We start from the raw sequence: 115343 nt of genomic DNA on the forward strand, positions 1-115343 counted from the left end.
CTGATACCAGCGCCAACAGTGCGCCACAACCAGACTTATCCCGCCCGATCCCGACCAAGAAGGAGCATTAATATGAATTTTGTCCGTCAATCCGTGACCTCTTGTGCCATCGCCATCCTGCTGGGTTCCTCCTCGGTCATGGCCGCGGATGATGCCCTCGCGCCCATCCAGCAGCAGTGGGCCGTCTGCCAGTATCAACAGACCGGCAAGGCGAAAGAGAGCTGCCTCGAGACCCTGAGCACCCAGGCCGAAGCGGCCAGCGCCAAGGAGCCTTTTCGCGCCGATCTGCTGATCTGGTCTGCCATCGTCAAGAGCACCTGGGCGGGGGCCAAAGGGGGGCTGGGGGCACTGGGTCTGGTGAAAGAGGCCAAGGCCAAGCTGGAGCTGGCGCTCAAGCAGGATCCCAAGGCGCTGGACGGCTCTGCCTACACCAGTCTGGGCTCGCTCTACTATCAGGTGCCCGGCTGGCCGGTCGGCTTTGGCGATGACGAGAAGGCGGAGCAACTGCTCAAGCAGGCGCTGGCCATCAATCCGGATGGCATCGACCCCAACTTCTTCTATGGCGATTTCCTGCTGGATCAGGGTCGCAAGGCAGAGGCCAAAACCTACCTCGACAAGGCGCTGACCGCCCCGGCCCGCCCGGGCCGCGAAGTGGCCGATGAAGGGCGCAGGATGGAGATCCGCGAAAAACTGGCCAAGCTATAAATCCCTGATGGATCAAAGATCTATTTAAACTCTGCCCACCAGCTTGCATACTGGTGGGCAGCGTTGTTTATGCCACGGCAAGCCCTGGCGCTGAGCCACATCGCGACACCCAACAAACAGGGAGAAAAGAATGCGGATCCTGCTGGTAGAAGATGATGTGATGCTGGGGGATGGTATGCAGGATGCACTGCGCCATAGCGGCTACACGGTGGACTGGCTGCAACAGGGATTGCCCGCCCTGACGGCCCTCAAGAGCGACGAGTTCGCCGCCCTGATCCTCGATCTCAACCTGCCCGACATCGATGGCCTCAGCCTGCTGCGCAAGCTGCGCCGGGAGGGCCACCAGCTGCCGGTGCTGATCCTCACCGCCCGCGATGCGCTGGACGATCGGGTGATCGGCCTCGATGCCGGTTCTGACGACTACATGGTCAAGCCCTTCGCCCTGCAGGAACTCAACGCCCGCCTGCGCGCCCTGGTTCGCCGCAGCAAGGGGCAGGCCCAAGCGGTGCTGGAGTATGGCGATATCCTCATCTATCCCGAATCCCAGCAGGTCACCTATCAGGGGGAGGCGGTCAAACTCACCCCCCATGAATACAAGCTGCTGCAGGAGCTGATCAGCCAGAGCGGCCGGGTGCTGAGCAAGGATCAGCTGCAACAGAGCCTCTACGGCTGGGACGAAGGAGCCGAGAGCAACGCGGTAGAGGTGCATATCCACCATCTGCGCAAGAAGTTCTACAGCGACCTCATCCGCAATATTCGCGGGGTCGGCTACATCATTCCCCAGCTCGAACAGCCAAGCCGGACACCCGCACGATGAAACGTCCCCGCTCCATTCGCCGCTTTCTGCTCACCGGTATCCTGACGCTGGTGAGCCTGAGTCTCACCATCAGCGCCTTTATTGGCTACATGGAGGCGAGTCACGAGATGGAGGAGCTGTTTGATGCCCGCCTCGCCCAGTCGGCCCGCATCACCAACCAGCTGCTGGCCCGCTACATGGCCCAGCAGGGGAAACTGCCCGCCAACGGCACCGTCTATCAGGAGTGGGAGGCGCAAAATCCCGATGAGTGGCAAAAAGATCCCGGCCTCAACCTGACCGGCGAGGATCGGGAGATCACCCCTTACGGCCACGAGTTCGAACGCAATCTCTACTTCCAGCTGCTCGATGAAAAGGGCGGCCTGCTGCTGCGCGCCCCCAGCGCCCCGGAGCAGCCACTGGTCACCCTGGCCATCGGCTTCGACACGGTCGAAAAAGATCGTCACCAGTGGCGCACCTTCACCCTCTACAACCAGCAGGAGCAGACCTGGCTGGTGGTGGCGGAGCGGGATGACGAGCGCAGCGAACTGGCCAGCAAGATGGCCACCCTCACCATGCTGCCGCTGCTGATCACCCTGCCCTTCCTGCTGGCCCTGCTCTGGTGGCTCATCACCCGCGGGCTGGCCCCCCTGCGTCAGCTGGCCCAGGCCATCAGCGAACGTCACCCCGCCAACCTGAGCCCACTCAGCCTCAAGGTAAGCGCGCAGGAGCTGACCCCACTCACCAACGAGATCAACCGGTTGATGCTGGCGCTGGCGGAGACCATAGAGCGGGAGAAACAGTTCACCAACGAGGCGGCCCACGAGCTGCGCACCCCGCTGGCGGTGCTGCGCATACACAGTGAAAATGCCCTGGCAGCCGATGATGACGCCAGCCGCCAACAGTCCCTGCACAAGATGCTGCAGGCCCTCGACCGCAGCGATCGGCTGATCCGCCAGCTGCTGACCCAGGCCCGCATCGACAACCAGCAGGGGCTGGTATTAACCGAACTGGAGGTGGGTCACCTGCTGCAAGGCACCCTCGCGACCCTGGCTCCCATTGCCCTCAAGAAGGATCAGCAGCTGTCGCTGGAGTGTGACTTGCCGCTGCTGGTGATGGGTCAGGCCACCCTGCTCGACCTGCTGTTCAGCAACCTGATCGACAATGCACTGCGCTACACCCAGCCGGAGGGCGAGATCAAGGTACGGGTTCAGCGGGAGGGCAACCGGGTGAGAGTGGATGTGAGCGACAATGGCCCCGGCATTCCCGTCAGCGCCTTGCCCCGGCTGTGTGAACGCTTCTTTCGGGTCAATCCCCAGCAGGGAGATGGCGTCGGCCTTGGCATGGCCATCGTCTCGCGCATCTCCCAGCTGCACGGCGCCGATCTCGATGTCCACAACCGTCCACAAGGGGGGCTGGAGGTCAGCGTCTGGCTACCGCTGCCACCAGAAAAATAGATGCCAAGGCGAGTTCGCCCACCACGGGGGCGGCTCACTCTTGGCGGCAGGCGGGCTGCACGGTAAAGGTTCGACTGGAATCCACCGGGCCCAGCTCGGCCAGCAGGCGGCGGCCCAGCAGCACCGGATAGATCATCTTGCTACGATCCCGCAGGGTGAACCACTCCTCATACACCTTGTCTCCCAGACAGATGGACATGGTCACCGTGGGCCGCTGCTCCATGCCGCCTGCCCCGCGCACCGTCACGCTGCGCTCGACCCGCCGCTCGAACTGCTGTTTGACCAGCTTGCCGCTGTCGGCATCGGTCACCACCAGCATGAAGCGCACCCAGGGCTTGCCATCCCGTTTGAATCTGGTGATGGCGCGTGCATCGAGGGAAGAGGTGAGTGCGCCGGTGTCGAGTTTCATCTTCACCGCCACGCCGGTGGGCAAAATAAGTCCCTTCTCGATCCAGCCATAGCTGGTCGGGGTCTCTGCCAGCGCACTGCCACACAGTGCCAGCATCAGGGTCATTCCCACCATCATCTTGCCCATTTTACGGTCCTGCCTTGTCAATCCTGCGCCCAGATCTACCACAGTCGCCTCGGGGGTCAATCCGATTTATTTCAGTGAGTTGGATAATGCCGGGCGGATCAGGAGAGAGGCGACAAAGAGTGGCAAGACGGCGGCCCAAGCGGGCGGGAATATCGACGGGGAGCAAGGCACCGGGCGGTGCTGGATGAAACTGGTGGTTAACCTCAGGTTGTGACGCCAAAGGCTACCACAACAGTGAGTGAATTATCAGTCTTGTTCTGGAGGGATTTTTGCCTACACTGTTGTAAACCGGAGGGCCTGAAAACCACCGGTTTTTTTGCGCCTGCCGAAAATTTGCCACTGCAAAAGTGACTTTCAACAAGGCTCAATAAGGAATTTGTAATGCGTATCGAAGAAGACTTGAAGCTCGGTTTCAAGGATGTCCTGTTCCGCCCCAAGCGCTCTACTCTCAAGAGCCGTTCCCAAGTCAGCCTGACCCGTCAGTTCACCTTCAAGCACACCCAGACTCAATGGCAAGGCGTTCCCGTTATCGCCGCCAACATGGATACCGTCGGCAGCTTCGCCATGGCCAGAACCCTGGCCGGCTTCGAGATGATGACTGCAGTCCACAAGCACTACAGCCTTGAGCAGTGGCAAACCTTCGTCAACGAAACCGATCCGACCCTGCTGGGCCATGTGATGGTATCGACCGGCACCTCGCCCGATGACTTCACCAAGACCCGCCAGATCCTCGCCATGTCCGAAGCGCTGCGCTTTATCTGTGTCGACGTGGCCAATGGCTACTCCGAGCACTTCGTCGAGTTCGTGCGCAAAATCCGTGACGCCTGCCCCAACCACGTCATTCTGGCGGGCAACGTGGTGACCGGCGAGATGGTCGAAGAGCTGATCCTCTCCGGCGCCGACATCGTCAAGGTCGGCATCGGCCCGGGCTCTGTCTGCACCACTCGCGTCAAAACCGGCGTCGGCTATCCGCAGCTCTCTGCCATCATCGAGTGTGCCGATGCGGCCCACGGCCTCGGCGGCCAGATCGTCGGTGACGGCGGCTGCACCTGCCCGGGCGACGTCGCCAAAGCGTTCGGCGGCGGCGCCGACTTCGTGATGCTGGGCGGCATGCTGGCAGCCCACGAGGAGTGCGGTGGCGAGATCGTCGATGTGAACGGCGAGCCCTTCATGAAGTTCTACGGCATGAGCTCCTCCAGCGCCATGGACAAGCACGCAGGTGGCGTTGCCGAGTATCGTGCCTCAGAAGGCAAGATGGTGCTGCTGCCCTATCGCGGCCCGGTCGAAAATGCGGTGCGCGACATTCTGGGCGGCGTGCGCTCCACCTGCACCTACGTCGGCGCCAGCCAACTCAAGGAACTCACCAAGCGCACCACCTTTATCCGGGTGCGTGAGCAGGAGAACAACGTCTACGGCAAGGAGTAAACCAGGTTGATCTGCTTTACCGCCAGCTTAGAGAGCTCAACAAAGCACACACCACCTTTATCCGGGTGCGTGAGCAGGAGAACAACGTCTACGGCAAGGAGTAACCTGCCACAGACCGCCGTCACACGCTGACGGTTAGAAGCCAGCCAACCGGTGTGCTACCCTGCGCACCGGTTTTTTTGCATCTGGAACCCCGCGCCATGACCAGCCCCCTGCCCCCGTTTGACTGGGATATTTTCTGTTGCGTCGTCGATAACTTCGGTGACATCGGCGTCACCTGGCGACTCGCTCGCCAGCTGAAGCGGGAGGGGAAGATCCCCGCCCACGGCAATGAGGTTCAGGTGCGGCTCTGGGTGGACGATCTGGCCAGCTTTGCCCGCATCTGTCCGGGACTGGATCCGGCGCAAGATGGCCAGTGGGTCGATGGCATCTATATCCAGCACTGGCACGAGACCCTGCCTGTCGATACCACACCGGCCACCGTGGTGATCGAGGCCTTTGCCTGCGAACTGCCCGCCCCCTTCATTGCACGAATGGCCGAGCGGATGGCGAGCCAACCCAAGCCCCCCTGCTGGATCAATCTGGAGTACCTCTCGGCGGAGAGCTGGGTCGAGGATTGCCACGCCCTCGCCTCGCCGCAGCGAGTAGGCAACCAGAGCCTCAATAAATACTTCTTCTTCCCGGGTTTTACCGCCAAAACTGGCGGCCTCTTGTGCGAGCACGACCTCATCGCCGAACGGGAACAGTGGCAGCAGGATAAAGCAGGACTGGCTGCCTACTGGGCCAGCCTCGGTTTGTCGCCAAAACAAGAGCACGAGCTGCGGGTCAGCCTCTTTACCTATGAGAGCGATGCGCTGAACAGTCTGGTCGAGAGCTGGTGCCAGAGCGCCACGCCCGTCACCCTGCTGCTGCCGCTGGGGCGCTCGCTGCAGGATGTGCTGCGCGGCGCAGGCCTTGAAGGCGCCATCACCACCGCCAAGGCGGGGGATCTGCTCCACTCGGGCAACCTCACCATCAAGCTGCTGCCGATGACCGATCAGGCCGGTTACGATCGGCTGCTGTGGAGCTGCGATCTCAATCTGGTGCGCGGGGAGGACTCCTTCGTGCGGGCCCAGTGGGCAGCCCGTCCTTTCCTCTGGCACATCTACCAGCAGGAAGAGGAAGCCCATCTGGTCAAGCTGGAGCAGTTCCTCGACCACTATCTTGCCGATCTACCTGTCGATTGCGCCCAATGGCTGCGCCACTTCAATCTGGCCCTCAATCGTGGTGACGATTGCGGCAAAGAGTGCCGCGAACTTTGGGCCCAATGGCCCCGATATAGCGCCATTTGGCAGCAACATGGGCGAAGCTGGTCACAGAAGTTGCTCCGGGACGGGGATCTCGTCACGCGGTTGGTGAAATTTTTAGAAAGCCGTATATAATCTGGCAGTTTTTATCCGTCCGTTTCACGAACAGGAATTTTTTACATGAAAACCGCACAGGAAATCCGCGCTGGTAACGTAGTCATGATCGGCACCGAGCCGATGGTGGTTCAGAAGGCTGAATTCAACAAATCCGGCCGTAACTCCGCCGTGGTCAAAATGAAGCTGAAGGGCCTGCTGAACGGCAGCGCGACCGAGACCGTCTTCAAGGCCGACGACAAGCTGGACGTAGTTCAGCTGGAACGTAAAGAGTGCACCTACTCCTACTTCTCCGATCCCCTGTATGTCTTTATGGACACCGAGTACAACCAGTACGACGTAGAGAAAGACAACCTGGGTGACGTGCTGAACTACCTGGTAGACGGCATGGAAGACATCTGCGAAGTGACTTTCTACAACGAGAAAGCCATCTCCGTAGAACTGCCGACCACCATCGTGCGTGAAGTTGAGTACACCGAGCCGGCTGCCCGTGGCGACACCTCCGGTAAAGTGACCAAGCCTGCCCGTCTGAAAGGCACTACCTACGAGCTGGCTGTTGCCGCCTTCGTAGAGATCGGTGACAAGATCGAAATCGACAGCCGCACCGGCGAATTCAAGCGTCGCGTCAACTAATTGACCGCTATGCATTGAATGAAGAAAGCGAGCCACCGGCTCGCTTTTTTTATTGTGGGCTCTCCCGGCGGCTGTATTCTGTACACCAACATGGCTAAATGGTGCCATGCATGCCAACTCTTGCCCGAGTGATACCCCATATGACATTGACCACCAAAATCCTCTTGCTGCTGGCCACCTTGCTCCTGCTGGCGCTCTCGGGCTGGCAGCCTTATGACAGGGCGACCTGGCTGATGGAGGTCGCGCCGGTGATCATCACCATCCCATTGCTGCTGCTGACCCATCGCACGTTTCCCCTCACCAGCCTGCTCTATCTCTGCATCTTCCTCCATGCCATGGTCTTGATGCTGGGAGGCGCCTATACCTACGCCCGCGTGCCACTCGGTTTCGAGTTGCAACAGTGGTTGGAACTTGGCCGCAACCCTTATGACAAGATTGGTCACTTCTTTCAGGGGTTTGTGCCCGCTCTGGCCTGTCGGGAGATCCTGCTGCGCGGCGGATATGTACAAGGAGGCCGCATGCTGGCGTTTTTGGTGGTCTGCGTGGTGCTCGCCATCAGCGCCACCTATGAATTTATCGAGTGGGGAGCGGCACTGGCGCTGGGTCAGGGAGCCGACGAGTTTCTCGGCACCCAGGGGGACCCATGGGATACCCAATCCGATATGTTCTTCGCTTTGATCGGCGCCGTGGCCGCCCAGTTGTTGCTCTCGCGCCTGCACGACAGGCAGCTGACCGCTCTCTCTTCACACCACCACCGATAGGGGAGCACGCAACCTCTCCCGAACGGCACGAGACTCCCCCTGCCGGGGGAGCCTCCTCTCAAGAAAATCCCGCTGCCGCCGCTAACCCAGATAACCGGGGGAGCACACTATGGCCAGATTATCCTTATCACTGCTGTTATTGACCTTGCTGGCTGGCCATGGGGCAGAGTCGAGCGAGGTCGCGCCTCCCATTGCCGAGCCACTGCCACTCGACTACTGGCAAGCCAGCGACTGGAAAGAGCTGCCCGATGCCACCCGGATCGACAAGCAGACGGTGCTGTTCGCCAAACACGACAGTGAAAACTATCTGGGACTGGCCATTTTACTGCCGGACTGGCAGCGCAGCGGCCAGCTGTGGCAACTGACCCGCGCCCTCGGCCAGCTGGGCTTTGATACCCTGCTGCTGCTCCCCTCCCCCCAACAGACCGAACTCGATCCCGCCGCCGAGAAAAAAGCGAAAAACAGCGATGAATTTCGCAAGCAGTTTGCCGAGCGGATCCGCAAGCTGGCCGATGCCAAGCTGCAGGAGGGGGGCTTCAAGCTGATCCTGGCGCAAGGTACCGGCGCCGCCTGGACTGCCAACCTCATCGCCAGAGAACAGTTGCCCGCCCCCGATGCGCTGGTGCTGCTCGACGGCTTCTTCCCCAACCAGCAGAGCAACCAGACCCTGGCCAAACAGGTGGCTCAGGCGGCCATCCCCACCCTCGATCTCTATCAGGAGGATGGCGGTCGCTGGCCACTGCTGGCTGCCGAGGCCCGCAAAAGCGAGAGCCGCCGCAGCCACAAGCTCAACTATCGCCCCTACGCCCTGATGGAACTGGAGGAGACCCCCACCCGCATTCAGGGCTGGCTCAACCATCTGGGCTGGCTCTAAACCGGCCGCCACCGTGGCGCAACAAAGCGCGCGCCAGCTCACATCTGCCGGATAAAGCGCCGCCCTGGCACAGCGGCGAGCTGGCCCTGACAGCATCCTGTTTGGCATCATGGCTCCTCGAACCTGAACAATGGCAGGAAGGTCCATGCAGCAAATCGTATTTCTCGACAGCGATACCCTGGATGCGGGCATCACCCTGCATCACCCCGACTTCCCCCATCACTGGCAGAGCTATCCGCGTACTGCCCCGGAACAGGTGGTGGAGCGGCTCAAAGATGCCCGTATCGCCATCATCAACAAGGTGCGGATCGGCGCCGCCGAGCTGGCCCAGCTGCCGGAGCTCAAACTCATCGCCCTGGCCGCCACCGGCAGCGACAACGTGGATCTGGAAGCGTGTCGCGCCGCCAACGTCGGGGTGTGCAACATCCGCAACTACTCGGGCCCCTCGGTGCCGGAGCACGCCATGGCGCTGATGCTGGCCCTGTCGCGCAACCTCTTCTGCTGGCGCCAGTCGCTGCTGGAGGGGCGCTGGCAACAGAGCGGCCAGTTCTGCTTCTTCGACCACAACATCATGGATCTGCACGGCAAGCAGCTCGGCATCATCGGCAAGGGGACGCTCGGTCAGGCGCTCGGCGAGCGGGCCAAAGGGATAGGGATGACGGTGCGCTACGCCCAGAGCCAGATCGGTGCCAGCCACGATGCGGATCGGTTGCCGCTCGATGAACTGCTGCAAAGCTCGGACGTGATCAGTCTGCACTGCCCGCTCACCCCCTACACCCGCCACCTGATTGGCGAGCGTGAGCTGGGGTTGATGAAACCGGGCGCCCTGCTGATCAACGTCGGCCGTGGCGGGCTGGTAGATGAAGAGGCGCTGCTGCAAGCCTTGGCCAACGGTCGGCTCGGCGGCGCCGGTTTCGATGTGGCGAGCGTCGAGCCGCCGCCCCCCGACCATCCCTTGATGAAGGCGCTGCAATACCCCCACTTCATTCTGACCCCTCATGTGGCGTGGGCCAGTGAGGAGTCGATGCAGCGACTCGCCGATCAGCTGATCGACAACATCAACGCCTTTGCCGCCGGTCGCCGCCAGCACCGGCTGGTGTGACCGCGCGCGCTGGTAACCGCAAAATCAGGTGACCAGACCATGCAAAACGGGGCCAACAGACCCCGTTTTGCATCTTCCGCATTCACTGCGCACGCATCAATCGTCGTCGTGCCATCTGTGCTTCTTATGCTTTTTGTGCTTCTTGTGGTGTTTGTGATGGTGATGATCATCGTCGTAATCGTAATAGCGATCCTGACTCTTGTGACCATCGCCGGTTTTTGCGCCGATGGCCGAACCACCCGCCCCGCCGACCCCGGCGCCGATCAGTTGACCGGTATCGCCGCTGACACTCTTGCCGATGGCGGCACCGCCCAGCGCCCCCACCGCGCCGCCAAGGGCCGCTTCATTCTTGTTACCCTTATTGGCCGTCGCCGCGCCACCAGCAGCGCCACCCAATGCAGCCCCCACCAGCGCGCCAGTATCACCCCCCAGCTCCTTGCCGATCATGGTGCCCGCCACCCCGCCCGCCCCGCCACCGAGAATGGTGTTGAGGGTTTCCGAACCGTGGGCCGCCGTGCTGCCCAGCAATAACGCCCCCAGCAGAGCCAGAGCGCCGATGCCACGCGTATTCATCTCCATGGGTACTCCTGTCAAACCTGATTAATTTCCTCTGCACTATACAAACCGGCAGGCAGCAAGCCAGTGGAGGGCTGGCGGCAAGTAGACACTCACTTGAAGCCCTTCAGTGGGCGTGACTGGCAAGCTCGAATTCAATCGATTGAATAACCACAAGAAAATTTCCATTTCACAGGAATGGTGTGTCCCTCGGCAGGGCCGGGAGGCTGTCGCAGCCCCACCCCGACTGCTGGCGATCGGACAGCTCCTGTCACCTGCGCGGGGCTTGCGAGCGCAATCTCAGCTGGGCTGGCTGTTCAGCTGCTCGATGATGGTGCTGCGCAGCAGGGCGCGCCCCTCGTCGATGCGGGTCGACCGGGAGAGTCCCTTAGCCCACATCAGAGCCAGGGTGCGGCTCAGCACCGGTTCATGCAGCGCCACGACCTTGAGCTGGGGATCACAGAGATGGGCAGTATAGAGTCTGGGCAGGATGGCGATGGCTAACCCCGAACGCACCAAACCGTGCAGGGTTTCGACATAGTCGGTGGTGTATCTGGGCTTGAGTCCCGGCAACTGGCTCTGGGCCAGCCCGTTGACCTGTCGGCTGACGTTACCTCTGGCAAACAGGGCGATATCGCGGTGAGCCAGCTGTTGCCAGCAGAGCACCGCCTCCGTTGCCAGCTGATCTTGCCGGTTAACCACCGCCACCAGCGCATCGTCCAGCAGCGGGGTCACCTCGAGCGCATCCTGCAGCGTGCCCTCCGGCACCCCGATCCCCGCATCCAGCGACCCCTCGGCCAGCGCCTGCAACAGACCATCGTTGGTGTGATCCTGAAACTCAACCCGCAATCCCGGGAACTGCTGCTGCAGACGGGCGGCCGCCAGCGGAAACATCAGGGCACAAGCCGACGGTATCAGACCAATGCGCAGGGAGCCATCGCCCCCTTCGGCCATCACCTGCCGCATGTCAGCAAAAGCGGCGTGAGCCACATTGAGCAGCCCCTTGGCGTGAGGCAGGATCGCCTCCCCCTGTTCGGTCAGGGTGACCGCCTGCGCGGTGCGGTGAAACAGTTTGCCGCCAAGCACAGATTCAATCTGGCGCAGGGCACTGCTCAGGGCGGGCTGGCTGATGGCCATCTGATTGGCCGTTTCGGTAAAGTGGCGCAGCTGGGCCAGAGTGACAAAATACTGGATCTGCTTGAGAGAGAGCGCAGGCAGACGGCGCCAGGGTTCAGACATGGAGGAGACAACCGGAGAAAAACGTTTGCAGCAGCATAACCCTTTCTTATCCAGTTATAAATTCTTTGCGCTATGCACGAGCCAATCCCCTCCCTAAAGTGGGCCCATTATTCCCCTTGTCAGGCCATCTCCTTCATGTGTGAACAAGATGCATCCCTCAACTTGCGCCGCCGCGCCGTGCAGGCGGCCCTCGGCAAAGCCCCCTTCGATCTGCTGCTGACCAACGCCAACCTGATCGACATGGTGACCGGCGAGATCCGCCCCGTCGACGTGGGGCTGGTCGGCCCGCTGATCGCCAGCGTCCATCCGATCGATACCTTCCAGCAGGCAAGCGAGACCCACGATCTGGCTGGCGCCTATCTCTCGCCCGGTCTTATCGACAGCCATGTCCATGTGGAGAGCTCCCACCTGACGCCGGAGCGCTACGCCGATGTGGTGGTCGCGCAGGGCACCACCACCATCTTCTGGGATCCCCACGAGCTGGCCAATGTGCTCGGGCTGGCGGGGGTGCGCTACGCCATCGACGCCAGCCGCAATCTGCCGCTGCGGGTCATCTGCGCCGCCCCCTCCAGCGTCCCCTCGACGCCGGGTCTCGAGATGTCTGGCGCCGACTTCCACGGCCCCGAGATGGCCACCATGCTGGAGTGGCCGGAGGTGGCGGGCATCGCCGAAGTGATGGACATGCAGGGGGTGCTGGGCGGCAGCGAGCGGATGACCGGCATCCTGCACGCCGGTTTGCAGCGCAATGCCCTGATTGAGGGGCACGCCCGGGGCCTCAGTGGTCACCGGCTGCAAGCCTATCTGGCGGCCGGGGTCAGCTCAGATCACGAACTCACCTCGGCGGCCGATGCGCTGGAGAAGTTGCGGGCCGGGCTCACCCTGCAGCTGCGCGGCTCCCACCCCTACCTGCTGCCGGAGATCGTCACGGCGCTGAAACAGCTGCCCCACCTCTCCTCCCAAATCACCCTCTGTACCGACGATGTGCCGCCCGACATGCTGCTGGAGAAAGGGGGCATGATTGCGCTGGTCAAGCTGCTGGCAGAGCTGGGGCTGGCTGTGCCCGACGTGCTGCGAATGGCCACCTTCAATGCCGCCATCCGTCTGCAACGCAACGATCTGGGGCTGGTGGCTGCGGGCCGCAGTGCCGATCTGGTGGTGTTCGACAACCTCACCGATCTTAACCCGCTCTGCGTCTACAGCGGCGGCCAACTGGTCGCCCGTCATGGCGTCATTCTCACGCCCTCCGAACCTGTCGCAGATTGTCAGGCACCGCGCGATACCATGCAGATCCCCCTGCGCACGCTGGAGGACTTCGTTATCCGGGTGCCCAGGCTGGCTGCGGGGCGTGCCCGCTTCAAGACCATCAAGGGGGCCCGCTTCACCCAGTGGAGTGAAACCGAGGTTGAGGTTCGGGATGGTCAGGTCATCGTACCGGCGGGATTTAGCCTCATCTCAGTGCAACACCGCCATGGCCGCCATCAGGCAGGTACCCGGCTGGCGCTGCTGGAGGGATGGGGCGAGCTGCAAGGGGCCATCGCCACCAGCTACTCCCACGACTCCCACAATCTGGTGGTACTGGGGCGCGACGCGCAAGAGATGATGCTGGCCGCCAACACCCTGATCGCCAGCGGAGGCGGCATGGCGGTCGTCCAGCAGGGTAAGGTACTGGCCCACGTTGCCATGCCCATCGCCGGCATGCTCTCCGATCTGCCAGCCAGCGAGCTGGCCGCCAGCTTCCACGCCCTGCGAGAAGTGAGCGGCAAGGTAGTGGAGTGGGAACCACCGTACCGGGTCTTCAAGGCCATCGAGGGGACCTGTCTTGCCTGCAATGCGGGGCCCCATCTGACCGATCTCGGCCTCACCGATGGCCTGACCCGCGAGATTGTCGACCCCTTCATCTGCTGCTGGCCCCACGCCGATGCCCGCCAAGCCGATTAACACCGAGGAGAACAGCGTGAACCCTGTCGCCATTATTCTGGATACCGATCCCGGCATCGATGATGCCGTTGCCATTGCCGCCGCCCTGTTTCATCCCGGGATCGAGCTGGCGCTCATCACCACGGTCGCCGGCAACGTCGATGTCAGCAAGACCACCCGCAACGCCCTGCGCCTGCTGCACTTTTTCGGCAAAGAGGTGCCGGTGGCACAGGGGGCCAGCCAGCCCCTGGTGCGCCCCCTCGACAATGCCAGCCACATCCACGGCCACTCCGGCCTCGATGGTTACGAGTTCGCCGAGCCCGGGCAACAGCCGCTGCCGGAACATGCCGTCGAAGCCATGAAGGCTACCCTGTTCGCCAGCGAACAGCCCATGACGCTGGTGCCCATCGGGCCGCTGACCAATATCGCCCTGCTGCTCACCCTGCACCCCGAGTGTCGGGAGAAGATCGCGCGGATCGTGCTGATGGGCGGCTCGGCCGGTCGGGGCAACCACACCCCCAATGCCGAGTTCAATATCTACGTGGATCCGGAGGCGGCCCACATCGTCTTCAGCAGCGGCCTGCCCATCGTGATGTGCGGGCTGGATGTCACCAGCCAGGCCACCCTGACCGGCGAGATGATTGCGGCGCTACCCGCCCTCAACCGCACCGGCGCCATGCTCCACGCCCTGTTCGGCCATTATCGCGGTGGCAGCATGCAGACTGGGCTCAAGATGCACGATCTCTGCGCCATTGCTTATCTGGTACGCCCCGACCTCTTTACGACCCAGGCCTGCCATGTGGCCATCGAAACCCGGGGTGAACACACCCTGGGCACCACCTCGGTGGATATCAACAACCGGCTCAAGCGCCCGCCCAACGCCGAGGTATGCCTCGATATCGACGTGCCCGGATTCAGGGCCTGGTGCATAGAGACCCTTGCCCGCGCCATCTGATCCCGAACCGCCAGCTCGCTGGCCCATTCACATCAAGAAGAGAGTGTTGGAACATGCTGGAAATAATTGTCAGCACCCTGATCCTGGTCATCTGCGGCTATCTCATCGCCAAAAACTACGATGCCAAGATAGTGCTGTTCGCTGCAGGCCTGCTGTTGATGTTCGCCGCCGTCGGACTGGGCCACCCGCTATTGCCTGCAGCCGAGAGCAGTGGCCTCAGCTGGCTTGACCCCTTCGTCCAGATCAAGAAGATCTTCATCAGCCAGATGGGCAATGTCGGACTCACCATCATGGTGCTGTTCGGCTTCTCCAGCTACATGAGCCACATCGGTGCCAACGACGTCACCGTCATGCTGCTCACCCGCCCCTTGAGCCGCATCCGCTCCCCCTATCTGCTGGTACCGGTGATTTTCCTCTTGGGCAACCTGCTCTCCTTGGTAGTGCCGAGCGCAGCCAGTCTGGCTGTGCTGCTGATGGCGACCCTCTATCCGGTGCTCAAGGCATCGAACATGTCCTCCCTCACCGCCGGGGCCGTCATTGCCACCACCGCCACCATCATGCCAAGCCCGCTGGGCGCCGATAACGTGCTGGCCGCCCAGAAGCTGGGGATCCCGCTGGTGGAGTACATCGTCTCCTACCACGCCCCCATCTCGCTGCCGACGCTGGCGTTGATGGCGGTGGTGCATTACTTCTGGCAGAAGGCAATGGACAAGCGGCAGCAGGCGCGCGGCGGATTGGAGGAAAAAGAGGAGTCGCTCGCCGTCCCGACCGGGCTGCCGCCCGCCTACTACGGCCTCTTCCCGGTGCTGCCACTGGTGCTGGTACTGCTGTTCGGCATCTGCTTTACCCATATCTCGCTCGGGCTGGTGGAGATCACCTTCATCTGCCTGCTGCTCACCATAGGGGTGGAGCTGCTGCGCAAGGGCAATCTCAAGGAGACCAGCAAGGAGTTCGCCATCTTCTTTACCGGCATGGGCACAGGTCTGGCGCAGGTGGTGTCGCTCATCGTGGCGGCCAGCATGCTGGTGGAGGGGCTCAAAGCCATCGGCATCATAGATACCCTGGTCGATAGCGTGAAACATATCGACGGCGTCGGCTCCATCCTGATGTTCTTCTTCTCCGGCACGGCGGCGCTGATCGGCTTTATCAGCGGTAGCGGTCTGGCGGTCTTCTACTCCTTTATCAACATCATTCCCGAGATCACCGAGAAGGTCGGGGTCAACAGCGTGGCGGTGGCCCTGCCGATGCAGCTCACCGCCAACCTGATCCGCTCCATGTCGCCGGTCGCCGCGGTGATCATCGTCATCGCCTCGATCACCGGCAGCAACCCCATCGAGATCATCAAGCGCACCTCGGTGCCCATCATCTCGGGCATCATCTGCTGCATGACCCTCTCCTACCTGCTGTTCAGCTAAACCTACTCCGTCTGCAGGCGATCAATCCGGTCGCCTGCAGACGGTTTTTTACCCTCGGTTGAAAGTGAACCCACTGCATGTAAACGACCGGAAGATAATTGGGTGGTATAGTCTATAACTTGAGCGATTGGAGCCGGATGGCCTTGCTGCCAGCGCCGAAGATGACTATCAGGCAAACAAAGGAGATGTTATGAGCAGTCCGTTTATCGAACAGATCAAAGCACGTCGTACCATCTATGCCCTGGGCGACCAGGTGTCCCATACGCCGGAGCAGCTGACGGCCCTGATCCAGGATGCCATCAAGCACAGCCCCTCCTCCTTCAACTCCCAGAGCTCCCGCGCCGTCATTCTGTTTGGCGCCCAACACCACAAGCTGTGGGATATCGTCAAAGCCGAGCTGAAAAAGATCGTGCCGCCGGAAGCCTATGCCCAGAGTGAGGCCAAGGTGGATGGCAGCTTCCGCGCAGGCTTTGGCACTGTGCTCTTCTTCGAGGACTCCGACGTCATCAAAGATCTGCAGCAAAAGTTCGCCCTCTATGCCGACAACTTCCCCGTCTGGTCAGAACATGCCACCGGCATCGCCCAGTTTGCGGTCTGGACGACGCTGGCTCAGGAGAAGATCGGCGCATCCCTGCAGCACTACAACCCGCTTATCGACGAGGCGGTACGCAAGGAGTGGAACCTGCCCGCCAGCTGGCTGCTGCGCGCCCAGATGCCCTTTGGCAGCATCAAGCAAGCGGCTGGCGACAAGACCTTTATCGACGACGCCACCCGTTTCCGCGTCTTCAAGTAATCGCCAGATAGCAAAACGCCCCCGCAGTTCGGGGGCGTTTTTATTGCGACAGGCGGTGCTGATTGCGCTGGCTCATGCCGCAATATGTGGCCGCTGCACATTCTCTTAGGCGCTCAAGCGGGTAACGTCACCAGCAGGGATTCGCCTTCCCCCAACATCATCTTCACCTCGCGCCAGTCACGGATCACCGCCACCACCGCCGGATTGAGTGGCGCATCGCCCCCTACCTGCACCACGGTGCAGCCTGCGCGCAGGGCGCTCTCGATACCGGCCGGTGCATCCTCGAACACCAGACAGCGAGCGGGCGACACGCCCAGCCGTTCGGCGCCCAGCAGATAGGGTTCGGGATCGGGTTTGCCATTGATCACGGCTTCGGCCCCCACCAGCACGGCGGGCAGCGGCAAACCGGCACAATTCAGGCGATGGCGAGCAACCCGCTCACTGGCGGAGGTCACGATGGCCCAGCTCTGGGGCGACAAGCGGCTCAGCAACTCACCAGCCCCAGCGATGGCATCGCTGCCGGTATGTTCCATCTCCAGCTCGTCAAGGCGCACCGCCTCCTGCTCCACATTCAGTTGCGGAGCCAGCGCCCGGATCACCTCCCGCGAGCGCATGCCGTGGCACATCGCCAGCACCGGCTCGGGGGCCAGCTGATGATGCTGGCACCAGAGCCGCCACACCTTCTCCACATCACCGGTCGAGCAGACCAGAGTGCCGTCCATATCGAGCAGCAGGGCGGCGACCACCACGGTTTTTGTACCCGCACTGACGTCCATACAGGCGCTCAGTTCGCTACTCATGCAGATACTCCCGTCAGCTCGGGCGCAGAACCAGAGAGCGCATCGGCAAAGGCTTGCTGCTGGGCGGCACGCTCATAACAGGCCAGCGCCTGCTCGGCACTGCCAGCCCACACTTGCAAGGGGCCGACCACAAACCCCTGTTGCAGCAGGCTGGCAAGCAGCTCCCCCGTCTCCGGGGCAGCCAATGGCTGGGCCAGCACCAGCGTGCCCTTGATCAAAAAGAGATAGCGTTGGGTAGACATGATATGGCTCCTTGTTCCGGTTCTGAGGAGGGAGGTTCCCCCCTTGCCAAGCCATTAGAACAAGGCGATTAGATAATTTATAATCAATAAATCGCCACTTTGGATAACCAATTGGAATGAAATTCGACTTGAGGCAACTGCAGGCGTTTGTGACGCTGGCCGACACCGCCAACTACCGGGAAGCGGCCAGCCGCCTCTTTATCACCCAACCGGCCCTCACCAAGCAGATCCAGGGACTGGAGCAGACGCTGGGCTGCACCCTGTTCAAGCGGGGCCGCCACGGTGCCGAGCTGACAGCGCTCGGCGCCCAGCTGCTCACTCAGGCAAGCGCACTGGTCAAACACGGCAGGGAATTTGAACGTCACGCACTGGCGGTGGCGAGCGGCGTGGCCGGGCGGCTCAAGATTGGGTTTGGCCTGTCGAGTTTTGCGCTGGCCCCTGCGCTGGTGGCCCGCTTCAAACAGCAGGTCACGGATGTGATGGTCCATCTGCAAGATATGCCCTCCGCCATCCAGCAAGAGCAGCTGATCTCCGGCCAGTTGCAGCTTGGCTTTATGCGCAGACCCCAGATGCCGCAGTTGCAGGAGCACCGGCTGCTGATCGACCGGCTGGTGCTGGCGGTGCCGACAAGAATGACCGAGCCAGACCCGGCCGCATTCGACGTCCAGCAGGCACTGACCAGTCAACCCCTGTTGCAGATGGTGGGCCACCGCTGCCCCGGTCTCAGCCAGCAGATCGCCGGTTTTCTCGGCGCCAACCGACTGACTGGCATGGTTCAGGAGGCCGAAGATATCCAGACACTGGTGGCGCTGGTTGCGGCAGGCATCGGCAACGCCATCCTACCGCGCAGCGTCAGCTTTATCGCAGGGCCCGATGTCACCCTCTACCCCCTCTCTGGTCCCAGCTCCGAGTGGGAAGTCAGCATGGTATGGAATCCGGACTTTGCCGATCCCATCCGGGATCACTTCGTCAGGCAGGTGATCGCCAGCCATCCCCTGCCGGTGTCAGCCACGCCCGAGCGCTGATTGCAACGGCTATGGGTTGTTAACACTGTGCCCAGCCAAAACAGTGCGCCCCCAGCAAGGGGGCGCATGCAAAACCAGAGCGGCAATTCGGATCAACAGTTGGCACAGTGGCTGCGGTTTTTGCCCGCCCCCTTGGCGCTATAGAGCGCCGCATCGGCGGCTGCCAGCAACGCCACTTCTCCCTCCAGCGGCTGATCTGCCGTATAGGTGGCAATGCCAATACTGGCGCTGAGTTGAATATTATCCGCCACTACGATGTCGAGATCGTTGATGGCCTGGCGGATCTCCTCGCCAATCCGCTGGGCCGCATCCCGGTCGGTATTGCCAAGGATCAGGGCAAACTCGTCACCGCCAAAACGGCAGGGAAGATCGGCCGGACGCTGGCAGAAAGATTGCAGCAAATGGCCCACCAGCTGGAGGGAACCATCCCCCATCTGATGGCCAAGATGGTCATTGCACGCCTTGAAGTTATCGAGATCCAGCATGATGAGGGAGAGTGGGGTCTGCTCGCGCATGCTGCGCCGCCACTCGTTATGCAGAAAGCTGTTGAACAGCCGTCGATTGGCCAGCCCGGTCAGGGGATCGTGCAAAGAGAGGTTGGCCACCTCCAGCTCCAGCAACTTGCGCTCGGTGATATTGATATGGGCGACGGAAAAAAACTCGGCATCAAGACCAAGTACAGGCGCGACCCGCATCATAAACCAGCGCTGGGTATCCGGACTGTGACAGGGGTACTCCAGATAGAACTTATCCTGCTGGTGACGGATAACCCGCAGGATCCCCTCCACGGCCGCCACCGCCGAGGGCTCTGCTTCGCCGTTGCAAGCCCCCATGTAATTGACCCCGAGCCAGTTATATCCCTTGGGCATGCCATTTTGTTCGGCAAACAGATCCCAGGCGAGATTGGTGTAATGGATCACCCCATTCCGGTCTATCACCGAGATCTGATCTTCCAGCGAGTTCAACAAGGCTGCCAGAGATTGCGCATGCTCGCCGAAGCGGTAGTTTGCGCCTTTCGGATCACCAGTCATGGGGAATATCCTGTAAAAAAGTGGCTCGGAGCCACCTATTAACAATCAAGTCAGTTAATAGAGTAAAGCACCTAAACGCCACTTATCCAAGTGAACCCAAAATACTTAAACAGGCTCGTCCGGCAAGGCTGAAAACCATTTCAACATGCCGAATAAAAATGAAATTTTTCACTATAAATCAAGTATATAAAGTCAGATTAATGACCACACCACTGATTTTCACAGGGGATGCCATCCCCCTCTCCATCCATTTTGGTATTCGGGCAGTTTTGCAAGAACCAGGTTGCCTCCTCGCAGGAGGTCATCTGGGAGCAATACTCCCGACCATCACACTGGCGAATAAATGTCGTTGCCTGTGGCGTGCTAACCGTGGCGCTGGCCTCTTCCTGATTGAAAGAGGAGATCGGCAAGGGCGCCATCGACTCGGCCGAAAAGCGGGAGTAGATGGAAAAGAGACCGGCGAGCACCAGCAGGGGGATCAGTTTGCCGCGCCAGCTACTCTTGCGGCGCCGATAGGGGTTACTTCGCTCTCTGGTCGCGGTGGGTCGTGGCGGCTGGCTTGCCGCCCGCCATGATGGAGTTGCCGATGGTGTTGCTGACCTTGCTGCTGATGATGATGCAGAAAATGACGCGGCCGACGGCCCTGCATCAGCCAACGTGAGCGGCCGATCGGGGAAAAAAACCTGCAGCGCCCGCGGCTTGCCATCCTGACCACTGCCGATCAGATAAGTGACCCGCTCTCCCGGCTCGGGCAAGCGGCCATCAGATTGCAGCGCAGTGATATGCACAAACAGCCCACCACGCACGCCATGAGATGCCTGCTCATCGCCATGTTGCTCCGGCGTAATAAACCCGAAGCCGCGCGCCTCGTTCCAGCTCGCGATCCGTCCTTGATAACGCATCTGTCCATCCCTGTTGTTATCCATGTGAGCACTCTCTTGCCCAACCATCATGTTGCCCAAAAGCACTGCGGCCCGACAGGGGGCCGCAGACTAAATCTCAAAACGGTGATCGGGTACAGCCTGCGATGGGGCTCAAGCCAGCTGGGCAACCTTGATGATCTCGGCGATGCGACCCAGCATCCGCAGCGAGGTGTGGTGCTCGGTGGCATCGGCGGCGGCGCAGGCATCCTCCAGAATGGTGATGGCGTAGTCCCGGTCATGACCGTCCCGCGCCGCCGCCTGAATGGCCCAGCTGGTGCTCACTCCGCACAGATAGAGGTGGTCGATGTGGTTGGCCCGCAGTGCAGGCTCCAGCGCAGTGCCATAGAAGGGGCTGACTCTGGGCTTGGCCAGCACCAGATCACCGGGCTGTACATCGAGGTCTGCATGAAAATCGGTGCCGCTGTCGCAAAGTGAGAGGGCGCCAAGCTGATGGGCCCGGCCAAACATGGGGGAGCCCTTGGGTTGCAGCTGATAGCCGCCGTCGAAGCCCACCTTGATCAGCACCACCAGCCAGTCGTGGGCACGGGCATAAGCCATCGCCTCATTGGCATGCGCGATGGCGTTCTGCTCCAGCACATGGGCCGCCGAGGCGGCGATGCGCCCGTCGGGATGGGCAATATCGTTGATAAAATCGATCACCAGCAGTGCCTTGTTCATCACCTTTGCTCCTTCGCAAATTCAGCCCTATCTATCTGGCCATCGCCTGTCAAACCAGTCCCAAAGCATAACGCAGGGCCATCTCCTTCAGGGGGCCCGCCTTGTCAGCCAGATTGAGGGCCAGATTGCGGGCCAGCTTGAGGGGGCCAATCTCGTTGCTGAACACCCCGTAGAAGAGATCCATCCCCGACTGCATCAGCAGGTTGTCGGGGCGGCGACGACGCTCGTAGCGCTCGGCCAACGCCAGCTGATGCCAGTCAGCGCCAGCCCCTTGCAGCAGATCGACCCAGCAGGCCACATCCTTGAAGCCGAGGTTGACCCCCTGCCCCGCCAGCGGGTTGATGGTGTGGGCGGCATCACCGAGCAACACCACCCGACCGGCGTGGTAATCGTTGGCGTGGCGGCGCACCAGCGGGAAGCTCCCCTTGCCGGTGACGGTAAAACCGCCGAGGCGGCGCGGGAAGTGACGGCGCACTTCGGCGGCGAGCGCCTCATTGCTCATGGCTGCCAGCGCCCGGATACGGGCCGGACTGTCATACCACACCAGGGATCCGTGCTGGCCGGGCAGCGGCAGGAAGGCGCGCGGGCCGCTCGGAGTGAACTGCTGCCAGGTGATATCTTCCTGCGCAAAGTCGGTGTCGATATTGATCAACATGCAGTGTTGGCGGTACTCGAAGCGCGATACGCCGATACCCGCCAGCTTGCGGGTGTGGGATTCGGCACCGTCGCAGGCCAGCACCCAGCGGGCGGCCAGCTCGCTGCCATCATCCAGAGTCAGCACCGCTTCATCCGCGCTCTGGCGCAGGCTGGTTACTGCCGCGGGGGTGTGGGTCTGGATGGTGGGGAAATCCTCCATCCGTTTGAGCAGAGCGAGCTGCACCAGCCGGTTCTCGATGATGTAGCCAAGCTGGGGCAGGCCGAGATCGGCAGCGTTGAAGCGGGTGGCAAAGCCATCCAACTCCCAGGTCTCCAGTCGGCGGTAGGGGCAGAGCCGCATCTGTTGCAGATGGTGCCAGGCACCGGCCTGCTCCAGCAGCGCCACCGAGGCCTGACTGATGGCGGAGACCCGCAGATCCAGCGGCTGCTCCGGCGCGTATTGCTCCGGCAGTTGCGTCTCGATGACCCGCACCGAGAGGCCCTGGGCCGCCAGCAGGCAGGCGGTGGCGGCGCCCACCATGCCAGCGCCGACGATGGCGATATCACACTGTTCCATACATTTATTCCTGAAAGGGTGCGTCCGGCGACAGCGCCCGGACGTGAACCGGATGGCTGCATGATAGCGCAAGGGCGGCTGATAAACAGTGAGGCAAATGGGGAATTGCTGCGTCAAATCAAGGAGAAAGCTTATTGATCTTGCTGGCAACAGGTATCGGGTGAGCACCATTGCCAGCTGGATATTAGCTAGGCAGTATCCAGATTGCGGAGTAAAATGCGCGGTCCTTTGACCATGCCGATTTCAAAACAAGTCAAGAGAAGCAATGAGCAAGAAACTTCACATTAAAACCTGGGGTTGCCAGATGAACGAGTATGACTCGTCCAAAATGGCCGACCTGTTGGATGCCAGCAATGGCTACACGCTTACCGAAGAGCCCGAAGAGGCAGATGTCTTGCTGCTCAATACCTGCTCCATCCGCGAAAAAGCGCAGGAGAAGGTGTTCCACCAGCTGGGACGCTGGAAAAAGCTCAAGGCCAAAAAGCCCGGTCTGGTGATCGGCGTGGGTGGCTGCGTTGCCTCTCAGGAGGGCGATGCGATTCGCCAGCGCGCTCCCTATGTGGATATCGTATTCGGCCCGCAGACCCTGCATCGCCTGCCCGCCATGATCAAGGAAGTGCAAGAGGGCCGTGGTGCCCAGGTTGATATCGCCTTCCCCGAGATCGAAAAATTCGACAGCCTGCCCGAACCGCGCGCCGAAGGGGCCACTGCGTTCGTCTCCATCATGGAAGGCTGCTCCAAATACTGTACTTACTGCGTGGTGCCCTACACCCGCGGTGAAGAGGTGAGCCGACCGCTGGACGACGTGCTCTACGAAATCGCCCAGCTCGCCCAGCAGGGCGTGCGCGAAGTGAACCTGCTCGGCCAGAACGTCAACGCCTGGCGCGGCCCGACCTTTGATGGCGGCATCTGCACCTTCGCCGAGCTGCTGCGTCTGGTGGCCGCCATCGACGGTATCGATCGCATTCGCTACACCACCAGCCACCCGATCGAGTTCACCGACGACATCATCGAAGTCTACAAAGACACCCCGGAAGTGGTCAGCTTCCTGCACCTGCCGGTGCAGAGCGGCTCGGACCGAATCCTGACCATGATGAAGCGCCCGCACACCATCCTGGAGTACAAATCCAAGATCCGTCGCCTGCGTGCCGCCCGTCCCGACATCACCATCAGCTCCGACTTCATCGTGGGTTTCCCGAACGAGACGGACGAAGACTTTGAAGCGACCATGAAGCTGATCGAAGAGATCAACTTTGACATGAGCTACAGCTTCGTCTTCAGTCCGCGCCCGGGCACCCCGGCCGCCGACATGCCCGACGATGTCGACATGGAAGTGAAGAAAGCCCGTCTGGCCCGCCTGCAGCACGTTATTAACAACCAGGCGATGCAGATTGGCCGCGCCATGCTGGGCACCACCCAGCGCATCCTGGTGGAAGGGCCCTCCAAGCTCGACCCGATGCAGCTGTGTGGCCGCACCGAGAACAACCGGGTGGTCAACTTCGAAGGCCAGCACACCCTGATCGGCGGCTTTGCCGACGTGGAGATCACCGAGGTGCGTCCCAACTCCCTGCGCGGCACCTTCATCCGCGGCGAGAGCGAGATGAACCTGCGGATTGCTACCGCACCGAGCGAAATCCTGGCCCGTCGTCCCGACAATGTGCCGGACGAGCTGGGCGTGGCCGCCTTCACACCCCATTAATCCCCTCCTCCCCATTCGCTTGGCGGATGGGGAGCGCCTTGAGACGAGGATATTTTGAGCCGACACATCTCGACCCTGAATCTGCATCTGGAGCCCGCCGACAACCAGCGCCTTGCCAGCCTGTGCGGCCCCTTCGATGACAACATCAAGCAGCTGGAGCGCCGCCTCGGCGTCGAGATCAGCTACCGTGACAGCCACTTCCAGCTGGTGGGCAAATCGGCCCAGCTGGATGCCGCCGCCGTCATCCTCAAGCACCTCTATGTGGAAACCCAGCCCCTCAAGGGTGGCAAGGTGACCGACATCACTCCCGATATGGTCCATCTGGCCATTTCGGAGTCACGGGTGCTGGAGCAGGATGACGAACCGGCACCGAGCATCCCCTATGGCAAGGAGGTGACGGTCAAGACCAAGCGCGGTCTCATCAAGCCACGCAGTCCCAATCAGGCCCAGTACATCGCCAATATCGTGCGCCACGATATCTGCTTCGGCATAGGCCCCGCAGGAACAGGCAAGACCTATCTGGCGGTCGCAGCGGCGGTGGATGCGCTGGAACGTCAGGAAATTCGCCGCATTCTGCTGACCCGTCCGGCTGTGGAAGCGGGCGAGAAGCTGGGCTTCCTGCCCGGCGATCTCTCCCAAAAGGTCGACCCTTACCTGCGCCCCCTCTACGACGCCCTGTTCGAAATGCTGGGCTTTGAGCGGGTGGAGAAGCTGATGGAGCGCAACATCATCGAAGTGGCGCCGCTCGCCTATATGCGCGGCCGCACCTTGAACGATGCCTTTATCATTCTCGATGAGGCCCAGAACACCACCACCGAGCAGATGAAGATGTTCCTGACCCGCATCGGCTTCAACTCCAAGGCGGTGGTGACCGGTGACATCACCCAGGTAGACCTGCCGCGCAACGCCAAATCCGGCCTGCGCCACGCGCTGGAAGTGCTGCAGGGGGTCGATGGTCTGTCGTTCAACTTCTTCGAGTCCAAAGACGTGGTGCGCCATCCGGTGGTGGCCCGCATCGTGCAGGCTTACGAGGCATTCGATGCCAAACAGGCGGCTGAAAAAGCAGCCCCTTATACCGGTAAGGAAAGTACCGGCAAAGAGAGCACCAGCAAAGAGAGCGAGCAATGAGCGTAACCCTGGATCTGCAGCTGGCCAGCGCCAGCACTGACGGCCTGCCCACCGAAGCCCAGCTGCAAGGCTGGCTCGACGGCACCATTCTCGGCTTCCAGCAGGAGGCTGAAGTGACGGTGCGTATCGTCGACGAGGCGGAGAGCAACGAGCTCAACCTCACCTATCGCGGCAAGGACAAGCCCACCAACGTGCTCTCCTTCCCGTTCGAGGCGCCGCCCGGTCTGGAGCTGCCGCTGCTCGGCGATCTGGTGATCTGCCGTCAGGTGGTGGAGCGCGAAGCACAAGAGCAGGGCAAGCCCCTCATGGCCCACTGGGCCCACATGGTTGTGCACGGCAGTCTGCATCTGCTAGGTTATGACCATATCGAGGATGAGGAAGCCGAAGAGATGGAGCAGCTGGAACGCGACATCATGCAGGAAATGGGCTTTGCTGATCCCTATATTGACGATGAAGTAGCAGAGTAGATCAGGGGACAAAGCCGAAGAGATGGTGCCACGCCTTGAGCGCGACATCATGCAGGAGCTCGGTTTTGCCGATCCTTATCTGAACGACGAAGTGTAAAACGCCGGACGGTCATCCACTTGAAACAGCAGATGGCCATCCTTATATAACCCGAACAATTTCAAGTGTGTTGAAGCGAGTAACCAAGAGAAAAAATGACCGACGATCACCCTAGTACCGGCTCGCCGAAGAAAACCTGGCTCGACAAACTCAGCCAACTCTTCCAGGGCGAGCCAAAAGACCGCAATGATTTGGTAGACGTGATAGCCGATGCCGAAGAGCGCGACCTCATCGATCAGGACACCAAGGACATGATCGAGGGGGTGCTGGAGATCGCAGATCTTCGCGTGCGCGATATCATGATCCCCCGCTCCCAGATGGTGACCATCGAGAAGTCCCAACCGGTGGACGAGATCCTGCCGGTGATCATCGAGTCCGGTCACTCCCGCTTCCCGGTGATCAACGAGGACAAGGACCATGTGGAGGGCATTCTGCTCGCCAAGGATCTGCTCCCCTTCGGGTTTGGCGGCCATCACGCCAGCGAGCCGCTTCAGCTCGAGAAAATCTTGCGCCCCACGGTGATCGTGCCCGAAAGCAAACGGGTTGACCGTCTGCTCAAGGAGTTCCGTGAAGAGCGCTACCACATGGCCATCGTGGTCGACGAATTTGGTGGCGTCTCCGGTCTGGTGACCATCGAAGACATACTGGAACTGATCGTCGGCGAGATTGACGACGAGTTTGACGACATCGAGGATGAGCCGGACGAAATCCGCCGCCTCAGCAAGCGGGTCTTCTCCATCAGCGCCCTGACCGAGATCGAGGATTTCAACGACTTCTTCGGCACCAAGTTCAGCGATGAAGAGGTGGATACGGTGGGCGGTCTGGTGATGCACGCCTTCAGCCACCTGCCCAAGAAGGGCGAGGAGATCGAGCTGGACGGCTACCTGTTCAAGGTGATGCATGCCGACCGACGCCGTCTGCAGCAGTTGCAGGTGAAGATCCCCGAGCACCACGCGGCGGCGCAATCCGAACCGCAGTAAGCAGATCCGCTCGATGTGTGAAACAACGCCCCGACCTCGGGGCGTTGTGCTCTCTGCAACCGGCATCGAGGCTCGCCGTTGCCCCGCTTACAGGTTAAGATACCGGCCATTCGACCCCAGTTGCACACCAAGACGAGCACAATCGCCCGTGAAATCATCTCCCGTTACATCAAGAATCCTGTTGAGCCTCAGCGCGCTGGCCTGTGGTGCCATCGCCGTGCTGGCCTTCTCCCCCTTCGGCTACTGGCCGCTGGTGATCCCCTCCCTGCTTGGCCTCTACGCCATGCTGGACAAAGCCACGCCGAAACAGGCCGCCTGGCGCGGTTTTGGCTACGCCATGGGGCTCTTTTTGCCGGGGCTGTGGTGGATACATGTCAGCATGACCGAATTTGGCGGTATTCCGCTGCCGGTCGCCTTCGTGCTGCTGGCCGGGCTCTCCGCCTATCTGGCGCTCTACCCGACGCTCGCCTGCTGGGCCTTCGCCCGCTTCTTTGGCGGCCGTCACTGGAGCCGCTGGCTGCTCGCCTTCCCGGCCCTGTGGTTGATGGCTGACTGGCTGCGCGGCTGGGTGATGACCGGCTTCCCCTGGCTCTGGTTTGGCTACAGCCAGATCGACGGCCCGCTCAAGGGCTTTGCCCCCATTCTCGGGGTGCAGGGCATCACCCTCGCCCTGTTGCTGTCTGCCTCCGCCATCTGGCTGGTGTGGAAATCCCGCTCCCCGCTCTGGCTGGCGGTGCCAGCCCTGCTGGTCGCCGGCGCTCACGGCCTGATGCAGCTCAACTGGGTCACCCGTGGTGAGCCGGTCAAGGTGGCGCTGGTGCAGGGCAATATCGCCCAGTCCCTCAAGTGGGATCCGGAGGCGCTGGCCCCCACGGTGCGCACCTATCAGGACTTGAGCCGCGAAAATCAGGATGCCGACATCATCGTCTGGCCTGAGTCGGCAATCCCCGCAATCGAGAAGGCGATGGGCCCCTATCTGGAGAATCTGGACAAGGCGATGAAGGTGAACGATACCGGCCTGCTGGCGGGGATCATTCACTACGACGAGCAGCAACAGCGCTTCTACAATACCGTGCTCGGCATGGGGGTGCAGGATGCGGATGGCAAGGAGTCCTACTTCTACAACCACCCCAACCGCTACAACAAGTACCACCTGCTGCCCATCGGCGAGTTCGTGCCGTTTGAAGATCTGCTGCGCCCCATCGCCCCCTTCTTCAACCTGCCGATGTCCTCCTTCAGCCGGGGCGATGACATTCAGCCCAACCTGATCGCCAAAGGGCTCAAATTCGCCGCCGCCATCTGCTACGAGATCATCTTCCCGGAGGAGGTGCGCCGCAACGTCAATGACGATACCGACTTCCTGCTGACCGTCTCCAACGACGCCTGGTTCGGCACCAGCATCGGCCCCTGGCAGCATATGGAGATCGCCCGGATGCGCGCGCTGGAGCTGGCTCGTCCGCTGCTGCGGGACACCAACACCGGTATCACTATCGTTACCGACATCGACGGCAGCATCATCGGCCAGATCCCGCAGTTTGAAGCGGGTGTGCTACGCAGCGAGGTGCGTCCCGCCCACGGCGAGACCCCCTACATGCGCTTTGGCAGCTGGCCCCTCTACGGCCTGACCGTGCTGCTGCTGGGTCTGGCGCTGGCGCTGCGCCCCAAGGCCCACCCCTGGGCCCGCGAGCTGTAACGCCAATCCGCAATCCCCGATAAACAACGAGGCGCCCACAGGCGCCTCGTTTTTTATCATGAACAGGGACGTGGCTTAACCACCAGCGGCTTCCAGATGCTCTACCAGCAGTTGCACGCTGCGGTTGCCGCGCCACTCGTTGACATCGAGCCGATAGACCAGCCGCACCCGCTTGACCGAGGCATCGGGCCAACGCTTGAGATCGACGCCGAAGGCGATGGCATCCACCGCATGGCCGGAATCGGTGGTCAGCATCATCTTGAGGTGCTTCTCCCCCACCAGCCGCTGCTGTACCAGCACGAATTCGCCGTCAAACAGCGGCTCGGGGAAGGCCTGACCCCAAGGGCCGGAGGCGCGAATAAGCTCCGCCAGCTCGAGGTTTAGCTCGTCCGGCAGCAGCTCGCCGTCGGTGAGCAGCACCCCGGTCAACAGCTCGGGGGTCACCAGCTCGCTGATGACCGCCTCAAACGCCCGACCGAAGGCCTCGATATTGGCCTTGGGCAGGGTCAGCCCCGCTGCCATGGCGTGGCCACCAAACTTGCCCATCAGGCCGGGGTGGCGGGTGTCGAGCAGTTCCAGCGCATCGCGCAGATGTACGCCAGGGATGGAGCGGCCGGAGCCCTTGAGCTCGGTCTCGCTGCTCTCGGCAAAGGCGATAACCGGGCGGTAATACTTCTCCTTCACCTTGGAGGCCACCAGCCCCACCACCCCCTGATGCCATTCGTTGCGGTGCAGCACTATACCCGACGGCACCTCGCCATCGCGAAAGCGGATCTGCTCCAGGGTGGCAAGCGCCTCCTGCTGCATCCCCTGCTCGATCTCCTTGCGCTCCTGATTGAGGCTATCCATCTCGGCAGCAAGCTGGCGCGCCAGATTGAGATCATCGCTCAGCAGGCAGGCGACCCCGAGCGACATGTCATCGAGGCGGCCCACCGCGTTGAGGCGCGGCCCCAGCGCAAAACCGAGGTCAGCGGCGGTGAGACGGCGACCATCGCGGCCCGACACATCCACCAGCGCCTGAATGCCGGGGCGACAGCGCCCGGCCCGGATCCGCTGCAACCCCTGATGGACCAGAATGCGGTTGTTGCCATCGAGCGCCACCACGTCGGCCACCGTGCCGAGGGCCACCAGATCGAGATAGTCCGCCACATTGGGGGCGCGCAGCCCCTGCCGTTCGTACCAGCCGAGTTGGCGCAGATGGGTATTGAGCGCCGCCATCAGATAGAAGGCGACCCCGACCCCGGCCAGCGACTTGGAGGGAAAATCGCAGCCATGCTGGTTCGGGTTGACGATGGCATCGGCGTCAGGCAGCTCCTGACCCGGCAAATGGTGATCGGTAACCAGTACCTGCATGCCAGCCGCCTTGGCCGCCGCCACCCCGGCGATGCTGGAGATACCGTTATCCACCGTGATGAGGAACTCGGCGCCACGGGCTACCGCCAGCTCGACGATCTCGGGGGTGAGGCCGTAGCCGAACTCGAAGCGGTTGGGCACCAGAAAATCGATGTGGCGACCGCCCATGGCGCGCAACGCCAGCACGCACAGCGCCGAGCTGGTGGCGCCGTCGCAGTCGAAGTCACCGACGATCAGGATCCGTTTCTGGGCAGTCAGGGCCTCTGCCAGCAGCGGTACCGCCTGCTCCATACCATAGAGGCGCTGGGGCGGCAACAGCTGGCTGGCGCTGCGCTCCAGCAGGGCCGGATCGTCTACGCCACGACTGGCGAAGATTTGGCGAAGCAGGGGATGCAGGGTGGCAGGCAGATGGGAGTCATCAACTCGCGGACGACGACGGATTTGCAGGGACATCAATATGATCCAGTATCTTGAGCAGCTGTTCGGGGCTCTGATACCCGCGCACCAGATCCCCGTCAGAGGAGACCCAGGCCGGCAGTACCTTGACCCCCAACCATTGGCTCAGGCCAATATTTTGGATAAGGGTCTCACTACATGCCGTTTGAGGCAAATAGGCTTTTAACGGATCATTTTGCAGCAGGGGGTCGCTGCACCAGTCTGCCGCCCGTTCGGCATGATCAATGACGGGATAGATCTCGACGCTAACTCCTAAGGCCTGCAACTGTTGCAGTGTGGCGGCGAGCTGACGGCGTGCCGCATCCTGTTCGCCGAGAAACAGCGCGACCCGGTGACGCTCATCCCGGGCCTTGAGCACAATGGGAGTATGGGCCACCTGAGCCAGGCCCAGCCGGCGCTGCTCACGCATGCCAGAGATGGTCAGGTTCTTCATGTCACGGGTCATATCCAGCATGATCCCCTGCACCACATAGTCCCCTTTGGCATCGCTGTAGAGCACCCCCTGGGAGGTGCCCAGCATATACAACCCCGCAATCGGGGTCGGTTCAACCAGATAGACGGGCACCCCCAGTCGGGCCGTGATGGTCTGTTTCAAGGCTTGGGTATCCATCCCCGCTCTGGCAGCAAATGTGCACAAAAGCATCATTCCCAGTAGTAAATACTTCACTTGTTTACTCACGTGGTATGAATGAATCGACCAAGCAAACTACAGCAGCACAGCTCATTATTCAATCTGCTACTTACCAAAAAATTAATATCACTTTGTACCAAAAAAATGATTCCCTCCGATTGCCAAGGACTCATAACGCCCGCAAGCTAGTCAGGACGACAGGAATAACGCGGCTTCGCCTCTGTTTTCCTGACAAGAGTTCGCCCTTTGGCAAGGGGCATCAACGCGCTATCTTGTTTAATTTCGGAGGAAATAATGAGTCTGATTCAAGAGTTCAAAGCCTTTGCCGCCCGCGGCAACGTCATCGACATGGCGGTCGGTATCATCATCGGTGCCGCCTTCGGCAAGATTGTCTCCTCCTTTGTCGGTGACGTGATCATGCCGCCCATCGGCCTGATCCTCGGCGGCGTGGACTTCAGCGACCTGGCGGTCACCCTGAAGGCTGCAGAGGGCAGCACCCCGGCCGTAGTCATCGCCTATGGCAAATTCATCCAGACCATCATCGACTTTCTAATCATCTCCTTCGCCATCTTCATGGGGCTGAAGGCCATCAACACCCTCAAGAAAAAGCAGGAAGAGGAAGCCGCAGCACCGGCAGGCCCAACCAAGGATCAGGAGCTGCTGACCGAGATCCGCGATCTGCTCAAATCTCAGCAGGGGAAATAAACGCCACCTCCTGTCGTGTAATGCCAAAAAAACCGCCTGCTGGCGGTTTTTTGTTTTTGGGAGGCCAAGCACTCAGGCTCTGGGGTGGTGCTCACCGTGCAGCGCCTTGAGTCGCTCGTTGGCCACATGGGTGTAGATCTGGGTAGTGGAGAGATCCGCATGGCCCAGCAGCATCTGCACCACTCGCAAGTCGGCGCCGTGGTTGAGCAGATGGGTGGCAAAGGCGTGGCGCAAGGTATGGGGGGATAGCTCGCCGTTGATCCCGGCCCGCTGCGCGTAGAGCTTGATGCGGTGCCAGAAGGTCTGGCGGGTCATCATACGGGCCTGCTTGGAGGGAAACACCACATCCGAACTGGTGCCCCCCAGCAGCAGGGTGCGGGCCTCCCGGTAGTAACGCTCCAGCCAGTGCATCGCCTCCTCGCCCATCGGCACCAGCCGTTCCTTGTTGCCCTTGCCCACTACCCGAACCAAGCCCTGACGCAAACTGACATGCTCGGCGGTGAGCCCCACCAGCTCGGAGACCCGCAGCCCGGTAGCGTAGAGCAGTTCAAGCATCGCCTTGTCCCGCAGCTCCAGCGGGTCATCCACCAGCGGCGCACTCAGCAGGGCATCCACTTCCGCTTCGCTTAAATCGGAGGGGAGTTTTTTCGGCAGCTTGGGCCCCTCCAGCAGCACGGTCGGATCATCGCTGCGCAGCTTCTCGCGGTTGAGATACTGGTAAAAACGGCGCAGCGCCGACAGAAAGCGGGCCGTGCTGCTAGCCGCAAACTGGTGATCGACCCGCCAGGCGAGGTAGTGCTGGATCTCGTCCATCCCCGCCAGCAGCAGCGAGCTCCCCTGCTCGTCGAGCCAGAGGGAGAATTTCTCCAGATCGCTGCGATAGGAGCTGACCGTGTTGTCAGACAATCCCCGCTCCAGCCAGAGGGCGTCGAGGAAGGGTTCAATCAGGGGATGGGGGTCGGGCTTGCTCATGGTGCGCTGCAATCAGGGGATCGATGGCCCATTGTAACGCGCCAACTCCTTGGAAAGACAAGGCACTTTCATTGGAAAGATAAGCCACGTTTGCCAGGCCCCTTGCCGGGCGGTGAAGGTCGAATGGCAATCTGCTAGACTGGCCCCCTCCCCTTACGTTACCCATCGTGTTGCCCACATGGCGTCGTCCACACGAGCAAGCGAGAAAGCGCCAACAGAGAGAAGAGCGATGAAGATTGGTCTGTTTTACGGTTCCACCACCTGTTACACCGAGATGGCTGCCGAGAAGATCCGCGCCCTCATCGGCCCCGAGCTGGTGGATATTCACAATATCAAGGATGTCTCCCTGCGCCGGATGGAGGATTACGAGATCCTGATCCTCGGCATCTCTACCTGGGATTTCGGCGAGCTACAGGAGGACTGGGAGTCCCGCTGGGAAGATATCAGCGATCTCCATCTGGAGGGACGTATCGTGGCCCTGTTTGGCCTCGGCGATCAGCTCGGTTATGGCGAATGGTTTCAGGATGCCCTCGGCATGCTGCACGATCAGCTGGTGCCAAAAGGGGTCAAGCTGGTGGGCTACTGGCCCAACGAAGGGTACGAATTCGATGCCTCCAAGGCATTGATCGACGATGGCCGTCACTTCGTCGGACTAGCGCTGGACGATGCCAATCAATATGACCAGACCGATCCGCGCATCGAGCAGTGGGTCGAGCAGATCCTGAGCGAAATCCACGCCCTGCTCTGATCCTTACCCCTTCTCCCAAGGTGGCCACTCACCCGCTGATGTGGCCGCCCGGGCGCAGTTATCGCACCGATTTTCTCAATCGGTATCATCGCGTGACGCTATAGCGACTTTTTTGTGCTGGTCTGCAACAATGGACTCGACATCCCATAACAATCAGAGCCGGATGTCGGAAGCAAACGGACAGACCAGAAAAGGATATTCTATGACTCCATTCTCCCTGTTGGCCCCCGCCATTGCCCGTGACGTGCTCGATCACGCGCTGGCGCTGGGTGCCGATTTCGCCGAGCTGTTTGTCGAGCGCAAGCGCCGCAGCCAGCTCAACCTGCTCTCCAGCCAGATAGAGAACATCAGCGGCGGCCTCGATTTCGGCATCGGCGTGCGCCTCTGTTACGGCCACAAGGTACTCTACGGCTACACCAATCTGGCCAGCCGCGACGAGCTGTTGCGCATCGTCACCCTGCTGGCGGCCAAAGACCGGCGTGACCCCGTGGTCACCGCTACCGCCTTCGATTTCACCCGCCTGAGCGATCGCAACCCGGTGGCGCTGCCGCTGTCGGCAGACAAGCTGCTGGAGCAGAAGATCGCCTATCTGCACGCCATGGATGCGGTGGCCCGTGCCGAAAGCGGCAAGGTGAGCCAGTTCTCCGGCAACGTGCTGGGCTGGGAGCAGGAGGTGGAGATCTTCAACAGCGAAGGAGTGCAAGTGGCCGATCGCCGCCACTACAACCGCATCATGGCCCAGACCATCGCCATGGAAGGGAGCGAGCAGAGCATCGGTTACGAGGCCCCCGGCGCCCTGATGGGCTGGGAACATGCCGAGCGCATCGATCCGCGCGAACTGGCGCTCACCGCCACCCGTCAGGCACTGGTGAAGCTGGGCGCGGCTCCCTGCCCGAGCGGTTCCATGCCGGTCATCATGGAGAACGGCTTTGGCGGCGTCATCTTCCACGAGGCGTGCGGCCACCTGCTGGAGACCACCTCGGTCGCCAAGAAGGCGTCGGTATTCCACGACAAGATGGGCCAGCTCATCGCCAATCCGGTGGTCAGCGCTGTGGATGAAGGCTTGCAAGGCAACGTCTGGGGCTCCATCAACGTCGATGACGAGGGGATGGCGACCCAACATACCCAACTCATCAAGGACGGCGTGCTGACCGGCTTTCTGGTGGACAGAATGGGCGCCCTCAAAACGGGCTACGCCCGCACCGGCTCCGGTCGGCGCGAATCCTACAAGTACGCCCCCACCTCGCGCATGCGCAACACCTATATCGAACCGGGCAACCATAGCCTCGACGATATGCTGGCCACGGTAGAGCACGGCATCTACGCCAAGAAGATGGGGGGCGGCTCGGTGCAGCCCGGCACCGGCGAGTTCAACTTCAACGTGCAGGAGGCTTACCTCATCGAGCACGGTAAGATCACTCGCCCGCTCAAGTCGGCCACCCTGATCGGCACCGGCCCGCAGGTGCTGAAAGAGATCTCCATGGTGGGCAGTAATCTGGCGCTGGCCGCCGGTATGTGCGGATCGGTCTCGGGCTCGGTGCCAACCTCGGTGGGCCAGCCGGCGCTGAAAGTGGACAACATTCTGGTGGGAGGGAACGCCTGATGAGCCAACTCGACATGAACCAACTGCTCACCCGCCTGCTGAATAAAGTGGCCGACCTCGGCGCCGAGGCAGACATTATCGCCAATCAGGAGAAGGCCTTCTCCCTCAAGGCAGACAAGGGCGAGCTGGGTGAATACAAGGTCACCAGCAGCCAGCAGCTCGGCATTCGCCTGATCAAAGAGGGTCGGGTCGGCATCGCCTACTCGGAATCCCTCGATGAGCTGGCGCTGGATGCCATGCTGCAAGATACCCTCGATGCCAGCCGCTTTGCCAAGGTGGATGCGGATCAGCGCATCTCGGTGGCCAATAGCCGGATCACCACAGATTGCGCCGAGATCAACCAGCCCGATACCACGCCGGTTGAGGAGAAGATCGCTCTGGCCCTGCGCCTCGAATCTGACATGCTGGCCATGCCCGATGTGAGCGGCGCCCCCTACAACAGCTTCTTCGAAGGAGAGAGCCAGCTCTGGCTCGCCAACAGTCAGGGCACCCTCTGCCAGCACGACGAGTTCAGCGTCGGCTGCTACACCTCTGCGCTGGTCGAACGGGATGGCCGCCAGTCGATGCACTCGCAGGGGCAGTATGGCCGTCGTTTCGACGAGCTGGATAGTCAGGCCCTGACCGAGCAGATCTACGCCATCGCCGATGGCCTACTGCCCGGGGAAGCTGTGCCGAGCGGTCGCTACAGCGTTATCTTCAGCACCAACTGCTTCGCCAGCCTGTTTGGCTGCTTCCAGGGGGTGCTGTCAGGCAAGTGGGCCCAGCAGGGGATCAACCCCTGGCGCAGCAAGGTCGGCCAGAGCGTGGCGTCACGCTGGCTCACTCTGGAGAGCCGGGTCTACATGCCGGGCGGCATGAACATCAAGGCATTTGATGGCGAGGGGGCGGCCAGCTCGGATCTGCTGCTGATTGGCGAAGGGGAGCTGAAAACTCTGCTCCACAACAGCGCAACCGCCCGCCACTTTGGCGTCGCCAGCAACGGCTCGGCCGCCCGCGGTGCCCGCAGCGCCCTCGATGTGACCGCTCGCCATCTGGTGTTTGGCGCGGGCCCCCACCGCGAAGCGGAGGTGCAGAGCGGCGACTATCTGGAACTGGTCAAGCTGGACGGTTTGCATTCGGGTGCCGATGCGGTGAGCGGCGACTTCTCCTTTGGCGCGTCAGGCTTCCTCTGCCGCAATGGCGTACGACTGCAGCCGGTGCGCGGCATCACGGTGGCGGGCAACTTCTACCGCCTGCTCGGCGAGCTGGAAGCGGTCGGTGACACCCTGCACCACAACGACGGCAAGGGTTTCTACGCCCCGCTGATCCGTTTTGGCGGCCTCTCTGTCGCGGGCAAATAAACCCGCCCATCAACAGAGAGAGGCGCCTGATGGCGCCTCTCTCTTATTGGCAAGCAAATTCGCAAGCAGGGTGTCGAGACCTCTGACTAAATGGACGATTACGCTTCGCTAATCGTCCCTACAGGTCTCGTTATCTCGTCCGCATTGATGGCATGGATCAGGGCGCGAGCGGCTCGCGGTGATACTCGGCGCAGCCGCATTCTGGGCAAGTATCGAGCTGCTGGGGATGCAGCACGGTATGACGCCAGCCGCACTGGTCGCACACCATGACCCCGAGCCCCACCCAGTCACCAGCCTCATAGACGCCCTTGTGTTCCAGCTCGTCGGCCAGCTCCCGCCACTCCACCTGGGCACGGTCGGTCACATCCGCCAACCAGGACCAGGCGGTGTCTTTCAGGGCCAACATAAAGGCCGACTCTTCCACCTGCGCACTATCGTCATGGCGCCCCTCGTCATAGTTGCCCAGATCCCGCTTCACGTACTCGGCGATGAGCGCCAGCTCGTCCTGGGTCAGGTCGCTGGCGGCCTCCAGATAGGCCTGCACCTTGGCGATCATCCGGTTGAGGCGCTCCCCCTGGAACTCTTCAGTCTCTTGCCACTGTTTTTGCAGCTCGGCAATGAAGGCTTCGTACCCTTTTTGACGTTTGTCCATGGCTCTAACTCCTCTACTAAACCCTGATCTGGCCCGGCTTAAGGCCCAAGGGACGCTGGCGGTTGTTGCCGCCGCAGGATATGGGTATTCTATTGCGATTTCCCAGCTGATTTATCTATTCATTTCACAGATCCGGATGTCACCAATGCAAGAGCAATACGTTCCCCAATCAATCGAACCAGCAGTGCAAAAGCACTGGGATGCCAAGAAAACCTTCAAGGCCGTGGAGAAAGTAGACAAGGAGAAGTTCTACTGCCTGTCCATGTTCCCCTATCCGTCTGGTCGACTACACATGGGGCACGTTCGTAACTACACCATAGGTGATGTGATCTCCCGTTATCAACGGCTCAATGGCAAGAACGTGCTGCAACCCATAGGTTGGGATGCATTCGGTCTGCCAGCGGAGAACGCCGCAGTCAAAAACAACACTGCCCCGGCGCCCTGGACCTACGAAAACATCGAATACATGAAGAATCAGCTGAAGATGCTGGGTCTGGGTTATGACTGGGATCGTGAAGTCGCCACCTGCAAGCCGGATTACTACCGCTGGGAGCAGTGGTTCTTCACCAAGCTCTACGAGAAGGGTCTGGTCTACAAGAAGACCTCCTCCGTCAACTGGTGCCCGAACGACATGACAGTGCTGGCCAACGAGCAGGTGGTCGACAACTGCTGCTGGCGCTGTGACACCCCGGTGGAACAGAAAGAGATCCCCCAGTGGTTCATCAAGATCACCGACTACGCCGAAGAGCTGCTGAACGACATCGACAATCTGGAAGGCTGGCCGGAGATGGTCAAGACCATGCAGCGCAACTGGATTGGCCGCTCCGAAGGGGTCAACATCAGCTTCGCCATTGAGGGTCAGGCTGAGCAGCTGGAGGTCTACACCACCCGTCCGGACACCTTCATGGGCGTCACCTATGTCGGTATCGCCGCCGGTCACCCGCTGGCGCTGCAGGCTGCTGCCAGCAACCCGGAACTGGCCGCCTTTATCGAAGAGTGCAAGAACACCAAGGTAGCCGAAGCGGAACTGGCCACCATGGAGAAGAAAGGCATGGCCACCGGCCTCTATGCCATTCACCCGCTGGATGGCCGCAAGGTACCGGTCTGGGTCGCCAACTTCGTACTGATGAACTACGGCACCGGCGCCGTGATGGCAGTTCCGGCTCACGACCAGCGTGACTTCGAGTTCGCCACCAAATATGGCCTCGACATCAAGGCGGTGATCAAGCCGGTTGATGGCGACGTCGATGTGAGCGAAGCGGCTTATACCGAGAAGGGCGTACTGTTCAACTCCGGCGAGTTTGACGGTCTCGACTTCCAGGGCGCTTTTGACGCCATCGCCAACAAGCTGGAAGCGCTCGGCCACGGCAAGCGCACCGTCAACTTCCGTCTGCGCGACTGGGGTGTCTCCCGTCAGCGTTACTGGGGTGCCCCTATCCCGATGCTGACCCTGGCTGACGGTACAGTCGTACCGACGCCGGAAGATCAACTGCCGGTTCTGCTGCCGGAAGATGTGGTGATGGATGGTATCCAGAGCCCGATCAAAGCCGACGCCGAGTGGGCCAAAACCACCTATAACGGTCAGGAAGCGTTCCGCGAGACCGATACCTTCGACACCTTTATGGAGTCCTCCTGGTACTACGCCCGTTACTGCTCCCCGGACTACGACAAGGGCATGCTGGATCCGGCTGCTGCCAACCACTGGCTGCCGGTGGATCAGTACATCGGCGGTATCGAGCACGCCTGTATGCACCTGCTCTACGCCCGCTTCTTCCACAAGCTGCTGCGTGACGCAGGTCTGGTCAACAGCGACGAGCCGTTCAAGCGTCTGCTCTGCCAGGGCATGGTGCTGGCCGACGCCTTCTACTACAAAGACGAGAAGGGCGGCAACGTCTGGGTCAGCCCGACCGACGTCAAGGTGGAGCGTGACGAGAAGGGTCGCATCACCAAGGCCATCGACAACGAAGGCCGTGAGGTAATGCACTCCGGCATGACCAAGATGTCCAAGTCCAAGAACAACGGCATCGACCCGCAGCTGATGGTCGAGCGTTACGGCGCCGATACCGTCCGTCTGTTCATGATGTTCGCCTCTCCGGCCGAGATGACTCTGGAGTGGTCCGACTCCGGCGTAGAGGGTGCCCAGCGCTTCCTGCGTCGCCTGTGGCGCACCACCTTCGAGCACGTCTCCGGTGGCGCCGTTGCCGCGCTGGATGTGGCTGCGCTCACCAACGAGCAGAAAGCGGTACGCCGTGAACTGCACAAAACCATCGCCAAGGTGAGCGATGACGTGGGTCGCCGTCAGACCTTCAACACCGCCATCGCCGCCATCATGGAGCTGATGAACAATCTGGCCAAGCTGGGCAGCGACGAGCAGGACCGCGCCCTGATGCAGGAAGCGCTGGAAGCTGTCGTGGTCATGCTCTACCCCATCACCCCGCACATCGGCTTCGAGCTGTGGAAGATGCTGGGCAAGGGCGATGACGTGGATCACGCCGCATGGCCGGTGGCCGATGAAGCGGCCATGGTCGAGACCGAGAAGCTGGTCGTGGTGCAGATCAACGGCAAGATGCGCGGCAAGCTGACCGTACCGGCCGAGATCAGCCAGGCTGATGTCGAGAAGCTGGCGATGGCCGATGCCTCCGTGCAGAAGTTCACCGACGGTCTGACCGTGCGCAAGGTGATCTATGTACCGGGCAAGCTGCTCAACATTGTCGCTAACTGATTGGCTGCCAACTGATTGGTTACCAACTGATCATTGCCAATCCGTGACAGCAAACGGATGATAACGGCGGGCCCTGCGCCCGCCGCTTTCCCTTAATGCAAAGAGGATTTTCTATGGGCACCATCTTCACCCGCTGGATGGCCATCGTGCTGGCAGGTCTGCTGCTGCAAGGCTGCGGCTTTCACATGCGCGGCAACGGCATTCCGAGCGAGCTGATGACCATGAAGGTCGTGGGCGACAACAAGAGCGACTTCTACCGGATGGTGACCACCCGCCTGAAGGCCTCTGGCGTGACCCTGGCCGACAAGGAGGGCATTCCGGTGCTCACTCTGGGCGGCGTAGGCAGCACCAGTCAGGTCGCCTCGGTCAACGCGCTGGGGACGGACACCGAATATGTGCTGGGCTTTGGTACCCAGTTCACCATCTCGGTGCCGGGCAAGCCGACTCAGGTCTTCCCCATCAACTTCAACCGCAGCTTCCTCAACAAGCCGGATGCAGCGCTCGCCTCCTCCCGTGAGCAGGAGCAGCTCAACCGCGAAATGCAGGAGCAGGCGGCCAATCAGGTGATCCGGCAGTTGAGTCAGGTCAGCTTCTGATGCGGATTTATCCTGAACAATTTGGTGACGAGTCGCGGTTCAAGCAGCCAAAGCAGGCCGCGAATCTTGTGCGCCTTCATTTCAGTCAGGCAAGCTTCTGATGCGAATTTATCCGGAACAATTTGGTGAACACCTCAAAGCAGGGCTTCGGCCCTGCTATCTCGTTTTTGGCGACGAGCCCCTGTTGCGACTGGAGGCCATCGATGCCATCCGTCAGGTCGCCCGCAAGCAGGGTTTCGATGAGCGCCACACCTTCGTGGTGGAGCAGGGGCTGGACTGGAATCAGGTCTACGATGCCTGTCAGGCCATGAGTCTCTTTTCCGCCCGCCAGATCATTGAACTGGAGCTGCCCGCCAAGGTGGACAAGGATCTGGCGGCCCGCATCAGTGAAATCGGCAAGCAACTCCATCCCGACCTGCTGCTGGTGCTGAGCGGCGGTCGCCTCAACCAGACCCAGATGAAAGCAGCCTGGTTCGACAAGCTCTACCAGATTGGCACCTATGTGCCGGTCAACCATCCGGAGCCCAAGTTCTTCCCGCGCTGGATGAGTGCCCGCTTTGCGCGTTTCGGCCTCAAGGCGTTGCCGGATGCCATCAACTTCATGTGCCACTCCTACGAGGGCAACCTGCTGGCCGCCAGTCAGGAGATCGAGAAGCTGACCCTGCTCTCGCCGCCCCAACCCATCAGCGTCACCTATCTGCAAGAGACCATCATCCGCCACGCCCACTTCACCCCGTTCCAGCTGGTCGATACCCTGCTGGAGGGCAAGGTGAACCGGGCCCAGCGCATTCTGGCCGCCCTGCGGGCCGAAGGCACCGAGCCGGGGATGCTGGCCTGGACCCTCTGCCGCGAGCTGGAGCAGCTGACCGAGCTGTCGCTGGCCATGCGCAACGGCCAACCGCTGGGGGAGCACTTCAGCCGCCTGCGCATCTGGCAGAGCCGCCAGCAGCTCATTCAGCAAGCGCTGACCCGGCTGCCGTTTGCCAAGTTGCAGCAACTGTGGCAACTGATGGCCCAGCTGGACGATGCCCAGCGCCGCTTCGATACCGAACAGGCCTGGCTGATGTTGCAAACCATTGCCCTCGGCTTTCGTGATGGCACCCCGCTGCCGCTGGTGATGGAGAGCAGCCCGTGCTGAAAGCGCCAGCCAACCAGCTAAAGGCGCCTGTCGGTTTGCTGGGTGGCACCTTCGACCCCATCCATATCGGCCATCTGCGCCCGGCCATCGAGGCGCGCGATGCCCTAGGGCTGGCCGAGATGCGGCTGATCCCGAACCATATCCCGCCCCACCGCGCCAATCCGTTCTGCTCGAGCGAGCAGCGCCTCGCCATGGTCAGACTGGCGGCAGCGGAGAACCGCCACTTTGTGGTGGATGAGCGGGAACTGCGACGGGACAAGCCTTCTTACACCATCGATACCCTGATCGAGCTGCGTCATGAACTGCCCGATACGCCGCTCTGTTTTCTGATGGGGATGGATTCCCTGCTGAGCCTGCCAAGCTGGCACCGCTGGCAGGAGCTGCTCGACTATGCCCATCTGGTGGTGAGCGTGCGGCCGGGCTGGCAACCGGAGTATCCGGCCGAGGTGGCGCAGCTGCTGGCACGCCATCACACCACAGATGCCAACGCGCTGCATCAGCGTCTGGCCGGTCATATCTGGCTGGCGGACAACCAGCCCATCGAACTGTCAGCCACCCGGCTGCGAGCCCTGCTGGATGCGGGGCAAGACACCCGCTACCTCTTGCCCGAGTCGGTTGCACACTATATTGATCAACAGGGGCTCTACCGCGCCAATCGCCGCTAGCCCCTGTCGTAATCCCGCCCCGCCCGATGGGAAACGGGAGTGACCATGATATAATCCGCCGCCCTGACGCAAACGCTGCGCGCCGGAACAGAGGAGAGACTCATTGCAAGGCCAAGAACTGCATGCCTTTATCATCGACAAGATCGATGACATGAAAGGCCGCGACATCATCACCCTCGATGTACGCGGCAAATCCAGCATTACTGACACCATGATCGTCTGTTCCGGCAACTCCAGTCGTCACGTCAGCGCCATTGCCCACCATCTGGCCAGCGAGGCCCGCCACGCGGGTCTGGATCTGCTGAGCGTGGAAGGGCAACTGAGCGGTGAATGGGTACTGGTAGATATGGGCTCGGTGATCGTGCATGTGATGCAGGATGAACATCGTGACTTCTACCAACTGGAAAAGCTGTGGAGCGGTGCCGCTCAAGTGAATACGCAATAAGAGCACAAGTGTAACGACCATGAAGATCCAGTTGATTGCGGTGGGCACCAAGATGCCCGCCTGGGTAGAGCATGGCTTCGAAGAGTATCGTCGCCGCTTCCCGAAAGACATGCCGTTTGAACTCGTCGAGATCGGCGCTGGCAAACGGGGCAAAAATGCCGACATTCCCCGCATCCTGCAGAAGGAAGGTGAAGCCATGCTGGCGGCCGCAGGCCGCTCGCGTATCGTCACCCTCGATATTCCGGGCAAACCCTGGACTACCGAGCAGCTGGCTACCCAGCTGGAAGCGTGGAAACTCGATGGCCGCGATGTCGCCCTGCTGGTCGGCGGGCCGGAAGGCTTGTCCCCCGAGTGCAAGGCTGCCGCCGAACAGAGCTGGTCGCTGTCACCGCTCACCCTGCCCCATCCGCTGGTGCGGGTACTGGTGGCCGAGAGCCTCTATCGGGCCTGGAGCATCACTACAAATCACCCGTATCACAGAGAGTGAACAATGCAGTTCCTGCTGTTATTGCCCCCAAGGGTCTTGAGGTAAAGGCATGCTGAAACAACGCATCGAAATGCGCGATCACAGTGCCGAGGGCAATCTGTTCTTCCGGCGCACCCTGGTAGCCTACATCGGCATCGTCGTGCTGATGCTGGTGCTGCTGGGCAATCTCTATTATCTGCAGGTCGAGTCCTACGACACCTACCAGACTCGATCCAACTCCAACCGTATCCGCGTGGTGCCGGTGGCGCCGCCACGGGGCCTGATCTATGACGCCAACGGCGTACTGCTGGCGGAAAACCGCCCGGTCTACAGTCTGGAAATCGTGCCAGAAGAGACCACGGATCTCGAAAAAACCGCCGACCAGCTGATCACCCTGCTGGGGCTGCCGGAAGGCACCAAGGAGAAGTTCCTCGCCGAAGTGAAGCGCCAGCGCCGCTTCAAGCCGGTCGCCCTCTACGAGAAGCTGACTGAGTATCAGGTGGCCCTCTTCTCGGTCAACCAGCACAACTACCCGGGCGCCAGCATCGAGGCCTACCTCAAGCGCTACTACCCGTTTGGTGACACCCTCACCCATGCGCTGGGCTATGTGGCCAAGATCAACACTCGCGATGTGGAACGCCTCGACAAGGAAGAGAAACTCGCCAACTACGCGGCCACCAAGGATATCGGCAAGCAGGGGGTGGAGAAGTATTACGAGGATCAGCTGCACGGCGTGGCGGGCTATCAGGAGGTCGAGGTGAACAACCGCGGCCGGATTGTCCGCACCCTCAAGTTCCAGCCGCCCATTCCCGGCCAGGATATCTACCTCAATATCGACGTCCGGATGCAGCTCAAGGCCCAGCAACTGCTGGCTGGCCAGCGCGGTGCCATCGTGATGATGGACCCGAGAACCGGCGCCATCCTGGCTCTGGAGTCGAGCCCTAGCTACGACCCCAACCTGTTCGTGACTGGTATCTCCAGCGCCAACTACTCGGCGCTGCTCAACGATCCGGCGCGGCCGCTGGTGAACCGCACCACTCAGGGCATCTATGCCCCCGCCTCCACCGTCAAACCCATGATGTCCATCATGGGCCTCAACGAGGGGGCCATCACCCCGGGCTACCGCTATTTCGGCGGCCCGAGCTTCTCCATTCCCGGTACCACCAAGAAGTTCCGCGACTGGCGCCGCTGGGGCCACGGCTGGCTCGATGTCTATCGCGCCATCGAGGTCTCGGCCGATACCTACTTCTACGATCTCGCCTATCGGGTCGGCATCGACAAAATCCACAGCTACATGACCAAGTTCGGCTTCGGTCAGTACACTGGCGTCGATCTCTATGAAGAGACCAAGGGCGTCATGCCGTCTCGCGACTGGAAGATGGCCCGCTGGCGCCAGCCCTGGTATCAGGGTGACACCATCTCGGTCGGTATCGGTCAGGGCTACTGGAGCGCCACCCCGCTCCAGCTGGCCAAGGCGATCAGCATCCTGACCCAGAACGGTCACGACGTGACCCCGCACCTGCTCAAGAGCACCGCCTCACAGGCGGGGGTGGTCGATGCCCCCATCAACCCCAATATCGCCCTCAAGCTGAAGAACGACAGCTTCTGGAAAGTGGCGCAGGAGGGGATGTGGCGCGTCAACCATGGCAGTGAAGGCAGTGGCCGTCACTCGTTTGCCAAGGCCCCTTACTCCTCGGGTGGCAAATCGGGCACCGCTCAGGTGGTCGGTCTGAAGGAAAATCAGGTGTACAACATCAAGACCGTCAAGGCGGAGCATCGCGACAACGCCCTGTTCGTCGCTTACGCCCCCTTTGAGGCGCCCAAAGCGGTAGTGGCACTGGTGCTGGAAAACTCCATCGGTGGTGGTGGTGGCCGGGCTGCATCGCCCATTGCACGCCAGATGCTGGATGCCTATCTGCTGCCCCCTGATCCGCAACTGCCACCGGCACCGGAAAAGCCGTCCCAACCGAGTGAGGTCGCCCCCCATGAGTAATTCAGCTCGCCAGCAGAGTATCTGGTACAAGCTGCATATCGACTTGCCCCTGCTGCTCGGTCTACTGGCCGTGATGACCCTCTCCATGGTGGTGCTCTACTCCGCCTCCGGTCAGGATATCGACTCCATCGTGCGCCAGCTGGTGCGCGGCGGCCTCGCCTTTGCCCTGATGATCGGCATGGCCCAGCTGCCACCCTCCCTCTACGCCCGCTGGTCGGTGCCGCTGTTCGCCGTGGTGGTGCTGATGCTGATTGCGGTGGACGTATTTGGCCACATCGGCAAGGGGGCCCAGCGCTGGCTCGATCTGGGCTTTATGAAGTTCCAGCCCTCCGAGGTGATGAAGCTCTCCATGCCCATCATGGTGGCCGCCTGGCTCAGTCGCCACTCGCTGCCCCCCAAGTTCAGCCATGTGGTGATCGCCCTCATCATGGTGCTGCTGCCCACCCTGCTGATCGCCGCCCAGCCTGATCTTGGCACCTCCATTCTGGTGGCTGCCTCCGGCTTCTTCGTGATCTTTCTGGCGGGACTCAGCTGGTGGCTGATCGGCTTGGCGGTGATGTTGATGGTCGCCTTTATGCCGGTGCTCTGGTTCTTCCTGATGCACGACTACCAGCGCCAGCGGGTGCTGATGCTGCTCGACCCGGAGAAAGACCCGCTCGGCCGTGGCTATCACATCATCCAGTCCAAGATTGCCATCGGCTCCGGTGGCGTCTTTGGCAAGGGGTGGCTGCAAGGGACCCAGTCACAGCTGGAGTTCCTGCCCGAGCGCCACACCGACTTTATCTTTGCGGTATTCAGCGAGGAGTTCGGCTTGGTGGGGGTTGCCCTGCTGCTGGTGCTCTACCTCTACGTCATCAGCCGCTGCCTGTTTATCTCGATGCAGGCCCAGAATAGCTTCGAGCGACTGCTGGGTGGCGCCATCACCCTCACCTTCTTCGTCTATGTGTTCGTCAACATGGGCATGGTGAGCGGCATCTTGCCAGTGGTGGGGGTTCCCCTGCCACTGGTGAGTTATGGTGGTACCTCCATGGTGACCCTGATGGCCGGCTTTGGCATACTGATGTCCATCCAGACTCATAGAAGACTGCTCGCCTGATGAGACGGGTTGGACTGCTGCTCTCTCTCGCCACAACGATGGCAACCGCCGCCGTGGCGCCGGATCGGTTGGCCCTGCTCGCCGAACAGCAGCAGGTGCCGCTGGCGGAGTTGCAGGCCGCGGTCGCCCGCGCCCAGCTGCGCCAGGAGGTACTCGACACCATCAGCAAGCCGTGGGAGGCCAAACCCTGGCATCGCTACCGGCCGCTGTTTGTCACCCCGGATCGCATCCGTGACGGCCAGCAGTTCTGGCAACAGCATGCGGCGGTGCTGGCCCGCGCGGAGCAGACCTATCGGGTGCCTGCCTCGCTCATCGTGGCCATCATCGGGGTCGAGACCTTCTATGGTCGCCAGATGGGCCGCCATCCGGTGCTCGATAGCCTCTACACCCTGGGGTTTCACTACCCCGAACGCAGCGACTTCTTTGCCAAGGAGTTTGCCCAGCTGGTGTTGCTGGCGAGGGAAGAGGGCTGGTCGCTGGATCGCCTCAAGGGCTCTTATGCTGGCGCCATGGGGATGGGACAGTTCATGCCCTCCAGCTACCGCCACTACGCCGTCGATTTTGACGGGGATGGCAAACGGGATCTGTTTGCCAACCCGGTCGATGCCATCGGCAGCGTGGCCAACTATTTTGCCAGCCACCAGTGGCGCTGGGGCGAATCCGTGGTGGAACCGGCCCAGATCGGGCTGATGGCAGTCGAACCTCTGCTGAGATCCGAACCCGAGCTAACACAACGGTGGTCAGAACTGGCGGCGGCAGGGATTGAGCTCGCCACGCCGCTGGCCCCACAGACGCCGGTCAAGTTACTGGCGTTTGCCCAAGCCGATGGACCGGAATACTGGGTCGCACGGCATAACTTTTATGTGATCACCCGCTACAATCGCAGCCCACTCTATGCGATGGCGGTGTATCAACTTAGCCAAGCCATCCAGGAAGCGTATGCATCTTCGTCACAAACTCCTCCCGCTCAGCCTGAGCTTGTTGCTGGCCGCCTGTAGCAGCCAGCCGGAACAGTCCGCCCCCGTCGAGCAGCAAGCACCGGTCAGCAAGCCACCCGTTATCGAGATCCCGCAAGCCACCGGCGCCATTCCGCGCCCCGAGCCCCTGAGTGCCAGCGGCAACCGGGACTACTGGATCGGCAAGCAGAAAAACGAGGTGTGGCGCGATATCAAGCACTACAGCGAAGAGGGCACCGCCAGCTGGCTGTCGCCGGATCTGGACGGCCAGAAGACCGCCAACGGCGATGTGCTGGACAGCAAGCTGTTCAGCGCCGCCCACCGCAACCTGCCGATCCCGAGCTATGTGCGGGTCACCAATCTGGACAACGGGCTGGAGACCATAGTGCGGGTCAACGATCGCGGCCCGTTCGACAGCCCCCACCTGATCGATCTCTCCTACGCGGCAGCAAAGCAGCTGGAGATGGTCGATAGCGGTGAAGCGCGAGTACGGCTGGAGCTGATCAACGATACCCCGGATCAGATGGTGATCATGGAGCCGATGAAGCCCATCGAGATGACCCCGACCATCCCGGCCGCAGCTGCGCCGAACACCATGTCACAAGATGGCTTCCTGGGTGAACCGACCGCGCTGGCGATGGCCACTCCCGCCGCCGACCCCGCGCCTGCGCCCATCAAGGCGCCAACGGCCAAGCCCGCCCAAGCGGCACCTGTCAAAGCGGCACCGGTCAAACCAGCGCCAGCCAAGGCTGCAGCGCCCGCCAGCAGTGGTGATGGCAAGATGATCCAGGTGCTGGCCAGCGGCTCCCGGGAGCGGGCCGAGGCGATGGGCAAGGTGATGACCCAGCGTTACGGCGTGCCCTACCGGGTCGATGCCCATGGCGCCATTTTCCGGGTGCTGATTGGCCCGGTCGCCGCCGACCAGCAGGCAAGTGTGCTGGAAAAAGTACGTCAGGGCGGGCTGGAACAGGCCTTTATCGTGCCCTGATCGTCCCCTTTTGCTGCGGATGTGACTAACCGCTTACTCACTGTCATCACGTCGTTTTATGGCGTGATGACAGGGAGTGATGGATAAAAAACCAGTTCTGATCGCCATGTCGGGCTATAACCTGCGGGCGCATCTGGTATAGTTAGGCCCGCATTTTATCCCCATCTGGCTCGCAGGAATTTCAAGATGTCCAAATTTGCCCGTTCAGTTCTTCTGGCCTCACTGATCAGCGTAACCGCCCAGGCCAATACGCCGGTGCCGACACCGACCCCGAATGCCATGCCCATGGTGGTACCCGCCGCGCCGGAGATCTCCGCCAAGGCCCATATTCTGATCGACTACTACTCCGGTCAGGTGCTGGCCGAGCAGAACGCCGAAGAGCGTCTGCCGCCCGCCAGTCTGACCAAGATGATGACCTCCTACATCATCGGCCAGGAGCTGTTGAAGGGGAACATCAAGCGCACCGACATGGTGACCATCAGCCAGAACGCCTGGTCCAAGAACTACTCTGACTCCTCCAAGATGTTTATCGAGGTGGGCAAGCAGGTCTCCGTTGATGACCTGAACAAGGGCATCATCATCCAGTCCGGCAACGATGCCTGCGTCGCCATGGCCGAATTCCTGGCGGGCAGCACCGACTCCTTCGCCAGCCTGATGAACAGCTGGGCCGCCAAGCTCGGCATGAACGACAGCCACTTCATGAACCCGCACGGTCTGGATGCGGAAGGTCACTACAGTACCGCTCACGACATGGCCCGTCTGGGTCAGGCGCTGATCCGCGACCTGCCGGAGGAGTACAAGATCTACTCCCAGAAATCCTTCGTGTTCAACGGCATCACCCAGCACAACCGCAACCGCCTGCTGTGGGATCAATCCCTGCAAGTGGATGGCATCAAGACCGGCCACGTCAGCCAGGTCGGCTATAACCTGGTCTCCTCTGCCACCAACAGCGAAGGCATGCGCCTGATCGCCGTGGTGCTGGGCGCCAGTAGCGAAGGTTCCCGCGCCGCCGAGAGCAAAAAACTGCTCACCTACGGCTTCCGCTTCTTCCAGAGCCTGACCCCGTACAAGGCGGGCACCGAGCTGGTCACCCAGAAGATCTGGATGGGCGACAAGTCTGAAGTGAAACTGGGCGTCGACAAAGATGTCTCCGTGCTGGTCACCCGCGGTCAGGGCAACAACCTGAAGGCTGACTTCCAGCTCGACAGCGAGCTGAAAGCGCCGCTGGCCAAGGGTCAGCGCGTCGGTACCGTGTTCCTGAAGCAGGGCGACAAAGAGATCAAGCAGGTGCCGCTGGTTGCCCTGGAAGAGGTGCAGGAAGGTGGCTTGATGAGCCGTCTGTGGGACTACCTGGTACTGCTGGTCACCAGCTGGTTCAAGTAATCCGACGCACAATCCTCACCAAACAGCGGCGCCAACAGGCGCCGCTGCTGTCTGTGACCGGCAAAGGCAGTGAATAACCCTGTAAACTGCAGGTTCCGCCTTACCCTGATTTGTGGTAAAAAGCAGCACTTCCATCCTTGTCTGACCGATCCTGGCCTTGATCCCGGTCCGGGCAGCGCCCATATAGTTATGAGCCGTGCCCATATAGACTTGAAATGGCGGCCTCCACGGGCCATCGGCCACTAGCCATCCAAGATGAAGTCATCCCGTTGATGACGCAAAAGGTGAGTAAATGAATACCAAGTTTGATGAACTGCTGGAGTTTCCCTGCAAATTCCCGTTCAAGGTGCTCGGCGTTGCCGACCCGGCACTGCCGGAAAGGGTGGTTGAAGTGCTGCAGCAGCACGCCCCCGGCACCTATAGCCCGACTGTCCAGCCCAGCTCCAAGGGCAACTACCACTCGGTCCGCGTGACCGTGACGGCCCAGAGCAAAGAGCACATCGAAGCGATGTACCACGCCCTTGGCAAGATCGAGCTGGTGAAGTACGTACTGTAATTTCTCTCTCGCCCCGTTCTGCGGGGCGACTGTTTTTGGCCGCAGCACGCCGCGAGGACGCCATGTCATCCCAGATCCCCGCCCAGTCCAGCCTGATTGTCAGGCAGCTGGGTCGCCGCCCCTACCAGCCGGTATGGGACGCCATGAAAGCCTTCACCGACAACCGCACCCCCGACACCCCGGACGAGTTCTGGGTGGTCGAGCACGATCCCGTCTACACCCAGGGTCAGGCCGGCAAAGCCGAACACCTGCTCAATCCGGGCAATATCCCGGTGGTGCAGAGCGATCGCGGTGGTCAGGTGACCTATCACGGCCCGGGCCAGCTGGTTCTCTACGTACTGGTGGATGTCCGCCGCTGCAAATTCTCGGTTCGCGAGCTGGTGACCGCGCTGGAGACAGCCATCATCAATACCCTCGCCAAGAGCGATATCCAGGCCTATGCCAAGGCCGATGCCCCCGGGGTCTATGTGAAAAATGATCTCGGCATGGAGGCCAAACTGGCCTCGCTGGGGCTGCGCATCCGCAAGGGGTGCTCGTTCCACGGGCTGGCCCTCAACATCAACATGGACATGACCCCCTTCCTGCACATCAATCCGTGCGGCTATGCGGGCATGGCCATGACCCAGACCAGTGCCCTGGGCGGCCCGCAAAGCGTGGCCGAGGCGCAAGCCATTCTGGTAGCCGAACTGGCCAACCTGATTGGCTATCAAACGATCATCAATACCGAAGAAGCAGCATGAGCAACCCCATGCCGTGCGACCATGAGGGCTCCGAGCAGACCCTGATGGCTACCAACCAGACAATAACAAACACCGAGAGTGAATCATGAGCAAACCCGTTCGTATGGAGCCGGGCGTCAAGCTGCGCGATGGCGACAAGATGGCCCTGATCCCGGTGAAATTCATGCCGGATCCCAACGAAGAACTCCTTCGCAAGCCGGACTGGATGCGGATCAAGCTGCCCCCCTCCAGCCAGAAGATCGAACACATCAAGAGCACCTTGCGCAAGAACAAGCTGCACTCGGTGTGTGAAGAGGCCTCCTGCCCCAACCTGGCTGAGTGCTTCAACCACGGCACCGCCACCTTTATGATCATGGGCGCCATCTGCACCCGTCGTTGCCCCTTCTGCGACGTGGCCCACGGCCGCCCGCTGGCGCTCGACCCGGAAGAGCCGAAGAAACTGGCGCTGACCATCAAGGAGATGGGGCTCAAATACGTGGTGATCACCTCGGTGGACCGCGACGACCTGCGCGACGGCGGTGCCCAGCACTTCGCCGACTGCATCAAGCAGATCCGTGAGCACAGCCCGCAGACCCGCATCGAGATCCTGACCCCGGACTTCCGTGGCCGGATGGAGCAGGCGCTGGAGGTGTTCCGCGAAACGCCGCCGGATGTCTTCAACCACAACCTGGAGACCGCGCCGCGCATGTATCGGGTCGCCCGTCCGGGTGCCGACTACAAGTGGTCGCTGGAGCTGCTGCGCCGCATCAAGGAGATGCACCCCCATGTACCAACCAAGTCCGGTGTCATGATGGGTCTTGGCGAGACCAACGAAGAGATCGTCGAGGTGCTCAAGGATCTGCGCGCCCACGGCGTCAACATGCTGACCCTGGGTCAGTATCTGCAGCCGAGCCGCCACCACCTGCCGGTGAAGCGTTACGTGCCGCCTGCAGAGTTTGACGAGCTGAAAGATGTCGCCATGGAGCTGGGCTTTACCCACGCCGCCTGCGGTCCTTTCGTGCGCTCCTCCTACCATGCGGATCTGCAAGCCAAGGGCGAAGAGGTCAAATAACTTCCTCCCTCGCAATAAAAAAGAGCGCCTAGTGGCGCTCTTTTTGTTGGTATCCCTGACCGTTGCTGCTTGATGTGCTCAGCAGCCGTTGTCGAAGATCCCCTGCTGATGCCAGCGTTGCAGCTGGGCCAGCACCCTGGTCTCCCGCGCCGTCCATTGGGGGCAGGGCCCCGCCAGCTGGGTCTTGTTGGTCTGCAGCGCCTCGTCGAGGGCAAACCAGCCGGGCACGAAGCCGAGGCGGATCTCGTAGGGCTGCGGCTGCGGGGCCACCAGCTGATCGCCAATCCGGCACAAGTAGTAGAGCGAACGGATGCAGTAGGCATCAAACCCCGGCTCGCGGGCGGCGCGGTACTCACGGGTCTCGCCAAGCAAAACCCCCACTTCCATCAGCTCGGCACCGCACTCCTCCAACAGCTCGCGGGCCAGTGCCAAATGGTGGTTTTCCCCCGCTTCAACGCCACCACCGGGGAACATCAGATCGCCGTTAACCCGGGAGTGAACCAGCAGCAGTTCGTCGCCACGGGGCACCACGGCACGCACAGTGAGCCGCTCCAGGGTGCGGCCATCGGTGATCACCTCGCCATGAACGAAACAGAGATCGAAAGGATTGGGCCAGCAGCTGGCCGGGGAGAGCGTCGTCATCACTGCATCAGGGCCGGTAGTTGCCATGCTTGAGCTGCTCGACAATCTCGGCAGCCCGCACATCGTAGCCATCCTGCTCGGTCTTGCTCAGGGAGTGATAGATGCCAAAACGCTTGGCAGAGACCTCTGGTGCATCCTGAAACGATTCGCTCACCTTGCCCCACAGATAGGCCAGCCCGTACTGCTTCTGACCCATGTAGAGGGTGCTGAGAGAGGTGAGCATGCGACTGTTGACCTGCTCTCCCTCCCGATAGAGGGAGAGGCCGCGTTGCAGGGTGGCGATGGCCTTCTCGGGGTCGCTCTTGGCGTAGATACCGCCGAGCGCCAGTTGCAGCTCCGGCTCATCGAGCACCTTGGAACCTTCCAGCGCCATAAACTGCTGGCGGGCCAGCTCGTTGGTGTTGTTGGTCCAGTGCCAGAGCAGCAGATAGGGATCCTGCGAGTTGCGGGTGGCCACATCGAGCTGGGCCAGCTGATCCCCGGCCGCCAGCATCCCCTCCACCCGCGGGCTCTTCTGCTCGCGGGCATTCTTGTACTCGATGTTGGTGGAGCGCTCGGCACACTTGAGGTAGCGCTCAAGGTTGCGCATCAGCTCGTACTTGCGCCGATCCGTCCCCTCCTCCTTGAGATAGAAGCGGCTGCGAATGATGTCGGTACGCTCGTAGCGGCACCAGCCATCGTCCACCAGATCCTGACAGAGCTCGGGATGGTTGCTGCAAATATTGTGGATCCGGTCGTCATTGCAGCCCGCTACGGCAAGACCGACGGAAAGCATGATGAAAGTCTGTCGCAGGGGGAAATTGGCCATGGCTCACATCTTGTTGATAACGCAGGTTGGTAACAACGGGAGCCTCGAGTGGCCACCTACGGCTAGCAAACCGGTTACATATCCATTACAATGCGCGCGCCATATAAGGCCGCGATTGCAGAATAATATAACGAAATATACACCCCTACACTGATCTGCATTCGACGAATTTTCTATTTACACCAACAACGTGAAATAAAGGATCTGGTCAATGACCCACGAGCACTACTTGCAAGCGTGGCAGGAGAGCCAGGAGCTCGCCGAAGCCATGCAGCCCTTGATTGGTCGCCTCTACCGACAACAAGGGGTCGAGATCACCCTCTACGGCCGCCCGCTGCAAAACGCCTCCACCATCGATATCCTCAAGGCCCACCGGGTCGTCCGCCGCCACCAGGGCGCTCCCCTCCCCATCCAGCAAAGCTTCCCCCTGCTCCAGGCCATCGTTGCCCTGAAACCCACCGCCGCCGAGATCGATCTGGGCAAACTGGCGGTGTGTTACTGGCAGGATCATCAGGATGAGGCGGGGATCGAGGACTATCTGCAAGCCAGACTGGCGCCGGCCCTTGGCCGCAGCCAGATGCCGCAAGCCACCGACGTGGTGCTCTACGGTTTTGGCCGTATCGGCCGCCTGCTGGCCCGCCTGCTCATCGAGCGTACCGGCGCCGCCAATCCGCTGCGCCTGCGCGCCATCGTGGTGCGCGGCGGTCGCGACGGGGATCTGGAGAAACGTGCCAGTCTGCTGCGCCGCGACTCGGTGCACGGCCCCTTCAACGGCTCTATCGAGGTGGATGTGGAGCGCAGCGCCATCATCGCCAACGGCACATTCATTCAGGTGATCTACGCAAACAGCCCGGCCGATATCGACTACACCGCCTACGGCATTCACGACGCGCTGATCGTCGACAACACCGGCGTCTGGCGCGATGAGGCGGGTCTCTCCGAGCACCTGAAAGCGCGTGGTGCCGGCAAGGTGCTGCTGACCGCCCCCGGCAAGGGGGAGATGAAGAACGTGGTGTTCGGGGTCAACCACGAGGTGATAGGCCCGGATGACAAGATCATCTCCGCCGCCTCCTGTACCACCAACGCCATCACCCCGGTGCTCAAGGTGATGCAGGAACGTTACAGCATCCGCCACGGCCACGTGGAGACGGTCCACTCCTACACCAACGACCAGAACCTCATCGACAACTATCACAAGGGCGAGCGACGCGGTCGCAGCGCGGCCCTCAACATGGTGATGACCAGCACCGGCGCCGCCAAGGCGGTGGCCAAGGCGCTGCCCGAGCTTAAGGGCAAGCTGACCGGCAACGCCATCCGGGTGCCGACCCCCAATGTCTCGCTGGCCATCATCAATCTGTCGCTGGAGCAGGCCACCGATCGGGAGAGCCTCAACGCCTATCTGCAACAGATGGCGCTAAGCTCGGCCCTGCATCGCCAGATCGACTTCAGCGCCAGCACCGAGCTGGTCTCTTCCGATATGGTCGGGTCCCGTTATGCGGGCATCGTCGACTCCCAGGCGACTATCGCCGAGGGGGATCACTGTGTGCTCTACGTATGGTATGACAACGAGTTCGGGTACAGTTGTCAGGTAGTGCGGGTGATGGAGCAGATGGCTGGCGTAGTCCGCCAGGATCTACCTGCATAGCCCGCCAGGATCTGCCCGTCAGATCCCGCAGTTTATGGCTCAATAGTTCAAGGAGAGGCCGGATGTCGTTTCAACAGGGTGAATTTTTGCAAGCAATCAGGCAGATGCCACAAGAGGTGTACGAGCGGCTCAAGACCGCAGTCGAGCTGGGCAAGTGGCCCGATGGCAAGCCCCTCACCGACGAGCAGAAGGCCACCTCCCTGCAAGCCGTGATGGCGTGGCAGGCGATGCACCTCGACAACCCAGAGCACATGAACATCGGTCGCGACGGCGAGATCGTGATGAAGAGCAAGAGCGAGCTCAAGCGGCTGTTTCGTGAAGAAAGTCAGCCAGTTGAAGAGGAGATAGTGCGGGTCAATCTCAACCACTGAGACCGCTCGCCATTCCCTCTCGCGGCGGCCAGTCGAATAGCGATAGTGCGATACATAGTTCGATAAAGAGTGCGATAAATAGCAAAGAGGGGAGCCATGATGGCTCCCCTCTTTTTCCCTCTCTCTGCAGGGTGACTCATCCCCCTCATCCCCAGCCCTTCTCCCGCCGGGGAGAAGGGAGCAGGCTCGCAGCCTGCAGACAGTAAGCGGGCCACCTACGGGCGATCTTCATGGCAAGCCTCGTGGCCAACAGCACCTAGCTCTATTCCCTCTCCCGCCGGGAGAGGGTTAGGGTGAGGGCCGCAACGCTCAGGGCGTCAGCTCCCCGCGCAGCGACTGCTGCATCAGCTCGCGAATGCGGTGGGATGGCAAATCCTGGCTCAGCAGGAAGTGCAGCTTGGTCAGCGCCGCTTCGGCGGTCATGTCAAAGCCCGAGATAACCCCGGCCCGCGACAGGGCGTTGCCGGTAGCATAACCGCCCATGTTGACCTTGCCGTGCAGGCACTGGCTCAGGTTGACGATGATGACGCCGCGGGCCGAAGCCTCGGAGAGCAGCGCCAGCATGGCCGGGTTCTGCGGCGCATTGCCCACCCCGAACGACAGCAGGATCAGTGCCTTCACCGGCTGTTGCAGGATGTTGGCAATCACCTCGCTGGAGATCCCCGGATAGAGGGTCACCACGCCGATCGGCTGGGGGGTGATGTCATGCAGCACCAGCGGCTGCTCGGAGGGCACGCCCAACTCACCTGCTTCGAGCGAGATGGCAATACCGGCATTGAGCAGCGGCGGATAGTTGGGCGAATCGAAGGCGTGGAAGCCGTCGGCGTGCACCTTCTTGCTGCGGTTGCCGCGATAGAGCTGGTTGTTGAAGAACAGTGTCACCTCGTGGATCGGGTAGTTGGCCGCGATGTAGAGGGCGTTGAGCAGGTTCTGCTGACCGTCGGAGCGCAGCTCGGCCAGCGGGATCTGGGAGCCGGTGATAATGACCGGCTTGTGCAGATCTTCCAGCATGAAGGAGAGCGCCGAGGCGGTGAACGACATGGTGTCGGTGCCGTGCAGGATCACAAAGCCATCGTACTTCTCATAGTTGTCGCGAATGTCTTCGGCGATGCGCTGCCAGTCCGCCGGGGTCATGTCGGAGGAGTCGATGAGGGGCGCATATTCGTGGATATGGTAATCCGGCATCTCGGGGCGGTGGAACTCGGGCATCCGCGCCAGACAGTCTTCCATAAAGCCCGCCATCGGCACGTAGCCGTGATCGGAACGCTGCATCCCAATGGTGCCGCCTGTGTAGGCAATGTAGATAGACTTCTTCACACCCTCTCCTCTTGATGAAGTGAACACCGCCGGAACATGAGCCATGTCGGGGTAAACCACAATGTCAACGCCCGCCAGCTCCTCTGCGCGCAGCGGAAACCGGCGAATTATAGAGACTGGCGCCCCAAATGACAGCCGTTCCATGCACCCTTTTCGGCATTTTTGCCCACTACCCCCATAGTGTTAAATGTCACAATAAACAACTAAAACGAGCATTAATACGACAAAGATGGAATTAAACGATGCTTTTTGCTACAATCCGCCGGATTTTACTAAAATCTCATCTGGATGCCTGAGCATTTCAGGCCCGCACAAGCCCCATCTTTCCTGGGGCGGGGAGATGTTTCCCCTTCTTTGTTGGCGCATGAGCCACACTGTTTTCATCCCGGCTGAATCTGTAAGTCTTTTGCTATGAAAGACACAGCCAATCAACATGGGAGTACTGAATGTTACAACTTGATTCCTACGCAACGTTGGTCGCTGCCACTCTGGTATTGCTGCTTGGCCGGGTGCTGGTCACCCGGGTCGGGCTGCTGCGAACCTTCAACATCCCCAAACCGGTAGCCGGCGGCCTGGTGGTCGCGCTGGTACTGCTATTGCTGCGCTCCACCCTGCAGATGGAGCTGCAATTTGATACCAGCCTGCAAACTCCGCTGATGCTGGCCTTCTTCGCCTCCATCGGTCTCTCCGCCGATCTCGCCAGCCTGAAACGCGGCGGCAAGGCGGTGGTTACCTTCCTGATGGTGGTCACCGGCCTGCTGCTGGTGCAGAACAGTCTGGGTGTCGGTCTGGCGACCCTGCTCGGCCTGGATCCCCACATGGGACTGCTGGCGGGCTCCATCACCCTCTCCGGCGGCCACGGCACCGGTGCGGCCTGGAGTGCCACCTTCTCCGAGAAGTACGGCGTGCAGTCCGCCGCCGAACTCGCCATCGCCTGTGCCACCTTCGGTCTGGTACTGGGTGGCCTGATCGGCGGCCCAGTCGCTCGCTATCTGGTGAAGAAGGTGCAGGTGCCCGGTGAAGAGCACAACCAGGATGAGGCCCCCAAGGGCTTCGAAATGCCCGATATGGAGCGCCCCCTCACCACCTTCAGCCTGATTGAGACGCTGGCACTGATCGCCATCAGCCTCAAGGGTGGCGAGCTGCTCTCGGCCTCCCTCAAAGGGGGCGCCTTCGAGCTGCCGATCTTTGTCTGCGTGCTGTTTGTCGGCGTGCTGCTGCGCAACGTCCTGACCCTGCTGAACTGGCATGAGGTGAGCGACCGCGAGGTCTCCCTGCTGGGCAACGTCAGCCTGTCGCTGTTCCTCGCCATGGCGCTGATGAGCCTGAAATTGTGGGATCTGGCCAGCCTGGCTCTGCCCATCTTCATCCTGCTGGCCGCCCAGACCGTGGCGATGGCGCTCTACGCCATCTTCGTCACCTTCAGGGTCATGGGCAGTAATTACGATGCGGCCGTGCTGGCGGCAGGCCACTGCGGCTTTGGCCTCGGGGCCACCCCGACGGCGATTGCCAACATGCAGGCCATCACCCAGCGCTTTGGCCCCTCCCACCTGGCGTTTCTGGTGGTGCCCATGGTGGGCGCCTTCTTCATCGACATCATCAACGCCATGGTGATCAAGCTGTTTATGGCGATGCCGTTCCTCTAATCCCTACCGTCAGACGCAATAGGCACAAGAACCTCTCCGCCGGAGTGTTCTGATGACTGAAGCCCCCCTCTTTTGACGAAGAGGGGGGCTTTTTACTCGATTGAAACAAGGCACAGGCCACATTGCGCCCCCCCCACTACTATTGATACGTGACGTAATAAATGCGGGATGGGGTGGTGTGGTGAGACTCAATAGCCTGCGCAATAAAGTATCCCTCTATCTTCTGCTGCTGATCTCATGCGCAGCAGCCATCAGCTATGGCGTCAGCACGGCAGTCCTCTCTGCCAATACTCAGCTGTTGATCGAGCACAATCAGCAAGCGGCCCTGGATCGTGCGCAACTCTACATTGAATCCATGCAGAAAAGCCTCATGGTCAGCACTCGGGACTATGCCGAATGGCGTGACTCCATTCGCTTTATCAAGGGAAACCTGCCCACTTATCTCGACGAGAACTTTAACGCAGGGACGCTGGATAACTTCAATGCCCACTTTGTGCTGTTCATCAAACCGGATCACTCGCTCTACCATGCCATCGGTAGGGGGGGAGCCACCTATGTGACGCTGGGCGATGCCCACCCCATCTGGTCCCAAACGCAGGCATACCTCACTCACTACTGGTCATCGCACAGCACAAGGGGGTACGCGCTGAACGGCTGGTTTCAAAAGCACCCTATCCTGCTGGCGATTCATCCTGTCCACGATCCGGATGTCACCGCGCAGCCCATGGAGGGCTGGATAGTCATGATCCGCGAACTTGACGGGGCGAGCGTGCAACAGGTCAGGGAGATGACCAAGCTGGATCTTGAGTTTCTACGGGATACAAGGGATGCCCCCCAGACCGAACAGCGCGCGCTGCCGGACAGCGAGAATAGCGGCCGGCTCATACTGCGCGTTCCTGCGGATCACCAGTTGCTGGCTCAACAACGGCTCAGCAATCGTATGCTGCTCATCAACTCGACCCTGCTCCTGATCGCCGCCGGCCTCGGCACTATCACCATTTATGAGCGCATGGTGATGCGCCGGCTCGCCATTTTCACCCGCCTGGCCGAGCAATACAGCAGCCTGCAGCCAACCAGCAAACACTGGCCGCTATCGGGCAACCCCGAGTTCGATACCCTGGCCAGGGCGCTCAATAGCATGGTGGAGCAGCTCCAGCAATCGGAACAGGCCCTCTACAACGAGGCCAGACGTGATGGCCTGACCCAGCTGGGCAACCGCAAATGTTTGAGCGAACAGCTCAATCAGCATCCCTGTCTGCTCAGCAAACATGACCGCTGCCGCATCGCACTGCTGATGATCGATCTGGACGATTTCAAGACCCTCAATGACAGCCTGGGGCACGAGCAAGGGGATCAGGTCCTGCTAACCATCGCAGAGTGTCTCAAACAGGTCATCCGTGGTGAAGACATGCTTTTTCGTATCGGTGGGGACGAATTTGCCATCATCACCAAAATGGTCCGAGAGGAAGAGGGCGCCATTACGCTCGCCGAACGTCTGATGCGGACTATTTCCGACCAGCAAATCGAACAGGGAGGACGAAAAATCCAGGTCAGTGCCTCTATCGGGATCGCTTACGACGATGGTGCCATGGGTGCTGATGAGCTGATCCGCAACGCGGATTTGGCCATGTATGATGCCAAACAGGCAGGCAAACATTGCTACCGCTGCTATCGGGAGATCTTGCATCAACAGCTTTCACAGCGCATGCAACTGGAGCAAGCCCTGCGGGAAGCATTGCAACTGCAACAGCTGGAGGTCTGGTATCAGCCCATCATGGATGTGACCGATGACAGCATCGCCATGGTGGAAGCACTGTGCCGCTGGCCCACTCCGACGGGATTCTGCTCCCCAAGTGTATTTATTCCTCTGGCGGAGCAGGCCGGGCTGATCGTCCCGATGGGTAAGTGGATTGCCGATCAGGCGATGGGGGCACTGCGGGAACTGAGACACAGCTACCCCGATCTGAACCTCAATATCAATCTGTCGGTACTGCAATTGATGGAGCCAGATCTGGTGCCACAACTCGCCGAGCTAACCGATCGCTATCAACTGCCAAGAAGCGCAATCCATTTTGAACTCACGGAGAGTCTGTTTGCCGAGAGTCACGGGCAGCTGGAAGCGCAACTGCTGGCGCTGACTCAAGCGGGATTCAAAATCCATCTGGATGACTTTGGCACCGGTTACTCCTCTCTGGAGCGATTGCTCTCGCTGCCTATCGATGCCATCAAACTGGACTACAGCTTTACCCAGACCCTGCAGAAGGGGGATGAAAGACTCGTCAAAGCCGTACTCTTGCTGGGACGTGAGCTTGAGATGCCCGTCATCGCTGAAGGGGTCGAGACCGATGAGGTGCGCATGCAACTCTCCCGATTGGGGTGCCATCTGATGCAAGGCTACCTGTTTGCACATCCTATGAATAAAACCGAACTGACCAAATGGCTTGCACTGAAAACGGGCACGGCAAGCAGCTGATTGACATAGTCTCGCAGCCAAGCAGGCGAATGAACTCGTTCACTCGCCCTCCCAAAAAAAACGAACAAGCCCCGCACTCGAAAGAGGGCGGGGCTTGTTTATATCAGCCCAAACAGGCCGGGACGTGCGCCTTACAGGATAAAGGTCGACACCTGCTGGTTCAGGTCAGTGGCACGCCCTTTGAGGCTCTGGGCCTGATCCAGATCGCGCATGGCCGCGGCAGTGATCTCGTCACTCACATCCTTGATGGCAGTGGTGTTCTGGGTGATCTCGCCGGTCACCTGGGTCTGCTCCTCGGCTGCCGTGGCGATCTGGCCCGCCATGTCGGAGATGAGGGAGATGGCGCTGGTGATCTCTTCCAGCGCGCGCACGGCCTGATCCGCATCCTGCACGCTGTTGTCCGCCAGACCCTGACTGGTCTGCATCAGGCTCACCGCTCGGGCGGTGGTCTGCTGCAGGGTCTCGATGGTGGACTGGATCTGCTGGGTGGAGTCCTGGGTACGGCGCGACAGCACCCGCACCTCGTCAGCGACCACGGCAAAACCTCGGCCCTGCTCACCGGCGCGGGCCGCTTCGATGGCCGCGTTCAGCGCCAGCAGGTTGGTCTGCTCGGCAATGCCCTGAATGGTGGAGAGGATGCTGGTGATGGCCTGCGCGTGGCGGCTCAGCTCGCCGATCACCTCTGTCGCCTGCCCCACCTCTTCGGCCAGGCCATTGATGGACTGACGGGTCTTGTTGACCAGCATCTTGCCCTGTTCACTGCTCTGGGCAGATTGCTGGGCAGCGGCGGCGGTGTTCTCGGCGTTGCCGGCGATCTCCATGGTGGCACTCGCCATCTCGGTGACCGCCGTGGCGACCATGGTCACCTCCTGCTGCTGACGCTGCAGCTCGTCCACCGCGGCCTGGTTGGTCACCAGACTGCGTTCGGCATCGGCGTTCAGCTCGTTGGCCAGCTTGCGGATATTGCCGATCAGCTGGTGCTGACTGCCGACGAAACGGTTGAAGCTGTTGGCCAGTTGGCCCACTTCGTCGTTGGCGTCGATCTTGATGCGCTGGGTCAGATCGCCGTTACCGTCGGCAATGCGGGCCAGAGCCTGGGATACCTTGGTGAGCGGGCCAAGCAGCATGCTGACCAGCCAGGAGATAGCGAGGATACTGCCTACCAGCACCAGCAGCGCCATGCCCAGCTGAGTCATCAGCAGGGAGGAGAGCGGAGCTTCCAGAGCGGCCTTGTCCAGCACCAGCACCAGTTCCCAGTCGGTATCGGGGATATCGACCGCCCACAGCAGCTTGTCGCGACCTTCGTTGTCAAAATAAGCCGGCACCAGCTCCTTGCTCGACTTGCTCTGCTCGATCAGCGCGTTGGTCAGATCGTTGTCGATCTCGCTGGCCGGTTTCATCGCCTTGGCGGCATCCTTGTAGGCGATGATGGTGCCATCCTTGTGCATCATGATGGCGAAACCGTCGGCAGGCAGTTGCATCTTGGTCACGTCTTCCACCAGCGAGGCAATGGAGAGGTCACCACCGATCACCCCGCCAGAAACCGGCTGGGCCAGGGTCACCACCATGATGTTGTAGGCCACGTCAAGATAGGGTTTGGTGACGATAAGGCCCCCTTTGCTCATCGCCTCCTGATACCAGCCACGGGAGCGCGGGTCGTAGCCATCACGGTTGATGGAGGGATCGGAGTCGTGCATCTTGCCGCTGCTCTCACCGAAATAGGTGAGCTGGAAACGGCCGGAGACTTGTGCCTGTTGCAAGGCATTGAGAGGTTCGGAGCTCGCCTTGTTGCCGAGCGCCTGGATCACGTCACGACGGGCCGAGAGCCAGTCACTGACGCTGGCAGCCTGCTGGGTGCCCAGCCGCTGCAACTGCTCCTGGCTGCCTTGCAGCAACAGATTCTTCTGGCTGCTATAGCTCTGCCAGGAGAGCAACGAAATCACCAACGAAAGGGCGATCACCACTGACAACAGTATCTTCTGCTTGAGTGACAGGTTTTTCATCATGTGTTCTTCTTATTGAGGTGAGGAGCGGGTTTTTCCCTAACAGTGCACAACACTACGTAGTCATTAGCGGCCGGAACGGCCAAAACTGAACCTGAAAATGGGTCTGCGGGCGATATTTTCTACCGAGGTGAGGAAAAGTGCACCAGAAATTGACTACATAGGGTGCGCAAGCCAAGGCAACCCTGTTTATTCCTTCCACAATTGGCTAGAATATCCCGTTTTTAAGTCACATCGACCCTGAGAGTTTTCACGATGTTCGAAGTTAATCCCGTATTAAATAAACTTAAGGAGCTGTCTGAGCGGACCGAGCTTCTTAGGGGGTACCTTTGACTATGACGCCAAGAAAGAGCGTCTAGAAGAGGTCAACGCCGAGCTGGAACAGCCGGACGTATGGAATGAACCCGAGCGCGCACAAGCGCTGGGCAAAGAGCGCGTCACGCTGGAAAACGTGGTCGGCACCATCGACACCCTGACCCAGGGCGTGGATGACGTCGAGATGCTGGTGAGCCTGGCGGTGGAAGGGGAAGACGAAGAGACCTTCAACGAAGCCATCGCCGAATCCGAACAGCTGGAAGCCAAGCTGGTGGATCTCGAGTTCCGCCGCATGTTCTCCGGTCAGCACGACGGCTCTGACTGCTACATCGATATCCAGTCCGGCTCCGGTGGTACCGAAGCGCAGGATTGGGCCAACATGGTCCTGCGCATGTACCTGCGCTGGGGCGATGCCCACGGCTACAAGCCCGAGCTGATTGAATGCTCCGACGGCGACGTGGCTGGCATCAAGTCTGCCACCGTCAAGTTCAGCGGCGAATATGCGTTCGGCTGGCTGCGTACCGAAACCGGCGTACACCGTCTGGTGCGCAAGTCCCCGTTCGATTCCGGTGGCCGCCGTCACACCTCCTTCTGCTCCGTGTTTGTCTATCCCGAGATCGACGACGATATCGACATCGAGATCAACCCGGCGGATCTGCGTATCGACGTTTACCGCGCCTCCGGTGCCGGTGGTCAGCACGTTAACCGGACCGAATCTGCGGTGCGTATTACCCACGTGCCGACCGGTGTCGTGGTACAGTGCCAGAACGACCGTTCCCAGCACAAAAACAAAGACCAGTGTATGAAGCAGCTGAAAGCCAAGCTCTACGAGCTGGAAATTCAGAAGCAGAACGCTGAGAAACAAGCCCTTGAAGAGACCAAGTCCGATATCGGTTGGGGCAGCCAGATCCGTTCCTATGTGCTGGATGACTCCCGTATCAAGGATCTGCGCACCGGCGTCGAAACCCGTAATACCCAATCGGTGCTCGACGGTGACTTGGACAAGTTTATCGAAGCCAGCCTGAAATCAGGTCTGTAAACAAGCAGGAATCACCATGTCTGAACAAACCATCACTCCGGAAGTCGATCATTCACTCGAACTCAACAACGAGATGACTGAGCGTCGTTCCAAGCTGGCCGCCCTGCGCGCCCAGGGTAATCCTTTCCCGAACGACTTCCGTCGCGACAGCCTCTCTGGCGATCTGCACGCAGAGTTTGACGACAAGAGCGCCGAGGAGCTGACGAGCCTGGGTAAACGGGTGAAGATTGCCGGTCGCATCATGACCCGCCGGATCATGGGCAAGGCTTCTTTCGCCACCCTGCAGGACATGGCCGGCAAGATCCAGGTCTACGTCACCCGTGACGACCTGCCGGAAGGTTTCTACAACGAGCAGTTCAAGAAGTGGGATCTGGGCGACATCGTGGGTGTCGAAGGTACCCTGTTCAAGACCCAGACCGGTGAGCTCTCCGTTCACGTTTCCGATATCCGCCTGCTGACCAAGGCACTGCGTCCGCTGCCCGAGAAGCACAAAGGCCTGACCGATCAGGAAGCTCGCTGCCGCCAGCGCTACCTGGATCTGATCGCCAACGAAGAGTCCCGCAAGACCTTCATGATCCGCACCCAAGTGGTTGCCGGTATCCGCAAGTTCTTCAACGAAAAGCGCTTCATGGAAGTGGAAACCCCGATGATGCAAGTCATCCCGGGTGGTGCCTCCGCGCGTCCGTTCGTCACTCACCACAATGCGCTGGACATCGATATGTACCTGCGTATCGCACCGGAGCTCTACCTGAAGCGTCTGGTCGTGGGTGGCTTCGAGCGTGTCTACGAGATCAACCGCAACTTCCGTAACGAAGGTATCTCGGTTCGTCACAACCCCGAGTTCACCATGATCGAGTTCTACATGGCCTACGCCGACTACATCGATCTGATGGACCTGACCGAAGAGCTGCTGCGCACCCTGGCGCAGGACATTCTGGGCGACACCAAGATCCGTTACGCCAAAGAGGGCGAAGAGGGCCTGACCATCGATTTCGGTCAGCCGTTCCAGCGCCTCACCATGGTCGAGTCCATCCTGAAGTTCAACCCGGATGTGACTCTGGACGATATGGCTACCCTCGAGAGCGCCAAGGCCGTTGCCAAGCGTCTGCACATCGAGCTGATGAAGGGTTGGGAGCTGGGCCACGTGATCACCGCGATCTTCGAAGAGACCGTGGAGCACATGCTGCTGCAACCGACCTTCATCACCGAGTACCCGGCAGCCGTTTCTCCGCTGGCCCGCCGCAACGACGTGAACCCGGACGTAACTGACCGCTTCGAGTTCTTCATCGGTGGCCGCGAGCTGGCCAACGGCTTCTCCGAGCTGAATGATGCAGAAGACCAAGCCAAACGCTTCCAGGATCAGGTTGATCAGAAAGAAGCAGGCGACGACGAAGCCATGTTCTACGACGCCGACTTCGTCACCGCGCTGGAACACGGCCTGCCGCCGACTGCCGGTCAGGGTATCGGTATCGACCGTCTGGTCATGCTGTTCACCAACAGCCACACCATCCGTGACGTCATTCTGTTCCCGGCCTTGCGTCCGCAGAAGTAAGGTTCATGCCCGCCGGGATCCATCCCGAGCGTGATAGCCAATAAACACGCCCCGCAACTGCGGGGCGTTTTTCTATCTCCTTTACCGCAAAATCACTTTCAAAATTCAATAATGGAATAAAGAAGATATTTTTATTCTTTGTTGTTAGCCAACACGCCCTTTAATCTGGCCAAAAATCAGACCATGGAAGACGCGTGCGATGCAATTGAAGGATTCCCCATTCAACCTCTCCCCCCTCTCTGACGAGCAGCAACGTCAGCTGGGTCAGGTACTCTCGACCCTCAATACCCAGCAACTGGCCTGGGTGAGCGGATATCTCTACGGCCTCTCCCAGGTGGGCGTCCAACCCGTTGCGACCGCAGGCGCAGCAGTCGTCGCTCCCAGTGGCAGCCTGACCATTCTCTACGGCTCCCAGACCGGCAACGCCAAAGGGGTCGCCACTGCCATCAAGGCGCAGGCCGAGGCTCGCGGTCTACCGGTCACCCTAGCGTCGATGGCCGACTACAAACCCAAGCAGCTCAAGAAAGAGAGTCACCTGCTGGTGGTAGTGAGCACTTACGGGGAGGGTGAACCGCCGGAGAGCGCCGTCGATCTGTTCGAGCAGCTTAAAAAAGGCAAGATTGGCAAGCTGGACGGCCTCAAGTTCGCGGTACTGGGGCTGGGTGACAGCTCCTACGAATTTTTCTGCCAGACCGGCAAAGATTTTGACGACTTCCTCGCCAAAGCAGGGGCCGAGCGCATTTATGAGCTCGCCAGCCTCGATGTGGATTATCAGGATGCAGCCAAGAGCTGGGGCGAACAGGCGCTCAACGCCATCACCGCGACCCTCTCTACCGGAGCGGCCAGCAGCAGCGTAGCCAGCGCGGTGCAGCAGGCGGTTGGCCACAGCCAGTACAGCAAGGAGAACCCCTTCCCTGCCCGCCTGTCGGTCAATCAGAAGATCACCGGCCGGGATTCCACCAAGGATATCCGCCATATCGAAATCAATCTGGCCGACTCCGGCCTCACCTATCAGCCGGGGGATGCCCTCGGGGTCTGGTTCGACAATGACGCCGAACTGGTGGGGGAAGTGCTGGCCATGACCGGCCTCTCTGGCGATGAATCCACGGCCCACGGCACCTTGCGCGCTGCCCTGACCAGTCACTTCGAACTGACCCGGCTGCACGGCGGCTTTATCACAGGACTCGCTGACATATCGGACAACGCGGCGCTGAAAGACTTGGCCGGTGACAAGGCCCAGGTCAATGCACTGGTGGCCTCCGCTCAGGTGGTGGATGTGCTGAAACGCTTCCCGACCGCCCTCACGGCCGAGCAGCTGATCGGGTTGCTACGTCCCCTCACCCCGCGCCTCTACTCCATCGCCTCCGCCCAGAGCGAGGTGGAAGAGGAGGTGCACCTGACCGTCGGCGTGGTGCGCTATCCACAGGAAGATGGCACAGTGCGCAGCGGCGCCGCCTCCTCCTATCTGGCGGATCGGCTGATTGAGGATGGCGAGGTGCGGGTATTCGTGGAGCACAACGACAACTTCCGCCTGCCGCAAAACCCCGACACACCCGTCATCATGGTGGGCCCGGGCACCGGCATCGCCCCGTTCCGCGCCTTTATGCAGGAGCGGGAAGCTCAGGGCGCGGAAGGCAAGAATTGGCTCTTCTTCGGCAACCCCCACTTTACCCAGGATTTCCTCTATCAGGTGGAGTGGCAGCGTTATGTGAAATCGGGGCTGCTGTCGAAGATCTCGCTAGCCTTCAGCCGGGATCAGGCCAACAAGATCTATGTGCAGGACCGTCTGCGCGAAGCGGGCCAGGAGCTCTACCAGTGGCTGGAAGCAGGCGCTCACTTCTATGTGTGTGGTGACGCCAACAAGATGGCCAAGGATGTGCAGGAAGCCCTGCTGGATGTAATTGCCGAACACGGCCACAAGAGCCGTGAGGAAGCAGAAGAGTATTTGAGCGAATTGCGTCGTGCCAAACGTTATCAAAGGGATGTCTATTGATGAGCAAACAACCTCTTTCTCACCCAAAAGCGGGACCGGTCGAAGGGCCGCTGGCCGACAACGAACGCCTCAAGCGCGAAAGCAACTTCCTGCGCGGCACCATTGAGCAGGATCTGCAGGACCCGCTCACCGGCGGTTTTAACGGCGACAACTTCCAGCTGATCCGCTTTCACGGCATGTACCAGCAGGATGACCGCGACATCCGCCCGGAGCGCGCTGCCCAGAAGCTGGAGCCGCTGCACAACGTCATGCTGCGTGCCCGCCTGCCGGGTGGGATCATCACCCCGGCCCAGTGGCAGATCATCGACAAGTTCGCCGAAGAGCACAGCCTCTACGGCAGCATCCGTCTGACCACCCGTCAGACCTTCCAGTTCCACGGGGTATTGAAGCGCGACATCAAGCTGATGCACCAGACCCTCAACAGCACTGGCATCGACAGTATTGCCACCGCGGGCGATGTGAATCGCAACGTGCTCTGCACCAGCAACCCGGTGGAATCCGAGCTGCATCAGGAGGCCTACGAGTGGGCCAAGAAGATCTCCGAACACCTGCTGCCCAAGACCCGCGCCTACGTGGAGATCTGGCTGGACGGCGAGAAGCTGGGGGGTGACGAAGAGCCGATCTTGGGTTCCAACTACCTGCCGCGCAAATTCAAGACCACTGTGGTGATCCCGCCTCACAACGACGTGGATATCCACGCCAACGATCTCAACTTCGTGGCGATTGCCGAACACGGCAAGCTGGTAGGCTTCAACGTGCTGGTGGGCGGCGGGCTGGCCATGACCCACGGCGACACCAGCACCTACCCGCGCAAGGCGAGCGACTTTGGCTTTATTCCGCTCTCCCACGTGCTGGAGGTGGCGGCCGCCGTGGTCAGCACCCAGCGCGACTGGGGCAACCGGGTCAACCGCAAGAATGCCAAGACCAAGTACACCCTCGAGCGCGTCGGCGTCGAAGCCTTCAAGGCCGAGGTGGAGAGCCGTGCCGGCATCCAGTTTGGCGAAGTGCGTCCCTATGAGTTCACCAGCCGTGGCGATCGCTTCGGTTGGGTAGAGGGGATCGACGGCAAGCACCACCTCACCCTGTTTATCGAGAATGGCCGCCTGCTGGACTTCCCGGGCAAGCCGCTCAAAACCGGCATGCTGGAAATTGCCAAGGTGCATCAGGGGGACTTCCGTCTCACTGCCAACCAGAACCTGATCATCGCAGGCGTGCCCGCCAGCGAGAAGGCCCGCATCGAAGGGCTGGCGCGCCAATACGGCCTGCTGGATGACGGCGTGAGCGAGCAGCGCAAGCAGTCCATGGCCTGCGTGGCCCTGCCCACCTGTCCGTTGGCGATGGCCGAGGCCGAGCGCATGCTGCCGGCGTTTGTCACCGACATCGAGGGCTTGCTCACCAAGCACGGGCTGGCAGATGACGCCATCATCTTCCGGGTCACCGGCTGCCCGAACGGCTGCGGCCGCGCCATGCTGGCGGAGGTGGGTCTGGTGGGCAAGGCGCCCGGCCGCTACAACCTCCATCTGGGTGGCAACCTGGAGGGCACCCGCATTCCGCGCCTCTATCAGGAGAACATCACCGAGCCGCAGATCCTGGCCGAACTGGATGCGCTGATCGGCCGCTGGGCCAAGGAGCGCAATCAGGGCGAGTGCTTCGGCGACTTCGTGATCCGGGTTGGGGTGATTGCCCCCGTTATCGATTCCGCGAGGGACTTCTATGCTGCTTAATCTGCCGCTTAATGTCACTGAAGATGGCCGCCTTGACCTGCAGGCACTGCTGACCCTCGGCCGTGAAGAGCAGGCCGAGGCACTGGCCCCCCTCAACCGGGAGCTGGATACCATGAGTGCCCCCGAGCGGGTGCGCTGGGCACTGGCCAATCTGCCGGGGGAGCATGTGCTGTCGTCGAGCTTCGGCATTCAGGCGGCGCTGATGCTCCATCTGGTGAGCCGCGAGCGGGCCGATGTGCCGGTGGTGCTGACCGATACCGGTTATCTCTTCCCGGAGACCTACCGTTTTATCGATGAGCTGACCGAGCGCCTCGCGCTCAACCTGAAGATATATAAGGCCGAGTTGTCACCGGCTTGGCAGGAGGCGCGCTTTGGCCTCCTGTGGGAGCAGGGCGTGGAGGGGATCACCCGCTACAACCAGCTCAACAAGGTGGAGCCGATGGACCGCGCCCTGCGCGAGCTGGGGGCCCAGACCTGGTTCTCCGGCCTGCGCCGCGAGCAGGCGGGCAGCCGTGGCAAGCTGCCGGTGCTCGGCATCCAGCGCGGCCGCTTCAAGTTCCTGCCGGTGATCGACTGGAGCAACAAGGACGTCTTCTACTACTTCAAGGAGTTCGACCTCCCCTACCACCCGCTGTGGGAGCAGGGTTACCTCTCGGTGGGCGACGTGCACACCACCACCAAGTGGGAGCCGGGCATGAGCGAGGAGCAGACCCGCTTCTTCGGCCTCAAGCGCGAGTGTGGCCTGCACGAGGAAAACGGCGAGCACGACGGCTCAGGTATCTGATCCCTCATCAAGGTTCTGACCATAAAAAAGGCGCTGTCCCAATTACGTGTTGAAAGGCAGTTTATTTTTCAGCAACAGAGTGTCTAGAAAACCAGGGGCGATTCACCCCCTTGGACAACACAACCCCTGCCAAGCCCCGGCTCACGCTACAAGCAACCACAAATAGCAAGAGGGAGGCTTTCGCCTCCCTCTTCAAACACTCTGATATTCAGGCAACAGGATTAGTTGCTCTTCATCCAGATGTCCATGTCGGTTTTCAGGTTGTCAGACTTGGTACCGAAGATGGCTTGTACGCCGGAACCAGCCACTACCACACCGGCAGCCCCCAGTTTCTTCAGGCCAGCCTGGTCAACTTTGGCGACATCTTTCACGCCAACACGCAGACGGGTGATGCAGGCATCCAGAGAAGCGATGTTCTCTTTACCACCGAAGGCAGCAACCAGCGCAGCAGACATTTCGTCTTTGCCGTGACCAACGGTCTCTTCAGCAGTCTCGTCTTCACGACCCGGAGTTTTCAGGTTCATGGCACGGATAACGAAGCTGAATACGACGTAGTAGATGGCAGCGTAAACCAGACCCAGACCTACCAGCAGCAGCATGTTGTCGGCACGTGGAGATTGCACCACGAAGTCGATGAAGCCGTTGGAGAAGGTGTGACCGTGTACGATACCCAGAGAGTTGGTCAGCACATAAGCCAGACCAGCCAGTACAGCGTGGATGGCGTACAGCACCGGAGCGATGAACAGGAAGGAGAATTCAATCGGCTCGGTGATACCGGTCAGGAAAGAGGTCAGGGCAGCAGAGGCCATGATACCCACGATCTTGGCGCGGTTTTCCGGCTTGGCAGCGTGAGCAATGGCGAACGCAGCAGCAGGCAGACCGAACATTTTGAACAGGTAGCCACCAGCCAGCTGACCGAAGCCGTTACCGGCAGCGCGGGAAGCGTCATCAGCAGTCAGGAAGCAGGTCATGATACCGTGAACAGTTTCACCGGCGCCGTTAACGCAGGTACCCGCCTGATAGAAGAACGGCACGTTCCAGATGTGGTGCAGACCGAACGGGATCAGGGAGCGCTCGACCACGCCGTAGATACCGAAGGCCAGTACCGGGTTCTGGTTGGCAGCCCAGTCAGAGAAGGCACCGATAGCGCCACCCACTGGCGGCCAAATCACGGACAGGATCACACCCAGACCGATGGAGAGGAAACCGGTGATGATGGGTACGGCACGTTTGCCCGCGAAGAAGCCCAGATACTCTGGCAGCTGGATCTTGTAGAAGCGGTTGAACGCCCAGGCAGCGATACCACCAGCCATGATACCACCCAGCACGCCGGTCTCGATGGTTTCAACACCCATCACAGGTGCCATGACCTTCAGGGTAGCGACCATGATGCCGTAGCCAACGATGGCTGACAGGCCGGATACGCCGTCGTTATTGGTAAAGCCCAGAGCAACACCCACTGCGAACAGCAGGGCCATCTGACCAAATACTGAACCACCAGCTTGCTCCATCAATTGGGAGACAATTTCTGGCAACCAGCTGAAGTGGGCAGCACCCACCCCCAGCAGAATACCTGCGACCGGCAAGACTGATACTGGCAGCATCAGCGCCTTACCAACCTTTTGCAGATTAGAGAAAGCATTTTTGAACATTGTGTGCGCTCCTGAATGGATTGTCTTCCCTGAACGATCTATCTGAATGAAATAAGCACTGATTCATCCAGATATCTTCGAGTCGGGCTTGTTTATTTTGACCATCAGAATATAACCCAGCGGGTCATAAATTGCTGCTTTAGGAAGCGGGGGAATATTGAATTTGGAGGGAAGATCACAACTTTACAATTCATAAAAAACAAGATGATAATCCGCAGCATAGCGCTACCACAGATAAAACAGAATAATCGTATCAAAGTGTATTAACAACAATTCACAGGGTATCGCATAAATTCAAAATGTAACTCAATGTAACGTGGTGATTGCTTTCCATGGTACTACGGGCACCCAGTATGACCACAAATGACTTACCTGACAAACACAACCCAAGCATGAACGACTGACAGCAGAGTTGTTACTCATAACTATAATAGGGGGGCTCTACGACCCCCTAGAAAAATGTTATATGGTATCCTCGTATGTGCAAGTTATGAGACATTACTATTTGTTAGTAATACCACGCACCAGCTAAACACATACTCCACCTTATCAATATGACTCACAGACTGTATCGCTTACGCAATAAAAAATTATTTTCTTGCAAAGCTTGATGCTTAATATTCCAGTTGGGAATAGAAAATGAAATATCATCAAGAACTGGGTACGTCTCAGTCAAGTTTTTTACACATTCAATAATTACACCTTCAGCAACGCAGTCTTTAATGTTAACAGTTATTTTAACTGCCTGTCCTAGCGTTGCCTTAACGGTCCATGTATCACCACTCTGCGATGGTAGATTAATAATCACACATATATTATCCAGTGGTTTTTCCGTACTTAAACAGTAAATTGTACGTTCATCTTCAACATTTATATTTAAGATGATTTTATTATCAACCCCTAGCGGCAATCGTACCACTACATCGCGCCACTCACATGGAAGCTTTGGCGATATAGTGACCCGTTCATGGAGCAACTCCGGTTTATATCCTATATAGTCTTGATACAGATTCCTGGCATACTCAGCAACCGACCAAGCTTGAGAATATGTTCCTGATTCAACAAGTTTGTCCGGGTCGTGTTGATAGGCATCAAGATTTTCACTCATAGTTCCCCGATAACCTTGATGCAATATTTGATCAGCAAGATTTTTTGATAATGCATATGCCACAGGTATTTTATTAAACTTCAATAAGGCACTAATCGTAAAACCGGCATTCCATCCCCAGATCGTCCCATTATGATATGCAGCATCTTTATGATACATAACTTGATTATCATGGTAGGGATGGAACTCTGAATGGTCTTGGCTAAGAGAACATATCCCCCATGGGAAAAGTAAATTATTGATGCTGTTTTTTATTACATGTTGAGCATTATCTATCGGCAATAACATATCACGGTGCGGAATAGTAACTACCATCAACTGATTAGGACGAATACTCCAATCTTGCTCATCAATATCATTAATTCGGTCAGCAAGAATTTCTCTCTCAGCATCCCAGAATTTTTCAACAAAGCTTTCTTTGATTTTTTCAGACATTGCCAGATATTTTTTTTCGCCTACCTGATCACTGACAAGATGCGCTAACTCTTTAGCAACCCCAATAGACTCAAACCACAATGCCTGAATATCATTGGCCTTACAACCACGCGGTGACCAAGGGATCACACCTTCAATTTTCGCATCCATCCAGGTATCAGGATCCTTATGTTTCATAAGACCATCATGATCCAGATAATTATTTTCGACTCCCTCAATAAATCGTTTGATCACTGGATAAATGACTTTCGCGAATGCCAAGTCGCCACTATGATTAATATATTCCAGAACACCTCTTATCATCCAAGGCGTTCCATCTGTAGTGTTATATATTATGTTATCTTTACTGGTGACACGATTAGGTATTCTGCCATAGTCAACTGACTGCACATTGCAATTTTGCATGGTGGCAAAATTTTCAATAATTTTCCTAGCAATATCAAACTGTCCATTGACCAGACATATTCCAGGCAAAGAAATGAAACTATCTCTCCCCCAAATATCTTTAAACCATGGGAAACCTGCCCAGATACCGTAACCGAACTCTGTATTGACAAATGATTGACTCGCCAATCTAGCCCACATAACAGCTTTGCTATATTCAGTATCGCTGCACCAAAAATAGCTACCCATGAGAAAATCATAGACTCTTTTCTTATGTTGATTTATCTCATCACCAGTAATAGCCTCAGAAACTATAGAGACAGCAGCCTCTTTCGAATCAGAAAATCCGATGTATATCACAAGTTCTGAAATCTCAGCCAAGGAAGATAGATGAATTTTTTTATTATCGGCGCCATCCAAAGGATCTGATACCGTATCACTGACAGCTACCGTAAAAGGATGATTGCTTGATAATGCCATGAAACGACATGAAGCAGGACAATCCAGCAACTCATACACAATTAATGCGGGATTGTTATGTCCCGCCTTATGCAATAACAATTGCGAACCAATCGAGAACTCAGCCGCTAGCAGGGTGAGAGCGTGAACATTTTGTTAAATTTCACCCAGTTTTTTGAGACCCGCATTGAGTACCGTTTCCAGATATTCACTGCTCATTCCTGCGATTTTTTGCTTCCGTCTTACGCTCGCCTTGCGTGAAGTCTCGGCCCTGAGCATGTTCAGCCCCATGTGCCGGATGCACGCCAAAATCTCTGCGGCATCACCGCGATAAATCGGGCAATCATCCTCGCCCATCGTGACGTCCAGCACCCAGTGCAGGCTATTTTCGATGGCCCAGTGCCCACGCACCGCTCGCGCAAACTCATCCTGCACCAACGCTTTGGAACTGATGAAATAACGCTGCTCTATGGTAATTTTTTGCATATTTTCAACGCGATAGGAGATGGCCACGCCAATGCTGTGCAACTGTTTCCAATGAGGAAACTGGGCGGCCAACTCGCCCGCCGCCATGACATGGTACTCACGACCATCGATGCGGCCATGAGCCTTCTCAAGCGTCATCGTCTCTGCGCATAACGGGGTGGCCGCCAGCGGGGCGAGGGCCTGTCGAACCGCCTCGAACAACTTGGGTTGGTTGCCTTTGACGGCCAATAAGTAATCGCCACCTTGCTGAAGGATGGTCTCGGCGATCTCGGTCTGGCACCCCATCGCATCGATGGATACCAGGCAGCCTTTGATGTCGAGCAGCGCCAGCAACTCGGGAATAGCGGTAATTTCATTGGACTTGGCGTCGGTTTTTATCTGTCCGAGCACCAGCTTATTGGCGGCGGCATAGGCACTGACCATGTGAATGGTCGACGTTCGATCCTCACGGTCATAGGAACTGCGCAGGGTTTTGCCATCGATAGCGACCAGGGCGCCATCGGTGTGCTGGTTAATGGCTTGAGTCCACCGCACAAAGGCGGCCTGAAACGGCTCTGGTTTGATGCCGGAGATGATCCTGGCAATGGTGTCATGGACAGGAATGCCGTTTTTAAACAGTCCCTTGGATTGAAACCAGGGAAGATGAACCTCGCCGAAATCCTCAATATCTTCCCAGCCCTCAGCCCCGCCGATCACGGCACAGACGGTGAGAAACAGGACATCGTAGAAGGGATAATAAATCTTGGCATGCTGGCGAGGGTCGTGAATATTGTCGAAGAACTGAGCGAAAACGGCATCAATAGACATGAGAGCACTCCTGAAAAGGAGCATGAGATCACAGCCGGATCACCAGGTCAAATTTCAGGGTGAGGATGTGAGCAAATTGTTAACTATGGAAATCATGGAAATTATCATTTTTTGGATTTCATGCGCATTTTTTGAGCTGAAATGACGTGCAGTGACGATTAAAAAGTGTGAAGGCGATCCTGACTATAAAGTTAACTGCATATCACAGGCCTATAAGTATTTGTTTTGTAGGCAAAAAACTATTTTTAATTTTTAACAAAATGTTCACGATCTCGCCCTGCAGCCGCTAGCAAGCTATCCAACTCACTTTCAATAGTAAATGAAAATAAGCGCTGACCACTAATCAATGACATATGCTCACAGGCATTATCATAGTAGTGTGATACACCATATGGCAACAATGTAGCGTTAAGCGCAGTAGCTCGATCACAGACTCCATTATTAATATGGAATCGGTATCCAGTCAAAACAGGATGTGAACCACTGATATACTTGCCACATCGTTCTGATATGTGTGTACAACCAGAATAAAAACCATCTACATTATCAGAAAAAACATAATCAATACTTTCTCTGCTATTTATTGCCAATGCATCAAATAGCTCATTCATCGATGGAAAATTATTTTCATCACGAGCAATGTAATCACATTCACCTTTCATTTCACCATCATGAAAATCACCACTTTGAGACATTTTCTCCATAAAAAACCTCCATATTAATAGAATTACAAAGACAACCAATGGATACCAAAAAGATAAAATGTCTCACCGCAAGGTGAGACATTTAAAGATAATAATGATGATTACTTGGCACTTATGGATTTAATAAACATAGCTTCAGCTTCAACAATACCCAATGCTTTGGCTTCATCACGCAGAGCTAATGCTTTCTGAATATCCTTACCTTTTGCAGCTTGCTCAATTGCATTTAGGTAATAATGCTTGGTATCGTCCTGAATCACGGCAGGGATGGCTGCCTTTTTATCCACAGCCCCAACAGCCACTACCCCTGATGTCATAACAGCACCAACAGGTTGGTTCACCACGGGTTTCAGGGTTAACAACTCAACAGACAACTCCAGCGAACCACCATTTTGGAAGGTATACGCTGGGTCTGTGACCATTGGCATAGGTTCACCCAACTCTTGCGCACGGATTCTTGCCGGATGAGTCGTGGTTATTTTTTTTCCTAACAGTTCAGATGGGGTATACACCACCATATATGGAGTTTCAATGGTGTTTATCTTCAGACGATAATTATATCTTGATTTAGTAAATGCATCTGAGGTTGACACCTTAAAATCACTGTTCTTAACATGTTTCACCACTTTAAAATCAGCACTCAACAAAGCAATTTCTGGAGCGAATACAGATCCGTCATAAAAATAACTTGACAGTGATGCTGTAATGTCAAGACCTCGCTCACCAAATTTGAATGCTGCAAAGTGACTATTACCACCAGCAAAATTTGCAGCAGGGGATGCGCCATCAATATTGAACTTGACAGTTTCATTGTCATTTAATTGAACATAGGGTAGTTGCGAGTAACTCTGACAACATAACTCTGTGTCACTCGGTGGCATAACATTCAACACTGATGGTTGATTGACGGCACACCCTGATATCAATGCGCTAAACACCAAGCATGAAATACTGCTTACATTTTTCATATCTTTTCATCCTAAAATAAAAAATCACGATGATACAAGTTCACTTAAAGTATCTACCGTAAACAATTTAGCACATTGTATCAATGAATCTACCAACAAAAAGGGCAGCATAAATGCTGCCCATTGTTGTAACATATTTCTTAGAACCAAATTTCGGTATGAACACCAACAACTGTTTCATCTTTGCCATCTTTGATACCGATAGTGCTGGCACTGGCGGCATCATCAGCAGCGATATAGCTGACATAAGGTTTAATTTGCGGACGGCCAAAGTAATCAGCATTGACGGTGATCGGCAGAGCCAGCTCTACGTTATAGTACTCACCCTTTACTGCATCGCCAGTTCGGCCCCAATAACCCTCTGCACCTTTCTCCTGACCATATGAACCGGTCATCTCTACGCGAAGGTTATCGTTGATCTTGTAAGAAGGACGAACGGCAACCAGGAAGCGAGACAAATCCTCAGCACCAAACAGCTCATCCAGCGCGCCAAAATAGGTGACTTCAGATCCCATCTGCCAACGGTCAGAGATGTTCCACACACCATAGGTGGTTGCAAAAATGGACTCGGCTTTATCGTTACCACCGGACCAGCTACCAAAGTTGAGGCCACGGTTCTGAGCCACACCTTTACCATACGCAACGGCACTCTGCGCCCAACCATCCAGCCCGTAATAGTTGGTGTTCAAGGTCACACCGGCACCAATACCATCCTCACTATCGCTGTCTTTGTTGGCCTGCTTCATATATTTGAAGTCGAAATCAAGCTTACCGAAGCCGACATCAACCCCATAGTAATAAAAATCGTAGCTGGTCAAAGTACTGCGTTCAGTATTGCGATACTGTCCTTTTAACGCACTCTTTTGATCTTTGGTTAAGTTTGGATTCTTATCTATTGCAGCAATTGCGGCCTCACTATACGGCAACGCCCCCGCATCAGGATCAGCCATCACCATGGCAACGCCTGCCGTGTTACCGGCAATTTTGGTCTGTACACCGGTGCCCACACCAGAAGATTGCTTCCAGTATTCACCCGAGAGCAAGCCTGCAGCACGGTTGAGGTAACGCTGACCACCCCAAACAGACGTATCATCCCCCAGGAAGGAGAGACCACCGATTTCGACAAAGGCCTCTTTCACTTCAAATTGGGCTTCATCGTTCTTCTTCTGGCTACCATCGGAGGAATAAGCATAGGAGTTACCGTTGCCATACTCTGAACGCAGTACAAAATCAGACCATGCACCATTTTGATGCTCGGTATGTTTTTTCAGAGAAAACTCCACCTGGTTGGTGCTCTTGCCATGAGTACCTGCAGTTTTATAGTCTGGTTTACCAAATTCGGTATCTACCGTTTCCCCATCGATGTTTCTTACGTTCATGGAACCATAACCATGAACCTCCCATCCATCTTTCAACACATCAGTACCTTTAACCGCATCTTGAGCAAAGGCACACCCAGTAAATAAAACTGAAGCCACTGCAGTAGCAATTACACTTTTGTTAGTCATCATTAACTCCATTTAATAGGAAGTAGATATAGCAAATCACGAAAAATTAAAACCATAAGAATTCATTTTTATAGTTGTTCACATTTGATTGCTTATTACGTGATGTGAACTTGGGGGGCACTATACATTTCCAATCTTCATTATAAAAGTGACGGACATCACAAAGACAAAAACCAAATAACAGACCAAAAAAGCAATAAAACACCAACATAGCGCAAGAAATCACGAGCGCGCACCACAATCAATGCAATGTGCGCAATAACAAAGCCTTTGAAAACGATATCAATCCCGAGCCAACCAATCACGTTGCTCATTATTTTTGTCGATTTATAAACCAATTCTATGATTGAAATCGCTTTCATGATGCTTGATATTTAACCACTACTGAAGTCAATTGCATCACAGGTTATTTTTCTGCAAGCACAACCACAAAATCACATATCTCTATGGAATACTGATGTTGTGATCAAGCTCCCAGAATGATGAGTTACAACAGACTGCAAACCTTTTCAAACCAATGAGTACTTATGATTTTCAATTGACATCAATTACAATTGCCAAAGTTAAATATCTGTAACCATGAATAATTTATCACTACATTTAACTTAATAAATTTGAACCAAGGGGTCTCCATGAAAACTGAACGGAATAGTGTTATCTATCAGATTTACCCACGCAGCTTCCAAGACAGTAATGGGGATGGAATTGGTGATCTCAATGGTATCAGATCTCGCCTTGGTTACTTGTCACAGTTAGGTGTTGATATGCTGTGGCTTACCCCGGTTTATGCATCTCCACAGCGGGATAATGGCTATGACATTAGTAATTACCATGATATTGATCCAGCATTTGGTTTCTTTTCAGATATGCTGGCACTCATATCAGAGGCCGCAACGCTAGGCATAGGCATCATGATGGATATTGTTGCCAATCACACATCTACCGAACATTCCTGGTTTAAAAAGGCATTGGCAGGAGACAAATACTATCAAGATTTCTATGTATTTAGAGATCAGCAATTCGTGAATGAATACCCATTGACATCCATTTTTGGTGGTAATGCTTGGGAATATGTACCTGCACTTGATATGTACTATTTGCATAATTTCGATATTACACAGGCAGACCTAGACTGGGATAATGTAAATGTACGTAAGGCTATGGCTGCAGTCGTACAGTTTTGGCTAGACCAAGGCATAAAAGGATTCCGCTTCGACGTGATCGATATGATCAGCAAAAACTGGCCGACTCGCAGCATGAGCAATGGCCCACGCCTGCATGATTACATCAAGGAGCTGAACCACTCCACTTTTGGGGGCAAGAATATTATCACTGTTGGCGAAACATGGTCAGCAGACCTTGAACACATGAAGAGCTATTCATCTCCCGCTGGGGATGAATTTTCTATGGTGTTTAACTTCGAGCACTTGGGATTCGGCCATGATAAATGGCAATCTCACATCGATATAAAGACAATCAAGAATGTGTTTACCAGAAACCAATGTGAACTACGCAACCAAGGTTGGAATAGTTTGTTCTTATCCAATCATGATCTACCTCGAGCCGTATCAAGATTTGGTAATGATACCCCCCAATGGCGAGAGTTAAGTGCAAAGCAATGGGCAATTATTCTACACATGCAACAAGGAACGCCATTTATTTACCAAGGCGAAGAACTGGGTATGACCAATCGCCAATGGCACCCTTCTGAGATTCGTGACATAGAGGCTAAAAACTACTTTAACAGCCATATCAATGATGCAACCGAATCAGAAGTATTGACCAGAATCAGCAAAATTAGCAGAGATAATGCGAGAACCCCCATGCAATGGGATGATACTAACCATGCCGGTTTCAGCACTGCCACCCCCTGGATCCAGGTGAATGAAAATTACCATTCAATCAATGTCTCCAATCAACAACATGATGATAACTCGGTATTCAACTGCTATCGCAAATTAATCTCTCTCAGAAAAAAACTAGATATTATTCGCGAGGGGGATTTCACTATGCTCGGTAGTGATACCTCAAACCATATCTGCTACAGCCGTCAATGGCAGGGAAAAACCTTGATCGTCATGGCTAACCTGACCACCACACCTTTAACTATACCTGTGCATAAAGACGACTTGGCAACATTAGAGCCATTACTAACAAACTATCCAACACCAAGCTACTCAGATGAGCTAAGACCACTCGAAGCTGCTGTGTGGCTAACCACAAAATAACAATATAGTGTGGGCTATATTTTAGCCCACACTATATCTATGCAGAATCAATTTATAAAGTAGTTAGAATAAGAGACTTTTCATGGACAAAAAAATCACTCGCGCAGCTATTTTTCATCGTTCTCATACAAATATGTCCTATGCATATAGTAGCAATCAACTCCATATGAGATTGCGCACGGCAAAGGGTGAGGTAACAGAAGTATTCCTGCGTGCAGGAGATCCTTTTGACTGGGCAAGTCAGGGGGGGGGGGGAATTTAAATAACGAAGGCGCTAGCGGATGGTTAGGTGGACGGAACTATCCAATGAAAAAAGAGTGTGAAACTGAACTCCACGATTACTGGCTATGTGAATTCACCCCTGAATTCTATCGTAGTCGTTATGCTTTTATAGTTAAAAGCAACACTGAAGCACTCTTAATCGGTGAAAAGAGGATTGTTCCACTTTCTAATCTCTCAGATGACCCAGCTCTGGATCAGCTTGTTAACTTCTATTGTTTCCCATATCTTAATGCTATTGACGTGTTCACCCCTCCTGAATGGGTTAAAAATACTGTCTGGTACCAGATATTTCCGGAACGCTTCGCGAATGGGATGCCGACTCTATCACCTCCACAGGCTCAGTCATGGGGATCAATGATTCCCGCGAACAAAAGTTTCTTTGGCGGTGACTTGCAAGGCGTCATCGACCATCTGGATTACTTAGAGGCTCTTGGTATCAATGGTATTTATTTCACACCATTAACACTGGCCCCCAGCAATCACAAGTACGATGCTATCGATTATTTTACTATCGACCCTCACTTTGGTGATATAGAAACATTAAAATCTCTTTGCAAAGAGGCTCATCGCCGCGGCATCAAGATCATGCTAGATGCAGTTTTTAATCATCTGGGAGAACAGTCTCCTCAATGGCAGGATGTAATTAAAAATGGTGTTCAATCAAAGTACTATAATTGGTTTTACATTGATGATTTTCCTTTAATAAATAACAATGCCACTCTAAATAAAGAACGTTTGAATTATCGATCATTTTCGTTCTCTACGGGAATGCCAAAATTAAATACAGAAAATCCAGATGTCATTGAACACTTATTAGAGGTGGGACGTTATTGGATACGTGAATTTGATATTGATGCATGGCGGCTAGATGTTGCCAATGAAGTTGATCAACATTTCTGGCGACGTTTTAGAATCGAAATGAAACGATTAAAGCCAGAATTGTTTATTTTGGGCGAAGTATGGCACGACGCACATAATTGGTTAACAGGCGATCAGTTTGATGCGGTTATGAACTATCCGATGGCTGAAGCGATTTTAAACTTTTTCGCACATCAGAGCATTGATGCAAAAACATTTAAGCACCTTATTAATGAGGCTTTTGTTAACTACCCGATCAATGTCAATGAAGTTATGTTTTCTCTTTTAGATAGCCACGACACACCAAGAATTCTTCATTTGTGTCATGGCGACAAAAACAGAGTGAAACTTTCATTTTTATTTCTTTTGAGCCAGACAGGCACGCCATGTATCTATTATGGTAGCGAAATAGGGATGACAGGTGGCTCAGATCCGCTTAATAGAGCATGTATGGAATGGGATCTGGCTAAGCAGGATCGAGACCTGCTACAGCACATGAAAAAACTGATTGCTCTTCGTAAAAATACACCAGCAATGAGCAGCCATAATATGGACTGGCTCTTATCTGATAGTCAGACGCTGATTTACAGTAAAACACATCAACATGATACTGTATTTATCATCATAAATGCATCCGCAGGCCAAAGCACGATCACTTTGCCATCACAATTGGCAGACAAATCAGTCTTTGATTTGTATGACAATAACATTGTCCAGCTAAGTGATACGTGCACACTGCCAGAATATGGCTTTGCGATTTATCGCCTCCACACTACCGGGGACTCACAATCTCCCACATTAATAAAATCAGCAAGAGTCATTGCTAATGATCTGACAAGGGAATAAGCACGCTTTTCAGCCAGCTGAGTGCCACCTGTTCGGGTTCATCGTGCACGGTGGCATCCAGCTCCAGCGGGGGAATCACTCGCGTGGCCCCCAGCTCTTGCAGCAATCCGTCGAGCCGACGGCCTGCGCCACAGAAATGCTCATAGCTGCTGTCACCCATGGCGATCAGGGCATAACGCAGCCCCTTGAGCCAGGGTGCCTTGTCAGCCAGTTCGCTGGCAAAGGGCTGCAGATTGGGCGGAATGTCCCCCTGCCCTGTGGTGGCACTGACCAGCAATAAAAAACGGCCGGGGTCTATGTCCGCCAGCTGTGCTTCTTCGTGCAGGGTACAGTGATGCCCCTTGCGTTCCAACTCATCTGCCAGGGTCTCGGCCACCAGCATGGCTGCGCCGTAGACACTCCCTACTACGATATCGATCTGTGCCATTCTCCTCTCCCTGCTTTAGTCACTCTTTTGAGCAACTCTATCAGCAAGCTGGCGTCAGATGCCACCCGTTCAGGGCCGAGGATCAGGCGCTTAGTAGTCGCTCTCGCTGGCGGGCCAGCCCAGCTCGGCAAACAGCCGCAGCACATCCTGACCGAGCGGTGCCTGGATCCGCATCGGCACCTTGAGCACCGGATGGGTAAAGCTCAGGGTGCGGGCCACCAGCAGCAGCCGCTCACAGCCAAAGTGCTCGCGAAAGAAGCGGTTGTGACGGCCATCCCCGTGGGTGGTGTCCCCGACGATGGGATGGAACAGGTGATCCATATGGCGGCGCAACTGATGCTTGCGGCCAGTCTTCGGGAACAATCTGACCAGGCTGTAGCGACTGGTGGGGTGCTTCTTGGAGACCGCATGGGGCAGCTCGACCTGATGCAGGCGACGGAAGGTGGTGACGGCATCCTGCGCCGGGCGATCCGGGTTGCTCATGGCATCGGCAATCTTGTCCAGCTGCTCCTTGAGGGGATAGTCGATCACCCCCTGCTCGGGCGCCCAGCCGCGCACCAGTGCCAGATACTCCTTGTGTACCTGACGTTGGGTAAAGGCTTCGGTCAGTGCGCGGGCAATCACCGGGTCGAGCGCAAACAGCAGCACGCCGGAGGTGGGACGGTCGAGGCGATGCACCGGATAGACATGGCGGCCGCCGATCAGATCCCGGGTCATCTGCATGGCAAAGCGGGTCTCGGCCTTGTCGAGCCAGCTGCGGTGCACCAGCAGGCCGGACGGCTTGTTGACTGCCACCAGCCACTCATCCTGATAGAGCAGGGTCAGCTTCAGGTCACTCTCTTCTCGCGTTTGCTCTGGCATCATTGTTCGATCACTTTACCGGAAAGCAGCAGATCGAAGCGGGCGATCAGCCGCAGCAGCGCTTCCACCTCAGCCAGCTCCTCTTTGTACACTTCGCTGGCCATGGGATAGAGGGAGACACTGGTGGGCAACGGCGCCTGCAACATCACCAGCTGCTCCATACGCGGGATCAGCACGAACTGCAGCCACTGATCAAAGCTCAGGGTATCGACACAAAAAGGCAGGGTGCTTGCCAGGGCTTCGTCACCGGGATGGTCAGCTTGCCAGCGCTCGAGGCGCTGCAACTCGGCGGTGAGTTCCCCCAACAGGCCAGCTACCAGCAAATATTGATTCATCTCGCTCTCTTCCTCATAACCACAGATTGATCCGCTGACCCGACAGGGTCAGCCAGGATGCCGATACATTCAGTCGCGCAGCACCGGCGATTCAGCCGGGTCAACGACATACACGGCAGCCAGCGCGGCCTGCCGCCGTTAAAAAAGGGCGATACTATACACCGCCCCCCGCATGGCTGCCATGTTGATATCTGCCGCAGCGCGCGTCTGCTGCCACTGGCTATCCTCGGCAAGGGCCTTATAATCGGCCCGCATCACCATTAGCCGGATCTCACCATGTCTGCGACGCCTACTGCCATCAATACCTTGACCGAATTTCTGACTCAGGCTGGCACCCAGTTCCAGCTGTTTGACATGGGCCGCCAGGTGCGGCCACTGGCAAGCGACACCTTTGTCCGCATCGAACAGCAGCAGGAGCCCTACCCCTGGCCGCTGCAACAGCACGCCTGGCTGGGTGTGCACTTCTTCCAGCCGAGCGAGTCTCGCCACTACCTCTGGTTCCTCAAGTTCGCCCTCGATGAGCGCGGCCTGCTGATGTCAAACGGCCCCAAGCTGTTCATGGATCAGGTGGTGGAGACCCTGGGCTACAAGCTCACCGGCGATCTCGATGAAGAGAAGGCCCAACGCCTGGCCGACAACCCCTACACCTTCCGCCCGGCGGAGGCCAAGATGGCCAGTCTGCACGCCAAGCTGGCGCGCCAGCTGGAGCAGGCCCCTTCCGCCTATTACGATGCCCTCTGCCACTATCTGGCCGCCCCCAACGACACAGGTTGGCAGACGCTGGGACTGCAGGGCTTTGCCGATCTGGCCGAGCGACTGCATGATGAACGCAATCTGGCGCTGGTGTGCAAGGCGCTGCCCAAGCTGCCGCAAGAGCCGCTCTATGCCCTCTGCCAGAGCCTTGAAAACGCCCCGCTGCCGCCTGCAGTACAGGGAGCCCTGCTTGAGCGGATCGGCAAGGAGCAGGAGTGCGCCGCCCCCAACCCAGAGACCCTGGCCTACCTCTGCCGCGCCATGGCCTCCTGTCCCGGCAGCACACTGCGAACCAACAAGCTGTTGACCCTGCTGCAAACCCAGCCGAGCCCGGCGCTGCTGCTTGCCATCGCCGGTCGACTCTGGCCCGATCTGAAAGATGCCAATCTGCTCAGCCACTATCTGGAACAGCTGGCATTGCAACCGACCCAGTTCTTCAATCAGGTTTTTGCCGAGTTGGTCACTTTACCTGCCCTGCGCAATGATATGCTGGCCAGACTGCGCGACCCCGACCGCAGCGAGGCGCTGGGCAAGGCCATCGGCCGTCTGTTTGCCTCGGCCTGATCCCTCGCCTCATCCTCACGCCACGAGGCAACACGGCGGGAAATAGAAATGGAGATCGGGAGTGCCGAGCAGGACTCCCGGTTATCGACATCACGATAAGGAAGCCCGCCTATGGGAGAGATGCTCGGAATTCTGTTGCTGATTGCCATTGCCGGCCTGTTCTGGCTGCAACGCCAACAGGCAGAAGTGGCCTGGCAATATATGCGCCGCTACTGCCAGCACCATGATCTGCAACTACTGTCGCTGGCCCGTAATCGGCGGGAGCTGGCCCGCAATCCCCTGCGGCTGCTGACCCACTATCAGTTTGAATTCTCCAGCGACGGCGAGAGCCACTATCAGGGCACCCTGAAGATGCAGGGGCTGCACGTCGTCGGCGTTGATCTGCCACCTCACCGCATCCCCTCTGCCTGATCCCCAATCTCGTCTCTGCGCCCGAAGGCTATGCCTGTCTATAATCTCAGGTATTAAACAAAGGGAGAGACGAGATGGAACCCCTTGTCCACGATCTGCCAGCCCTGTTTGCCCAACTCGGGATGGCCAACGACGAGCTGAGCCTGCACCGCTTTGTGCACGACCATCACCTCGACAATGAAACCCTGTTGCCGGAGGCGACTTTCTGGAGCGCCGCCCAGGCCAGCTTTCTGCGCGACGCCCTGTGGCACGACTCCGACTGGTGTGAAGCGATCGACCAGCTCGATGTGATGCTGCGCCAGCCCCGCTAAGCCGCCCACCCCTTTCCTCCCCTGCCAGCTTTGGTTAAGATCCCGCCCCGATAGCGATCCCTCCTTCTCACCCAGAGCATGATTATGTCCGCCCACGAGATCATCCGAATTGCCAACGAGCTGGCCGCCAAGGGCCTGACGCCCACCACCGCCATGATCAAGGCCCGCCTCACCCAACCCGTGCCGATGGCCGAGCTGCTGAAAGTGCTGAGCCAGTGGAAGCAGCAGCCCGTCGCGACCGCCGAGAGCGAGAGCCTGCCGGAAGCGGCGCCCCAACCAGCGCCGGCGCTCACCCTGCAGCAACTCGCCGAGCAGCTCGCACGCATCGAACAGAAGGTGGATCGCCTAGCCGACCTGCTCATCCAGCAGGGGCAGCGCTGAGCCATGTATATCGTCGAACTCTGCTTTGAGTGCTACCGCGACACCTCCCTTGGCGACGCCGAGCGGGCCATCGTCAACTACCTCGACATGCTGCGTTATCAGGGCCAGATCCTCGGGCGGGAGTTTCCCACCAGCATGCATGAGGGCTATTTCGTCAGCCGGGTGGTCTGCCCGGAGCAGGATAGCCTGCACCCGGACAACCAGAGCGATCAGGTCAGACTGGCCGAACAGCAACTCAATCAGGCCGGGCTGCTGGCGCCAAAACTGCAGCTGCAGGGAGCGGATCTGCTCTCTGACAGCACCGACCCTTGCGGCGAGCAGGCTGAACGGCCAAGCTGGATGCTGCTCTACACCAGCTTCCTGCATACCTGCTCGCCGCTGCGCTGTGGCGACCACTTCGCCCCCATTCCGCTCTACCAACTGCCCGCTGTCGCCAACGGCGATCAGAAACAGATCATCAAGTGGCAAGAGGATTGGGAGGCGTGTGATCAGTTGCAGATGAACGGCTCCATCGCCGAACATGCGGCGCTGCACGAAATCGGCGACGTGGGCAGCCGCCTCTACCGGCGCGGCAGCGATCTCGCCAAGCGGCTGGAAGTGCTGAGCGGCATCCCCACCTACTACTACCTCTACCGGGTGGGCGGGCTAAGCGCCGCCGACGAGAAGGCGCGCCCCTGCCCAAGCTGTGACGGTGAGTGGGCACTGGCCGAGCCGCTGCACGAGATCTTCGACTTCAAATGCGACAGCTGCCGCCTGGTCTCCAACCTCTCCTGGGATTTCAAGGATTAAGCGCGTTCCCTGCACGCGACGCCATAAAAAGAGCCTTGCCGCATGGCAAGGCTCTTTTCGCTTCAATGTCTGTTCCACCAAGCGATGGTGGCTCGAACAGGCGCTATTGCGGCAATGTCTCCAGCCGTTCCAGAAACGCTGACAAAGAGGTTGCCAGCGGCAACCGGCGGCCGGAGTCGAGCCACTCCAGCCACACCTGACCACTCTCGTTATCCAACGAGATAAGCGTCATCTCGTTGCGGGTGGTGGCAATAAAGATGGAGGGGGTTCGTTTTAGCTTGCGCAGCATCAGCAGGTGGCCGATGAGGTTCTCCTTGAGCAGATCGAGATCCGCGTCGTTCCACGGCAGGATAAGTTCAAGGCGCAACCCCTTAAAAAGGCAGGGGATGGGGCGGCTGAACCAGTGCCCGAACAGGGCGATGGCGCTGGGGTGAATCGTCAGCTCAAGGGCATCGGCCATGGCCGTAAAATCGGCAGGCTCGGAACGCTGGTGAGGGCGCCAGGCCACCCGACCATCGGCGGGCTCACCAAGCTGGCAGGGGGAACGCCAGTCCGCCTCCCACTCGCACAGGGGCAGGCCTCGTCTGGCCTCGCCATCCCGTTGCCAGCGGGCAAAAAAGTGCTCCAGGGCAGACAAAACTTGATCCGACATCGAAAATCCCCACAATTGCTGGCAAAGTCCGCTATTGCACCACCAAACCCGGTAACAGACAAGGTTGCCAGCCGACCTTACGACCCGGGATACAGAACCTGGAATACCGAGAGGCCAACGCCCAAGCCAAACGGCTGCAACCATCCGGCCCTGCAATGGCCCGTTTTATTCCACTCATCATGAGCAGATTACGTGAGCAACCCTGTGAGCAAACAAGATAGATACGCCGGGGCCAGCGCCCTGACCGGCCTGAGCCTGGGCCAGCAATCCGATTACATCAGCCAGTACACCCCCGCCCTGCTGCAACCGGTTCCCCGCAGCCTGAACCGGGATGACCTCCAGCTGGGCGATGATCTGCCCTTTACCGGTTGCGATGTCTGGACCCTCTATGAGCTCTCCTGGCTCAACGCCAAGGGCAAGCCGATGGTGGCGGTGGGTGAAGTGACCATTCCGGCCACCAGTGCGAATCTGATCGAATCCAAATCCTTCAAGCTCTACCTCAACTCGTTCAACCAGACCCGTTGCGACTCCATCGAAGCGGTCGCCGCCATGCTGACCAAGGATCTGAGCGCCTGCGCCGGTGAGACCGTCAAGGTGACCCTGTTCCCCCTCGATCAGGCACCGCACCAGATTGCCCTGCTGCCCGGCGATTGCATCGACGAGCAGGATATCGAGGTAGACCACTACGAGTTTGATGCGACCCTGCTGCAAGGGGCGGCCGGCAGCGAGCAGGTAGAAGAGACCCTGCACAGCCACCTGCTCAAATCCAACTGTCTGGTGACCAGCCAGCCGGACTGGGGCTCCGTGCTGATCCGCTACAAGGGGCCGAAACTCGATCGGGAGAAGCTGCTGCGCTACCTTATCTCGTTCCGCCAACACAACGAGTTCCACGAGCAGTGCATCGAGCGGATCTTTATCGACCTCAAACACTATTGCCAGCCTGAGCAATTGACCGTCTATGCCCGCTACACCCGCCGCGGCGGCCTCGACATCAACCCGTTCCGCACCGATTTCGAAGCAGTGCCCGCCAACCTGCGCCTGATCCGCCAATAAACGTGAGCTGCGGCTGAGAGGGCAGGCACACTGCCCTCTGTACTGTGCACCAGAAGGTTTCAATCGATGCTTTATATGGCAAGAATGAGGGCGCTGGATAATAAAATCCAGACGAACCCCACTTGCTGGCCACCTGCAAACCACAGTAAACGCTGGACTCGCAGGGGGGGGCTTGGATAACATGCCAACACCTCTGCGCCGTCCTTAATCCAATGAATCAACTGTTTTTTCTGGCCATGATGATGTCCTCCCTGTCAGCTCCGAATCTGGATCTGGACAAGGAGCAACTCTCTATCGATCTGCAACAAGCGCAATCGATGGTCCTGGCCGATCCTGCCAGATGTGTCCAGATCACCACCGCCTTCCTGGCGCGCGCAGCCAATAATCCCCAGCAAATCATCAGCAATCGTCAGGAGTTCGGTTATCGCGAACCCATTCTGAGCTACAGCACTGTGGCCCAGACCATAGGTGCCCATCTGCTCAAAGGGGAGTGTCTGCTGCAACTTGGCCAGTATCAGGCCACCCAGCAAGCGCTCGACAAGGCGATGGCACTGGCCGACAAAGAACGGCAACCGGAACTCAAGGCTCACGGCCTCTATCTCAAGATCCGCAGTCAGGCCCTTAAACCGGATAACCAGAGCACCAGCCGCGCCCTGATGGCTCAGCTGGACGAGCAGTTGGCCGTCCCCGCTCTCAAGCAGAGCCAGTTGCAGATCTATGGCCGCCTGCAACGCACCAGCTACGACATCGAGAACCAGCACTTCGATGATGCCAAGGCCCATCTGGCAGACGCGCGGATCTGGGCAGCCAAGACCCCCAATCCCCTCGCCAGTGCCTGGGTCAGCGCCATCAGCGGCGATCTTTATCGCGCGCTGCAGCAGCCACAGCTGGCGCTGGGGGAATATATCGATGCCCAGCAACAGGCCAAAAGTCTCAACGACCCGCTCTTTCTCGGCCTGCTGTCGAACCAGATAGTCAAACTCTACCAGCAGGAGCAGGAGCCCCAGAAAGCGCTGCAGTATGCCAATGAGGCAGCCAACTACTTCCACTCCATCGGCAACCCCTCCCTGCTGTGCGACTCCCTGATGGTGCTGGCGCGACTCAACCGCGAGCAGGGCGACCTCAATATGGCGCTGGTCTACTTCTTCAATGCATTGGACCTGCTCGATGAGGGGAGCAACCGGCCGCAGGCCTCCCTGCTCAAATACGAAATCGGCAAGACCTACCTGCAAAGCGGCAACCTGTCGCTGGCCAGCAACTACCTCAATGCGGCCCGTCAGTCCCACGAACTGAGTGATGCCAAAGAGCCGCTGATCGATACCCTGCTGCTACTCGGCGAGCTCTATCTGAAGAAACAGGAGGCCGCCATCGCCATCCTGCAGTTGGAGAACGCCCGCGCGCTGGCCAACCAGCTCGGCGATACCCGCCGTCAGTACGAGGTCTTCCGCCTGCTCTCCCTCGCCTATGAGCAGAAGGGATATCTGCGCCAGGCCCTCGACAGCTACAAGCGCTTCCACCGTCTTGGCGAAGAGGTGCGCCAGCAGGAGCTGGCCATGGAGCAGGCGGCGATCCGCGACAACTATGTTCAGGTCGAACGGGTGCAGCATATCAAGGAGCTGGAACAGCGCCTGAGCAACAGCCAGCACCAGCAGGAGCGCTATCTCTGGTCGAGCATCACCACCAGCCTGCTGCTGGCGCTCTTTATCTACCTCTTCTTCACCCTCTGGCTCAAGTTGCGCACCGCTCGCCTGCAACTGAAACGGACCAATGAGGCCCTGCTGATCGAGCCACGCTCGGGGCTGGCCAACTGGCAGCGGCTGATGAACCGCTGGCCACGGGAGATGGCAAAGCGCCAGCTGAAATCGGATCGCTGGTATCTCAGTGAACAACACGCCAGCGAGTTTGATGACAAGCTGCACTATCTGCTGTTCCGGGTGCCCTTCCTGGTCAACACGCTGGAGCGCCACGGCTATCAGGCCAGCAGTGAAATCGAGCAGGCCTTCGGTGCCTATATGGATACCCTGACCCCGCAAGATGGCCGTATCTATGACTTGCGGGAAGGGCACATGCTCTATGTGGTGCCACAGCGCCACGTCACCAACCTGCATCAACTGGCGGGAGACCTGCTGACGGCCATCGCCGCCTTCCCTTGCAGCTATCCGCTGGATCGCCGGATCAGCCTCGGGATTGTCAGTCACCCCTTCCTGCCCAAAGCGGCCACCGCACTCGATCACAATGGCCTGTTTGACCTCTGCTACCTCGCCCTGTCGGGAGCCATTCAGCTCAGTGAAAAATGCCAGCAAAACGTCTGGTTGGAGCTCGCCGCCATCGATTGCCAACAGGCCGCATTTTTTAATGGAGATGTGTGGCAATGCGGCTTGATGGCAATTGACAAGGGGCTGGTAAAAGTCAATTCTTCTCATGAAAAGCAATGGGTTAATTGGCCCAGCCTTGCAAGGAAGCCGGCTGCCGATGACCACCCGGAAATGTAGATAACAGGGCGAGGCTCGAAACCCGGTTCGACCACTGTTGCTATCCAACACCAAAAACAATAATGACAACAGGGCGACCTGATAATGAATGACATCGCTGCCGTAGCAGGACAATTGGCCAGGCTCAGGGAATCCCTTCAGCAAAAACAGCTGGAACTCGACGGCGTTCTCTCGTTCTCCGATGCAGAGCGTGCCCGCGGCATCCAGTTTATCAACAAGTTGATGCTCTCCTGCCGTGGCTTCGACCGCGAGCTGGATAATCGCTTCGCCAAGCTCAAGCAGAAACTGGATAACAATCCGGCCTTTACCGCGCTGGATGAGGATCTGCAGGCCATCGAAAAACTGCTACAGCAACACAGCAATGCGCTGGAAGAGTCGATCACCCTGACCCAGACCGCCATCGATCTTGGCTCCAGACAGTTGAAAACCATCAAGGGCTTCCCGGAAGAGACCCGTAAATCCCTCAAGGAATTTCTGGCCAGTCCCGTCGGTTACGGTATTGCCGATCAGCAAAAGAAGGTGATCAAACTGCTGGAGTTCTACCAGCAGGCGATCAAGATCCAGCTGCTGCCCAGCCAGCCCCTGCTGGCACCGGCAAACACAGCCCAGCAAAAAAACACCCCCACCAGCCACGATGGCCAGCCCGATGTCGACCCGTTTGATCTCAAGGATCACGCCCGCATCGCCGATGAGCTGCAGCGGCTTATCACCGAACTCGACTTTGCCGGTGCCATCGGCGAGAGTCTGGGCGACATCCGCCGCCAGTTGCTGATCGGGATCAACCCTGCCCTGCTGGCGGAAACCTGCCTGCAGGTGATTGAGCTCATCATCGAAGGCACCCGTGAGGAGCGCAAAGCCTCCCGCGCCTTCCTCAGCTCCCTCAACGAGAGCCTGTCCGCAGTGCATGTCGGGTTTACCGAATCCCTCGACGAGGGGCGCGCGCTGCAAAACGAAACCAGAGAGACCCGCGAGGCGCTGGTCAACGAGCTGCAGGCCATCGATCAATCCCTGGCCAGCCATAACTCCCTCGATGCGCTCAAGCAAACCATCTCAGGCCACATGGGCGCCATCAACCTGCTGCTGCAAGAACGCGAGAGCACGGCGGCGCGAGAGCGTCACCTGCTCACCCGCCTCTCCACCATGGAGTCCAAGCTGCGGCTGATGAAGGAGGAGACCGCCGAGTACAAAAAGCGGCTGACCATTCAAAAGCACAAGCTGTTCCTCGACAGCCTGACCCAAGTACACAACCGGGCCGCCCTCGATGAACGACTGGAGCAGGAGTACAAACGTTGGCTGCGCTACCGCACTCCGCTCTGCATGGCGATCATCGATATCGATCACTTCAAGAACATCAATGACAACTACGGCCATATGGCGGGTGACAAGGCGCTGAAAGTGGTCGCCAAGGCGCTGCAAAGTGCCCTGCGTGACACTGACTTCATCGCCCGTTTCGGCGGGGAAGAGTTCGTGGTGTTGCTGCCCAATATCAACCCTGACAAATTCCAGAAGCCGCTGGAGACCCTGCGCCAGACCATCAAGAGCATCCCGTTCCGTTTTCGCGATGCCAAGGTGGAGATCACCATCTCCATCGGCGCCACCCTGTTCAAGGATGGGGACAACCCGTCCGATGTGTTCGAGCGGGCAGACAAGGCGCTCTACCACGCCAAGAACACCGGTCGGGATCAAGTGACACTGGCCTGACAAGCGGCTAAAAAAACAGCGAACAGTCGTCACCCTATTTCCCTCCCCCCTCTGTTACCACTACTATCGATCTCAGGGGATGCTACATGGCGTCCCCTTTTCTCCCCAGGGAAAAACACAACGATAACAAGTGAGTAAAGGGGAACCTATGATTACGCACATCAATCCCGTCGGCAGCATGGATTTGCTGTCACAGCTTGAGGTGGATCGCCTCAAGCAGACTGCCTCCAGCGATATCTATCAACTGTTTCGCAACTGCTCGCTGGCAGTGCTCAACTCCGGTAGCCATACCGACAGCTCCAAGGAGATCCTGGAGCGCTTCAAGTCGTTCGATATTCATGTGATCCGGCGCGAGCGCGGGGTCAAGCTGGAACTGTTCAATGCCCCCGAGCACGCCTTTGTCGATGGCGAGATCATTCGCGGCATTCAGGAGCACCTCTTCTCGGTGCTGCGCGACATTCTCTATGTCTCCAATCAGCTCGAGTCCAACCGCCAGGTCAATCTGACCAACTCCACCCATATCTCCAACGTGGTGTTCGCCATCCTGCGCAACGCCAAGGTGATCCTGCCCGGCGCCGATCCCAACCTGATCGTCTGCTGGGGTGGCCACTCCATCAATGCGATCGAGTACCAGTACACCCGCGCCGTGGGCAGCGAACTGGGCCTGCGTGAGCTGAACATCTGTACCGGCTGTGGCCCGGGCGCCATGGAAGGCCCGATGAAAGGGGCCGCCGTCGGCCATGCCAAACAGCGGGTACGCAACGGGCGCTACATTGGCCTCACGGAGCCTTCCATCATTGCGGCCGAACCGCCCAACCCCATCGTCAACGAGCTGGTGATCCTGCCAGATATCGAGAAGCGACTGGAAGCCTTCGTGCGCCTGGGCCATGGCATCATCATCTTCCCGGGCGGGGTCGGCACCGCTGAAGAGCTGCTCTATCTGCTCGGCATCATGATGAACCCGGCCAACGAACGGCAGCCGATGCCGATCATTCTGACCGGCCCGAAAGAGAGCGCCGACTACTTCCGCGCCATCGACGACTTCATCAAGGCGACTCTGGGCGAGCCTGCAACCCGGCTCTACCGGATCATCGTAGGCGATGCGCCGGAAGTGGCCCGGGTGATGAAAGAGGCGATGCCGAAAATTCGCGAATATCGCAAATCGGTTGGCGATGCCTACTCCTTCAACTGGTCCCTCAAGATTGAGCCGGAGTTCCAGCTCCCATTCGAGCCGGATCACGCCAACATGGCCAGTCTGGATCTGCACCGCAACCAGCCGCCGCAACTGCTGGCTGCCAACCTGCGCCGCGCCTTCTCCGGCATCGTCGCGGGCAACGTGAAAGAGGGCGGCATTCGCGCCATCGAGAAGAAAGGCCCCTTCAAGCTGCACGGCGACAAGGAGCTGATGCACCTGATGGACAAGCTGCTGGAGAGCTTCGTCAAGCAACAGCGGATGAAGCTGCCGGGCAGCCAGTATGTGCCCTGCTACGAAATCGTGCGCTAGGGTATAGACAGCCATATCATCGACAGAGGGGCGCATTGGCGCCCCTCTTTATTGGCTCTACGCCTTCCCGAATACCATCAATCCCCCATCAGGCGAGTGGTTTGTTACAATGGGGCGTCCCGACCGCCAAGAGTGCCCCATGTCAACTATCCGGCCACACCTGCTCATCATCGATGCCCTCAACCTCATTCGCCGTCTGCACGCGGTACAAGCCCAGCAGGCACTGACCCCTGCCCAGGCGCTGGTCGCCACCCGCGCCAACCTTATCAATACCTGCCGCAAGCTGCTGGCCAATAGCGAACCGACCCATGTCATCGCGGTCTTTGACGGCGAGGTGCACAGCTGGCGCAAAGAGGTCTATCCGGCCTACAAGGAGGGGCGCACGCCCATGCCCCCCGAGCTGCGTGAAGGGCTGGCGACCCTGCAGGATGCTTTCTGGGAGTGCGGTGTCGATGCCCTGCTCTCCGAGACCGACGAGGCGGATGATCTCATCGCCACTCTAGCCTGCGGCATCGCCAGCCACGGCCATCAGGCAACCATCATCTCCACCGACAAGGGGTTCTGCCAGCTCATCTGCCCGCAGATCAGGGTGCGCGACTACTTCAACAAACGCTGGCTGGATGCGGCCTTCGTCCAGCAGCAATATGGGGTAGCGCCCGCTCAGCTGGTCGACTTCTGGGCCCTGACCGGCATCGGCGGTTCCAATATCAAGGGAGTACCCGGTATCGGCCCCAAGACCGCCACCCAGCTGTTGCAGCAGTATGGCAATCTGGCAGCCATGCTCGAGGCCTGCCAGCAAGAGGATGCCACCAAACCGTTGATCAAGCTGCGCCAGCATCAGGATGAAGCCCTGCTGGCCCAACGGCTGGTACGCTTGCAGCGGGATATTGTGCTGGGATTCAACCTGCGGGACATCCGCTACCCGCCCCAGCCGGACTAAATGACCGAACAAAAATGCAGGCAAGGGTGCGAACCATGACGAGACTCACCCTCGCTGTTGATGAAAGTGAGTAGAATGTAAAGGAATGTGGTTGGTTTGCTGAGTAAATGCTATAAAGCAGCCCCATCCTCCCCTATACCCTGGAAGTGGAACCCTCTCATGTCCAAAAGAAAAATTACCGTGATCCCCGGCGACGGCATCGGCCCCAGCATCATTGAATCAGCCATCCAGATCCTGACCCATGCGGGCTGTGACTTTGAATACGAATATGCTGATGCAGGTCTGGTTGCCCTCGAGAAGCATGGCGAGCTGCTGCCCCAGGCTACCCTGGATCTGATCGAGAAGAACAAGGTGAGCCTGAAAGGGCCATTGACCACGCCGGTCGGGGGCGGTTTTACCTCCATCAACGTCTCCCTGCGAAAGAAGTTCAACCTCTACGCCAACGTGCGCCCAGTCATCTCCTTCAAGGGCACCAAGAGCCGTTACGACAACATCGACATCATCACGGTGCGTGAAAACACCGAAGGCATGTACTCGGGTGCCGGTCAGAAGCGCAGCGATGACAACAAGAGCGCCGAGGCGATGAGCATCATCACCCGCGAAGGGGCAGAGCGCATCGTCAAGTTCGCCTTCGAGCTGGCCCGTCAGGAGGGTCGCAAGAAGGTCACCATCATCCACAAGGCAAACATCCTCAAGTCGACCTCCGGCCTGTTCCTCGAAGTGGCCCGTGAAATCGCCAGCCACTACCCGGATATCCAGAGCGAAGAGATGATCGTCGATGCCGCCTGTATGAATCTGGTGATGTATCCGGAGCGTTTCGATGTCATGGTCACCACCAACCTGTTCGGCGACATCCTCTCGGATCTCTGCGCCGGTCTGGTCGGCGGGCTGGGCATGGCACCAGGTGCCAACATCGGCGATGGCGCGGCCATTTTCGAAGCGGTCCATGGCTCTGCGCCCGACATCGCAGGCAAGAACATTGCCAACCCGACCTCGGTGATCCTCGCCTCCATCCAGATGCTGGAGTACCTCGGCATGCAGGATAAAGCAGAACGGATCCGCGAGGCCGTACGAGCCACCATCGAATCCGGTGATCGGGTCACTCGCGATCTGGGCGGCAGCGCCTCCACCAGTGAATTCACCCAGGCGATCATCGATCGGCTGTGAGTTAATCCATTGATTTAAAAGGGAGCTTCGGCTCCCTTTTTTATGTTTCCGAATCCTTTGCCACTCCCCGAACAGCAACTATGTTCAATAGAGAAGAAGAACAGGGAGTGTTTTTCATGAAGGGATACGGGGGCTATCTGGTTTCGGGTCTGCTGCTGGTGTGTGGCACTGCCAGTGCCTTCGAACAGGCTCAATCAACCCAAACCGCCAAACTGCCGCAGCAGGAAAAACGGACTGCCACCGAGGTATGGCGCTCGAGCCTGGATACCAACGACCTGCTCAAGGCGCCCAAACCCCTGTCGTTTGGTATTGAAGTCTCCACCGACAACTTTGGTAATCAAAAGATCACCTCCTACCCGCAGCTCAATCTGACCCCGGAGAAGAGCGTCAGTCTGTCGGTCGAACGCTTCAGACCCAAGGTCAAGTTCAAGGCTGGCGGCATGAACACCGCCGTCAGGCTGAGAGGAGACGGGATAAAAATGCAGTTCAATCCGGTCGACAAAACCATCCCGCTGCAGATCGAGATCAAGGTGACCGACGACGAATCTTCCCTGCGCCTCGATTACCGTTTCTGATATTTTCCGGCAGCCGGATAGCAAAAGGCCGACAGGTTTCCCTGTCGGCCTTGGTATTTATCGTACGGGCTGAACGCTTACATCACGCCTTGGGCTCGAGTTTGGAGACCCAGTACTTGTTGTAAACATGCACGGTGATCTCTTCACGATCGTGATAGAGCTGCTTGGCCTGGATCACGAACGCGTTGTCGATCTCCTTGAGCATCTCGCGCAACACCTCGATATTGTGCACCGATTCGGCATACCGCTTCTTCATCGGCAGCTTGAGGTTGAACATCGCCTCCTGACAGTCGCCCTCACGGAACCAGTCCGCAATCATGTGAACGACCCGCGCCGGTTTATCGACCATGTCGCACACCAGCCAGTAGGTGTTCTTCTTGCTCGGACGCCAGACGAAACCGTCATCCCGGATATGCTTGACCTGACCGGTATCCATCAGGGATTGGGCCATCATGCCGTTGTCGACCGCCGTCACCATCATGCCACGACGCACCAGCTGATAGGTCCAACCGCCCGGGCAGGCGCCCAGATCCACCGCCTTCAGACCGGAGCAGAGACGCATATCCCACTCTTCCCGCGGCACGAACACGTAAAACGCCTCTTCCAGCTTGAGGCTGGAGCGGCTCGGCGCATCGGCCGGGAAGCGCAGACGCGGGATCCCCATGTGGAATCCGGAGTTGTTGAACGAGTAGGAGTAACCCAGCAACACGTGATCATTGGCCATGAAGAAGGCGTGGAACACCGGACGGTTCGGCGTCTCCTTCTTGGTCAGGATCTCGTTGCTGCGCAGCGCCTGACGAAGCGGCACGGTGAACTTGCGGCAGAAGGCCGACAACTCTTTCGCTTCGTTGGTATCCGCAGTCTCGACTCGCAGATCGCCGCAAATGGTGTATTCGCGAACCGCCTCGATGATGGGGGTGATCCTGTCTGCGACATCCAGCGCCTTCAGCTCATGGGTCACCACCAGCATCTGACGGATGAAGATGAGCTCCCGGAACGGCAGCTTGCGAGCCAGCAGGTCCGCCTGCTCCTCGTCATACAGTTCGAAGATCACATAACCGCTGTCGTCCTTGACCCGGGCGAAACCGTAGCACTGCATGTTACCGGCACGCTCGGTGATCTCTGCAGCCGCCTCTTTCTCAAAACCGGGGCGGCAATAAAGCAGCAGATTATTCATTTTTTCCTCCAAGACGACAGCCGGCCCAAATCAAAGCCGCCCATCCCAACATAAAACAGAGGCCACCGGCCGGGGTAATCAGCCCCAGCCCCTTGCTGCCAAGCAGCACCATGGCGTAAATACTGCCGGAGAATCCGATGATCCCCAGCACAAAGGCGGTGCCAGCCAGGTGGATCACCTTGCTGCGCACACCGCACCAGCCCAGAACCAGCAGGGCCAATGCGTGAAAAAACTGATACTGCACGGCGGTATTGAACGCCGCAAGACGCTCGGGCGTAATACCGGTCGCCGCCAATCCATGGGCGCCATACGCCCCCAGCATGGTAGCCGTCAACCCGAAGAGACCGGCCAGTATCAGCCAATGTCGATGGATCTGCATCCTCACTCTCCCTCTCTCATCACGGCTGGCCATAAGGCCAACCCTCTCGTGCTATCCGTGCCGGGCGATAAAATGGCAGATGGCCGCCGCCGCATGCTGCATATTCTCCTGCTCACTCACGCCACTGGCTTTACGCGGTTTGAAACCATGATCACCATCGGTCAACCAATGGACCGATACGGTGGGTGAGAAGGGGAAATCGGCCAGTTCGGCGCGACTACCGAAGGTGTCGCGCTCCCCCTGCAACAGCAGGGTTGGCACTGCAATATGCTTGAGTACCTCGCCTCGCCAACTGTCGGGCTTGGCCGGAGGGTGGAAAGGATACCCGAGAATGAGCAATCCTGCAGCATTCATCTCACCCTCGCCTTCACTATACAGTTCCGCAGCCATCCGCCCGCCCATCGACTTGCCCGCCAGAAACAGTCGTGGATGGGCAAACTCGCGGATCACTTCATGCCAATGGGCGAGCAGCACCGGAGCTCTGTCCGGCGGACGGCGTTTGCCATCCTCTGCCCGCCTTGTCATGTAGGGAAAGTTGAAGCGCACCACTTCGATGTCGGGGCCAGCCAGCAGGCGTGACAACTCGGCAAGAAAGGCGTGTTCCATCCCGGCGCCCGCACCGTGGGCCAGCAAAATGCGAACGGGGGCATCAATTGCCCCCTCGCGGATCACCTCAGGCATCGGCGAGCCTTGCCCTGCGACGCGCCTCTTCCTGCTCTACCAGCTCCAGCATCCAGTCGCGGAAGGCAACGATCTTGCCCTGATCCGACTGTTGCTCCTGGCACACCAGATAGAAGGCATTTTTGCTCACCAGCACCTGCTCGAACGGGCAGATAAGGCGGCCGGCCTCAATCTCGGGTTGTGCCAGCACGCTGTGGCCAAGCGCCACCCCCTGGCCGTGGATCGCCGCCTGGATCACCATGGTGGAGTGGCTGAAGATGGGCCCCTGATTGACGTTGGGGGCATCGATATCGAGCTGGCGGAACCAGGCCTTCCAGTCGCGCCGGGAGGTATCGTGCAGCAGGGTATGAAGAGTCAAATCTTGCGGCGTACGCAGCGGTTTGGGCCCGGTCAACAGCAAGGGGGAACAGACCGGGATCAGGTATTCGGTATGCAACTTGTCACAACGCAGCCCCGGCCAGTTGCCGCGCCCGTAATAGATGGCCACATCCACGTCGTCGGTGAGCGACCCTTCGTCGAGATCGACCGCCTTGATCCGCACATCGATATCGGGATGGCGCTCACTGAACTTGACCAAGCGCGGCACCAGCCACTGGATGGCAAAACTCGGCTGCAGACTGACGGTCAACGCCCCCTTGGCACTGCGGGCCAGCAGCTTGTCGGTCGCCTCAGAGATGGAGGCAAAGATATCCTTGATATCCAGGAAATAGCCCTGCCCCTCTTCGGTCAGCAACAAGGAGCGGTTTTTACGGCGGAACAGCTTGATGCCAAGATACTCCTCCAGCGCCTTGATCTGGTGACTGATGGCAGCCTGAGTCACAAACAACTCTTCTGCTGCGCGGGTAAAGCTTAAGTGACGAGCCGCTGCTTCAAACGCCTTGAGGGCATTGAGCGGAGGTAAACGACGAGACATGACACCAGCCGACGATGAGTTTTTCTAATGGGGCGCATTATAATTTGTCGGTTGCGGGTCGACCAGTGAATAAACATAATTCGCCCAGCAATCAGTCGTCATATGGCTCACATTTTCTACTACATGTTGGTTTACATGTGTTTTTCGTGAGTCTTTCGACTGTGATTGTGGTGTTGTGTTTCTTCCTCTGCGGGAAGAGGGGCTCAAATCTTCTCGATTTGACCCAGTCTGTCATCTGAATGTGTTTGGCGCCTCCAGCTGGATGGCGCCTTTTTTGATCCCGCTATACCTTGAACTGCCCCACCAGTTGCTGCTGTTTGTCAGCGAGAGCGGAGAGCTCGCGACCATTTTCGGCAGATGTCGCCGCCTCGGCCCGAATGGTGTGGCTCACATCGCGAATGTTGCTGACGTTGCGGTTGATCTCGTCCGCCACCCGGCTCTGCTCCTGCGCCGCCCGGGCAATCTGCTCGTTCATCTGATGGATGGTGGAGACTGACTGGATAATCTGCTCCAGCACCTGCACCGAGAGATCCACCTTGGCGAGGGTCTCGTCAGCCTGGCCATGACCATCACGGATCGCCTTGACCACGGCGCCGGTACCGGATTGCAGTTGGCTGATCAGGGTCTGGATCTCGACGATGGCATTCTGGGTGCGACCGGCCAGATTGCGCACCTCATCGGCCACCACGGCAAAGCCACGGCCCTGCTCACCGGCCCGCGCCGCTTCGATAGCCGCATTCAGCGCCAGCAAGTTGGTCTGCTCGGCAATTCCCTGGATCACTGTGAGAATATCGTTGATGTTGTCGCTGTTGGCGGAGAGTCGCTCCACCACCGGCTGGGCATCGTTGATGATGGTCATCAGCTTGCGCATCGCCTCCTGGGTGTCGGCAACGACATATTTGCCCTCTTGCGCCGCGGCATCAGTGGTGTTGGCAGCCGCCACCGCCGAGCCGGCATTACCGGAGACCTGCAACGCCGTGGCGCTCAGCTCCTCAAATGCCGTCGCCACCAGATCGATCTCCTGATACTGGGCCTGCATGCCACTGCTGGTGCGCTCGGCCACTTGCGCGGCTCGCTCGGCACTGTTGCGCGTACCCGAGACGGTATCAATCACCTGACTGATGGTGGATTGCAACTTGTTGAGGAAGCTGTTGAACCACTTGGCCAGCTCGCCGATCTCGTCTTGCCGCTGGATCTCGATACGCTGGGTCAAATCCCCCTCACCACTGGCGATATCCTTGAGACGGGCAACTACGGCGCGGATGGGTGCCACAATCTGGCGCGCCATCAACCAGATAAAACTCAGGGCCACCAGCGAGATCAGCACCCCGATCGACAGTTGCGAGACCACGCTGCGATTGGCCTCACTGGCCAGATCATCCTGCAGTTGCTGGGCCGAGGCCAGCACTACGGCCCGTGGTAATTCAATATAGATGCCCCATTTACGATCGGTACCACGCATGGAGACCGGCACAAAGCTCTGCAACAGGGCTCCATCGCGGCTCCAGCGCGTCTGTTCCTGACCCTGATTGAGCCAGCCTTTCAGCTCGCTGGCCAGCCCCTGATACTTCTGGTCCAGCTCCCGCCCCAAGGTCACATCAAACTCATCGGCACCCGCCACGCGCCCCTCATGACTGACCAGCAATATTCTGCCTTTGCCGTCATAGAGCTCCTTGTCCATGGTAGAGACCAGATCCTGCAAGGTCGTCAGGGAGATATCAACGCCAGCTACCCCCAGTAATGTTCCCTGCTCCAGCAAAGGTACTGAGACTGAGGTAATCAAGACTTTCTTGTCGCCGACATCGTCCAGATAGGGTTCCAGCAGGCAGAGTGCCCGGGTGCGAATGCTGCAGCGATACCACTCGTTTTCAACACCACCGGCAGCGGTCGGACTGTCGTCAGCAAGCACATCTTCGTTCTGCACCTCGGGCACCAGCTTGCCGTTGTCATACGCCCAATAACTGGAGAAGCGCCCTTTGTCGTTGGCGCCGAGTGCGGTCGAGCCCTCATAGTTACTGTCTTCCCCATCCAGCTGGTCAGGCTCGAACACCGTATAGACGCCGAGCAGATTGGTCGATGAGGCGGCGGCATCGTGCAGTTGCTGATTGATGGCGCTGCGCAGCGCCTCTGACTGGACAAAGTTCTCGGCCCCATTCTTGCGCTGGAACAGTACGCTCTCGGCCAGCAAGCTGGCGCGGAAATAGGCCTCATCGAGATAGCTGGTCACCTTGGCCGCCTGCTCCGAGCCCATCGCCTTCATCCAGTTCTCGGCTGACTGCTGCGCCTCGTGCATGGTGGCTTGCCGCACCTGCTGTTGCATCTTGTTCGCGTTGTAAATCGAAGAGGCAACCAGAGCGGCGGCTGTCACCAACAGACAGCAACCGGCGATCAGGGTAATCCGACCCTGGACAGAAAGAGCGCTCATGCCAATATTCCTACGTCATACAGATATGGATAGATTATCGACTTTATAAACAAAAACTTAACTCTCTCACAGCAAATCCAGCGAGAGTTGATTAACTTCACCCTCTTTTGGCAAGCCCACCACCAAGCCCAGCAGGCGAACCGAGCGCCCTTGCGCCCGCTGTAGCCCCTCTTTGAGCAGGGGAACGAACAGGGCTGGCTGATAGCCACCCTGACTGCGATAGACGGTGGTCTGGTGGAAGTCTGCAAACTTGAGTTTAATCCCCTGCCCCATCACCTGCTCGGCAGGGCACGCCAGCTGAAATCGCCGCTCCAGCTCCGGCAACAGTTGCTGCAATACCGTCAGGCAAGCGGCTTCGTCACAAACATCGCTCGCCAAGGTGGTCTCCACCCCGATGGTTTTGCGGATCCGGTGCGCCTGCACCGGCTGTTCATCCAGCCCCCAGATCCGGGTCGTCAGCATCTCCCCCAGCTTGCCAAAACGGCTGCACAGCTCTTGTGCCGACAAGGCCCGCGCATCCTCACAGGTGTAGAGCCCCTGAGCCTCCAGCCGCTCGGCGGTCTTGCGCCCCACTCCGGGCAGTTTGCCGAGGGGCAACTGGCAGACAAATTCGGCCACTTCGTCGGGACGAATGACAAACAGACCATCAGGCTTGCGCTGCTCCGAGGCGAGCTTGGCGAGAAACTTATTGGGCGCCACACCCGCCGAGGCGGTCAATCCCAGTTCGGTGACGATGGCTTGCCGGATCTCTTGCGCCATCAGGGTGGCACTGCCACCACAACAGCGACTGTGGGTCACGTCGAGATAGGCCTCATCCAGCGACAGTGGTTCAACCTGATCGGTATAGCGCAGGAAAATGGCCCTGAGCTGACGGGAGATATCCTTGTACACCGCCATCCGTCCCGGGATCAGTACCAACGGCGGGCAGAGCTTTTTCGCCAGTGCACTCGGCATGGCGGAGCGCACCCCGAACCGGCGCGCCACGTAGTTGCAGGTCGAGATGACGCCGCGCCGCTCTGAGGCCCCACCGATGGCGAGCGGCACCTCCCGCAGCGCCGGGTTGTCCCGCATCTCCACCGCGGCAAAAAAGCAGTCCATGTCGATATGGATGATCTTGCGCATACCACTGTATAAATAAACAGACATGGCATCATCTTACCCCAAGGATAAGCGCAGCTCTATCTCTCTCGTTGCGGCTAAAATGGTAGACTCCAAGGAGACCTTTACCACCACAATGACAAGGAGCGTTCGGGATGAAATATCTTTGGCTGGGACTCGGGTTGCTGCCGCTGACCGGCATCGGCAAGAACAACCCGACGGCAGAGTGCCGCTGGCTGTACGACCGGATTGAGATACTGGAACAGGCCATCAAGAAAGGGGACACGCTCGGCACGGAGCAGGAGTTGTCACGCTGGAAAACTGAGTACAACAAAAAACAGTGCTCACAGTACGACTACTGAGCCGGGCAATATGGCGTGACTGATAACGGCAAATAACAAACGGGCCCCGATCAAGATGATCGGTGCCCGTTTTTCAACCCATGGCCAGCTGGATTCAGCAGCAGAGTGCGCTCAAGGCAGCACCATAGGGCCAGCGACGGCGGCCGCCACCTCATCCCCTTGCAGCACCCGAACCAGTTCGAGCGCAAACTCGATGGCACTGCCCGGCCCCTGACTGGTGATAAGGCGATGAGCCTCATCCCTGACTACCCGCTCATGTGACAGCTGCGATGTCGGTAGTCGGGACTGAAAGCCGGGATGACAGGTGACGATGGCACCCTCCAGCAGGCCATGATGTTGCAACACCACCACGGGGGCGGCGCAGATAGCAGCGCGCCAGCGACCAAGCGCGGCCTGCTCTTTGAGCAGATCGATGGCCAGCGGGGTATCACGGATCACTTCGCTGCCGGGCAGACCGCCGGGCACCACGATGGCTTCAAAGTCCCGACGGGTCAGCTCGTCGATATGACAATCGGCCACCAGCTGTACCCCGCGTGACGCTTTCACCTGCCGGGACCCGGCGGGGCAGCAAGAAGCCAGCACCACCTCGATGCTGGCACGCACCAGGGTATCGACAATGGCGACCGTCTCTATCTCTTCCGACCCGGGGGCCACCAGCACCAGTACACTCACGTTCGCCTCCTTGCTGCTTGCTCGGCCATGTAAAGGTCAGGCGGCCTGACTCTTCTCTTTGATCGCCTGATAGAGGCCCTGATTGACCGGTACGGCGATGCCATGCCGGGCAGCCTTGGCCAGCAGGAAGCCGGTGATGGCCTCAATCTCGGTCTCTCGTCCCAGCTCCATATCCTGATACATGGAGGAGTAATTGTCAGCGGTCAGTTCCACCACCGTCATCACCCGGCGCTGCAACTCTTCTGCCGTGGTAGTAATGCCTTCGGCGCACATCACATCCGCCACTTCCACGCAGATCTGCTGCAGGGCGTCGGCAAAACGGGGGCCAGCCAGCTCGCCATTTTTCAGCTTGTAGAGGGCAGTCAGGGGATTGATGGCACAATTGATGGCCAGCTTTTGCCACTGACGTACCAATACCTGCTCATCCCAACCAGCCTGACCCAGCGCCAGCGCCAGCTCATCCGCGAGCGCGGCGTGGGCCTTTGCGGCTTCATTGATCGGGCCGAGCCAGGTTTCGCCCTTGCCAGTATGACGGAAAACGAAATGGCCGCCCTGCATGGCGCCATGGCTGGTAACGCCGGCAATCACCGGGTTGTGCGGGAACATCTCGACCACCTGCTCGGCAATGCCCATCCCGTTGTGCAGCAGCACGATCGGCACGCCAGCATCCAGTTTGCTTACCAGCGGTGCCAGTGCGGCAACCACCTGACTGGCCTTGGTCATCACCAGCAGTCGCTTGATTTTGCCAGGTTTGCTGACAAATCCACGCTCGATATTGAGCAGTTGTACCTGCCCCTCCAGCGAGGTGAAATCGAACCCCGGATGGAGCGTGGACTTATGGTGTTCGCGCAACAAGACTCGGGTGGATTGACCGCTCTGGGTCAGCAGGGAGGCAAAAACGCCGCCGAGGGCGCCACAACCCAACAGTGACCACTGCGGGATCGCGGGTGGCATAACGGGCTGTCGGGAATTTTTTAATCCGCTTGGCATGGTGTGACTCTGTCAGGGTAAGGGTTGCAATCCTCTCAACCTGTTACCGGAGATAAGTGAAGAACTCGCTGGTGGACGCTAACGGGTCCACCCATCCTGTGCGCAGGGGATTCTAGCAGAGCAGCCCTATCAAAATCAGCAAATTTGCCCGTTTTCTGGTAGATTTGCCCCCCGATAACGCAACATGAGGAGCTCCGGCTATGCCGTCATTCGATATTGTCTCTGAAGTCAAAATGAACGAGGTGTTGAACGCAGTCGACAACGCCAATCGTGAACTGGCCACCCGTTTCGATTTTCGTGGGGTAGAAGCCAGCTTCGAGTTGAACAAGGAAGAGGTAAAACTGGAAGCCGATGCCGATTTCCAGCTCAAGCAGATGGTCGAAATCCTGCGCGCTGCTCTGCTCAAGCGCAACATCGAAAACAGCTCCATGGAGGTGGGTGACTCCGTTCACTCCGGCAAGCGCTTCCACCTGACCGTCAAGTTCAAGCAGGGGATCGAGAAAGAGATCGCCAAGAAGCTGGTCAAGCTGATCAAGGACTCCAAGATCAAGGTGCAGGTCGCTATCCAGGGTGATGAAGTGCGTGTCACCGGCAAGAAGCGTGACGATCTGCAAGAGACCATGGCACTGGTCCGTGGCGCCGAACTGGGTCAACCGATGCAGTTCCAGAACTTCCGCGACTAATTTATCCACTCAGCCGTGGCGCACTTGATGACTCGCGCCACGCTATCTAAATCGCGGCCATAAAAAAACCGGAGCAGATGCTCCGGTTTTTTGTACCCCAAGTTTGATTAGAACTTGTAGGTAACAGAGAAGTAGTGGCCGAAACCGGTAGTACTCAGACCACCAAAAGCACCATTGTTGATACCGTAGATTTCATTGAAGTACTTCAGACCGTAGCCAACAGCGTAACGATCGGAGTGCCAGTAGATACCGTGGAAGGTACCCAGACCATTGGCACTCTGGTTGCTGTCGCCGTGAGTATCTTTATCAAACAGATAATCCAGGTAGCCCTGATAGGAAACAAAGCTGCCGTTGGAGAAGGTATAGAAAGGTTTGAACCAGTTCATGGAGAACTGATAACCGTTCCAGTCACCTTCTTCTGCAGTGAAACCACTTTCGGTTGCATGACGAGCATACAGGTTCATGGCAACTTTACCGAACCAAGGTACCTGAACATCAGTACCCAGACCGATCATGTTCTCCATCATATTGCCATCTTTACCGTGACCGGTTTCAACGTTGTTCAACGTGGCAATATAGAGTTCTTGTACCGGGCCGAAGGAGAGATCCTTACCAGTCAGGGCATCCAAGGAGAGACGCGGAGCAAATTTCATGAAGATATTGCTGCCGTTATGCTTATCACTGTGGCTGCTTTGGAAGATATCGAACACATCGACATAGCCATACAGATCAAACATACCGGAACGACCACCAAATTCCATTTCCAGGTAGGTATCGTTGTAGCCATCCTTCGCGCTCATAGGACGCTGGTCGATGGTATGCATTACGTTGAACTGCATCCATTTGAAATCGTTCTTATGGATATCACCGCTGTAATCAGCAGCAAAGGCCGGAGTAGCGGCTGCAGCCAGCAGACCGGCAGCGATCAGAGTCTTGGTAAATTTGGCCATTTTATTGGTCTCTTGTGCGTTAGTTGAGGTTTTCCGTAGCCTGCCCACAAGGAGCGAGAGGAATTCTAATCAAATAAAATCAGGGGAGAAACAACTTCTCGGGAACTTTATCCGGAAGTGTGAATCTAATCACCCCCGATTCTACGCAAACGCTTGCTATTTGTCAGCCACTGAGAGCAACTCACTCCCCTTTCTGGCTACCAGCACGATCAACAACAACACAGGCAAGCCCAATAAACTGGTTCCGACAAAGAAGGCGCTGTAGCCAATCTGCTCCACGACCTGCCCGGAAAAACCGGCCAGTAACTTGGGCAACAGCAACATCACCGAGCTGAACAGCGCGTACTGAGTGGCCGAAAATGCCACATTGGTCAGGCTGGAGAGATAGGTCACGAAGGCCGCAGTGGCGATACCGGCACTGAGGTTATCCAGCGAGATGATCAGAGTCAGCAGCTCCAGGTTGTGACCGACCTGATGGAGCAGGGCAAACAGCAAGTTGGTGCTGGCGGTGAGCAGCGCCCCCAAAAATAGAATGCGCAGCGTGCCAAAGCGCATCACCAGCACGCCCCCAAATGCAGCGCCGACCAGCGTCATAATGACGCCAAACACCTTGGTAATTGTGGCAACCTCGGTCTTGCTGAACTGCATATCCACATAGAAGCTGTTAGACATCACCCCCATCACCACATCGGCGACCCGATAGCAGGCGATCAACGCCAAGATCAGCAGCGCCGAGCCGCCATAGCGGCGGAAGAAGTCGGCAAACGGACACCAGACCGCCTCATAGCCCCAGGCCCCCGCACTCGCCAGCAGCGCAGGCCACCCTTTATCCAGCAGCAACGCCTTGCGCTCGGCCTGTTGCTTGCCCTGCCCGGCCAGATCGATATCCGGTTCGTGGCAAAACAGGGTGGTGATGACCCCGAGTGACATCAAGCCCGCCATCACCAGATAGGTGACCTGCCAGCCACGATAGTCGTAGCCGCTGTTGCTGCCAAACCAGGCCGCCAACGCCAGCGCACCGGCACCCGCCATGATCATCGCCAGCCGGTAGCCGGTCATGTAGGAGGCCGCCATCGCCGCCTGCAGCCGCTCGGGGGCGGATTCGATGCGATAGGCATCGATAACGATATCCTGTGTGGCCGAGGCAAAGGCCACCAGCAGGGCAAACAGCGCCAGGTGGGCCAGCTCGGTCTTGGGATCGCAGAACGCCATGCCGACCAGCGCGGCAGCGATCAGCAACTGGGAGAACAACATCCAGCTGCGACGACGCCCCAGCAGCGTGGAGAGCAACGGCAGCGGCATGCGATCCACCAGCGGCGACCACAACCATTTAAAGCCATAGGCGAGCGCCACCCAGCTCATGTAGCCGATATCGGTCAGGCTGACATCTGCCTCGCGCAACCAGAATGAGAGGGTACCGAACACCAGTAGCAGCGGCAGACCCGATGAAAAACCCATGGCAAAGAGAATAAACACCCGAAATTCGAGATAGACGGCGAGGGACTCTCTCCAGCTTGGTTTGCGGATCATGTTCAACTACCTGACGACTTTGGAAAAGTGCGTCATTTTGGCAGGTTGATGGCAGATAGCCAAGGCGAGCAAAGAGATAGGCGCAAAGAAGCCCGGATAGAGAAAAGGCACATTCCAAGCGGGATGTGCCTTGCATGCTAGCGTGAGCAGACGTGGCCGATGGCCTGCGCCTGACGAGGATTATTTGCCCGCTTTCTTGTCGACTTTCTTGTCCGCCGGGGTTTCTGCCAGCAACACCACCTTCTTCAGAATAATGGGGCTGGTCGGCACATCGTTGGCTCGAAGAATGGAGCTGTAACCGGTCTGCACCTGAGCCAGCTTGTCCAGCACCTCCATCCCCTGCACTACCTGACCGAACACGGTATAACCCGCGGCGCCACCGGCGTTGAGGTTGTTGTTGTCGACCAGATTGAAGTAGAACTGGCGGGTGGCGCTGTCGACCGCCTGGGTACGGGCCATGGCGATGGTACCGCGCTTGTTGGGCAAACCACCACGGGATTCGTTGACCACCGGCTCATAGGTAGGCAGTTGCTGGAACTGCTGGTTGTAACCGCCCCCCTGCACCACGAAGTCCTGGATCACCCGGTGAAAGATGCTGCCGTCGTAGCTGCCATCAGCCACGTAGCGCAGGAAGTTCTTCACAGTCTGTGGCGCCTGCTTGGACGCCAGCTCCACCACGATATTGCCGTGGTTGGTCTCCATTCTGACCTTCGGACCAGCGAACGCCAGCGGGGCGATCAGCATCGCCAGCAACCAGAGTTTTTTCATCATCAGACCCCTGCACCGTTCGGTTGACCTTTCAGGTAACCGCGCAGCGCATCATCCGCCATGATCTGCTGCAGCACGCTACCCAGTTGCAGGTTCAGTGTAGACTCCAGATCGGCCATACTTGGCTCGCTCGGGCTCTCCTTGCTGGAGGACATGTTGAACTGCTTGGTCAGACGGTTGCCCTGGAAATCGGCGATCACCTGCAGGCTGACGCGGGACTTGGTGACATAGGTAAAGGTCTTCTCTTCCACATTGACTGCTGCGTTGGAGATCACCAGCGTCAGGTTGGTGGTGCCACTGTTGCCCACTTCCAGACCCTGGCTACGCAGCCCTTCGGCCAGCCGCTCGGCCATCAGCAGGTTGAGCGGACGTTCACTGTTGACCAGCACCGGCGCTTTCTCTTTATGTTTGATGGAGAAGACATAGGCAGCCTCACGCTTGTCTACCCCTTCCATGGTGATGCGATTGCCAGAGTAGTATTGCTGGTTGGCGGGGATCACCTGCGGATTGAGCAGCGCCGTCTCCGGCCAATGAGTGGCACACCCGCCCAGCATCAGGGCGGCCAGCAGCAAGAGTGACTTTTTCATCATGGTTTCCTTTGGCTTTAGCGTTTGATGGCTTTCAAAATAACGAATTTGCTGTTCGACGCAACGACTTGTGCGTTGGCAAACAAGCGCTTGAGTTTGTTGTGATAGTCCAGATGACGGTTGCCTACTATCCAGAGTTCCCCCCCTTGAGGCAACACCCGGTGCGCATCGCTGAACATCTGCCAGGCGATATGATCGGTGATCGCCTGCAGCTGATGGAAGGGGGGATTGCAGAGGATCCGATCCGCCGAGCCGACCGCCATGCCATCGAGACAGTTATTGACCATAAAGCGGGCGCGCGGCAGTGCATCAGGCAGATTGTGCTCGACGTTGAGCTGTGCCGAGGCGACCGCCATATAGGATTCATCGATAAAGGTCACCTCAACCTCGCTGTCTTTAGCAAGCAGCGACAACCCCAGCACCCCGTTACCACAGCCCAGATCGATCACCTTGCGGGCGCTATGTATCGGTAAATTGTCCAGCATAAAGCGGGCACCGATATCGAGACTGGTGCGCGAAAAGACGTTGGCATGGTTGTGGATGAGCATGTCAGTTCCCTCCAGCGGCCACACGGTCGGGAAGGGATTGACCAGTGCGGGACGCTCAGCCTGCGGCTCGCAGTGAATGAGGCGCGCCTTTTTCCAGGCCAGCGAGGTACGGGTGGGCCCCAGATACTTCTCGAACAATTTGAGCGTGGAAGTATGAATATCCTTCGCCTTGCCAGCGGCAATGACCCGGGTCGCAGGTGTCACTACATCCCGCAATGCCAGCAGTTGCTGCTCCAGCAGTGCCTGATATTTGGAGACCTTGATCACCACCAGCGCAGGGGCGTCGGGCAGCGGTGCCAGCGCATCCTGCAAGGTAATCCCGCCGGCATCCAGTCCGTTTTCGGCCAGATTGGCCAGGGTCGCCCGCTCGCTGATGTAGGAGTCGGTGACGCAGCACGGGGAGTGCGGATGCAGATAGGCGGCCAACGCGCCAAAGCCATCATTCATGATGATGACGGGGCCCGCCTGCTCGAGGGGAGACTCCGCCAGAATATTGATCAGATATTCGTCAGCCGCATCCCAGGCTTGCAGCGTCTCCTGACTCTGGCGCGGATAGCGGTAGAGTGTGAGCTGGCAATGGGGAGTGTCGAGAAGGGTTTGCATAGGAAGAGTCCAACCTCGGCTTGATTCGTGTATACAGGCGCCAGGGGCGACGCAAAGTGGCGCTATTCTAGCGAGGACCAGGAATTTCACCAGTTCGATGCGCATCAAGGGGGCAACTGACCGGTGATTTCCCCCTTACGGGGGCTTATTCCATCACGCGACAGCCGATAGAATGGCCCGACATTCACTCTGGAAGCCGATCCGATGACCATCCAACAACTGATTGAAGCCAAGCTGACCGCCGCCCTCTCCCCCACCGTGCTTGAGGTGATCAACGAGAGCCACATGCACCGTGTGGAACCCGGCTCAGAGAGCCACTTCAAGGTGGTGATCGTCAGCGAGCAATTTGCAGGGCAGCGGCTGCTGGCCCGTCATCGTCAGGTCAATGCCGTGCTGGCCGACGAGCTGGCCGGCGCAATTCATGCACTGGCGCTGCATACCTACACGACAAGCGAGTGGCAGGAAAAAGGCCATGCCCCGCGAACCCCGAGCTGCGTTGGCAAACCGTCACTCTCCTGAACTGGGCGGCACCACACCCTTCCCATCGCGCACCCGCTAACAAAAATGAAACAAATTTTCCCCATTGGCCCCGAAAAGACTACATCCAAGGGGGTATTTTTCAGCATCAAGGCTTGTTGTTGACAGTTAAAACAACAACAAATACCCCCATTGAGGTAGTGAAATAAAAAAACCTTTAAAACCACGACTTACAAGGTGTCGGGGGCTTATTCATTGCAGGTTAATTTTGTGATGGCACGGGGATTTTGCCCATTTGGCATGGCAGAAAATGCACCTTAAGTGGTAAACTCAAGCGCTTTTGAGTGAGCTTGCATGTTGAATAATTGTTGAGCCTGACCACCTGGCGCAGCCACAACATCGACTCATTCAACCACCCGTCGTGATGTATTTCTCGGCGCTAACCAACCTCTCCCGTAACGGTAGTGCAATTGAGTATGATTACAATCAAAAGAGGACTGGACATCCCCGTGCTGGGTGCGCCAGAGCAAGTAATCTACGATGGCCCCGCCATCACCCGTGTTGCGACACTGGGCGAGGAGTTTGTGGGGATGCGACCTACTATGTTCGTCAAAGTAGGTGATCGCGTCATCAAAGGTCAGGATCTTTTTGAAGACAAGAAGAATCCGGGCGTTAAATTCACAGCTCCTGCCACCGGTGTGGTTTCAGAAATCAACCGTGGTGCCAAACGTGTTCTCCAGTCCGTGGTCATCGACCTCGACGGTTCCGATGAACAGGTGACATTTGAGCATTTTGCCTCTGCCGAGCTGGCCAAGCTCGAGCGCAGCAAGGTGCAAGAGATCCTGGTCGCATCAGGTCAGTGGACTGCGTTTCGTACCCGTCCGTTCAGCAAAGTCCCCGCAGTAGGCACAGCCCCGCGCGCCATCTTTGTGACCGCAATGGACACCAACCCGCTGGCAGCCGATGCCGAGCTGATCATCAAGGAACAGCCACAGGCCTTCCTCGATGGCCTGGCCGTATTGACCCGCCTGACCGACGGCACCGTCTACGTCTGTAAAGGCGAAGGCAGCCTGCCCCACTCTCCGCTGACTCAGGTCAAGGAAGAGATCTTTGTCGGTCCGCACCCTGCCGGTCTGCCGGGTACCCATATCCACTTCCTGGATCCGGTCAGCAGCACCAAGGTGCAGTGGCACATCAACTATCAGGATGTGATCGCTCTCGGCAAGCTGTTCACCACCGGTCAGATCTGCACCGACAAGGTGATCGCGCTGGCTGGCCCGAACGTGCTCAAGCCGCGTCTGCTGCGTACCCGCCTGGGCGCCTGCATCAGCCAGCTCACCAACAACGAGCTACGCGCCGACGAAAACCGTATCATCTCCGGTTCTATCCTGAGTGGTGCCAAAGCCGAAGGGGTTCACGACTACCTGGGTCGCTACCACAATCAGGTTTGCGTGCTGGGTGAAGGTCGCGAGAAAGAGTTCCTGGGCTGGATCAACCCCAGCGCCAACAAGTTCTCTATCACCCGGACCACCCTCTCTCATCTGATGAAGGGCAAGCTGATCAACTTCACCACCACTACCAACGGTAGTGACCGTTCCATGGTGCCTATCGGCAACTATGAGCGGGTGATGCCACTCGACATCCTGCCTACCCTGCTGCTGCGGGACATGGTCTCCGGCGATAGCGACGGTGCGCAAGCACTGGGCTGCCTGGAGCTGGATGAGGAAGATTTGGCGCTCTGTACCTTTGTCTGCCCCGGCAAGACAGAGTACGGCCCGATCTTGCGTGAGTGCCTGACCAAGATTGAACTGGAAGGTTAAGCGATGAGTTTCAAGCAACTTCTTGAAAATATGGAACACCACTTCGAACCGGGTGGAAAGTACGCCAAGTACTACGCCCTGTTCGAAGCGGCGTACACCCTGTTCTACACCCCGGGTACCGTTACCCGCAACGCCTCCCACGTTCGTGATGCGCTCGATCTGAAGCGCATGATGATCATGGTGTGGCTGGCCGTGTTCCCGGCCATGTTCTGGGGCATGTTCAACGTGGGTAACCAGGCGATTGCCGCCATTGCCCACATGGGCTCGGCTGCAGGTGCCAGCAGCTGGCAATATGCGCTGGCTACCATGCTGGGTGCCTCCCTCGATCCGGCTGTCGCCGGTATCGGCAGCAAGATGCTGATTGGCGCCACCCACTTCTTCCCGATCTACCTGACCGCGTTCCTGGTCGGTGGCTTCTGGGAAGTGCTGTTCGCCATGGTGCGCAAACACGAGATCAACGAAGGCTTCTTCGTAACCTCCATCCTGTTTGCCCTGATCGTGCCGCCCGAGCTGCCCCTGTGGCAAGCTGCGCTGGGTATCACCTTCGGTGTGGTGATGGCCAAAGAGGTGTTCGGTGGTACCGGCAAGAACTTCCTGAACCCGGCGCTTGCTGGTCGTGCGTTCCTGTTCTTCGCCTACCCGGGCCAGATCTCCGGTGACGCCGTATGGGTGGCCGTTGATGGCTTCTCCGGCGCGACTGCTCTGAGCCAGTGGGCCCAAGGCGGCCAGATGTCGCTGATCAACGGTGCAACCGGTCAGGCTATCAGCTGGATGGACGCTTTCCTGGGTAACCTGCCGGGTTCCATCGGTGAAGTCTCTACCCTGATGATCCTGCTGGGTGCTGCCATGATCGTTTACATGCGCATCGCCTCCTGGCGCATCATCGCCGGCGTGATGATCGGTATGATCGCCACCTCCCTGCTGTTCAACGTCATCG

General features: G+C 58.4%; 108 protein-coding genes (2 of these 108 running past the window's edge). 67 read left to right on the plus strand and 41 right to left on the minus strand.

Annotated features, from left to right (window positions below):
• The 4 genes from I6G90_RS10785 to I6G90_RS10800 form a co-directional block, all read left to right on the plus strand.
• A protein-coding gene (locus tag I6G90_RS10785) for an SDR family oxidoreductase (protein ID WP_058054247.1) crosses the window boundary here: on the plus strand, positions 1-71 show its final stretch. The gene continues 799 nt to the left of window position 1, outside the view; the window shows 71 of its 870 coding nt (coding positions 800-870); the start codon falls outside the window, past its left edge; the stop codon is at positions 69-71.
• Between the two features lies 1 nt (position 72).
• Positions 73-705: a tetratricopeptide repeat protein gene (locus I6G90_RS10790; RefSeq protein ID WP_182938047.1), complete on the plus strand. Its 633-nt coding sequence runs from the start codon at positions 73-75 to the stop codon at positions 703-705.
• 130 nt (positions 706-835) lie between these two features.
• Complete coding sequence (locus tag I6G90_RS10795; RefSeq protein ID WP_058053600.1) at positions 836-1522, plus strand: response regulator; 687 nt, start codon at positions 836-838, stop codon at positions 1520-1522.
• Positions 1519-2955, plus strand: coding sequence for an ATP-binding protein (locus I6G90_RS10800; protein WP_197927446.1), 1437 nt, complete (start codon positions 1519-1521; stop codon positions 2953-2955). The genes I6G90_RS10795 and I6G90_RS10800 overlap by 4 nt, the downstream gene beginning before the upstream one ends.
• Positions 2956-2989: 34 nt before the next feature.
• Here the strand turns inward: I6G90_RS10800 and rloA3 are convergent, their stop codons facing one another.
• On the minus strand, positions 2990-3490 hold the full coding sequence (gene rloA3 / locus I6G90_RS10805) for a retropepsin-like aspartic peptidase RloA3 (RefSeq protein WP_197927447.1): 501 nt from the start codon (positions 3488-3490) through the stop codon (positions 2990-2992).
• 381 nt (positions 3491-3871) lie between these two features.
• Between rloA3 and I6G90_RS10810 the strand changes: the two genes are divergently transcribed.
• The 6 genes from I6G90_RS10810 (at position 3872) to I6G90_RS10835 (ending at position 9685) form a co-directional block, all read left to right on the plus strand.
• Positions 3872-4915, plus strand: coding sequence for a GMP reductase (locus I6G90_RS10810; protein ID WP_042061106.1), 1044 nt, complete (start codon positions 3872-3874; stop codon positions 4913-4915).
• Positions 4916-5115: 200 nt separating this feature from the next.
• A complete protein-coding gene (gene earP / locus I6G90_RS10815) occupies positions 5116-6336 on the plus strand; it encodes an elongation factor P maturation arginine rhamnosyltransferase EarP (RefSeq protein ID WP_197927448.1) in 1221 nt (406 codons plus the stop codon).
• Positions 6337-6381: 45 nt separating this feature from the next.
• Positions 6382-6948 (plus strand): elongation factor P, encoded by a 567-nt coding sequence (efp, locus tag I6G90_RS10820; RefSeq protein ID WP_033137526.1) that lies wholly within the window; start codon positions 6382-6384, stop codon positions 6946-6948.
• 140 nt (positions 6949-7088) lie between these two features.
• Positions 7089-7709, plus strand: coding sequence for a DUF2238 domain-containing protein (locus I6G90_RS10825; RefSeq protein ID WP_197927449.1), 621 nt, complete (start codon positions 7089-7091; stop codon positions 7707-7709).
• 109 nt (positions 7710-7818) lie between these two features.
• Positions 7819-8583 (plus strand): DUF3530 family protein, encoded by a 765-nt coding sequence (locus I6G90_RS10830; RefSeq protein ID WP_197927450.1) that lies wholly within the window; start codon positions 7819-7821, stop codon positions 8581-8583.
• A 145-nt stretch (positions 8584-8728) separates the two neighbouring features.
• Positions 8729-9685: a D-2-hydroxyacid dehydrogenase gene (locus tag I6G90_RS10835; protein ID WP_197927451.1), complete on the plus strand. Its 957-nt coding sequence runs from the start codon at positions 8729-8731 to the stop codon at positions 9683-9685.
• Positions 9686-9781: 96 nt separating this feature from the next.
• Here I6G90_RS10835 and I6G90_RS10840 read toward each other — a convergent pair whose 3' ends face one another.
• Positions 9782-10264 (minus strand): YMGG-like glycine zipper-containing protein, encoded by a 483-nt coding sequence (locus I6G90_RS10840; protein WP_197927452.1) that lies wholly within the window; start codon positions 10262-10264, stop codon positions 9782-9784.
• A gap of 276 nt (positions 10265-10540) precedes the next feature.
• Positions 10541-11479, minus strand: coding sequence for a LysR family transcriptional regulator (locus tag I6G90_RS10845; protein ID WP_197927453.1), 939 nt, complete (start codon positions 11477-11479; stop codon positions 10541-10543).
• A 135-nt stretch (positions 11480-11614) separates the two neighbouring features.
• On the opposite strand from I6G90_RS10845, the gene I6G90_RS10850 reads away from it, so the two are divergent.
• The 4 genes from I6G90_RS10850 (at position 11615) to I6G90_RS10865 (ending at position 16559) form a co-directional block, all read left to right on the plus strand.
• Positions 11615-13417 (plus strand): adenine deaminase, encoded by a 1803-nt coding sequence (locus I6G90_RS10850; RefSeq protein ID WP_197927454.1) that lies wholly within the window; start codon positions 11615-11617, stop codon positions 13415-13417.
• 16 nt (positions 13418-13433) lie between these two features.
• Positions 13434-14351 (plus strand): ribonucleoside hydrolase RihC, encoded by a 918-nt coding sequence (gene rihC / locus I6G90_RS10855; protein ID WP_232254354.1) that lies wholly within the window; start codon positions 13434-13436, stop codon positions 14349-14351.
• Positions 14352-14404: 53 nt separating this feature from the next.
• Positions 14405-15766, plus strand: coding sequence for a C4-dicarboxylate transporter DcuC (gene dcuC / locus I6G90_RS10860; RefSeq protein ID WP_197927458.1), 1362 nt, complete (start codon positions 14405-14407; stop codon positions 15764-15766).
• Positions 15767-15956: 190 nt separating this feature from the next.
• Positions 15957-16559 (plus strand): nitroreductase family protein, encoded by a 603-nt coding sequence (locus I6G90_RS10865; protein ID WP_197927460.1) that lies wholly within the window; start codon positions 15957-15959, stop codon positions 16557-16559.
• A gap of 113 nt (positions 16560-16672) precedes the next feature.
• Here I6G90_RS10865 and I6G90_RS10870 read toward each other — a convergent pair whose 3' ends face one another.
• Both I6G90_RS10870 and I6G90_RS10875 read right to left on the minus strand, forming a co-directional pair.
• Positions 16673-17359 carry an HAD-IA family hydrolase gene (locus tag I6G90_RS10870; protein WP_408628275.1) on the minus strand — a complete coding sequence of 229 codons (687 nt, stop codon included), beginning with the start codon at positions 17357-17359 and terminating at the stop codon, positions 16673-16675.
• A complete protein-coding gene (locus tag I6G90_RS10875; RefSeq protein ID WP_197927462.1) occupies positions 17356-17601 on the minus strand; it encodes a hypothetical protein in 246 nt (81 codons plus the stop codon). Before I6G90_RS10875 ends, I6G90_RS10870 begins: the two co-directional genes overlap by 4 nt.
• Positions 17602-17717: 116 nt before the next feature.
• On the opposite strand from I6G90_RS10875, the gene I6G90_RS10880 reads away from it, so the two are divergent.
• Positions 17718-18626, plus strand: a complete 909-nt coding sequence (locus I6G90_RS10880) for a LysR family transcriptional regulator (protein WP_197927464.1) — start codon at positions 17718-17720, stop codon at positions 18624-18626.
• A 92-nt stretch (positions 18627-18718) separates the two neighbouring features.
• Here I6G90_RS10880 and I6G90_RS10885 read toward each other — a convergent pair whose 3' ends face one another.
• The 4 genes from I6G90_RS10885 to I6G90_RS10900 form a co-directional block, all read right to left on the minus strand.
• Positions 18719-19657: a sensor domain-containing diguanylate cyclase gene (locus I6G90_RS10885; RefSeq protein WP_058052695.1), complete on the minus strand. Its 939-nt coding sequence runs from the start codon at positions 19655-19657 to the stop codon at positions 18719-18721.
• Between the two features lie 197 nt (positions 19658-19854).
• Positions 19855-20559, minus strand: coding sequence for an excalibur calcium-binding domain-containing protein (locus I6G90_RS10890; protein ID WP_197927466.1), 705 nt, complete (start codon positions 20557-20559; stop codon positions 19855-19857).
• Between the two features lie 132 nt (positions 20560-20691).
• Positions 20692-21258: a cysteine hydrolase family protein gene (locus I6G90_RS10895; protein ID WP_197927468.1), complete on the minus strand. Its 567-nt coding sequence runs from the start codon at positions 21256-21258 to the stop codon at positions 20692-20694.
• A gap of 49 nt (positions 21259-21307) precedes the next feature.
• Positions 21308-22471, minus strand: a complete 1164-nt coding sequence (locus I6G90_RS10900; protein ID WP_197927470.1) for an FAD-dependent oxidoreductase — start codon at positions 22469-22471, stop codon at positions 21308-21310.
• A 265-nt stretch (positions 22472-22736) separates the two neighbouring features.
• On the opposite strand from I6G90_RS10900, the gene miaB reads away from it, so the two are divergent.
• The 5 genes from miaB to lnt all read left to right on the plus strand — a co-directional run bounded on the left by miaB (position 22737) and on the right by lnt (position 28535).
• A complete protein-coding gene (gene miaB, locus I6G90_RS10905; RefSeq protein WP_197927472.1) occupies positions 22737-24170 on the plus strand; it encodes a tRNA (N6-isopentenyl adenosine(37)-C2)-methylthiotransferase MiaB in 1434 nt (477 codons plus the stop codon).
• Between the two features lie 54 nt (positions 24171-24224).
• On the plus strand, positions 24225-25298 hold the full coding sequence (locus tag I6G90_RS10910; RefSeq protein WP_197927474.1) for a PhoH family protein: 1074 nt from the start codon (positions 24225-24227) through the stop codon (positions 25296-25298).
• Positions 25295-25765 carry an rRNA maturation RNase YbeY gene (gene ybeY / locus I6G90_RS10915; RefSeq protein ID WP_197927476.1) on the plus strand — a complete coding sequence of 157 codons (471 nt, stop codon included), beginning with the start codon at positions 25295-25297 and terminating at the stop codon, positions 25763-25765. Before I6G90_RS10910 ends, ybeY begins: the two co-directional genes overlap by 4 nt.
• Before the next feature lie 192 nt (positions 25766-25957).
• Positions 25958-26842 (plus strand): CNNM family magnesium/cobalt transport protein CorC, encoded by an 885-nt coding sequence (gene corC, locus I6G90_RS10925; protein ID WP_111805274.1) that lies wholly within the window; start codon positions 25958-25960, stop codon positions 26840-26842.
• A gap of 148 nt (positions 26843-26990) precedes the next feature.
• Complete coding sequence (gene lnt / locus I6G90_RS10930) at positions 26991-28535, plus strand: apolipoprotein N-acyltransferase (RefSeq protein ID WP_197927478.1); 1545 nt, start codon at positions 26991-26993, stop codon at positions 28533-28535.
• A 75-nt stretch (positions 28536-28610) separates the two neighbouring features.
• On the opposite strand, the gene recJ is transcribed toward lnt, so the two are convergent.
• Positions 28611-30341, minus strand: a complete 1731-nt coding sequence (gene recJ / locus I6G90_RS10935; protein ID WP_197927480.1) for a single-stranded-DNA-specific exonuclease RecJ — start codon at positions 30339-30341, stop codon at positions 28611-28613.
• A complete protein-coding gene (locus tag I6G90_RS10940; protein WP_197927482.1) occupies positions 30307-30954 on the minus strand; it encodes a disulfide isomerase DsbC N-terminal domain-containing protein in 648 nt (215 codons plus the stop codon). The genes recJ and I6G90_RS10940 overlap by 35 nt, the downstream gene beginning before the upstream one ends.
• Before the next feature lie 315 nt (positions 30955-31269).
• Here I6G90_RS10940 and mscL point away from each other — a divergent pair, with 315 nt between their 5' ends.
• Entirely contained in the window at positions 31270-31680 is a 411-nt protein-coding gene (gene mscL, locus I6G90_RS10945) for a large-conductance mechanosensitive channel protein MscL (RefSeq protein ID WP_042658573.1), read from the plus strand.
• A 72-nt stretch (positions 31681-31752) separates the two neighbouring features.
• Here mscL and xerD read toward each other — a convergent pair whose 3' ends face one another.
• On the minus strand, positions 31753-32652 hold the full coding sequence (gene xerD, locus I6G90_RS10950; RefSeq protein ID WP_058052744.1) for a site-specific tyrosine recombinase XerD: 900 nt from the start codon (positions 32650-32652) through the stop codon (positions 31753-31755).
• A 229-nt stretch (positions 32653-32881) separates the two neighbouring features.
• On the opposite strand from xerD, the gene fldB reads away from it, so the two are divergent.
• The 3 genes from fldB to I6G90_RS10965 all read left to right on the plus strand — a co-directional run bounded on the left by fldB (position 32882) and on the right by I6G90_RS10965 (position 36343).
• Positions 32882-33400, plus strand: a complete 519-nt coding sequence (fldB, locus tag I6G90_RS10955) for a flavodoxin FldB (protein WP_139710032.1) — start codon at positions 32882-32884, stop codon at positions 33398-33400.
• Positions 33401-33602: 202 nt separating this feature from the next.
• Positions 33603-35003: a TldD/PmbA family protein gene (locus I6G90_RS10960; RefSeq protein ID WP_197927484.1), complete on the plus strand. Its 1401-nt coding sequence runs from the start codon at positions 33603-33605 to the stop codon at positions 35001-35003.
• Entirely contained in the window at positions 35003-36343 is a 1341-nt protein-coding gene (locus I6G90_RS10965; RefSeq protein WP_197927486.1) for a TldD/PmbA family protein, read from the plus strand. The genes I6G90_RS10960 and I6G90_RS10965 overlap by 1 nt, the downstream gene beginning before the upstream one ends.
• Positions 36344-36500: 157 nt before the next feature.
• Here I6G90_RS10965 and I6G90_RS10970 read toward each other — a convergent pair whose 3' ends face one another.
• Positions 36501-36995, minus strand: a complete 495-nt coding sequence (locus I6G90_RS10970; RefSeq protein WP_058052707.1) for a zinc ribbon-containing protein — start codon at positions 36993-36995, stop codon at positions 36501-36503.
• Between the two features lie 145 nt (positions 36996-37140).
• Here I6G90_RS10970 and leuS point away from each other — a divergent pair, with 145 nt between their 5' ends.
• From leuS to lipA, 14 genes are all read left to right on the plus strand, one after another.
• Complete coding sequence (leuS, locus tag I6G90_RS10975) at positions 37141-39717, plus strand: leucine--tRNA ligase (RefSeq protein ID WP_139409512.1); 2577 nt, start codon at positions 37141-37143, stop codon at positions 39715-39717.
• A 113-nt stretch (positions 39718-39830) separates the two neighbouring features.
• Positions 39831-40313, plus strand: coding sequence for an LPS-assembly lipoprotein LptE (locus I6G90_RS10980; RefSeq protein WP_005335160.1), 483 nt, complete (start codon positions 39831-39833; stop codon positions 40311-40313).
• A 100-nt stretch (positions 40314-40413) separates the two neighbouring features.
• Positions 40414-41451 (plus strand): DNA polymerase III subunit delta, encoded by a 1038-nt coding sequence (gene holA / locus I6G90_RS10985; protein ID WP_197927487.1) that lies wholly within the window; start codon positions 40414-40416, stop codon positions 41449-41451.
• Entirely contained in the window at positions 41448-42116 is a 669-nt protein-coding gene (nadD, locus tag I6G90_RS10990; protein WP_408628326.1) for a nicotinate-nucleotide adenylyltransferase, read from the plus strand. Before holA ends, nadD begins: the two co-directional genes overlap by 4 nt.
• A 103-nt stretch (positions 42117-42219) precedes the next feature.
• Positions 42220-42561 (plus strand): ribosome silencing factor, encoded by a 342-nt coding sequence (rsfS, locus tag I6G90_RS10995; RefSeq protein ID WP_033135359.1) that lies wholly within the window; start codon positions 42220-42222, stop codon positions 42559-42561.
• Positions 42562-42580: 19 nt separating this feature from the next.
• A complete protein-coding gene (gene rlmH, locus I6G90_RS11000; protein WP_005335166.1) occupies positions 42581-43048 on the plus strand; it encodes a 23S rRNA (pseudouridine(1915)-N(3))-methyltransferase RlmH in 468 nt (155 codons plus the stop codon).
• Positions 43049-43097: 49 nt separating this feature from the next.
• Positions 43098-45020: a penicillin-binding protein 2 gene (gene mrdA, locus I6G90_RS11005; RefSeq protein WP_042061050.1), complete on the plus strand. Its 1923-nt coding sequence runs from the start codon at positions 43098-43100 to the stop codon at positions 45018-45020.
• Entirely contained in the window at positions 45013-46116 is a 1104-nt protein-coding gene (rodA, locus tag I6G90_RS11010) for a rod shape-determining protein RodA (RefSeq protein ID WP_042061047.1), read from the plus strand. The genes mrdA and rodA overlap by 8 nt, the downstream gene beginning before the upstream one ends.
• Positions 46116-47114 carry a lytic murein transglycosylase B gene (gene mltB, locus I6G90_RS11015; RefSeq protein ID WP_197927491.1) on the plus strand — a complete coding sequence of 333 codons (999 nt, stop codon included), beginning with the start codon at positions 46116-46118 and terminating at the stop codon, positions 47112-47114. The genes rodA and mltB overlap by 1 nt, the downstream gene beginning before the upstream one ends.
• Positions 47056-48060: a septal ring lytic transglycosylase RlpA family protein gene (locus I6G90_RS11020; RefSeq protein WP_197927493.1), complete on the plus strand. Its 1005-nt coding sequence runs from the start codon at positions 47056-47058 to the stop codon at positions 48058-48060. Before mltB ends, I6G90_RS11020 begins: the two co-directional genes overlap by 59 nt.
• Positions 48061-48246: 186 nt before the next feature.
• Positions 48247-49443, plus strand: a complete 1197-nt coding sequence (locus I6G90_RS11025; RefSeq protein WP_197927495.1) for a D-alanyl-D-alanine carboxypeptidase family protein — start codon at positions 48247-48249, stop codon at positions 49441-49443.
• Between the two features lie 292 nt (positions 49444-49735).
• The gene (ybeD, locus tag I6G90_RS11030) at positions 49736-49999 is read left to right on the plus strand and encodes a DUF493 family protein YbeD (protein WP_042061038.1); all 264 of its coding nucleotides are present in this window, start codon (positions 49736-49738) and stop codon (positions 49997-49999) included.
• A gap of 62 nt (positions 50000-50061) precedes the next feature.
• Complete coding sequence (gene lipB / locus I6G90_RS11035; RefSeq protein WP_197927497.1) at positions 50062-50739, plus strand: lipoyl(octanoyl) transferase LipB; 678 nt, start codon at positions 50062-50064, stop codon at positions 50737-50739.
• Positions 50740-50824: 85 nt separating this feature from the next.
• On the plus strand, positions 50825-51790 hold the full coding sequence (gene lipA, locus I6G90_RS11040; protein ID WP_197927499.1) for a lipoyl synthase: 966 nt from the start codon (positions 50825-50827) through the stop codon (positions 51788-51790).
• A 78-nt stretch (positions 51791-51868) separates the two neighbouring features.
• On the opposite strand, the gene I6G90_RS11045 is transcribed toward lipA, so the two are convergent.
• Positions 51869-52432 (minus strand): NUDIX domain-containing protein, encoded by a 564-nt coding sequence (locus tag I6G90_RS11045; protein WP_197931194.1) that lies wholly within the window; start codon positions 52430-52432, stop codon positions 51869-51871.
• Between the two features lie 7 nt (positions 52433-52439).
• Positions 52440-53240, minus strand: a complete 801-nt coding sequence (locus I6G90_RS11050) for a DUF2989 domain-containing protein (RefSeq protein ID WP_058052715.1) — start codon at positions 53238-53240, stop codon at positions 52440-52442.
• Between the two features lie 211 nt (positions 53241-53451).
• Between I6G90_RS11050 and I6G90_RS11055 the strand changes: the two genes are divergently transcribed.
• Together I6G90_RS11055 and I6G90_RS11060 are read left to right on the plus strand one after the other, a co-directional pair.
• Positions 53452-54885 carry a glyceraldehyde-3-phosphate dehydrogenase gene (locus I6G90_RS11055; RefSeq protein ID WP_197927500.1) on the plus strand — a complete coding sequence of 478 codons (1434 nt, stop codon included), beginning with the start codon at positions 53452-53454 and terminating at the stop codon, positions 54883-54885.
• Positions 54886-54947: 62 nt separating this feature from the next.
• Positions 54948-55256 (plus strand): YeaC family protein, encoded by a 309-nt coding sequence (locus I6G90_RS11060; protein ID WP_197927501.1) that lies wholly within the window; start codon positions 54948-54950, stop codon positions 55254-55256.
• Positions 55257-55565: 309 nt separating this feature from the next.
• Here I6G90_RS11060 and ansA read toward each other — a convergent pair whose 3' ends face one another.
• Positions 55566-56573, minus strand: a complete 1008-nt coding sequence (gene ansA / locus I6G90_RS11065; protein ID WP_124928705.1) for an asparaginase — start codon at positions 56571-56573, stop codon at positions 55566-55568.
• A 446-nt stretch (positions 56574-57019) separates the two neighbouring features.
• Between ansA and gltS the strand changes: the two genes are divergently transcribed.
• Entirely contained in the window at positions 57020-58219 is a 1200-nt protein-coding gene (gene gltS, locus I6G90_RS11070) for a sodium/glutamate symporter (protein WP_042061020.1), read from the plus strand.
• A gap of 178 nt (positions 58220-58397) precedes the next feature.
• Entirely contained in the window at positions 58398-60692 is a 2295-nt protein-coding gene (locus I6G90_RS11075; RefSeq protein WP_197927502.1) for a bifunctional diguanylate cyclase/phosphodiesterase, read from the plus strand.
• A 131-nt stretch (positions 60693-60823) separates the two neighbouring features.
• On the opposite strand, the gene I6G90_RS11080 is transcribed toward I6G90_RS11075, so the two are convergent.
• Positions 60824-62695 carry a methyl-accepting chemotaxis protein gene (locus tag I6G90_RS11080; protein ID WP_042061019.1) on the minus strand — a complete coding sequence of 624 codons (1872 nt, stop codon included), beginning with the start codon at positions 62693-62695 and terminating at the stop codon, positions 60824-60826.
• Between the two features lie 255 nt (positions 62696-62950).
• Here I6G90_RS11080 and prfB point away from each other — a divergent pair.
• From prfB to I6G90_RS11105, 5 genes are all read left to right on the plus strand, one after another.
• A protein-coding gene (prfB, locus tag I6G90_RS11085) for a peptide chain release factor 2 (protein ID WP_111805239.1) occupies positions 62951-64049 on the plus strand; the annotation gives its coding sequence in 2 pieces (ribosomal slippage) (positions 62951-63025 and positions 63027-64049; 1098 coding nt in all).
• A 16-nt stretch (positions 64050-64065) separates the two neighbouring features.
• On the plus strand, positions 64066-65601 hold the full coding sequence (gene lysS / locus I6G90_RS11090; RefSeq protein ID WP_197927503.1) for a lysine--tRNA ligase: 1536 nt from the start codon (positions 64066-64068) through the stop codon (positions 65599-65601).
• Between the two features lie 199 nt (positions 65602-65800).
• Positions 65801-67594: an assimilatory sulfite reductase (NADPH) flavoprotein subunit gene (locus I6G90_RS11095; protein ID WP_197927504.1), complete on the plus strand. Its 1794-nt coding sequence runs from the start codon at positions 65801-65803 to the stop codon at positions 67592-67594.
• Positions 67594-69318, plus strand: a complete 1725-nt coding sequence (gene cysI / locus I6G90_RS11100) for an assimilatory sulfite reductase (NADPH) hemoprotein subunit (protein WP_197927505.1) — start codon at positions 67594-67596, stop codon at positions 69316-69318. Before I6G90_RS11095 ends, cysI begins: the two co-directional genes overlap by 1 nt.
• Complete coding sequence (locus I6G90_RS11105) at positions 69308-70102, plus strand: phosphoadenylyl-sulfate reductase (RefSeq protein WP_197927506.1); 795 nt, start codon at positions 69308-69310, stop codon at positions 70100-70102. Before cysI ends, I6G90_RS11105 begins: the two co-directional genes overlap by 11 nt.
• Positions 70103-70323: 221 nt before the next feature.
• On the opposite strand, the gene ptsG is transcribed toward I6G90_RS11105, so the two are convergent.
• The 7 genes from ptsG to I6G90_RS11140 all read right to left on the minus strand — a co-directional run bounded on the left by ptsG (position 70324) and on the right by I6G90_RS11140 (position 78927).
• On the minus strand, positions 70324-71754 hold the full coding sequence (gene ptsG, locus I6G90_RS11110; protein ID WP_042058424.1) for a PTS glucose transporter subunit IIBC: 1431 nt from the start codon (positions 71752-71754) through the stop codon (positions 70324-70326).
• 559 nt (positions 71755-72313) lie between these two features.
• Positions 72314-74161: an amylo-alpha-1,6-glucosidase gene (locus tag I6G90_RS11115; RefSeq protein ID WP_197927507.1), complete on the minus strand. Its 1848-nt coding sequence runs from the start codon at positions 74159-74161 to the stop codon at positions 72314-72316.
• Positions 74162-74296: 135 nt separating this feature from the next.
• Complete coding sequence (locus I6G90_RS11120) at positions 74297-75433, minus strand: ISAs1-like element ISAs12 family transposase (RefSeq protein ID WP_021141311.1); 1137 nt, start codon at positions 75431-75433, stop codon at positions 74297-74299.
• A 245-nt stretch (positions 75434-75678) separates the two neighbouring features.
• Positions 75679-76137 (minus strand): hypothetical protein, encoded by a 459-nt coding sequence (locus tag I6G90_RS11125; RefSeq protein ID WP_197927509.1) that lies wholly within the window; start codon positions 76135-76137, stop codon positions 75679-75681.
• A gap of 101 nt (positions 76138-76238) precedes the next feature.
• Entirely contained in the window at positions 76239-77105 is an 867-nt protein-coding gene (locus tag I6G90_RS11130; RefSeq protein WP_197927511.1) for a MalM family protein, read from the minus strand.
• A 140-nt stretch (positions 77106-77245) separates the two neighbouring features.
• Complete coding sequence (locus tag I6G90_RS11135) at positions 77246-78613, minus strand: carbohydrate porin (RefSeq protein WP_197927513.1); 1368 nt, start codon at positions 78611-78613, stop codon at positions 77246-77248.
• 158 nt (positions 78614-78771) lie between these two features.
• Positions 78772-78927, minus strand: a complete 156-nt coding sequence (locus I6G90_RS11140; RefSeq protein WP_197927515.1) for a hypothetical protein — start codon at positions 78925-78927, stop codon at positions 78772-78774.
• Between the two features lie 318 nt (positions 78928-79245).
• Between I6G90_RS11140 and I6G90_RS11145 the strand changes: the two genes are divergently transcribed.
• The 3 genes from I6G90_RS11145 (at position 79246) to I6G90_RS11155 (ending at position 82827) form a co-directional block, all read left to right on the plus strand.
• Positions 79246-80841, plus strand: coding sequence for a glycoside hydrolase family 13 protein (locus I6G90_RS11145; protein WP_197927517.1), 1596 nt, complete (start codon positions 79246-79248; stop codon positions 80839-80841).
• Between the two features lie 82 nt (positions 80842-80923).
• Positions 80924-81103 (plus strand): alpha amylase N-terminal ig-like domain-containing protein, encoded by a 180-nt coding sequence (locus tag I6G90_RS21405; RefSeq protein ID WP_197927519.1) that lies wholly within the window; start codon positions 80924-80926, stop codon positions 81101-81103.
• Positions 81104-81147: 44 nt separating this feature from the next.
• The gene (locus I6G90_RS11155; RefSeq protein ID WP_197927521.1) at positions 81148-82827 is read left to right on the plus strand and encodes an alpha amylase N-terminal ig-like domain-containing protein; all 1680 of its coding nucleotides are present in this window, start codon (positions 81148-81150) and stop codon (positions 82825-82827) included.
• On the opposite strand, the gene I6G90_RS11160 is transcribed toward I6G90_RS11155, so the two are convergent.
• From I6G90_RS11160 to I6G90_RS11170, 3 genes are all read right to left on the minus strand, one after another.
• Complete coding sequence (locus I6G90_RS11160) at positions 82805-83254, minus strand: flavodoxin (protein WP_197927523.1); 450 nt, start codon at positions 83252-83254, stop codon at positions 82805-82807. The genes I6G90_RS11155 and I6G90_RS11160 overlap by 23 nt on opposite strands.
• A gap of 90 nt (positions 83255-83344) precedes the next feature.
• A complete protein-coding gene (gene truC, locus I6G90_RS11165) occupies positions 83345-84118 on the minus strand; it encodes a tRNA pseudouridine(65) synthase TruC (protein ID WP_042058416.1) in 774 nt (257 codons plus the stop codon).
• Positions 84115-84450, minus strand: coding sequence for a YqcC family protein (locus I6G90_RS11170; RefSeq protein ID WP_005358652.1), 336 nt, complete (start codon positions 84448-84450; stop codon positions 84115-84117). The genes truC and I6G90_RS11170 overlap by 4 nt, the downstream gene beginning before the upstream one ends.
• A gap of 276 nt (positions 84451-84726) precedes the next feature.
• Here I6G90_RS11170 and I6G90_RS11175 point away from each other — a divergent pair, with 276 nt between their 5' ends.
• From I6G90_RS11175 to I6G90_RS11195, 5 genes are all read left to right on the plus strand, one after another.
• Positions 84727-85767: a DUF3549 family protein gene (locus tag I6G90_RS11175; protein ID WP_042081113.1), complete on the plus strand. Its 1041-nt coding sequence runs from the start codon at positions 84727-84729 to the stop codon at positions 85765-85767.
• A gap of 111 nt (positions 85768-85878) precedes the next feature.
• Positions 85879-86178: a DUF3301 domain-containing protein gene (locus I6G90_RS11180; RefSeq protein WP_042657215.1), complete on the plus strand. Its 300-nt coding sequence runs from the start codon at positions 85879-85881 to the stop codon at positions 86176-86178.
• Between the two features lie 74 nt (positions 86179-86252).
• Positions 86253-86489, plus strand: coding sequence for a DUF2789 family protein (locus tag I6G90_RS11185; RefSeq protein WP_058052218.1), 237 nt, complete (start codon positions 86253-86255; stop codon positions 86487-86489).
• An 84-nt stretch (positions 86490-86573) separates the two neighbouring features.
• On the plus strand, positions 86574-86870 hold the full coding sequence (locus tag I6G90_RS11190; RefSeq protein WP_197927525.1) for a DNA-binding protein: 297 nt from the start codon (positions 86574-86576) through the stop codon (positions 86868-86870).
• Positions 86871-86873: 3 nt separating this feature from the next.
• Positions 86874-87659: a Zn-ribbon-containing protein gene (locus I6G90_RS11195; protein ID WP_197927527.1), complete on the plus strand. Its 786-nt coding sequence runs from the start codon at positions 86874-86876 to the stop codon at positions 87657-87659.
• A 103-nt stretch (positions 87660-87762) separates the two neighbouring features.
• Here the strand turns inward: I6G90_RS11195 and syd are convergent, their stop codons facing one another.
• Positions 87763-88311 carry a SecY-interacting protein gene (gene syd, locus I6G90_RS11200; RefSeq protein WP_197927528.1) on the minus strand — a complete coding sequence of 183 codons (549 nt, stop codon included), beginning with the start codon at positions 88309-88311 and terminating at the stop codon, positions 87763-87765.
• Between the two features lie 204 nt (positions 88312-88515).
• Between syd and queF the strand changes: the two genes are divergently transcribed.
• The 7 genes from queF to I6G90_RS11235 all read left to right on the plus strand — a co-directional run bounded on the left by queF (position 88516) and on the right by I6G90_RS11235 (position 97743).
• Entirely contained in the window at positions 88516-89364 is an 849-nt protein-coding gene (gene queF / locus I6G90_RS11205; protein ID WP_197927530.1) for an NADPH-dependent 7-cyano-7-deazaguanine reductase QueF, read from the plus strand.
• A gap of 212 nt (positions 89365-89576) precedes the next feature.
• Positions 89577-91856, plus strand: a complete 2280-nt coding sequence (locus tag I6G90_RS11210) for a tetratricopeptide repeat protein (protein WP_139408053.1) — start codon at positions 89577-89579, stop codon at positions 91854-91856.
• An 84-nt stretch (positions 91857-91940) separates the two neighbouring features.
• Positions 91941-93557, plus strand: coding sequence for a GGDEF domain-containing protein (locus I6G90_RS11215; protein ID WP_197927532.1), 1617 nt, complete (start codon positions 91941-91943; stop codon positions 93555-93557).
• A 148-nt stretch (positions 93558-93705) separates the two neighbouring features.
• On the plus strand, positions 93706-95061 hold the full coding sequence (gene ppnN, locus I6G90_RS11220; protein WP_042657209.1) for a nucleotide 5'-monophosphate nucleosidase PpnN: 1356 nt from the start codon (positions 93706-93708) through the stop codon (positions 95059-95061).
• Positions 95062-95200: 139 nt separating this feature from the next.
• Positions 95201-96001 carry a flap endonuclease Xni gene (xni, locus tag I6G90_RS11225; protein WP_197927534.1) on the plus strand — a complete coding sequence of 267 codons (801 nt, stop codon included), beginning with the start codon at positions 95201-95203 and terminating at the stop codon, positions 95999-96001.
• Positions 96002-96160: 159 nt separating this feature from the next.
• Positions 96161-97168: an isocitrate dehydrogenase gene (locus tag I6G90_RS11230; protein WP_042058388.1), complete on the plus strand. Its 1008-nt coding sequence runs from the start codon at positions 96161-96163 to the stop codon at positions 97166-97168.
• Positions 97169-97284: 116 nt separating this feature from the next.
• Positions 97285-97743, plus strand: coding sequence for a hypothetical protein (locus I6G90_RS11235; protein WP_182969600.1), 459 nt, complete (start codon positions 97285-97287; stop codon positions 97741-97743).
• 82 nt (positions 97744-97825) lie between these two features.
• Here I6G90_RS11235 and rlmM read toward each other — a convergent pair whose 3' ends face one another.
• From rlmM to dinB, 6 genes are all read right to left on the minus strand, one after another.
• Positions 97826-98920: a 23S rRNA (cytidine(2498)-2'-O)-methyltransferase RlmM gene (rlmM, locus tag I6G90_RS11240; RefSeq protein ID WP_042058383.1), complete on the minus strand. Its 1095-nt coding sequence runs from the start codon at positions 98918-98920 to the stop codon at positions 97826-97828.
• Positions 98913-99299, minus strand: a complete 387-nt coding sequence (locus tag I6G90_RS11245; protein WP_058052208.1) for a DUF423 domain-containing protein — start codon at positions 99297-99299, stop codon at positions 98913-98915. Before I6G90_RS11245 ends, rlmM begins: the two co-directional genes overlap by 8 nt.
• A gap of 51 nt (positions 99300-99350) precedes the next feature.
• A complete protein-coding gene (locus tag I6G90_RS11250; RefSeq protein WP_197927536.1) occupies positions 99351-99980 on the minus strand; it encodes an alpha/beta family hydrolase in 630 nt (209 codons plus the stop codon).
• Positions 99973-100893, minus strand: coding sequence for a transcriptional regulator GcvA (locus tag I6G90_RS11255; RefSeq protein ID WP_042058376.1), 921 nt, complete (start codon positions 100891-100893; stop codon positions 99973-99975). Before I6G90_RS11255 ends, I6G90_RS11250 begins: the two co-directional genes overlap by 8 nt.
• A gap of 283 nt (positions 100894-101176) precedes the next feature.
• Complete coding sequence (locus I6G90_RS11260) at positions 101177-103318, minus strand: methyl-accepting chemotaxis protein (RefSeq protein ID WP_197927538.1); 2142 nt, start codon at positions 103316-103318, stop codon at positions 101177-101179.
• 66 nt (positions 103319-103384) lie between these two features.
• Positions 103385-104440: a DNA polymerase IV gene (dinB, locus tag I6G90_RS11265; RefSeq protein WP_031227617.1), complete on the minus strand. Its 1056-nt coding sequence runs from the start codon at positions 104438-104440 to the stop codon at positions 103385-103387.
• A gap of 131 nt (positions 104441-104571) precedes the next feature.
• Here dinB and I6G90_RS11270 point away from each other — a divergent pair, with 131 nt between their 5' ends.
• The gene (locus I6G90_RS11270; RefSeq protein WP_197927540.1) at positions 104572-104778 is read left to right on the plus strand and encodes a hypothetical protein; all 207 of its coding nucleotides are present in this window, start codon (positions 104572-104574) and stop codon (positions 104776-104778) included.
• 111 nt (positions 104779-104889) lie between these two features.
• Here I6G90_RS11270 and I6G90_RS11275 read toward each other — a convergent pair whose 3' ends face one another.
• Together I6G90_RS11275 and I6G90_RS11280 are read right to left on the minus strand one after the other, a co-directional pair.
• Positions 104890-105450, minus strand: a complete 561-nt coding sequence (locus tag I6G90_RS11275; RefSeq protein ID WP_197927542.1) for a DJ-1 family glyoxalase III — start codon at positions 105448-105450, stop codon at positions 104890-104892.
• A 36-nt stretch (positions 105451-105486) separates the two neighbouring features.
• Positions 105487-106440 (minus strand): ketopantoate reductase family protein, encoded by a 954-nt coding sequence (locus tag I6G90_RS11280; protein WP_197927544.1) that lies wholly within the window; start codon positions 106438-106440, stop codon positions 105487-105489.
• Positions 106441-106640: 200 nt separating this feature from the next.
• On the opposite strand from I6G90_RS11280, the gene I6G90_RS11285 reads away from it, so the two are divergent.
• Positions 106641-107123 carry a YajQ family cyclic di-GMP-binding protein gene (locus tag I6G90_RS11285; RefSeq protein ID WP_042058365.1) on the plus strand — a complete coding sequence of 161 codons (483 nt, stop codon included), beginning with the start codon at positions 106641-106643 and terminating at the stop codon, positions 107121-107123.
• A 107-nt stretch (positions 107124-107230) separates the two neighbouring features.
• Here the strand turns inward: I6G90_RS11285 and I6G90_RS11290 are convergent, their stop codons facing one another.
• From I6G90_RS11290 to I6G90_RS11310, 5 genes are all read right to left on the minus strand, one after another.
• Complete coding sequence (locus I6G90_RS11290) at positions 107231-108073, minus strand: nucleoside-specific channel-forming Tsx family protein (RefSeq protein WP_197927546.1); 843 nt, start codon at positions 108071-108073, stop codon at positions 107231-107233.
• A 156-nt stretch (positions 108074-108229) separates the two neighbouring features.
• A complete protein-coding gene (locus tag I6G90_RS11295; protein ID WP_197927548.1) occupies positions 108230-109609 on the minus strand; it encodes an AmpG family muropeptide MFS transporter in 1380 nt (459 codons plus the stop codon).
• A 174-nt stretch (positions 109610-109783) separates the two neighbouring features.
• Positions 109784-110371 (minus strand): peptidylprolyl isomerase, encoded by a 588-nt coding sequence (locus tag I6G90_RS11300; RefSeq protein WP_042657198.1) that lies wholly within the window; start codon positions 110369-110371, stop codon positions 109784-109786.
• Positions 110372-110373: 2 nt separating this feature from the next.
• On the minus strand, positions 110374-110958 hold the full coding sequence (locus tag I6G90_RS11305) for a YajG family lipoprotein (RefSeq protein ID WP_005349692.1): 585 nt from the start codon (positions 110956-110958) through the stop codon (positions 110374-110376).
• A gap of 17 nt (positions 110959-110975) precedes the next feature.
• Positions 110976-112109, minus strand: coding sequence for a methyltransferase (locus tag I6G90_RS11310; RefSeq protein WP_197927550.1), 1134 nt, complete (start codon positions 112107-112109; stop codon positions 110976-110978).
• A gap of 204 nt (positions 112110-112313) precedes the next feature.
• On the opposite strand from I6G90_RS11310, the gene I6G90_RS11315 reads away from it, so the two are divergent.
• From I6G90_RS11315 to I6G90_RS11325, 3 genes are all read left to right on the plus strand, one after another.
• Entirely contained in the window at positions 112314-112628 is a 315-nt protein-coding gene (locus I6G90_RS11315; RefSeq protein WP_042058354.1) for a BolA family protein, read from the plus strand.
• 434 nt (positions 112629-113062) lie between these two features.
• Positions 113063-114406, plus strand: a complete 1344-nt coding sequence (locus I6G90_RS11320; protein WP_042058352.1) for a Na(+)-translocating NADH-quinone reductase subunit A — start codon at positions 113063-113065, stop codon at positions 114404-114406.
• Between the two features lie 3 nt (positions 114407-114409).
• On the plus strand, positions 114410-115343 hold the 5' portion of the coding sequence (locus I6G90_RS11325) for an NADH:ubiquinone reductase (Na(+)-transporting) subunit B (RefSeq protein ID WP_042058348.1). Its footprint extends 296 nt past the window's final position; only the first 934 of its 1230 coding nucleotides appear in the window; the start codon lies at positions 114410-114412; its stop codon lies off the right edge, out of view.

The organism is Aeromonas allosaccharophila, assembly GCF_016026615.1.
Classification (GTDB): domain Bacteria; phylum Pseudomonadota; class Gammaproteobacteria; order Enterobacterales; family Aeromonadaceae; genus Aeromonas; species Aeromonas allosaccharophila.

What these genes read in the sequence shown, in the direction of transcription:
- I6G90_RS10790 (WP_182938047.1), top strand. Translation starts at nt 73, where the DNA reads ATGAATTTTGTCCGTCAATCCGTGACCTCTTGTGCCATCGCCATCCTG.
- I6G90_RS10795 (WP_058053600.1), top strand. Translation starts at nt 836, where the DNA reads ATGCGGATCCTGCTGGTAGAAGATGATGTGATGCTGGGGGATGGTATG.
- I6G90_RS10800 (WP_197927446.1), top strand. Translation starts at nt 1,519, where the DNA reads ATGAAACGTCCCCGCTCCATTCGCCGCTTTCTGCTCACCGGTATCCTG.
- rloA3 (WP_197927447.1), bottom strand. Translation starts at nt 3,490, where the DNA reads ATGGGCAAGATGATGGTGGGAATGACCCTGATGCTGGCACTGTGTGGC.
- I6G90_RS10810 (WP_042061106.1), top strand. Translation starts at nt 3,872, where the DNA reads ATGCGTATCGAAGAAGACTTGAAGCTCGGTTTCAAGGATGTCCTGTTC.
- earP (WP_197927448.1), top strand. Translation starts at nt 5,116, where the DNA reads ATGACCAGCCCCCTGCCCCCGTTTGACTGGGATATTTTCTGTTGCGTC.
- efp (WP_033137526.1), top strand. Translation starts at nt 6,382, where the DNA reads ATGAAAACCGCACAGGAAATCCGCGCTGGTAACGTAGTCATGATCGGC.
- I6G90_RS10825 (WP_197927449.1), top strand. Translation starts at nt 7,089, where the DNA reads ATGACATTGACCACCAAAATCCTCTTGCTGCTGGCCACCTTGCTCCTG.
- I6G90_RS10830 (WP_197927450.1), top strand. Translation starts at nt 7,819, where the DNA reads ATGGCCAGATTATCCTTATCACTGCTGTTATTGACCTTGCTGGCTGGC.
- I6G90_RS10835 (WP_197927451.1), top strand. Translation starts at nt 8,729, where the DNA reads ATGCAGCAAATCGTATTTCTCGACAGCGATACCCTGGATGCGGGCATC.
- I6G90_RS10840 (WP_197927452.1), bottom strand. Translation starts at nt 10,264, where the DNA reads ATGGAGATGAATACGCGTGGCATCGGCGCTCTGGCTCTGCTGGGGGCG.
- I6G90_RS10845 (WP_197927453.1), bottom strand. Translation starts at nt 11,479, where the DNA reads ATGTCTGAACCCTGGCGCCGTCTGCCTGCGCTCTCTCTCAAGCAGATC.
- I6G90_RS10850 (WP_197927454.1), top strand. Translation starts at nt 11,615, where the DNA reads ATGTGTGAACAAGATGCATCCCTCAACTTGCGCCGCCGCGCCGTGCAG.
- dcuC (WP_197927458.1), top strand. Translation starts at nt 14,405, where the DNA reads ATGCTGGAAATAATTGTCAGCACCCTGATCCTGGTCATCTGCGGCTAT.
- I6G90_RS10865 (WP_197927460.1), top strand. Translation starts at nt 15,957, where the DNA reads ATGAGCAGTCCGTTTATCGAACAGATCAAAGCACGTCGTACCATCTAT.
- I6G90_RS10870 (WP_408628275.1), bottom strand. Translation starts at nt 17,359, where the DNA reads ATGAGTAGCGAACTGAGCGCCTGTATGGACGTCAGTGCGGGTACAAAA.
- I6G90_RS10875 (WP_197927462.1), bottom strand. Translation starts at nt 17,601, where the DNA reads ATGTCTACCCAACGCTATCTCTTTTTGATCAAGGGCACGCTGGTGCTG.
- I6G90_RS10880 (WP_197927464.1), top strand. Translation starts at nt 17,718, where the DNA reads ATGAAATTCGACTTGAGGCAACTGCAGGCGTTTGTGACGCTGGCCGAC.
- I6G90_RS10885 (WP_058052695.1), bottom strand. Translation starts at nt 19,657, where the DNA reads ATGACTGGTGATCCGAAAGGCGCAAACTACCGCTTCGGCGAGCATGCG.
- I6G90_RS10890 (WP_197927466.1), bottom strand. Translation starts at nt 20,559, where the DNA reads ATGCGTTATCAAGGACGGATCGCGAGCTGGAACGAGGCGCGCGGCTTC.
- I6G90_RS10895 (WP_197927468.1), bottom strand. Translation starts at nt 21,258, where the DNA reads ATGAACAAGGCACTGCTGGTGATCGATTTTATCAACGATATTGCCCAT.
- I6G90_RS10900 (WP_197927470.1), bottom strand. Translation starts at nt 22,471, where the DNA reads ATGGAACAGTGTGATATCGCCATCGTCGGCGCTGGCATGGTGGGCGCC.
- miaB (WP_197927472.1), top strand. Translation starts at nt 22,737, where the DNA reads ATGAGCAAGAAACTTCACATTAAAACCTGGGGTTGCCAGATGAACGAG.
- ybeY (WP_197927476.1), top strand. Translation starts at nt 25,295, where the DNA reads ATGAGCGTAACCCTGGATCTGCAGCTGGCCAGCGCCAGCACTGACGGC.
- corC (WP_111805274.1), top strand. Translation starts at nt 25,958, where the DNA reads ATGACCGACGATCACCCTAGTACCGGCTCGCCGAAGAAAACCTGGCTC.
- recJ (WP_197927480.1), bottom strand. Translation starts at nt 30,341, where the DNA reads ATGTCCCTGCAAATCCGTCGTCGTCCGCGAGTTGATGACTCCCATCTG.
- I6G90_RS10940 (WP_197927482.1), bottom strand. Translation starts at nt 30,954, where the DNA reads ATGGATACCCAAGCCTTGAAACAGACCATCACGGCCCGACTGGGGGTG.
- mscL (WP_042658573.1), top strand. Translation starts at nt 31,270, where the DNA reads ATGAGTCTGATTCAAGAGTTCAAAGCCTTTGCCGCCCGCGGCAACGTC.
- xerD (WP_058052744.1), bottom strand. Translation starts at nt 32,652, where the DNA reads ATGAGCAAGCCCGACCCCCATCCCCTGATTGAACCCTTCCTCGACGCC.
- fldB (WP_139710032.1), top strand. Translation starts at nt 32,882, where the DNA reads ATGAAGATTGGTCTGTTTTACGGTTCCACCACCTGTTACACCGAGATG.
- I6G90_RS10960 (WP_197927484.1), top strand. Translation starts at nt 33,603, where the DNA reads ATGACTCCATTCTCCCTGTTGGCCCCCGCCATTGCCCGTGACGTGCTC.
- I6G90_RS10965 (WP_197927486.1), top strand. Translation starts at nt 35,003, where the DNA reads ATGAGCCAACTCGACATGAACCAACTGCTCACCCGCCTGCTGAATAAA.
- I6G90_RS10970 (WP_058052707.1), bottom strand. Translation starts at nt 36,995, where the DNA reads ATGGACAAACGTCAAAAAGGGTACGAAGCCTTCATTGCCGAGCTGCAA.
- leuS (WP_139409512.1), top strand. Translation starts at nt 37,141, where the DNA reads ATGCAAGAGCAATACGTTCCCCAATCAATCGAACCAGCAGTGCAAAAG.
- I6G90_RS10980 (WP_005335160.1), top strand. Translation starts at nt 39,831, where the DNA reads ATGGGCACCATCTTCACCCGCTGGATGGCCATCGTGCTGGCAGGTCTG.
- holA (WP_197927487.1), top strand. Translation starts at nt 40,414, where the DNA reads ATGCGAATTTATCCGGAACAATTTGGTGAACACCTCAAAGCAGGGCTT.
- rlmH (WP_005335166.1), top strand. Translation starts at nt 42,581, where the DNA reads ATGAAGATCCAGTTGATTGCGGTGGGCACCAAGATGCCCGCCTGGGTA.
- mrdA (WP_042061050.1), top strand. Translation starts at nt 43,098, where the DNA reads ATGCTGAAACAACGCATCGAAATGCGCGATCACAGTGCCGAGGGCAAT.
- rodA (WP_042061047.1), top strand. Translation starts at nt 45,013, where the DNA reads ATGAGTAATTCAGCTCGCCAGCAGAGTATCTGGTACAAGCTGCATATC.
- mltB (WP_197927491.1), top strand. Translation starts at nt 46,116, where the DNA reads ATGAGACGGGTTGGACTGCTGCTCTCTCTCGCCACAACGATGGCAACC.
- I6G90_RS11020 (WP_197927493.1), top strand. Translation starts at nt 47,056, where the DNA reads ATGCATCTTCGTCACAAACTCCTCCCGCTCAGCCTGAGCTTGTTGCTG.
- I6G90_RS11025 (WP_197927495.1), top strand. Translation starts at nt 48,247, where the DNA reads ATGTCCAAATTTGCCCGTTCAGTTCTTCTGGCCTCACTGATCAGCGTA.
- ybeD (WP_042061038.1), top strand. Translation starts at nt 49,736, where the DNA reads ATGAATACCAAGTTTGATGAACTGCTGGAGTTTCCCTGCAAATTCCCG.
- lipB (WP_197927497.1), top strand. Translation starts at nt 50,062, where the DNA reads ATGTCATCCCAGATCCCCGCCCAGTCCAGCCTGATTGTCAGGCAGCTG.
- lipA (WP_197927499.1), top strand. Translation starts at nt 50,825, where the DNA reads ATGAGCAAACCCGTTCGTATGGAGCCGGGCGTCAAGCTGCGCGATGGC.
- I6G90_RS11045 (WP_197931194.1), bottom strand. Translation starts at nt 52,432, where the DNA reads ATGACGACGCTCTCCCCGGCCAGCTGCTGGCCCAATCCTTTCGATCTC.
- I6G90_RS11050 (WP_058052715.1), bottom strand. Translation starts at nt 53,240, where the DNA reads ATGGCCAATTTCCCCCTGCGACAGACTTTCATCATGCTTTCCGTCGGT.
- I6G90_RS11055 (WP_197927500.1), top strand. Translation starts at nt 53,452, where the DNA reads ATGACCCACGAGCACTACTTGCAAGCGTGGCAGGAGAGCCAGGAGCTC.
- I6G90_RS11060 (WP_197927501.1), top strand. Translation starts at nt 54,948, where the DNA reads ATGTCGTTTCAACAGGGTGAATTTTTGCAAGCAATCAGGCAGATGCCA.
- gltS (WP_042061020.1), top strand. Translation starts at nt 57,020, where the DNA reads ATGTTACAACTTGATTCCTACGCAACGTTGGTCGCTGCCACTCTGGTA.
- I6G90_RS11080 (WP_042061019.1), bottom strand. Translation starts at nt 62,695, where the DNA reads ATGAAAAACCTGTCACTCAAGCAGAAGATACTGTTGTCAGTGGTGATC.
- lysS (WP_197927503.1), top strand. Translation starts at nt 64,066, where the DNA reads ATGTCTGAACAAACCATCACTCCGGAAGTCGATCATTCACTCGAACTC.
- I6G90_RS11095 (WP_197927504.1), top strand. Translation starts at nt 65,801, where the DNA reads ATGCAATTGAAGGATTCCCCATTCAACCTCTCCCCCCTCTCTGACGAG.
- cysI (WP_197927505.1), top strand. Translation starts at nt 67,594, where the DNA reads ATGAGCAAACAACCTCTTTCTCACCCAAAAGCGGGACCGGTCGAAGGG.
- I6G90_RS11105 (WP_197927506.1), top strand. Translation starts at nt 69,308, where the DNA reads ATGCTGCTTAATCTGCCGCTTAATGTCACTGAAGATGGCCGCCTTGAC.
- ptsG (WP_042058424.1), bottom strand. Translation starts at nt 71,754, where the DNA reads ATGTTCAAAAATGCTTTCTCTAATCTGCAAAAGGTTGGTAAGGCGCTG.
- I6G90_RS11115 (WP_197927507.1), bottom strand. Translation starts at nt 74,161, where the DNA reads ATGGCATTATCAAGCAATCATCCTTTTACGGTAGCTGTCAGTGATACG.
- I6G90_RS11120 (WP_021141311.1), bottom strand. Translation starts at nt 75,433, where the DNA reads ATGTCTATTGATGCCGTTTTCGCTCAGTTCTTCGACAATATTCACGAC.
- I6G90_RS11125 (WP_197927509.1), bottom strand. Translation starts at nt 76,137, where the DNA reads ATGGAGAAAATGTCTCAAAGTGGTGATTTTCATGATGGTGAAATGAAA.
- I6G90_RS11130 (WP_197927511.1), bottom strand. Translation starts at nt 77,105, where the DNA reads ATGAAAAATGTAAGCAGTATTTCATGCTTGGTGTTTAGCGCATTGATA.
- I6G90_RS11135 (WP_197927513.1), bottom strand. Translation starts at nt 78,613, where the DNA reads ATGACTAACAAAAGTGTAATTGCTACTGCAGTGGCTTCAGTTTTATTT.
- I6G90_RS11140 (WP_197927515.1), bottom strand. Translation starts at nt 78,927, where the DNA reads ATGAGCAACGTGATTGGTTGGCTCGGGATTGATATCGTTTTCAAAGGC.
- I6G90_RS11145 (WP_197927517.1), top strand. Translation starts at nt 79,246, where the DNA reads ATGAAAACTGAACGGAATAGTGTTATCTATCAGATTTACCCACGCAGC.
- I6G90_RS21405 (WP_197927519.1), top strand. Translation starts at nt 80,924, where the DNA reads ATGGACAAAAAAATCACTCGCGCAGCTATTTTTCATCGTTCTCATACA.
- I6G90_RS11155 (WP_197927521.1), top strand. Translation starts at nt 81,148, where the DNA reads ATGAAAAAAGAGTGTGAAACTGAACTCCACGATTACTGGCTATGTGAA.
- I6G90_RS11160 (WP_197927523.1), bottom strand. Translation starts at nt 83,254, where the DNA reads ATGGCACAGATCGATATCGTAGTAGGGAGTGTCTACGGCGCAGCCATG.
- truC (WP_042058416.1), bottom strand. Translation starts at nt 84,118, where the DNA reads ATGATGCCAGAGCAAACGCGAGAAGAGAGTGACCTGAAGCTGACCCTG.
- I6G90_RS11170 (WP_005358652.1), bottom strand. Translation starts at nt 84,450, where the DNA reads ATGAATCAATATTTGCTGGTAGCTGGCCTGTTGGGGGAACTCACCGCC.
- I6G90_RS11175 (WP_042081113.1), top strand. Translation starts at nt 84,727, where the DNA reads ATGTCTGCGACGCCTACTGCCATCAATACCTTGACCGAATTTCTGACT.
- I6G90_RS11180 (WP_042657215.1), top strand. Translation starts at nt 85,879, where the DNA reads ATGGGAGAGATGCTCGGAATTCTGTTGCTGATTGCCATTGCCGGCCTG.
- I6G90_RS11185 (WP_058052218.1), top strand. Translation starts at nt 86,253, where the DNA reads ATGGAACCCCTTGTCCACGATCTGCCAGCCCTGTTTGCCCAACTCGGG.
- I6G90_RS11190 (WP_197927525.1), top strand. Translation starts at nt 86,574, where the DNA reads ATGTCCGCCCACGAGATCATCCGAATTGCCAACGAGCTGGCCGCCAAG.
- I6G90_RS11195 (WP_197927527.1), top strand. Translation starts at nt 86,874, where the DNA reads ATGTATATCGTCGAACTCTGCTTTGAGTGCTACCGCGACACCTCCCTT.
- syd (WP_197927528.1), bottom strand. Translation starts at nt 88,311, where the DNA reads ATGTCGGATCAAGTTTTGTCTGCCCTGGAGCACTTTTTTGCCCGCTGG.
- I6G90_RS11210 (WP_139408053.1), top strand. Translation starts at nt 89,577, where the DNA reads ATGAATCAACTGTTTTTTCTGGCCATGATGATGTCCTCCCTGTCAGCT.
- I6G90_RS11215 (WP_197927532.1), top strand. Translation starts at nt 91,941, where the DNA reads ATGAATGACATCGCTGCCGTAGCAGGACAATTGGCCAGGCTCAGGGAA.
- ppnN (WP_042657209.1), top strand. Translation starts at nt 93,706, where the DNA reads ATGATTACGCACATCAATCCCGTCGGCAGCATGGATTTGCTGTCACAG.
- xni (WP_197927534.1), top strand. Translation starts at nt 95,201, where the DNA reads ATGTCAACTATCCGGCCACACCTGCTCATCATCGATGCCCTCAACCTC.
- I6G90_RS11230 (WP_042058388.1), top strand. Translation starts at nt 96,161, where the DNA reads ATGTCCAAAAGAAAAATTACCGTGATCCCCGGCGACGGCATCGGCCCC.
- I6G90_RS11235 (WP_182969600.1), top strand. Translation starts at nt 97,285, where the DNA reads ATGAAGGGATACGGGGGCTATCTGGTTTCGGGTCTGCTGCTGGTGTGT.
- rlmM (WP_042058383.1), bottom strand. Translation starts at nt 98,920, where the DNA reads ATGAATAATCTGCTGCTTTATTGCCGCCCCGGTTTTGAGAAAGAGGCG.
- I6G90_RS11245 (WP_058052208.1), bottom strand. Translation starts at nt 99,299, where the DNA reads ATGCAGATCCATCGACATTGGCTGATACTGGCCGGTCTCTTCGGGTTG.
- I6G90_RS11250 (WP_197927536.1), bottom strand. Translation starts at nt 99,980, where the DNA reads ATGCCTGAGGTGATCCGCGAGGGGGCAATTGATGCCCCCGTTCGCATT.
- I6G90_RS11255 (WP_042058376.1), bottom strand. Translation starts at nt 100,893, where the DNA reads ATGTCTCGTCGTTTACCTCCGCTCAATGCCCTCAAGGCGTTTGAAGCA.
- I6G90_RS11260 (WP_197927538.1), bottom strand. Translation starts at nt 103,318, where the DNA reads ATGAGCGCTCTTTCTGTCCAGGGTCGGATTACCCTGATCGCCGGTTGC.
- dinB (WP_031227617.1), bottom strand. Translation starts at nt 104,440, where the DNA reads ATGCGCAAGATCATCCATATCGACATGGACTGCTTTTTTGCCGCGGTG.
- I6G90_RS11270 (WP_197927540.1), top strand. Translation starts at nt 104,572, where the DNA reads ATGAAATATCTTTGGCTGGGACTCGGGTTGCTGCCGCTGACCGGCATC.
- I6G90_RS11280 (WP_197927544.1), bottom strand. Translation starts at nt 106,440, where the DNA reads ATGCCAAGCGGATTAAAAAATTCCCGACAGCCCGTTATGCCACCCGCG.
- I6G90_RS11285 (WP_042058365.1), top strand. Translation starts at nt 106,641, where the DNA reads ATGCCGTCATTCGATATTGTCTCTGAAGTCAAAATGAACGAGGTGTTG.
- I6G90_RS11290 (WP_197927546.1), bottom strand. Translation starts at nt 108,073, where the DNA reads ATGGCCAAATTTACCAAGACTCTGATCGCTGCCGGTCTGCTGGCTGCA.
- I6G90_RS11300 (WP_042657198.1), bottom strand. Translation starts at nt 110,371, where the DNA reads ATGAAAAAACTCTGGTTGCTGGCGATGCTGATCGCCCCGCTGGCGTTC.
- I6G90_RS11305 (WP_005349692.1), bottom strand. Translation starts at nt 110,958, where the DNA reads ATGAAAAAGTCACTCTTGCTGCTGGCCGCCCTGATGCTGGGCGGGTGT.
- I6G90_RS11310 (WP_197927550.1), bottom strand. Translation starts at nt 112,109, where the DNA reads ATGCAAACCCTTCTCGACACTCCCCATTGCCAGCTCACACTCTACCGC.
- I6G90_RS11315 (WP_042058354.1), top strand. Translation starts at nt 112,314, where the DNA reads ATGACCATCCAACAACTGATTGAAGCCAAGCTGACCGCCGCCCTCTCC.
- I6G90_RS11320 (WP_042058352.1), top strand. Translation starts at nt 113,063, where the DNA reads ATGATTACAATCAAAAGAGGACTGGACATCCCCGTGCTGGGTGCGCCA.